The organism is Leptospira weilii serovar Ranarum str. ICFT, assembly GCF_000332415.1.
GTDB classification, from domain to species: Bacteria; Spirochaetota; Leptospiria; order Leptospirales; family Leptospiraceae; genus Leptospira; species Leptospira weilii_A.
In genome coordinates, this window is record NZ_AOHC02000021.1 from 114,077 (window position 1) to 229,419 (window position 115,343).

Consider the following 115,343-nt stretch of genomic DNA (forward strand, 5'->3'; position numbering starts at 1 on the left):
GAGAGGCAGAAAATTCTTCTGGCTCAAAAATTGTTCGGCGGAAATCAGATCCGAATGGCCCGTGCCCTTGGAATTTCCAGGGGATCTTTGCAGTATAAACTCAAACAATTGGAGATCGATTAAAAGTGGATCTTGATTCTCTCTACGAAGAACGAAAAACTCCCGGCGGATTTTTAGTGAAAGTCCGTCTCGCAAAAATGACGTATGTTGTTTTCACCCAGAAAGGCCCCGAGGTTCCTAGAGGTTCGAAAAATAATTCGATCGTCGTCGCAGTTCCTAGAATTGTTTTTTTAGGATCGCAATTTAATCTTTCTCATTTTCGTCTCGGCGAATTGAGTTTTGTAAATGTAAAACAAGGTAAACTTGTGATTCCTTATCAGCATTCCAATTCGGGAAATGAAGTTCGGACTATTTTTTTAAGCAGTGGAAGTGATTGTGACGTTCTTCCGGTAGTTGTATATCATTTTCAAAACAGCGAAAATTTAATTCGGTCCAGAGAAGAAGGTGTGGAAATGCATCATCTGGTTTTAGATGAATCCTATCCTCGCCAAGATTTAATCACTTTGAAAATTCGGTTTCCGTCCCTGAACATGTTGATCGTTCGTAAAAAAGTGACCGCTCATAAACCGGCCGAGGCCCCAGCTGAAATGAACCAAGGGAAGGAATCCGGAATTGTAGATTTCAATAAAGTGCGGGCCGCGGACATTATGGATTCCGGAAATTTAAATATTCATTCCGGAAATCCGGTCTTTTTGGCGCGGATTCATTTGAGAAGAATGGATCTTGAAAAAGTAAAACAACTTCTTTTGGATTTTCAGCTAAAACCGGAAGAGGTTTCCTTCATTCGAACTTTTTTTGCTGTTATGATTCGAAACGAGTTTGAAAAAGACGAATTGAAACAAGTCAAACAAAAACTTCTCAATTTAGATGAAGGTTTTCGTCTCGCGGAGCTGATTCTTGAGATGAAAATTCACGAGTTTGAAATAGAACTCGAAAAAAACTTCGGCCCTGAAATCGCGAGTATGTGTTATGCGCTGCTTGAAAAAGAGCAGGACCGGGCCGAAGAGGAAGAAAAAGGAATTATTCTCTGGGAATGGAAGTTGAGAGTGAAGCGGCTTTTTCGTAAGAGCGCTTGAGGAATTTTCCTAAAAAACTCCGAAAAATAGGAAAAAAAGCTTCCATTTTCCCGAAAAACAGACAAGTTATAGAAAATAACTATGTATTTTCGAAGTGAGACAATAGTTTTGGCACAATTTTTGCTTACGGGATTTTTAATATTCTGTGGGTTCGGTGCGTTGTCGGCTTCTGAAAATGAAGTTTTAGAAGTTTCGGAAATTACAGTTCATCAAGCTGAAGTAGATCGAGTTTTGTCGATTTCTATTCTTGATAACGTTTCGGTTTTGGACCAGGACGATTTTTTTGTTTTAGATTCGAAGACAGTTGTCGGAACAAAAACTCATCGAACGAATTCGATTCGGAAAAAAGTTTTATCTTTTGAGTTGCAGGATTTCGTTGTAACTTTTCACGATCCACATTCTAATTCTAATTTTCAAAATTCCAATTCCAATCTTGGCCCCGACTTTTTACCTTTTTTGATAGTTTCACAAGATTTTTCTTCTCGAACCCAAAAGTTGGCTCTCATAAAAATAAATCTCGCTTGGGTCTTGTCGTCTCTGGAAAATTTTGAAGTTCTGAAAATGAAAAATGACTCTATTTTGAGTCGGGAGTTGACTTCCGACATGATAAGTCTTTTGGTTCTATTTTTATCATTTCCGAATTCCTTTGGTTCGGGTTCCTATTTGTCGGATTTCCTCGATAACCATTTTCAACAAATTGAGTGGGTCATAAATTTAAAGGAAAGGATAGGGCAGATTCCGATAAGCCGATTCGCGCAAAGTTGGAAAGAGGCGTATCCCATCCCAAATTCTGTGAGAAGGTCGGAACTCCGGTCAGCACTAACAAAAGAATTTGAGACAGGAATCATACCGGTGTTGGTAGGTACGGTGGGGAAGAATCAGGAAAAAGAAATTTTATCTGTTCTTTGGAATTTACTCAACCCAGGAAAAACGACGACGGACAGAATTTTCATTTGGCTGCGTAACCTGGAAAGTAAATCAATATTATTGAAAACAATGGAAATTGTAGAAATCATTCAACCAAAAGATATAGTTCCTTTAAACAAAGGATTTTTCTGGAATCGATCATCGACTAACGGGAATGGTCGGAATTCAAAAGTTGTCCTTTCTGTTTGAATCGATTTTTCTGCTTAGAGAATTCGTCGTCGGATGATAAAATTCTAATTTTGTTTGTTTTTCAGCCTGCGGTTGAAAATCTTTGTTCATGGCTTCCAAAGTGAAACGATCTTCTTTTCAAAAATTGCTAAATGCAATGAAAAAGATGTCTCTTGAAATAAATGATTACGAGATTTGTAGGCGTCTCGAAACCATCATGATGACTAGCAAAGAAGACTTAAGCCAAGTTGTCGTAAAATCACTTCTTGATAACCCGCTGGATTTTGATCCCAAAACTTTACCGGAGCCGTATGGCCAGTACATCCGACATTTTATATACATGGTCAAAAGAAACAAAAAGCAGGGGATTGATACGAATTTTGATACGCCAACTAACTCAAAATCTTCGGAAAAACAAACCCTACCACCAGTTGGTGATTCTGTAAAAACGCCTCCTAAAAAAGATACAGCCAAAAAAGCTTCAAAACGTTAAAATTTTCCTGTGACTACCACAGGAAAAAAGATAAAATCTTTAAGTGCCGAAAGGCCGTCAACGGCGGCCTAAAACTGACAGAAGGCCGGATTTAAAGAAAATTTAGGCAGTTTTTCGGCAAATAAATAAACGTCCAAATTTAGGCATGCTCGTATATTGACTGTTTCCCCGTGGAATGGCGCCTCTTCAGGGTAAACAGCGAGCTGTACGGCGCGGCAATATCTACTTTGAAAGAAAATACAAATCTAAAAAATAGACATTCGGGAAAAACCTGGAGAGAAGTGATTAAAATTGGTCAGTATGCAATCAAATCATTCAAAACGGATCTCGCAATATTCGAGCTTTTAGCCAGGGTTCCCCGTTTTATCCAGATACCGAAGAGGTGTACGTTACAGAACTTTGCCGCTGCTAAAATTCAACCTTTCGGCTAGAATTGACCGTTTTCAAGAAGACATAAATCAATAGAAATATGTTTGTTTCCGCCGAAATTAGGGCAGAAGAAAAAAGAAAGCGAACGGCGAGAGTGATGATAGAAAAAGGTCTGAGAAGATACGGAGTTTGAATTCGAACCTGTTATTGCGAAGGAGGAAGTGGCATTATCTGTGCCACATTGTCATGTGTAGGAAAAATTCCTGCTACCGTAAAAACGTCAGGAAAAGGTTTGCGAAACTGATCTCGGCCTTAAAAATAGGATCAAAAATTATGGCTGAAGTAATTAAATTGCGGGTTAAGTGCCACGCATGTTCTTATATGATAGAGGGATCTGCAAAATACGGAGCGGGACATTATGTCCCGGAAGGGGCTGATTTTGAATTTATTGCAGTTGGAAAGGTAGAAACTCCAAAAGGACGGAGAGTAAAGGCGGAAATCTTAGCAATTTGTCCAAATTGCGGCGTTAAAAATAAGTGGATTGTTTGATTTTAATAATGGATTATATTTAATCTAATAATTTGAATTTAATATGGTAGATAATTGACATAGAATGATTTAATGCAAATTTTATTGCCTAAAAATAGGCAATAATTACAAAGCACATTGAACTTTGCGCAAAAAGCAGCAGTCGGTTGATTATAGATAACTTCATGTCCAGCCCTCAAAATTGATAAGCCCTCTTTTCAGTATGAGAATAAAGGTGTAATTGTATTTTATTATAAGGAAACTTTAAAATATTCGCCTTTGACCGCTAAAATGTGGGAAACTCCTGCGGAAGTTATGAAATTAGAGGTAGAGGTTCTATGTTTTGCACCCCCTTTTCCTATAAAATAATCAGATGAATTTAGGCTAAACTTTCTTGGTGGCCCAAGCCTAATTCGATAAATGTCCCTCAAATACAATGATTTTAAGATAGATCAATCGGAATTACGACAAATCTTCTCGAAACTGGCTTGCGGGCTTGACATGTGTAGCCTACGTAAAATGACTCATTACTTCCCTTTTAAGGGTCGATTAAAAGTTGCTATAAAATAATCAAAATATACATTAATATCAATTAATATTTTTTGATTAAAAATAATCTATTAAATGATTATAATAAATCAAAAATAATTTGTAATTAGAAAGAACTGTAAAGATATTTTTGGATTAGAATCTTGTAGTGAAATAAGGATAACTGGCGAAACCAAGCGAAAGCGGCTATATTTCGACCTGTAGCGTAACGTAGATTCATATCCATCTTGGATGTAAGTCAGTTTGAAGAGTGATATACTTGATTCGACGAGTCAAGAAGGCCGGAGGCAGATTGGTCGTTCTCTGAACTTGATCTCACTCCACCATACCATAATCAACCCCACAAGTTGAGCAGGGTTTTGGAATAAAAAGGGTCAAAAATATAGATGTTCTAGGAATTAGTGAATAGTCCCATGCCAGTATGGATTGGCACCCGGGAAGCAAATTCACTTTAGTTTACCCACCAAAATCAAGGGAGAGACTAAAATGCAGAGCTTTCCTGAACACAATGTAACGCTCGCAAAGGGTCGCGTTGAAAAAACTCAGCACAACGCTTTCCTATGGGTCGCGTTGTGGGGCTGATCTTTTCCCGGAAGATTGTCGTATTTCCGACAGATTTATCTTCAACATTCAAGCAGCTGTGGGTTGATACGGCTCCCAACGGGTTGTTCGACGGGGGAGCCGGTATTAGCCTGGGCTTGTCAAGACATTCTGCTCCCTCGTTGTTTTAGTGAACAGTTTTTAGGACTTTACAAGCCAGGTTGCAAAACCCTAAAAATGTTGACGGATGACATGATACTTGATGAACGAATTCAGGAGTTCAAAGACTTAAATGTTGATGAAGACAAAAATTGTTGAATTGAAAAACAGCTGGAGGATTTCCGTTTTGCTGGAATTCTGGATTCAGGCACAATTTCGATTTAATGAATTTTACGACTCCGCAATACTTTCTTTTTTTTGTAATCGTCTGGTGTGTTCGATGGACTCTAACGGCGATTTATCCGAAGAAAAATACTTTTGTTCTTTATTTTTTACTTTTGGTCAGTTATTTTTTCTACCTTTCCTGGGACTATCGTTTCGGTATTTTGATCCTTTTTACTACGGCTTTGGATTATTCCGTCGGAAGAGCTTTGGGTTTGCAGAAAAATCTTCAAAAAAGAAGAACTCTTCTTTTTCTTTCGTTATTGGGAAATCTGTCCGTTCTCGGATTCTTTAAATACTTTCATTTTTTTACGGATTCGTTTTTGATTTTGTTTCATTCTCTCGGTTGGCAAATTTCCGCGCCGACTTTGAAGGTGATTTTGCCCGTTGGGATTTCGTTTTATACGTTTCAATCTCTGAGTTATACGATCGACGTTTATAGAGAACGGATTCAACCGGAAAAAAATTTTTTCCATTACGCCCTATTCCTGTCTTTTTTTCCGCAGTTAGTCGCGGGCCCGATCGTTTCCGCGAGAATTCTTTTGCCCGCGTTGCGAAATATGTTTCATTGGGAAAACGTTCCTATTCGAGAAGGAATTTGGCTGATTCTTTTGGGTTTTGTGAAGAAGGCCGTCATTGCGGACCGAATCTCCGTGATTTCCGATTTCGCTTATCAATTTCCGGAATCCGTTTCAACTCTTTTTGCGTGGATGGGAGTCGTTTCTTATTCGATTCAGATCTATTGTGATTTTTCGGGTTATACGGATATCGCGATCGGTTCCGCGCTTCTTCTGGGAGTTCGTTTGCCCGAGAACTTTAGACTTCCTTATATCGCTACGAGTTTTTCCGATTTTTGGAGAAGATGGCATATTTCTCTTTCCGGCTGGTTACGGGATTATCTTTACATTCCTCTTGGAGGAAATCGGATTAACGGTCTTATTACATACCGAAATCTTTTGATTACTATGTTTCTCGGCGGGCTCTGGCACGGAGCGAGTTGGAACTTTGTGATTTGGGGTTTTATACACGGAATTTTTTTGGCTTTGGAAAGATATTTTTCGGATTCAACGAGTTTTCCCCGGAAGGAGGGTTCTATTCCGAGTCGAGGGATGAAATTTCTATATCAGATTTTCGTAATTCTTTCCGTTTGTTTGATTTGGATTTTTTTTCGTTCAAAAACTTTTTCGGGATCGATCGAACTTTTAAACGCATTGTTTTCGTTTCGTGACGGGATCCAACCGACTTATACGATGCAAAGTCATTTTTTAACGATTCTTTTTTTGATGACCCTGGCTACTTGGATCGGGAAAAAGGAGGAATCTTCCGGAGTTTTTTCCCGTTTCCGGGAGAATCTTCACTGGAGCCTCTTTGCTTTTTTGAGCGCCTTGGGTTTTATCGTAGGTGTGGTTTTAACCGTGGAAACAAAACCGTTTCTTTATTTCGTTTTTTGAAAGGGTTTGCGCAATTTTTCCGGGATTTTACGGGAATTTTCGTAGAAATAAATATTGGATTCTCCGCATCGTGTTGTGCCGGAGGGTGTTCCGTACATTTCCACAATACGATCCTCTCCCAATCCCCGCGTAAAAACCGCGACGGTCCCGGGATAATTTTTGAGATACCATTCTCGGTTTGAAATCGTATGAGAACCTTCTAATGTTCTATACGCGACGTGGATCGATGGAATTTTCTTTTTGGAAAAGACTCGGATTCTTTTTGCGGTCCAAAAGTCGGAAATGACGAGTGAAATCGGCGTTTTTTGGGAAATTTCGTCCACACATCGGGCTTCCTGTGGTATCGTCCGGAAAAGCCGAAAAAAAGCATTTTCGACGTTTTCGGGCGTTTTTTGTCCGACAAACAGGAGTAAAAGGAATAAAAGAAAAATTGCAAGTGTCAAAGTTCGTTTTGGAAATCCCGCCACAAAAACAAGGAAGAACGGGGCTAAGATTAAGGCCGGTGACGTATAACGTAGGCTGTATTCGTCGATATAAGATCCGGTAAGGATCGGGGCAAAAGTAAGAATCGCAAAAAAGAAAAATAAAAACGCAGTCGACTTCGTTTTTCGAATTCTTCCCAAACTAAAAATCAGAGCGGTGATTAGAATCAAAATTAAAATCGCCGGAACCGGAACGTGTTCTTTCAGTCCCGAAAGAACCCAATCCTGAACTTCCGTAAAAAAACGCGCGCCGTCCTTGGCCGCTTGAATCAGCGAAAGATGTACGGGAATTTTTCCCGGTTTTTCAATGAACAAAAAAGATTTAAGAATGGCGTGTAAAATCAAACCTACAATTCCGCAAGCCGATAGAATTTTGGAACTTACCGGAAAAAAATTTGCGACGCGGGAACGACTCGTTGAGTGGACAAGTCCCGCAATACGACTTGTCGAACGACCAAGACGTAAAAGCCCGGCCAAAATTCCGGGAACGATCAGCTCTACGAACAGGATTCGATCGGATGCGACTGTGAAAACGATCCATAACGATACGATCCATACTTTACGTTTTTGGAATGTTTTATGAATGACCGGCCAGACGTACAACGTTACCAAAAACGCGCTCGTATGAATGGAAGGTAGAAATAAGATATAAAGGGTCTGAAAATTTTTCGCCGCCAAAAGTAGAAACGAAATCAGAAGTAAAACCCAGGATTTCACTCTTCTTGTTTCTTTTACGGATAAGGGTTTCGATTTTTTTTCTTCCCTTGCAAAAATCCAGAAACGTTCCATCAAAACGACGAACACGATCGTTTGTAGAAATGCAAAACAAACCAGCGCTTTTTGTGCGTTTTTAAAAATCAAAAAAAGAAAGGAAACGATGGGAAAGTCCGGAAAAAAATAAGGAGAAGGAGTGAAGGACCAGGAAAAAAAATCTCCTCCGTCCGCGAACACATCCAAGGCGAGAGTGGGAAGATAAAGAATGTCCGAGTTGAGATAAATTTCTTCCGGACTGAAAGTTATAGAAAAGAATAACGAAACGAAAAATAAAATTAAACTGAATACGTATTGTAACATTTTGTCAAAAAGTAATACTCGATTTGTAAAGCGTCGTCGTTTCGATTTCCTTTTTGTGGTATCTTTCGACCTAAGTCAATGGTAAAGCTAAAAAAGAAGTTCCTGGACATGAGTTTGAATTTTAAGAATCTGTATAGTTTGTAGTATTCAAAGAAAGGAACGTTTATTTTGGATCAAACGAAAAACATAGAACCTAAAACCGGTGGATCTAAACGTACGAACCACGGACTTCTTTTGATTATCGGGATTTTGATTTTGTGCGGATTGGATGTTTTTTTCTTTCGCACTTTGATTTGGAAGGTTCCGAACGAATCTCCTTGGAGTTCCAATCACTTCTATAATTTTTTATACGAATACTTCGCACTGAAGGAAAAACAAAAACTTCATCCTAGAATTCTAATCGTAGGTTCGAGCATCGCTCATTATTCTTTCGATCGTGAATCCTTTCGTAAGGAAATTTTCGATAGAACCGGCAAAAACGTAGATGTGGAATTTCTTTCTTACGCGGGGATGACCCCTCTGGACGCGTGGCTCTGTCGCAAAAAGATCGCGGAGCTGCAACCCGACTTTGTCGTTTTTCCGATCAACTTTATCGATTGGAGATTGCACCGCGCGTATTCTTTGAATCCTTCTTACAAAAACGAAACGATCGCTCCGGAAACTCTTCTTCTGGACGCGCTCGATTTTTTCGAAGCGCCTCAATCCCGTTTTATCTTTCCTTTGGAAACCGCACTTGAGTTTTTTTCCGAACTTGGATTTGCAAGAACAAGCGAATATTTATCCGCCTATCTTTTCGGATTTTATCGATATAAGGACGTCTTTTGGAAGAATCTTAGATCTCTTTACGATCATCGTTACGGAAGAAACACGAGTTATCACGGATATAACGGCGTACAAATCCCGGAACGAGTGACCTCTTTAGGTTGGACCGGAAAAAAATTCTCCTTCCTACTCACGGAAAAAATGAAAAAGGACGGCTTTCTCGTTCAGATCGTGCCCGAGATTCTTTCTTCCGGACCGCTTAAAATCACATTCCAAAAAAAGAATACGATTCAAACGTTTTCTTTTTCGGAACCCGGTTGGAAGAAAATTCTTTTGGAAGAACCTTTCCTTTCTAAAAATCCGGAGTCGCCGATCACCGCTGAGCTTTCCGGCACATGGATTCCCTATTACGCGGAAGGGGAAAATAAGGACTGGAATTACGATCGGCTTGGAGTTCGATTGCAGCAAACCTTCGGCACGGACGTCCCGAGAAACGGAATGCAATATACGAGGGAGGAAAGATTCGAAGACCTTCGTTTTTTAGGTATGAGTGATTTGGAATATTCCAAATACTTTAATTTTAGGCTGCTCGACGACTATCCGCAGCGCCCCGGGATCGGGTATTTAATCGCCCTTAAAAACGCCAAACTCCGGATTCGCGAGGAGAAATTCGTTCCCGTTCTTCATTTTCAATATCTGGAAAAGTTCGCCGGATTTTTAAAGGAAAAGAAAATTCCGCTCTGGATCGTAAACAATCCCGAAAACCCGATCAGTTTGGATTGGTACGGAAACTCGAATTGGTACCATGATCATCTTTTGTTTTTAGAAAGTTTTTCCGGAAACGGGGTTACGTTCAGCGATTTGAAAAATTCTCTCTCGATGCAGGACTTCAGCGACTATCATCATTTTACGTTTCCGGGTATGATGAAAATGAGTTCGATTTACGCGAGGGAATTCGTCAAAATTTCTGAAAGACAAAGACGGAATCCTCTAAAACCTTGATAAACAAGCCGTGTTCGGCCTACTCAGAACTTATAATCGAGTGTCGGGAATTCCAACTCTGAAACTGGAATTCTTCTCAAACTTTATGATACTCATTGTATAGGGAAAAGTAATAACACAAATCGCGAGGCGTTTAATTTAAATTATGAGCAGGGTCAAAGTTGCCGTTTTAGGCGCCACCGGTTCCGTCGGTCAGAGATTCATTCAGTTGCTGGAAAATCATCCTTACTTTGAGGTTACACACCTCTGCGCTTCCGAAAACAGCGCGGGAAAAACGTACGGGGATGTGATGAAAACGAGATGGAAGATCTCTTCCGATATCCCCGCTTACGCTAAGAACATCGTAATCACAACGCCGGACCCTGCGAAAACAAAGGATGTCGCATTAGCATTTTCCGGTTTGGACTCGAGTGTCGCCGGTGAAGTGGAAACGAAATACGCGAACGCGGGAATTCATATCATCTCCAATTCCAAAAATCATAGAATGGATCCTACGGTTCCCATTCTTTCCGCGGAAGTGAATTCTTCCCATCTGGATGTTTTAACTTCTCAAAAAACGAAAGGTAAGATTATCACCAACTCGAACTGTACGATTATGGGAGTTACGATTTCCCTCAAACCTCTTTTGGATCGTTTCGGAATCGAATCCGTTATGCTCTTTTCCATGCAGGCGATCAGCGGCGCGGGTTATCCCGGCGTTCCTACGATGGATATTTTAGGAAACGTGGTTCCACATATCGGAGGAGAAGAGGAAAAGGCGGAGATCGAACCTCTGAAATGTCTCGGTAAGGTGCAAGACGGTAAAATCCTACACGCCGATTTTTCGATTTCGGCGCATTGCAATCGTGTTCCGGTTTTCGACGGTCATACGGTTTGTGTTTCCGTAAAATTCAAAAAGAAACCTTCCCGAGAAGAAATCCTTTCCTCTTGGAAAGAATTTTCAGGAGAACCTCAGACGTTAGGTCTTCCTTTGGCGCCCCATCCTCCGATCGTTTACAGGGAAGAAGAAGATAGGCCGCAACCTAGATTGGATCTGGATACCGGTAAAGGAATGACTACGGTGATAGGTCGTCTCAGGCCCGACCCCGTTTTCGATTGGAAATATGTCGTCTTAAGTCACAATACGATCCGAGGAGCGGCGGGAGCTGCGTTATTAAATGCAGAACTTCTTTACAAAAAGAATTTCCTCGTATGATAATGTCATTCCATGTTGGAGCCTCAATCCCGTGAACTCAAAGTAGCGGATTATAATACCGCATTACAATTGACTCAGGCGCTTGAAGCCAGGAACGATTTTCAGTACAAGAAAATTCATAAACTTTTGCTCGTGATCGGCGAGTGGACGGATAAATTCGTAACCAATAGAATTTTGCCCAACGTCGATCAATTGGCAAGGGAACTGGATCTCGACAAAGATAAGGTCTCTCAGTTTCTGAAAGATCTTTGTACGAAATACAATCCCCCCATCGTAAAAAAAATCTGTATGGTGGATTTTAATCCGACCGGAGACGCATCCGACGGTAGGATCGAATCCTGTCTCAAAATGAATCCGGTGTTTGCAAGGCCGCAACCCGCGGACACTTCCACCAGTCATCGATACGTAGACGGAGTAAATCAAATCACGTTTGCTTCCATTCAGCGTTGGGTTAAGGAAAATAGGGTTTTTCCGAGTAGGAAAGAATTTATCAAACGGATTCATTCCGCGATTTCGGAGAATAAACTCTCCGGCACATACGCTTCCACGGAAATCGGAACTCTTTTTAACGATCCTTTCGACATCAACCCGGAACTCAAACAAACCACGGTAAACATCCATCTCAAACCCGTTTTGAAAAAATTGGTTGAACAGAAAATTTTGTTCTTTTTTAGAAACGAACAGGCGCTTAATCCCGGAAATCGTTCCGTGTTTTATTACAACGTCCAGGACGAAATTTTGGCGAGAATCGAAGCATATAAGATTTTTCTAATAGAGAATTTGATTCCCGAATTGCAAAAAATCGGAGCCATCGGAGTTTTAACGGACGAGGAAAAGGAAAATACCCGTTCCCTTGTCAATTCCATCATGCCTTACTTAAGTCCCGCTTATGGAGATCAAAAGACGGCGATGGAAGAACTTCTCGTTCTGATTCGTTTTGAAGAAGAGGACAAGGACAAGAAGGAAAAAGAGGAGAAAAAACTCAAACTGGGCGAAATCGTAGACTACATCAAGTCCGCAAATCGTATCGTGGATCTGAGTTCTCTTCGTTTCCGAGGCCAGCAGATCGAAGAGGATATTCGAGTTCTCGTCGCCAATCACGATCAAATTCTTCATACCGAATTTGCGGACAAGAACACATTGTATAACTACGTTCTTCATAAACTTGCGGTTTCCGGAGCCGTCGAAGCCGCGAAAAAAAACTTCACTTCCACCGGAAACGACACCGAAATCCGGATCTTGGATCGTATGAGGGTGAAAGACATTATCGAGGATAAGGATTTGGCCGCTTCCTTTGATAAGTTGGAATTGTCCAGTTTGTTCAAATATCTTCCTTTTTTTACGAGACTTTGGAGAAACATTTTCGGAAACGTTACGGTTCATAAATCCGAAGTGGAACAGATCCGCGCTCACAATACGATCGAGTTGAACAAACGAGTCGTGGAAGCTCGGAGTAAAAAGATTCAGGAAGACGCGTCCAAACTCGCCGAAAAAAGAGTGAAGGAAAAGGATGCCGCGGAGAAAACCGCGCGCAAACAACAAACGGCAACTAACGTTCCTCGGGAAAAAAGCTCTTCCTCTTCTTCCGTTCCGGTTCCCGCCGATCCTCTCAACGCAAAACTTCTGGAAAGGATTTTTGACATCTTGGACGATTATTGGTCGAACCAACAATATCCGGATCGAAATATTCTTTTGTACGAAATGGACGGTGAGATCGACGAGGACGGTTTGGTCAACTTCCTCAAAAAATTCGGGAAAAACGATATTTTCTCTTTTATGGTGAGGAATCAGGAAGATAAATACACGTTTCCGATTCTTGTTACGAAACGTTACTTGAAGAAAAACGGCAGGAATCTGATCGACAAGGCTTCCGCGATCATCGACGAACAAAAAAAAGCAAGTATGCCCGATCAGGATTTATTCGACTTTTGGATTTCTCTCGAAGCTTTTCTACGCAAAACCATACCTAAAATCTGAATTGTCCTAAGGCCCGTTCTCCCGAATAAAGGTATTACATGAAGAGCGAATCCTCCGTATTTAGAAAAACGAAAATTATCTGTACCATCGGTCCGGCAACCGCCGACAAAAAAATGATTCAAGCGCTTGCCGAGGCCGGGATGAACGTGGCGCGTTTGAACATGTCCCACGGTAACCACGACTTTCATAGAAGTATCATTCGTAATATTAAGTCTCTCAATAAGGACGTTCTGAAAAATCCGATCGCGATTCTGCTCGATACACAAGGACCCGAAATCAGAACGGGGGACCTTCAGGTGGATCATCTGGAGCTAAAGGTGGGCGAGACGTTCACGTTTCATATCATTCCCGGAGAAGAATCCGAGGAACAATCCGTGTTCGTAAACTATAAGGATATCGTTAAGGACTTGAAAGTGGGCGACCCGGTAACCGTGGATAACGGACTGATCAATCTTGTCGTGGAAGAGATCAACGACTCGGCGCTCAAGTGTAAGGTTCTCGACGGTGGAAGATTGGGTTCCCGGAAACACATCAATCTTCCCGGAATTCGAGTCAATCTTCCGTCGATCACTCCGAAGGATCACAAGGATATCCTGTTCGGATTGGAAGAGGACGTGGATTTTATCGCTCTTTCCTTCGTTCGTTCGGCGGAGGACATCAATCAATTGAAACAAATCATCGAGGAAAACGAAGGGCACGCGCAGGTCATCGCAAAGATTGAGGACCAGGAAGCCGTTCGCAACATGAAAGAAATCGTGGCGGTTTCGGACGGTGTGATGGTAGCGAGAGGGGATTTGGGAGTCGAGGTTCCGATCGAAGAATTGCCGATCCTACAAAGAGCCATCATCAAAGAATGTGCTCTCAAAGGAAAACGTGTCATCGTCGCGACCCACCTTTTGGAATCGATGATCAATAACCCTTCTCCGACAAGGGCGGAAGTCACCGACGTGGCAAACGCGGTTTACGAAGAAGCGGACGCGATCATGTTATCCGGAGAAACCGCCGCCGGAAAATTTCCGGTTCGTTGTGTGGAAATGATGGACAAGATCGCACAACGTGTCGAGAAAACGGGCGGAGTGGATTACGTTAAGGATAAAATTCCCCAGGATAAAAAGGAGTATATGGCGAGGTCCGCGGCGGAACTTGCGGATTCTCTAAAATGTCCCGCGATCGTCGTGATCACGAGAAGGGGAACAACGGCGCTTAACGTGGCCGGTTTTCATCCGCATTACCCTTTGATTTACGCGTTTACCAATATGACAACTGTTAGGCGGAAACTCTGGCTTACTCGCGGAGTGATTCCGTATCGAATCGATTTTTCCAGAGATCCCGAAAAAACGATCCGTCTTGCGATTGAAACTCTCAAAAAAGCGGGAAGGCTCGAAGACGGGGATCAGGTTGTGATTCTTTCCGACATCATCGCCGGAGAGGATCGTGTGGAAACGATCCAGATTCGGGAAGTGAAAACGTATTTGGCGATTGAAACGGAAACGATTTTGAAGTAAAGGCAGACGTGAACTTCCCCCGATTCGGTGGGCAGGAGAGTGTAATAAAAAAGGATAAGAAAAGCATGATCAACTGGAAGAAGAAATACCTAAGGAAGTTTTGTTACGCAAGCGGTCCGACTCTCAAAAAAAGATTATTCTTTATCTCGATTTTTTTTGCCTCTTTTCAACTGAACGCCGGGTCTCTCTTTGATAAATTTAAAGAAGGCGATTTAATATTTCAGGAAACTTTTTCAGAACAGGGCAAGGCTATCAAAATCGCAACCAAATCACGATATACACACGTCGGAATAGTGTTTCAATATAAAGAAAAACTAAAAGTTTTAGAAGCAGTCGAGCCGGTAAAGATTACGGAAATCCATAATTTTATTTCAAGAGGAAAGAATAAACATTTTGTAATTAAAAGACTAATCAATGCGGAAACGATTCTAACTGACGAGAAATTAAAATTAATGAAATCCGTTGGGGATAAATATATCGGAAAACATTACGATATTTACTTCAATTGGTCCGATGAAAAACTGTATTGCACGGAATTAGTTTGGAAAATATTTAAGAGAGCCTTGGACATTGAACTTACTGAAGATAAAAGTTTGAAGGATTTTGATTTAAGTAATCCGACAGTTAAGTATTTAATGAAGAAGAGATATGGAAAAAAAATTCCACTCAATGATTTCGTCGTTTCTCCGGCTGATATGTTTTCATCTAAGAAATTAGAAACAATTATGGAAGTAAATTGAAACCGAATCCGGCAAGGTTTGAAGATATTCTTACCGGTATATTTTACCGGGGAAAGGATTTTTAATATTAGAGTTGTTGAAAAATTCAACAGTCGCAATTAACAAAACCGCTTCGATCGCCCATTTCAATGAAACGGAAACAAATGGAGAATTAATTTTTCAACAACTCTATTGAATATTTTGTTCAATCGAACTTGGATAGTGAATTAATTTTATATATGAATTAATCAAATGATTATCAGTAAGGTTCTATTAACAAATTGGAAAAATTTTCGGAAAGCCGAAGTTCGGCTGACGGACCGAATTTTCGTCGTGGGTGCAAACGCTTCCGGGAAATCGAATTTTCTAGACGTCTTTCGATTTTTGCGGGATATTGTTAAACAGGCAGGCGGTTTGCAGTTCGCCGTAGAAAATAGGGACGGCGTTTCGAAAATTCGATGTTTATCGGGCGGGCGTATTCCGGGGTAACCATAGAGGTTCATCTTGCGGATGAAAACGCAACGAATCATAACCCAAGATGGAAATATTTGTTATCCTTTAAACATTCCGGTGGAGGGATAGTTCGAAATCAGGTTTCGATTTTAGAAGAAAGAGTTTTTGACGGGGATAAAAATAAATGGATTTTAGAAAGAAAATCATCGGACGATAAAGAGGATTCCGAAACGTTACGATTCACTTATCTAGAACAAGTAAATTCTAATATTACTTTTCGTGAAATTTACCACTTTTTTCAGGAAATTCAATATCTGCATATCGTTCCTCAATTGATTCGAGATTCGAATTCGTATCAGCTTTCCGCAAATAAAGAGGATTTTTACGGTAGAAATCTTCTCGAAAAAATGAATAAGACGCCGGAACGAACTCGAAATTCTTATTTAAAATTGATCAACGAATTTTTACAAAAATCGGTTCCTCAATTGACCAATATCGGCTTCGTAAAAGATAAAAATGGAATACCTCACCTTGAGGCGATTTACGAGCATTGGCGTACAAAGGGAGCCAAACAAAGAGAAGGTCAATTTTCCGATGGAACATTGCGATTGATCGGGTTTATGTGGGCTCTTTTAGATACACAAGGAACGTTCTTGTTGGAAGAACCCGAGTTGTATCTTCATTCCGCTATCGTAAAACTTTTACCTGAATTTATCGGTAAACTACAGAGAAGAAAAGGGAAGGTGAGGCAGGTTATTATTTCCACTCATAGTTATGAAATTCTAAGTGATGAGGGCATTAGCGGCGATGAGACGATCGTATTGATTCCGACGGAGGAAGGAACCGAGATTAAACTTGCGATGGAAATCGAAGAGATTAAATCTTTTCTTGGTGCGGGATTTAATATGGCCGAAGCGGTGATTCCCAGAATTGCTCCCAAGGAAATTCACAAAATTCTCAAAATTCAAAGTAATTGAAAAGTAATTGAAAAGTAATTGAGAGTAAGATGAAAATCGATATTGCCGGGGAAGATTTAGTAACGCAAGAAATCATCGTTAGAATTCTCAAAGATTAAAGAAATGACTTGGAAATAGGCGCTCGAATTCCGGCGCGCGGATCGCAGATTAAGGATATTTCTCGTAAACTAAATCGAGTTTCTACCCCTACGATTTTATTAACTGATTTAGACAGTTATTTATGTGCTTCGGTTCTGATGAACGATTGGTTATGCGGAGATTCTCTGAGGGACCATCTTCTTTTCCGGGTCGCATGTGATGAAGGGGAAAGTTGGTTGATGTCGGACGTTTCGGGTTTCTCTAAATGGCTTTCCATCGATAAAGATCTGATTCCTCAAGTAAGTTCGAAGGATAAAAAAAGACCGGATTGTGTGGAGTTGAATTTTAATTTCAAACCGAGCCTTTATTGGATGCGAGAACTTGCAACTCGTAGTTCGGATACGATATTACGCGAGAAATTAATTCCGAAAGTGTATGCTAAAAAAGGTCCTGAATATAACTCGGCGCTTTTGCCTTTTATACAAAACATTTGGAATATCGAGGAGGCAAAACAAAATTCATACAGTCTGCGAAGAGCGGTTGAACGTATTCAAAAATTTCAATTATAAAACCTCCCGTTTTATTTTTCCTCCGAAGATACGTTATCCGGCACTTTCAGAAAGGATTGTAGAAATTCCCCCATACCCAATTTGTCGAGGGCGTCCACAATCATTCCCGTATAGTGGATCGAAGACTGAAATTTTTCGAACTCCAAACGTACTCTGAGTTTCTGAATGTGGAGATAGAGTTTTAGTTCCTCCAAACTCATATCGGAAGGATCTTTTCCTAAAAAACGATCGCTTCCGTCGAACGGATTTAGATCCGGAAATTCCTTCATGATCGATCCTTAATTTTCAGGGAAGACGCCGCCATCCAAAGAAAGATCAACGCTAAAAAAAAACTCAGTCCACCGGCGCCTAGGCTCGAAAGGAGAAGGTCCCCCTCGGTGATTCTATGGAGGAAAACGAAAAAGGCTCCTAAAAAACCGACGAAACCGAACACGAGAAAGAAAAGAGCCATCTTAAAAAAAATATAGGCTTGGATTCCGGTTTGAAATCGTTTGATTAAGAATTTTTTTCCATAGAGGAGTAAGGTTTGGAAGTATTCCAGAATGGAATCGACCAATGCGAGGAAATGAGATTTAAGATCGTTTCCTTTTTTCGTATATTCGTTATTATACGATTCCCTTTCCGATTTTCTTTTTTTTGTCATTTGTATTCGCGGTTTTTTATTTTCTGCGGACGAGCATTCCTACAAGGAGTCCGATTCCAAGTCCTACTCCGAGTCCGATCAACGCCGCCTTCTGAGGATTTTCCTTGATGTAGGTTCCGGTTTCGTCGATGATTTGTTTCGCTTTTTCGGACGTATCGCCGGAGATTTGTTTGATTTTTTCCTTAAAATCGGATACGTGCTCTAAGTATTCTTCCCGTGCCTTTCCCGTAATTCTTTTCGCTTTGTCTTTTAAGGATTCTACTTCTTCGTTAAAATCTTCCGTTTTGGATGTCATGTTTGTTTCCTCTCGATTCTTTTTCCAAGTTTTCCATCATGGAATCAACCACTTTCGTCGTTTTGGACGTAGGTTTTTCTCTCGAATTCTAAGGTCTAATGAAAAGAATGGAAAAATTCATTTCAGAAAATGCGTAAATGTCGCCGATTTTTAGATCGTTTAAGGTTTGAATCGCAAGAGACGGAACGTTTCGATTTTCGACGTGGAAATTTTTTATATCTTAAGATCAGGACAAACATATGAATTGGATCGGTAAGCTGGTTCGTCTGAGAAGACGTCAAAAACAAAGAATCTTCAATAGGGCGTATCGACAGGCTTTGAAGTTGATGAAAAAAGAATTCAAAGCGGAAAGAGAACGTCATCTTCAAGCGGAGAAGGAACTCGAAAAATATTACAGAAAAGACGTGGACTCCGAGGCTAAAAAAACCAGAAAGAAAATTCAGGAGCTCGACAACTTTAAACTTTTGTTGGAAAGAAGAGAGATGGAGTTGGATTCCAAGATCGTGTTCCTGAACGAACAACTCCAAAAGATCGAGGAACTCAAAGCGAGAATGGACGGCGCGGTCAATCTGATGGCGAGAGCCGGTTCGCTTTCCAACGGAGCCGTAGACGACGCGGAAAAGATCAAACAAACCCTCAAAAAGGTTTTGTAAATTCGTATGAACGAGTCGGAACTGAAAAACCTGAGAGAAAGGATTCCTTCCGGTTGGGAAATTAAGTTCCGAGAGAACGTTCCGTTTTTATTCAAAACGTTTTCGTTTCAAACCTACTTGGCCGGTGTGGAATTTGTGAACGCGCTTGCGAACGTCGCCGAAAGGTTGAACCATCATCCGGATCTTTTCTTAAGTTATCGAAAAGTTGCCGTGGAAATTTTCACCCATTCCAAAAATACGATCACCGACTTGGATCTTCGTTTTGCGGAAGAAGCCGAAAAGGTTTTTAAATATTAAGAGTTTGTCCGCCAACCGTACGATTTTATCGGAATGACCGAAAACCCCGAGATTGTTTTACCGATTCCTATAAGATCGAGTACCGTTTATTTTTATTACAAAATACGGTTTTAATGCAAAATATTAGGAACTCGTCCCAAAACATACGAAAATTGCGGAAATGAATGTGATGCCGAAAAAACTCGAGACGTTTTGCGACAAACTCGAAACAAAAAGCCCGTCTCAAAAACTCCCTTAATTTTCATATTTTCTAATATTCGAGAAATTTGAATTTCGAAACCGTTCCGTCGTTCTCTAATTTTTTTTAGTTCCAAGACGAGCCCGCGTTAGGGATCGATGCGGAGTCAAGTTATTGAAGGATGTGACGGATAACGTATATCGGAAATACACAATAACTTGACTGAAGCGGAGAGCCCGGGCCGCGGAGCGGCAACGCCGATCGTTTATACGAATCGATTCAACGTTCGACAACGTATAAAAAAAGCCCGGTGAATTTTGAATTCCCGGGCTTTACCTTAGGATCGACACAAACCGCGTCGATACCGTTGTTCTTTTGCGTGAATCGAACTTTATTCCGGAATTACGATGTTATCGTAATTGTCGGTGAATCTATAACCGATTCCCCAGATCGTTTCGATCCATTCGGGTTGAGCCGAATTTTTTTCCAGTTTGGAACGAATCCTTTTCACGTGAGAATCGATCATCCTTTCAAACCCGTCCCATTCCATTCCCCAAACCGCTTCCAGGATCATTTCTCTGGAAAAAACTTTTCCGGGAGAAGCGGCCATCAGTTGCAGGATATCGAATTCTTTTCTGGAGATGTTTACGATATTGTCTTTGAGTGTGACTCTTCTGCGAACCGGATCGATTTTCAACGCGCCTCGAATGATTTCACCGCTGGCGCCGACGTTCGGTTTGATTCCCGCCTTTTTATCCCATCTGCGGAAAAAAACGTCCACTCTCGTTTTCAGTTCGCGGACGGAAAAGGGTTTTGTAATGTAATCGTCCGCGCCCAATTCGAGTCCCATGATTCTGTCGATTTCCTCGTTTCTTGCCGTTACGATGAAAATGGGAGTATTCTCGTCGTTTCGTCTAACGGTTCTACAAACTTCGATTCCATCTATGTCGGGAAGAGAAAGATCTAAGATAACCATGTCAGGATGATTTGCTTTGTAGAATTTGAGACCTTCTTCTCCGCTCGTTTGTAAAGTGGTGGAGTAGTGCGCCGAATCCAGGGATTTGCGTATTAAATTTCCGATATCCGGATCGTCTTCGATGACTAAAATTGTTTTCATTAGAGAGCTCCGCAAGAGAATTAGAGGATAAAATTACCTTATCTGCAACAGATAAAACCGATGAAATGTTAATAAAGGAATTTTTTTTGTTCGCCATATTTTTACCGGATATTCAAACGATTTTCGATTTTGAACATTCACCTTTGTTTGGATACAGGTGGTAAAACCGTGGTTTGTGTTAAATTAATATCAAATATCATTAAAGTTCGAGAGTGTGTAAAAAACTATGAGTAATCGTCAGACCCATCCGCTCACTTGGGTGATCCTTTCGGTAAACGAAGACGGTCTCGACTCGGAGTCCGTTACGCGCGAATTGGATCTCAAACCCGATTTCAGTACTCCGATATCCGCCACCGATAAGGAAGGAAAACCTCTCGGCTTCGGTCACTGGCAACTTCATTCCACGTTGGATGCGCGGGCTCCTTTGGAAGATCATATCCTTCAGATCTTGGAGAAGGTTCTTCCTTCCCGTCATAAGGTGAAAGAGTTTTCGGCGGAACATTCTCTTTGTTTGTATGTTTCCGTGGAGTTTTCGGATTCCTCTTTACAGGAAACGGAAATTCCTTCCCGCCTTCTTTTACTTTTGGGAAACTTAGGGATCAAGTTGGTCTTTCAGGCGTGGCATTAGTGGTTAGAATTCAGAAATCAGGGAGATTTTCGTAAAAGGGTGATTAGACTTTAACAAAGTATGATTTTTCTCTTCTGTAAATTTTCTGAAATCGGAAGAGTCGATCAAAGGATCAGAACAACTCTGTCCATTCTATAGAATTGAATCAATTTTTTAAACGAGGCGCCGGCTCCGGATACGACGAGGGTTCGGTTTTTCTGTCTCAGATCGAACGCAAAGGAAAGGAGTTTCATCACCACGGAAAGCGGTAAAACCTTGACTCCGCCCAGATTGATTTTGACATGAAGATTGGATTGATAGAATACGAGTGCGAGTACTGATTTGAATTCGTCAAATTCAACCTCGTCAAAGGAAGAGATGAGAGGAGTCACTTCCGTGGTCTGACGGTTTCTGCGAATTTCAAAACGTTCGTATTTCCGTATCGGATTCATATTTCGATCTTTCCGAAAATTCGGCTGACTTTTCTTTATCATAAAATCGTACTTTTGCAAGTAAAAAGTCACATTGGAATTCCGACGACGTTTTAGACGACGTTTTAGAGAAAAGGAGTTCCTATTCTCCTAGAGGAAAACAAAAGGTCAAATGAATGAGTTGAGTCAGGATATTTTAATCCGAAGAGCCAAGTTCTTATCCGTCCTTCGAAAATTTTTCGAAAAAAAAAATTATTTGGAAATGGACACTCCTTGTTTGAAAGCGGTTCCTTCCATGGAACCCTACCTGGATCCTTTTGTAGTCCGCTCTCCTTCCGGAAAAGAAAAGGGATATTTGATTACGTCTCCCGAATATTCTCTTAAGGAAATTCTTTCCAAGGGTTTGGAAAGAATCTACGAAATTACGCATACGTTTCGTTCCGGCGAGGAAGGAAGTCCGTTTCATAGCGCCGAGTTTTTGATGCTCGAATTTTATACGGTCGGAATTTCTTTGGAAGGTCTGATGGATTTTTGTACGGAACTTTTGGAAGTTCTGGATTTGGAATTTTATTCTTTCGGTTTTGACCCAAACAAGGTTCGCAGAATGTCCGTGGAAGAAGCCTTCCGTAAATACGCCCGCTGTGGAGTTTCCAAGTCGGAACTCGATCGAGTGATTTCCGAACACAAACTGAGCGAAATCCCCGCGGAAAAAAGAGCAACCGAAGATTCGTTTTTTATTGTATTCTTAAATCTTGTGGAGGCGCATCTACCCGAAGGGTTTACGTTTTTATACGATTACCCGCCCGAGTTGGCGGCGCTTTCCAAGATCGAATCCGGTTTTGCGAAACGTTTCGAACTCTATTACGGAAACCTGGAATTGGGAAACGCATTCGAAGAATTAACCGATCCGATCGAACAAGTTTCCCGGTTTCGATCCGAACAGAATCTCAGAAAAAATCTGGGTAAAGAAGTATTCGCCATCGATTCCGGTCTGGAACGTGCGCTTCAAGAGGGAATTCCGAACTCTTGCGGGATTTCGATCGGATTGGATCGACTTCTTCTTTGTATTCTGGGCGGAGGTTCGCTCCGAGAAATCAGTCCGTACTACGGAAAATTCTGAACTTTCGGATCGAGACAACTCAGCAGACATAACCAACCCCACAAGTATTTGGATCTGAAGATAAATCTGTCGGAAAACCTGAAAAATATCGGTTTTTGATCCTTATGATACAGAATCCTGACTAACTTGTGGGGCCTCCCTATGGATCGGCGTTTAGAGTCAATTTCCGAATCATTGATACCGAATTTATAAAATGAGAATCAACTTTTGGTTGCAGGGAATGAATTCTTCCCTAAATTTTGATGCGGCGGAAAAGATTATGGCGAAAAAAGAAAACTACTACGTTACGATTCAAGGTAGAAAGTACGATCGTGAGTTGATTGAACTTGCACAGGAATGTATTTCCGGCAAACGAGACGGTAGGATTTCCGTGAATGACGCGAAACATCTTTTAAAAGCGGTTCAGGATAACGGCAGTTATACGGACATCGAAAAAGATACGATCGAATACATCCGCGAGAATTATAAATTCACCGAAAAGTCGGACCAATGGTTCCGTACGGAAATCCGCAAATGGGCCGCTAAAAAAGGTCAGGAATCGAAAAAGAAGGGGGCTTCCGAATCGATCCTGATCGACGACGCACAAGCTCCGGACGCGAACTTTCGGGAGGAATACAAAAACGAGAGCGTTTACGAATCTCCTTTAAAGGATTATACGAATTACATTCCGACTCCCTCGGCAAAACCGCATCTGAAAAAAGACAAAACCGTTCCGACCCTGATTTTTTTATCCGGTCTTCTGATTCTCACCGGACTGATCTATTTTTTCTGGAGCTTATTCTCCGTCGAAAACTCCGAAAAAGCGGCAACGATCAAAACGCAACCGACAATCCTAAACGCAAAAGAAACGGCAAAAATGAAAATGAAATCGGTCGCCGTAAAAACAACGGAAGATCCGGCTTCTTCTTTGAAAAAAAAAGAAGTTTCCGCTGAAACGGTAAAAGAAACCGTAAAGGCAAGGGTTCCGTCGAAAGAAAAAAAGAAAAACGAATCGGAAGTTGCAAAAGTTCCCATTTTCAAAATGAAAAAGAAAGAAGAGCCGGAAGCCGCGAAAGCAATGGTTTCCAAAACGGAAAAAAATGTAGAATCCGAATCTTCTTTCTCCTGGTTTGGAAAAGACGAAGACGCTCCGTCTTCCCATCTCCGGTTTAGAGAAATCGAATCCAAAGTGATCCGCTTTGAAAAGAACAGCATTCAGGTTCATAAAAAATCGAGATCGGGTCTCGACCGACTGGCCCGTTGGATGAAAGAAGACGCTTCCATTCGAGTCAAAATCATCGGCCACACTTCTCTGGAAGGAACCGAAGAAGTCAATCGTAAGGTTTCCCTTCTTCGCGCGGAAATGGTTCGCGATTATATCGCGGGTAACGGAATTTCCAAGGATCGTTTCGAAATCATTCCCAAAGGTGCGAGTGTTCCGATCGGAGACAACTCCAAGGAAGAGGGAAAAGAAATGAACCGACGCGTCGAACTTAGAATTCGTAACTGATCGTTTGAAAATTTCCGGAGAATGTCCTTGGGTTTCTTTTTTCTTCCGATAAGCCGTTGCAGTGCGGGAACTCGAACATTCTCAAAATCTTATTTTTCAACCTTCCTTTGAAAAATCCTATACAAACTAAATGCTTGCAACAGCATGATTTTATAACTTGTCCCTACCACCAAGGCTGCCGACTCCAAAGCGCACCGCTTGAACCTGTCTAAGGTTCTTGTCCGACTCGATGAACTTCAGGGCATTCTCTTGGGACGGGCAACCATTACGGAGAAAACAATGGCATTCGATATAGAAATGATTCGCGCCCGATACGCTAAGATCGGGGATCTAGTTACAAAAGCGAGAAACGTTGTTGGAAGACCTCTGACTCTTACCGAAAAAATTCTTTATTCCCATCTTTGGGAAGGCGAACCAAAAGCCGCCTACGAAAAAGGAAAGTCTTACGTTGACTTCGCTCCCGATAGAGTTGCGATGCAGGACGCTACGGCCCAGATGGCTCTCTTGCAGTTTATGTCTGCGGGAAGAAATACGGTAGCGGTTCCGTCCACCGTTCACTGCGATCACTTGATCCAAGCAAAAGACGGAGCGGCTGAAGATTTAAAAACCGCTAATACTGTGAACAAGGAAGTGTATGATTTTCTTTCTTCCGTTTCCAACAAATACGGGATCGGTTTCTGGAAACCGGGCGCGGGGATCATTCACCAAGTGGTTTTGGAAAACTACGCGTTTCCGGGTGGGATGATGATAGGAACCGATTCTCATACCGTAAACGCGGGCGGTCTCGGGATGATCGCGATCGGCGTAGGAGGCGCAGACGCGGTGGACGTGATGGCGGGTATGGCCTGGGAATTAAAATTTCCGAAACTCATCGGTGTGAAACTTACCGGTAAACTTTCCGGTTGGGCTTCCGCAAAGGACATCATCTTAAAGGTTGCGGGAATCCTTACCGTAAAAGGCGGAACCGGTGCGATCGTGGAATACTTCGGAGAAGGCGCCGACAGTCTTTCCTGCACGGGTAAGGGAACGATTTGTAACATGGGCGCGGAGATCGGAGCGACTACTTCCGTGTTCGGTTACGATCAAAACATGAAAGAATATCTTTTAAAGACGAACCGCAAAGACGTCGCGGAACTCGCGGATAAAATCGCGGAACACTTAAACGGTGACAAAGAAGTTTACGCGGATCCCGCCAAATACTTCGATCAAGTCATAGAGATCAACTTGTCGGAACTCGAACCTTATATCAACGGACCTTTCACTCCCGACCTTGCGACTCCTCTTTCCAAATTTAAGGAAGCGGTTCGAACAAACGGTTGGCCGACTAACTTGGAAGTGGGTCTGATCGGTTCCTGCACAAACTCTTCTTACGAAGACATTACCCGTGCGGCTTCCGTTGCGAAACAAGCGGCCGAGAAAAATCTGGAAGTCAAAGCGGAATACACGGTGACTCCGGGTTCGGAGATGATCCGTTATACGATCGAAAGAGACGGTTTGATCAAAACTTTCTCCGATATCGGAGGAGTGGTTCTTGCAAACGCGTGTGGTCCTTGTATCGGTCAATGGAGCCGTCATACGAACGACCCCGAAAGAAAAAATTCCATCATCACTTCGTTTAACAGAAATTTTGCGAAACGAAACGACGGTCTCGCGGGAACCCACGCGTTTGTCGCGTCACCCGAAATCGTGACCGCGTTTGCGATCGCCGGAACCTTGGATTTCAATCCTCTTACGGATTCTTTGAAAAGCAAGGACGGAAAAGACGTTAAACTCGATCCGCCTACGGGTCTTGACTTTCCTCCGAACGGTTTTGACGTAAAGGACGCAGGTTTTATCGCGCCCGCCGCGGACGGTTCCCAGGTAAACGTTGCGGTCGATCCAAAGTCGGATCGTCTTCAGTTGCTTTCTCCGTTTGCTCCTTGGGAAGGAAACGACTTAAAAGGTTTGAAACTTCTGATCAAAGCAAAAGGAAAATGTACCACCGATCATATTTCGATGGCGGGTCCTTGGTTGAAATACAGAGGTCACTTGGATAATATTTCCAATAACCTTTTGATCGGAGCGGTTAACGCGTTTAACGATAAAACCAACGAAGTAAAAAATCAGTTGTCCGGCGCTTACGAACCCGTTCCTCAAACTGCGAGAGCGTATAAAACAAAGGGAATCGGTTCGGTTGTCGTAGGAGACGAAAACTACGGGGAAGGTTCTTCCAGGGAACACGCGGCCATGGAACCGAGACATCTCGGAGCCAGAGCGGTTCTCGTTAAATCCTTTGCGAGAATTCACGAGACCAACCTGAAAAAACAGGGAATGCTCGCTCTTACGTTCGCGGATAAGGCGGATTACGATAAGATTCAGGAAGAGGATTCCATTGACATTCTCGGTTTGACTTCGTTCCGGGAAGGAGCTCCTCTGGCTCTCGTATTACACCACAAAGACGGTTCTTCTCATGAGATTCAGGTAAATCACACGTTTAACACGCAACAGATCGCTTGGTTCAAAGCGGGTAGCGCGCTCAACTTAATCAGCGAAGAACAAAGGAAAAAAGGGTAATCGTACTGGCGTTAGGGATTAGGAGCTTTTCTGAATATGCAGGTTTCAAGTCGCTAGGGGCTAGGAGTTAGGTATTAGGAGCTTTTTTGAATATGCAAGTTAGGGATTAGGGATTAGGGGTTAGGGATTAGGAGAGTTTTTCTGAATATTCCAATTTCATTGTGTTTCAACGAAACCGAGTCCGGGCTTTTTAACAGTAAAATCCCTCGGCGAAGGGGTAGCGGGTTTCAAGTCGTTAGTCGTTAGTCGCTAGGAGTTAGGCATTAGGAGTTTTTCTGAATATGCAGGTTTCAAGTCGCTAGGGGCTAGGAGTTAGGTATTAGGAGCTTTTCTGAATATTCCAATTTCATTGTGTTTCAATGAAACCGAGTCCGGGCTTTTTAACAGTAAAATCCCCCGGCGAAGGGGTAGCGGAATCCAGAGCTTGAATACACCATTAAACATTGCTAAATTAGAGAAACAGCAAGCTCGGGATGAAGCGCGGGGAAGGCTTTCCCCGCCTCTGAATTCTAACTACTGGTTATAGGAGAAACTATGAAAGGAAAAAAAATTGGAATTTTAGGCTCCGGTGTCGTCGGTCAGGCTCTCGCGGACGGATTTTTAAAATACGGGGCTACAGTGAAGGTCGGCACGAGAGATTCCGGAAAACTCAAGGATTGGTTATCCAAGGCCGGAGCGGGGGCCTCAATCGGGACCTTTGCGGAAGCCGCCGCCTTCGGAGAGATTTTGATTCTGTCTGTGAAAGGGAACATCGCCTCGGACGTGTTGAAGTTGGCCGGATTCGATTCGTTAAGCGGAAAGACGATCATCGATACCACCAATCCGATTTCGGATGAACCTCCGCAAAACGGCGTGTTGAAATTTTTCACATCATACAATGAATCTCTAATGGAGCAACTTCAGAAACAAATACCGAATGCGAATTTCGTAAAGTGTTTTAGCTCCGTCGGAAACGCTCTGATGGTAAACCCTCGGTTGAAGGACGGTAAACCGAGTATGTTTATCTGTGGAAACGACGACTCCTCCAAAAAACAAGTGAAGGAAATTTTGGATTTGTTCGGATGGGATACGGAAGATATGGGAAAAATGGAAGCCGCGAGAGCCATCGAACCTCTTTGTATTCTCTGGTGTATTCCGGGGCTTTTATCCCAATCCTGGACGCACGCGTTTAAACTTTTGAAATGATCGTATCTTCCGAAATTTGACGGATTTTTTCAACGTTATGCACTGTTTCCAAAATCGATCCGACGTTTGGATCGACATTTAAGGTTTCGGTTTAACGGAAGTCGATCGGGACTTGGTTCCTCCCGCCGCTTCGAGAAGGGGGATTATCTCGGTGCGTTCGTAAGCGGTCGCTAAGGAAAGCGCCGTATATCCGTCCACTTGATAGTTCGGATCGGCTTTCTTATTCAAAAGAAGTTTTGTCAGTTCGGGAAGATCGAAATATACGGAGAGATGGAGTATTCTCCAACCTTTGTTTTCCGCGTTCGGGTCCGCTCCTTCGTTTAACAATTTGGCCGCGGTCTTTAAATCTTTTTTATATACCGCTTTGATAAGAGCTGTGTTCTTTGCGGTTTGTTCCTCCGGGGTTAAGGTCGTCTGCGTGTTGTTATACGAAGGTTTATCGGTTATGCGAGCGTTCGGATTTCCCGCAAACGCGTAGTCGAAGACTACTTTGGATTCCATTTTTCCTTTATGATAGAATAATTTTCCGTTCGAATCGGTAGGGTGATCTATTTTTGTCACTTCGGAAAGATTTGTCTGAGTGTCGTAGACGGAACCGAACGTTTTATCCGTAAAAAGTTCTGCGATTATACTCTGAGCCGTCCAAGGAGCCCATGTCGCATAATATCCTTGAAAACCCGCTTTTAAAAAAGGTGCGGAATACATGGATACCCTGTGTTTCGTTTCTTCGGCGTCTATAATTCCCATGTCGTAAGCCATGTTCCCCGCGGTAAAACAAGCGCCTAAGAATATTACGATCGCACCGGGCGCAGGTTTGAGTGTGTTTTCGACGTCTTCATTGGAAACGAATTTTCCCTTCAACGCAAAACCTCCCACATACTTTTGATGATAGGGGGTTTGGGTCAGGTTGCTTCCGATTCCGTGTCCGGCGTAAAGAACCAGGTCGGTTCCTTGGATCGATCCTTGGATCTGCTCCCATGAGTTCTTGGGACTATAATATTCGATTACTTGAATGCCTCTTGCTCGAAGAACCTTTGCGATATCCTGCATATTCTTAATATAACCTAACGTTCCCCGTCCGTTGTCTCCGTCTACGTCTCCCACGATTACGACCGCGCGAAATCCCGAGCCTGCAATTGTCGCGTCCGGAAGGTTCGCTCGTTTGGATATCTTGAGGAGAGTTTCTCCGATCGCGTGATTGGGATGTTCTCCCGTTTCCGCGAAGAGGGGGATCGTGATTAAGAAAATGAGAATGGTTTTCGTAAGATTCATAGGGAAAGTAGAATAGGAAATAAATTTCCTATGTCAAGGAGAAGTGTCGTTGATTTTCGGAGTTTGGTCTAAAAAAATTTCGGAAATTCGCTCCGTTGTGTTCGTTTCGAGAACCGTACTGTGTATGGAAATGTTATGGTTTGCTTCCGGTAAGAAAATTGAATCCGCTTTGATTGAGGGTTCGTTGGGTTTGGATTCTCTTTTGGTCCCGTTTACTTATTGGGATCGTTTGAGTCGGGAAGAGAAGAAAATCCTTCCAAAGCGGCTTCCGTCTCTGTTACGAAGATACGGGAAATACATTGCGGCGATGAAACGTCTTCATTTCAGGGCGGGTAAAATCAAATACAACCGGGGAGTGGGGAAAATGAAAAAGTTAAGCATTCGTGTAAATACCGGGACTTGGGCGATGTTAGGCGCGCTTGCGGCGGCGCACGGGGTATCGCGATGTTATCTTTTTAATTATATGCTTTGGTTGGAAGACGTTGGCGTCGGAGATTCTATCGTGGAAACTTTAAATAGAGGAGTTCCTAGTTTTCACCGGACTTACAGGATGATCTGGACGCTCGATTTACAGCAAAATCTAATATCCAGGGAATTGAAATTCAAACCGAACCCGATGGTCGAACGCTACCGCCGAGGTTCCTAAGAAGCGGGACTTCGATCGATCCGTGAAGGTCCGCCTAAGTCCCGTAAGGTGAACTAACTTCCACGTCGATGTCGATTCAAAAACCGACTAAAAATTCAGATTCTTTCGAATTTCCCGAAGGGCCATTCCTTCCAGAGTTTCAAAATTTTCGGAATTAGAAAAGGGGAGAGATTCGATGATCTTCAGACCGAAATTACCAAACTCGTTTTTGATCCACTTCTTGAGTTGTAGAACCGTTTCTTTAGAACGATCACCCGTGGGTTTTGCCTTACGGATAAAATCCAAAAGCTCGGAAATTCCAACCTTTGTTTTGCTGGAAGTTTTAAAAACCGGCGGCAGGTTTTTCCCCGGCATAATATCTTTTAGAAATTCCAAGGTCGTGATCAACATGTGATAACTGGAGTTCGCCAGAGCTACCTCGTCGCATTTGTTCAGAATGAAAGAATCCGGAACTTCCATGATCCCACTTTTCATAAACTGAACCTGATCCCCGCCTAACGGCTGTAAAACGAGAAAGGAAAGGTCGACCAGTTTGGAAACTTCGATTTCATTCTGACCGATCCCGACCGTTTCGATAAACACGTAACGAAAAAAACAACGCAAAAGACGGATGACGTGATACGTGTACGGATTGACACCGCCTAACTCCAATTGGCTGGGTTGAGAACGGAAATAAATTCGTTTCTCACGCGCCGGAAGGGAAAGACGCGTTCGATCACCTAACAAAGAACCGCCGGAGATATGACTCGAAGGATCGATCGCGACAATCGCCATCGTTTCCCCGTTATCCGATTTTAGAAACTGAGTCGCGAGTTCACCGAGAAGGGACGATTTCCCAGCGCCTGGAGTTCCCGTAAAACCTACTGTGAGAGAATTCCGTCCGGTAAACCCGTGCGCCGCAAGAGCCTCGAAAAGATTTTTTCTAAACTCGAAAGAATCCGGTCTTTCCAAACCGGAGATGAGTTTTGCGAGAGGGAATTTTTCTCCCTCCCGCGCTCCAGCAATGAGATCCGCGAGATCTTCTTTGGAATGTTTCACTACCTTATCCGAAGCGAACCCGTGTAACGTTATGCGGCTTTGACCGTCTTGGAAATGATATCGATGATCTTTTCCATCACGTCCATCAGATCGTAGTCTTTCGGAGTAAAAATCGCCTTCACACCGAGATTTAAAAGAGCGTCAAAGTCGCTCGGAGGAATGATTCCGCCGAATACGACGGGGATATCCGCTTTATAATGTTTTAATTCTTGGAAAATCTGCTCGGCCAATTCTTGATGAGAACCGGAAAGAATGGAAACACCGATCACGTCCGCGTTTTCTTCCACCGCAGTCTGAACGATTTCTTCCGGCGTTAAACGAATTCCGGAATAGATCACGTCGAAACCCGCGTGTTTAGCGGACACGGCGATCATTTCGGCGCCGTTGGAATGACCGTCTAACCCCGGTTTGCCGACTACGATCTTCGGTCTGGAACCGTTTGTTTTTAAAAACGCTTCGACCTTTCCTCTGACTCGAACCACTTTGTCCGTTTCGAGATTGAGTTTTTGTCCTTCGACACCGGTCGCGGGCCTGTATTCTCCAAAGACGGATCTAAGAACGTCCGCCCATTCTCCCGTAGAAACGCCCGCCTTGGCGCATTCGATGGAAGCGTGCATCAGATTCTTGTTTGCTTTTGCATCCGCTTCGAGAGTTGCAAGAGCCGCTTTCACTCGGTTCGCGTCCCTTTTCGCTTTTGTTTGAGCGAGAACTTCGAGAGTTTCTTCCGCAGACTTAGGATCCACTTTGAAAACACCACCGTCTTGGTCGGTCATGAGTGGAGAAGGGGTTCCTTCGGTCCATTTGTTCTTACCGACGATGATGAGTTCGTTGTTGTTGATCTTAGCAAGACGTTCCGCTTGCGACTTCACAAGCTGGGATTTCATATAACCGTTTTCGATCGCTTTGATCGCACCGCCCATATCCAAAATCTTTTGGATTTCTTTGTAGGCTTCTTCTTTGAGTTCCTTGACTTTGCTTTCCACTACTTTAGAACCTTCGAATAGATCCGGATATTCGAGAAGATCCGTTTCATACGCGAGAACCTGTTGAAGTCTTAGAGACCACTGTTGATCCCAAGGTCTTGGAAGAGAAAGCGCCTCGTTCCAAGCGGGAAGTTGGAGGGCTCTACAGCGCGCGTCCCGGCTCATGGTGACGCCTAACGCTTCGATCAAAATTCTCCACGCGTTGTTTTCGGGTTGTTCTTCGGTTAAACCCAGAGAGTTTACTTGAACCCCGTAACGGAAACGACGGTATTTTTCCTGTTTTACCTGATAACGATCTCTTGTGATTTCGTCCCACATATCGGTGAAGGCGCGCATCTTGCACATCTCTTCCACAAAACGAATTCCCGCGTTAACGAAAAATGAAATTCTCCCCACACACTGTTCGAACTCGTCCGGAGTGAAACAATTTCTTTCTTGGATCGCGTCTAGGATCGCCATCGCGGTAGCGAGTGCGAACGCAAGTTCTTGAACCGGAGTCGCACCGGCCTCTTGTAAGTGATACGAACAGATGTTGGAAGGATTCCATTTCGGAATGTTCTTCAGACAATATTCATACATGTCCACGATCACTCGGATGGATTGGGCGGGAGGAAAGATATAAGTCCCTCTCGCGAGGTATTCTTTGATGATGTCGTTTTGAGTGGTTCCTTGGAGAAGAGAAACGTCCACACCACGTTCTTGGGCGAGTGCGACGTAGAGGGACAAAAGATACATCGAAGTTCCGTTGATCGTCATCGATGTGTTCATCTCTTCGATCGGGATCTGGTTGAATAGGATTCTAAAATCTTCCAAGGTGTTGATCGGAACGCCGACCTTACCGATTTCCGGTCTTGCAATCGCATGATCGGAACTATAACCGCACTGAGTCGCGAGATCGAAGGCGATGGAAAGACCGGTTTGGCCTTTGGAAAGGTTTTTTCTAAAAAGTTCGTTGGATTCTCTCGCGTTTGTATGGCCCGCGTACGTTCTGAAAATCCAAGCCGGTTCTTTGGATGCTTTTCCGGTTTTGTCGTATAGGATATGATTTTTATTTTCCATGAATTCCGTCCCGATTCGAGGTTCTCGTGTTACTTCAAAATGTGTTGGTAGAATTTCACCCAAATTTTTATACTTGCTTTGATTTCCGCAAAACCCAACGAACCCCAATGGACTTAGAAAGAAACAATAAAGCCAACCCAATTTTCGTTTTCCTATCTGCGATCGGTCTTGCAGTCGTCCTTACCTTACTTTACAACTGGTTCGGAGAACCTTTAAATCCGGAGGCGATAGAAATGCTCGCCAATCTCCGTTCTTTAACGGAGGAAGGAAAGTTTTACTCCGATCAACCGCCGCTTCCGTTTTTGATTCTGAATCTTTGGAAATCGATCACCGGACTCAACTATACCACGGCTCTGTTTTCTCTTTCCGCATTTATTTTTTCGTCCGCGATTCACTGGATCGCTTTAATACTTCAGAGAGAAAAATGGAAACCCAATCATTATCTTCTTTGTTATTTATCCGCGATCACTCCGTTGACTTTCTATATGCCTTTGTATTTTTATGCGGAGTTGTTCAGCTTATTCTTTCTGCTCATACTTTTTCTCGCGTTTAGAATGGAGACATTGAGCGACATATTCTTGTTAGCCGTATGTATCCTGGGGAGTTTCTTTTCTCACTTTACGGTTTTTTTAATTGGAATGACGATTTTCGTAATCAAGGCCGGAACGGTCGGAATTCGGGAAAGAAAGAAACATCAGTCCGTTTTTTTTAAGAGAAGGAACATTCCTCAGTTGGTGTTACTCGTTTACATGGGAGTTTTTTTAACTCTTCTTACCGTTTTGATTACCGCCGAATTTTACGGTGCGAATTCATTCGAAACGTTTTACAAACTTTTATGGAGTTATTTGGCGAACTTCGGGCCGTTGTTTTTGATCCTTTATATCGGAAGTTTTCTTTTAAAATCGGAAAAAGAACTGAGTAGTGTCGCCGCGAGCGCGGTGTTGATGGTGATTTTACTCGTCTCCGCTTATTTTTCCGTTAAACCGACATCCGGAATCAACGCGATCAAGTTGAGTGCATTTACGAAAGACCTCGTCAATCTTAAGAGTAGGGTCGTGATCCAGACGGACGAAAAGATTTACGCGAGCCCCGCGGTTTCGTCTTACGTGTATTTTCATTCCAAACAAAAACTTCAATCCGTACGACCGAAGGAATGGAAAAATCGGGACTATTTGTTTTTGGAAGAAGTCTGGCTCGCGGACAAAAGAGAAATGCTCAAACGGTATAAGTTTAAAAATCCGCAGTTCGTCTTTTTATCGGGAGAACAGATTTTGATTACCGGATTTCTTACGAAAGTCATCTCCGGTGAGAAAGAGAACACTCAGATCAAGATTCAAGTCGGAAAAGCAAAGTCTCAACTTTTGCTTAAGACCGGCGAAACACACCTGAATCGTTTTCTTACGGGAATGTTTTTTGCCTCCGCTTTAAGTCCGGAACCGAATCTTTGAAATCGATTTGGAAAAAAAAGTCGAATTCAAAAGATAAGAGCTCCGATTTCAAAGGAAAAAATTTCGCCGTATCCTTTTACAAGAAAAAACTGAATCTCGGAGCCGATGTCGAAGAAGAGTCGGACGACCTGACCTTGGGAGCCAACGGACTGCCGTTTGAAACCGCGTATTGGAGGGATATTTACGGCTCGGGGACCGATGTCGACGCCACGTTTAACGCCAAAGAGCATGCACGTTATGCGAAATCGATTCTGAATCTGATGGAAATCGACGTAAATTCAGTCGCGGACTTCGGGTTTGGTAAGGGGATTCTCTTAAAGGAAATGGTGAAAATTTTCAAACCCGGTAGGGTTCTTGCCATCGATCCTTCCGAACAGATGCTCGACGAACTTCTGACTCAGAAATGGATTCGAGCGTGGAACATCTCTGTCTTAAATACAACCGTTCAAGAATTGGATCTTTCTTATTTTGTTCATCTTCCCTTCGATCTTGGGATCTGCAATTCCGTGGTTCAATACATCAAAGGCGATCTAAAACCTGTTTTTGAAAAACTTCATAAAATCGTTAAGTATCTCTATTTCTCCGTTCCCACAAAGGACGATTACATCCGGATGAAAAAAGACATCTACTTTGAAGATCCTTACGCTTATGTGAGAACCAAAAAACAATATCTCAAGGTCATCGAACCGTATTTCCGAAGAGTCGGGTTTAATCTTTTGGAAAGTAGATTGGTCGGAGATTCAAGATTTACGGACGAACTGTTTAAGGACGAGTGAGAAGTATTCAAATACGATACGCCTGTGTACGACTACAACGAATCAAGTGTAACCCATGTCTCCGGTCTTAGAGTGTTACCGATATGCCAGAGCACAAAACTTCCGGTAATGGATATTTAGAATGAGACAAAATCTGGCTCATAGTTTCATGGGACATAATGATGATTATCGGAAGTTGCCTGTTGCTCGTTTTTAGAAAGTTCATTTTGTAGGAGGACCATTCGTCTTTGAGGCCGTCGCCTCGTTAAAACTTAGATTACCTTTTGGAAAAGGTTCCAAAAATTTGAATGTATAAAAAAAGCCGCCTCACAAGGGCGACTTCCAAAACTACGATCGCAGATCATCCCTGAGGATGATTGATTGGACTAAGGATAAATATAGTCGTCATCACCCGTGTGTGTGAGAGCAATCGCGGCCGCACCCGTTGCATTTACGGTCACGTTGCCGTTACCCGTGTTGGTAACTGTTACTGCACCGGTGGCATTGCTGTGAATCGTCATCACACCATTGCCCGTATTGGTCGCAGTGAGCACACCGCCATTGTTTACAATGTTGATCGTTCCGGTACCTGTTTCAGTCGCCGCAACGTGTCCACCGTTATTCTCAACGTTGATGTATCCTCCACCAGATACAACACCAACCACATCAGCCGAAGTACTACCGGTTACCGTAACACCGGACACAGGAGCCGTTGCCGGTTGAACAGCAGCAGGAACTCCGCTGGAGTTAATGATGGTATTCACCATAGTCACCGAAGCAAACAAACCTAACGCTCTACCGTTCAAAGTTGTCGGGGTTAAGTTACCAGCGGTAGAAAACGTAATCCCTGCACTTGCAATGATCGTTCCCACCATGGTTCCACCACCGGCTCCGTTGATAGTTGCCGCGCTACCTACTTGCCAATAAACGTTCTTTGCCTGAGCTCCATTGACGAGTATCACTGAACGTGGGGCCGCAGGGGCGCCTACCGTAAGAGCACTTGCCATCTGGAAAATCCAAACTGCATCCGCGTTTCCTTGTGCATCCAGAGTTAGATCAGATCCGGTAATTAAGAATGGACCTGCAGCCGACTTATATACACCCGGGATTAAAGTTAATCCGCCTAATTGCCCTGCTCCGGGATCCATTCCATTGGGTCTGGAAGCAAGATCGTTAAAAGCAGCCAAAGCATCTGCGGCAGTAGTAGTCGCAGCTTCAAAGGTTGCAGCAGTTCCTTCAGTACAGGTCACTCCGGCAGGAGAAGGAACGTTCGTATAAATGGTTCCACTCACTGCGCCGATATTTAACGGAGTTTCCGTATAACCACAGGTTAAATTGTGAAATCCGGTGATCATAGTCGAAGCGCCCGTAGTTCCCATATCCCCCGTAATCGAAGTGATGGTTCCCTGGTTTGTAATTCCAGCTCCACCCCCAAAACTCGCGAAAGTTGCAGCCGAACGAAGATCCGGCGCCGAAGGGCCGGCGGTCTCAGTATTGACTCCCAAAAGGTACAATGTCGCCGCCAAACGTAGATTTGACGGTTCATTGCTTTCGCACGTGATCGTGTTCATGAAAGACGCCACAATGAGCGCCCCAATCACACTTAGTTTCATATTCGCTTTAATTTTCATTTTACTTTTCCTCTTATTCGTACCGTTAGACGGGTAAGCCGATGATAAAATATATAAATAAATTAAATAATACTAATAAACATGATTCTAAGTCTTAGTTGGAATGATTCTTAACGTTTGTCCGTTTTGTAAAGAGTCATAAAGGATAAATAACGCTCGACAAAACGAAAAAAAACGTTTAAACCTTGCTTATTTCAATTACCGTGAGTTTGGCGGTTGAAATCTGAGCGAATTCAATCCCGGCCCTGGGGGGACTGGGTCGCGTTTGAACTAAAGTGTTATTTTCTTCAACTTAATCTTACTCCCGGTGCTGCGACCCTTAGGGAGCAGCGCCGTTGAGTTGTTTGCTTGAACTAAAGTGTTGCTTTCCCGGATGCCGATCCATAGAGAAGCATCCGCCTAAGTTTCCTCGGCCGCAACATACAATCGCTTTCGCATTCGTTTACAAAAAATAATTTTAAATCACAAGACTCGTGACCTTATTAAATTATAGGTTTAATTTATTTTAAGGATATCTTCTTGAAAGAATATCTTCGAGATTAAATTCAATACATTCTGTATTTTGAATATTTTGAATTTGTTTTGTTTTTGATTGATACATTTTAAACATTCGCGTTATGACAAAACCGTGTGTGCACAACGCGACAACTCGATCGGAAAAAAGGTTTATCTTAGCCGTAAGGGAAGAATGAATTCGGTCGTCCACATCCTGTTTCGATTCACCGTTTGGAAAACAAAGTGTGTCGTAAATCGGATCGGGGTTGTTCCATCGTTCCCAAAAGGATTTTCCGAAATAAAGGTCGACTTCGCTTATCAATTTCCCCTGCCCTTCTCCCAAAAACACTTCTCTGAAACCGAAATCGAAAATCGGATCTAAACCGAGCGTTGCCGATACGATTTCGCTCGTCCTTTTGGCCCTTCTAAGGTCGCTGCTTAACAAAATTTCCACACCTTTACTTTTTAAAATCGGGGCTATGGATTCGGATTGGCGTTCTCCTTTTGCCGTAATCGGAATTTCCAAATGTCCTTGGAGCCGACCTTCTTGGTTCCACTCGGTTTCTCCGTGTCTAAAAACGTAAATCGCATTTGATTTTTTGAATGTATTTTTCAATTTTTTAGTTTCCACTCTTCCCAAAAACAAACTCCGATCAAATAGATCAAAACGTAAAATGCCGCGGTTAAAACGGAGGTTAATAAGACCAACTTGTTGGTTTGAAGAATCTGTTCCGTTTGAAATTCATTTTTGGGATTGCCCAGTTTCGGTTTTATACTTTGAATTCCGTCGTAAAAATTGGTCCCGCCGAGTTGTATCTCTAAAGCTCCGGCGACCGCCGCTTCGGTGAGTCCCGAATTGGGACTCGGATGTTTTCTTCCGTCCCTACGGAGAATATATAATGAATTTTTAAAGTTATAATCGAGAATCAAGGATGCAAATACGAGTATATAAGACGTGATTCTCGCAGGAAGGTAGTTTGCCAAATCGTCCATCTTGGCGGGGAAACAGCCGAATTTTCGATATCGATCGTTTTTGTATCCGAAAAGGGAGTCTAACGTGTTAATCGATCGATAAAACATCGCCCAGGAAGGTCCGCCGAAAACCGCGTAAAAAAGCGGAGCCGTAATACCGTCCACAAGACTTTCGGCGGTGCTTTCCACACAGGCTCGAATGATCTCGGGTTCGTCCAAATGTTTTGTGTCCCTTGCTACGATTCGGGAAACTTTTTTTCGAGCGAGTATAAGATCTTTTTGAACTAAAGCGTCGTAAACTTCTTTACTATGATCGATCATATCTCGGATCGCGATCGTGGTATAAATCGTAAGGATCGATAAGAGCGTTGTCATAACCTGATGAAGTTCGTTCGAGAATCGGATGAGTAAAAACGGTATCAAAAAAGAAAGAGAATACACGGAACAGGACGCCAAAATTCCCGCGGTCCTTTCCGAAGTGCAGCGACGCCTGAAGAATTTTTCGGACGCTCTTGCCAGTTTACCGATGGCGCGTACGGGGTGAGGAATATTTCTCGGATCCCCGAATATCAGATCGAGGAGTACGGACACGGTTACGATCCAAGGCATTTTAATCCAGCCCTAAAGTTCGGTAAATCAGATCGGTACTCAATGACCGCCTAACGTGTGTAGCCAGACTATCCAGAGACTTCTCCAAATCGTAATGGACTTGGACGTCGATCAAAGGTCGTTTCCCCTTTCGGACTCGGATTTGATCCAGATATTTTCTGCGAAATTCGTCCTTGTCAAAAACTCCGTGAATGTATGTTCCCCAAATCCTGCCCGTTAAATCGCTATGTCCCAACTCTTCGGTCCTATTGTTTAAAAAATTTACCCGAGTATTTCCGACGGATTCCGTTTTTCCGTGATGGATCTCGTATCCCCGGACCTCGCATCCAGTGGGAACATGTACAGCGGAAGTTTGTTTTAGAAATTTATGTTTTTCTAATACTGTTTCTATTTGTAAAAGAGCGAGCCCTTTGGCGCTTCCTAGATCGGTTTCGATCTTATACGGATCGAAAATGTTCCTTCCGAGCATTTGATAGCCGCCGCAAATCCCCACTATATCGATGTTTTGATTTTGCGCGAGAGAGACGATTCGATCCGCTAAACCGATATCTCGTAAATGCTTCAAATCGGCGATTACGTTTTTGCTTCCGGGAAGAATCAAAACGTCCGGTTCTCCCAAATCCTTCGGGTTCCGTACGATCCTTATCCGAACGTCCGGTTCGGATTTGAGCGCGTCTATGTCCGTATGATTGGAAATCCTCGGGGTGTCGATCAAAACGACGTCGATTCTTTCTCCCAACTCCGATGTGTCGTCTAACGCACCGGATTTAAATTCGAGGGAATCCTCCTCGGGCAACCCGAGGTTTTGAAGATGTGGTACGATTCCGAGTACGGGTTTGCCGGTATATTCTTCGAGATATTCCGTGCCCGTTTTTAAAAGTTCTTTGATTCCTCGGAAACGATTGATGATAAAACCGAAAACGAGTTTTCTTTCCCATTCCGAAAGGGATTCCATCGTTCCTAAAATCGAGCCGAAAATTCCGCCGTGATCTATATTTCCGACAAGAAAAACGTCGGCCTTGGCGTATTCGGCCATTCTCATATTGACGATATCGTTCTTTTTCAGATTTACTTCGGACGCGCTTCCCGCGCCCTCTATTACAATTACATCATATTCGGATGAAAGAGAATCGAAGGATTTTTTCACTTCTTCGAACGCGATCGGTTTATATTTTGTGTAATCCTTGAAATCCATTGCGGCCACGGGTTTTCCGTTGACGATCACCTGCGAGTCCTTTTCGCTCGAAGGTTTGAGTAGGATCGGATTCATTCTTATGTCGGGGATAATTTTCGCGGCTTGCGCCTGTAATGCCTGGGCTCTTCCGATTTCACCTCCGTCCAAAGTTACGAAGGAGTTGAGAGCCATGTTTTGCGATTTGAAAGGGGCCACTTTAATTCCGTCTTGTACGAGGATACGACAGAACGCGGTCGTTAAGATACTTTTACCGACGTTAGACGCCGTTCCTTGCAACATAATCGCAGGCTTTTTTTTAGTACGTTTGCGGATTTTATTCGTTCCGTATAAGACGTCCGAAAATGCGTCCGCGATTTTTTCGTTTTCCTCGGGGGTGCGAACCGCGATTCGAATGAAATTTTCGGATAACCCGGAAAAATTTCCGCAATCCCGAACTGCGATCCTGTGTTTTTGGAGCAATTTTCGGACTAAGTCGTGTGTGTTCCGATTGTTTAAGATCTTGACGAGTAGAAAGTTCGTCTCGCTTGGAAATAGATGCAGAAAATATAAATTAGAAAGATAGCATGCTAGTTTTTTTCTCCAAACGCGGACTTTTTGTTTCGAATTTTTAAGATATTCCGTATCCGAAAGCGCTCTTTCGTAAACCGCAGCGGCAAGAGAATTTACGTTCCAAGTGGGGAGCCTTTTTGAAAGTAGGGAACAGATCGTAGAAGAGGCAAAACAAACTCCGATTCTCAAGCCGGGAATCGCAAGAATTTTTGTCATGGATCGAATCAGAATCATGTTGTCCGTTCTGTCTCTAAGAAACGAGGTTTCTTCCGGACAAAAATCGATAAAGGATTCGTCGATTACAAAGTTTGAATTTGGAAATTCGTAGGCGAGTTTTAAAATTTCTTTTTTATCGAGAGTGATTCCAGTCGGGTTATTCGGATGTCCTAAAAAGACCAACGCCTTTCGATCGGGTTTTGATTTTAAGACGTCTCGCATCTCGTCAAAATCCAAACGGAAAAAATTCCCCTCTTTGAGAAGGAGTTCGATACAAGGAATGTCCCTGAGCGAAATCGCTTTCTTATAACCGCCGTAACAAGGAGTTGCAATCAAAGCATAATCGGCACGGATCGCAAAAGGGATCTGGAAAATAAGTTCGGACGCGCCGTTTCCAAAAACGATCTGCTCCGAATGTATTCCGTATTTTGAATATATAGTTTCTTTTAAGGAGGTATAGTTCGGGTCGGGATAAGAAATAAGATCGCTGATTTTGGAATGGATAAACGGCCGTAACCATTCGGGAAATCCGAGCGGATTGACGTTTGTGGAAAAATCCAAGATCTCGTTCGGCTTACACTCCGCCATTTGTGAAAGTTCTAAAAGATTACCTCCGTGTTCCGATCGATTCACTTATTTCCGATTCCCTTTAATTTCAAATTTATTTTCTTGTATCCTAAGAGGGATGCCGCTCACCATAAAGTAAACGGAATCAGCGTTATGCGCTATTGTTTGATTGCAGATTCCCAAAAGATCCCTGTAGATTCTCCCTATTTTATTTTCAGGCACGAGTCCTAATCCTACTTCGCTGCTTACAAAAATCACACTTTCCGCTTCGGACTTCCGAATACGTTGTACGAGTTTCGAACAATATTTTTCGATCTCGATTTCGGTTTTTTCTATTTTTGCACGATAGAGTAGATTGTTGATCCAGAGGCTGAGGCAATCGATTACGACGACCGATCGTTTCCATACGCGATCGGACTCGAATACATTCAAAAGATTGAATTCTTCTTCTATGGTTTCCCAGGAAAGATCCTTTCTATCTTTTTTATGTTTTAAAATTCTTTCATTCATTTCCTCGTCAAAGACGGGACAGGTTGCGACAAAGTATTTTTGTCCTTCGCTTTTGTTTGCAAGTTGAAGGGCAAATCCGCTTTTGCCGCTTCTACAACCGCCCGTGATCAAGATGACTTCAGTCACTCGTTTCTCCGTTGTATGGATTCCCTATTCGATCCGTTTTCTTTCCAGTTGGCGATTCCTTGAACGACGGAATCGTGAACGGCCTTTCCGATAAGATGACCTAGAAGAGTGTGTTTGCCCGTATAACGCAATTCCGGGTAACGTGCGGGAGAAGCGAACGCGATACAATCGGTTCCGGTTCCGGTTGCAAGTTTCCGGCCCGCTTGGCTCGGTATTCCCGCTTCCAATACGGCGAGAGTTCTTGCCTCCGCGATCAAGGAAATAGCTTCTAAGGAAGTACTCAGATTCAAAGGAGCGGAACATTGTACAAGAATATTGATCGTTCCGTAGACTTTCGATTGGAAAGGAACGTCTCCGATACGGACGGAGTTTCCAAGTCCTGCGGTGACGACGGATCGGATCCGTATATTTTCTTTTTGTAAAATGACTTCCGAATAATTTTCAAGAGAAACGCTTGTGAGAAAGCCGACAACGTTTCCGGATTCTTCTTTTTGGAGCAAACGTTTGCGGAAGTAATCGATCGGATCTATATCCGGGGTGAGATCGTCGTCTCGAACGCGATGCCATAAAACACAATCGACTTGTTCCGTCCAACCGCCTCCGATGATCGCCCAACTTAGAACGTTATGCGGTTCTTCAAAGTTTGCGGTAAGCCAAGAAGCGGAATCGATCCTTACACAAGGCGCATCAATCATCTTGGAAACCGTAAACAGGATCGAACAAATCCTTCCGGCAAGGACGGATTGGACGCCCAGTGCGCGTGTATGTAGGAGGCGAGTACGGAATTATGAAAATAACCCTCTTCGTTTACTTCGTTCTCCTTTCTTTTTCTGAGTTTGTAAACCAATTCGATCGGATGCGATCGGTCGAGTTCCAAATCGGAATAACGAAACTGATGACCTCTGAATCGAAGTCCTTCCTCGCCGAAGATCGTTTCTTTTTTTGTAACGACTTCCACATAACCGAGGGATTTTAATTTTTCGCGCATGGTCACGGTTCCGGGTATCAGGCCGACCATCGGACGGGATTCCCCTCCAACGAGCCGGATTTTGTTCGAAAGGTACATAAGCCCGCCGCATTCGGCGTATATAGGCCGGTTCGTATATGCGAATTCTCGAATGTCGTTTAACAAAAATTCGTTTTTTGATAAGGCGTTTGCGAAAAGCTCCGGATATCCGCCTCCAAAGTAAAGCCCGTCCACGGTAGGAAGTCGGGAATCGGAGATCGGAGAGAAAAACACAAGTTCGGCTCCGGCTTTATACAATCGCATTAAATTTTCTTCATAATAAAAATGGAATGCTGAGTCCAGGGCGATTCCGATTTTACAACGACTCGAAACCGTTTTGATTTTAGAGATTGGACCTGAAATCTTCGGAGCGGAACCTGCGATTTTTAAAACGGAATCGATCTCTAAACATTCCTCCCCTTTTTCACCCCAAAAAACGAATCGTTGTTCGGGTAAATTATCTTTCGAAGCGGAATACAGACCTAAATGTCTTTCCGGAAACGATTGTTCGGGATGTTTTAAAAAACCTCCCAGGATCGGAATGTCCGGGGACGCGTTTTTGAGAAGTTGAATATGGGATTTGCTTCCGATAAAATTGGTAAAAGCTCCCGCGAGATTGAGATCCAAATCGAAAGTTTTTAGGCCTTTTAAAATTGCGGAGACGGTTCTCGCCATGCCGCTTGCGTCCACAACGACTAACACGGGTGAGGCGAGCCATTTGGCGATTTCCGCCGTGGAGCCGACATCCGAGTCCGGCGAATGACCGTCAAACAGTCCCATCATTCCTTCTATGATCGTTATATCTACGTTATGACACGCTTGGTGAAAGACGTTTAATACGGATTCTTTTCCCATCAACCATCCGTCCAGGTTATGGCATGTTTTTCCGGACGTTCGAGAATGATACGTGGGATCCAAATAATCGGGCCCGCACTTGAAGGTTGCGACTTTCAATCCTCTTTTTTGCAGGGCTTGCGTAAGCGCGAGAACGACCGTGGTTTTTCCGACGCCACTTCCCGTGCCTGAAATTACGATTCTCGGAATTTTGATTTCAAAGTTAGAATCGTTCATCAGAAATCGATTCCTTTTTGAGCGGGAATTCCGTTTTGATACGGATGTTTTTGGACTTGGGTCACGCTGACTAAGTCGGCGTAGTCCGTCAGAATTTCCGGGCAGTTCCTTCCCGTAATTACAACATGAACGTTCTTCGGTCTTTTGGCGAGGATATCGACGACTTCCCGAGCGTTCAACCAGCCGTAATGAAACGCGTAAGTAATTTCATCGAGTATTATAATATTATGATTTCCTTCTATAATCATTTTGCAAGAGACGGACCACGCGGCTTGTGCCGCGAGTTTATCCTTGTCCAGATCGTCGCTGTCCCAGGTAAAACCCAAGCCCATAACGTAAAAGTCGAGTTCCGGAACGGTTTTTGCGAACATCCTTTCTCCGGTTTCCCATTTTCCCTTTAGAAATTGAACGACCCCGCATTTCAAACCTCTTCCTAACGCGCGGAAGACGATTCCGAGCGCTGCCGTGGTTTTTCCTTTCCCGTTCCCGGTGTGAACGATCACAAGTCCTTTCACATGTTGTGCGTCGGAATTCATGGATTTCTTTTAGCCTTTCTGAAGCCGTGCGAAAAATCCGAGGAATACAATCTGGAATCCGCAAAATCGGAACAGTCTAAAACCGGACCGACAAAAACGATCGCTGTGGATGAAATTTTTTCGGTTTTCACTCTCTCTGCAATGTCGCATAACGTTCCTGTTAAAATTTTCTGTTCCGGCCAACTCGCCTTCTGGACGACCGCCGCCGGGCATTTTTCTCCGTAGTAAGGAGTCAGTCTTTCGACGATCTTTCGAATGTGTAAAACGCTTAAAAAGAGCGCAAGAGTGGCTCCGGATTGAGCGAGAATTTCGAGCCTTTCCTTATCCGGCACGGGTGTTCTTCCTTCGGTACGAGTGATGATTACGGTTTGAGAAACTTCAGGAAGAGTCAGTTCTTTTCCTAGAGCGGCTGCTGCTGCGGTAAAGGAACTGACTCCCGGGACGATCTCGTATGGAATATTCAAAAAATCGAATCTTCTCATCTGTTCCGCCGTGGATCCGAAGATGGAAGGGTCTCCCGTATGAACCCTGGCAACGTCCTGGTCTCTTTCTTTAGCTTGTAGAATTACGGAAATGATTTCCTCCAAAATCATATTCGAAGAATCTAATACGATTGCGTCTTTTTGCGCTCTTTCGATCACTGCCTTGGGTACGAGCGAGCCGGTATAAAGGACAACCGGGCAGGTTTCCACAAGTCTCGCTCCTTTTACCGTGATCAATTCCGGATCGCCCGGCCCGGCTCCGATGATGTAAACTTTCATAGTATTTCGCTCTTTAACATTTTAAGATGACTCCGCGAACTAAATTCCACACTTCCAAGGGTAATGTTCCCAGCCAGGAAATGTCCGTATATTCTTGTCCGTTTAAAAAAACTCTTTCGCTTTCACTTTTTGTATAAGTAAGAAGACGTTCGCTTACGGAAGAATTTCTATGAATAACGAATCTCTCATAAATTTCTTCGGGAAGAATTTCGTTTGGAACGACCATCAAAAATTCAAATCGAAAAATCCGAACTTTTTCGAAATCCGTAATATTCAATTTGGAGTATTTACCTCCGTATTCTTCCGGATCCGCAAAACCGTAATCTTCGAAACGCGTAGGGTTTTTAAGTTTTCCCACTATATAAAATTTTTCTAAAGTACGAAAGAGGATTCCCCCACCCAAACGACCGATGTAGGCTAACGTGTTATTTTCGGGATTTACGGACCTGATTTCTTTGTGTACATCCCGTTTTTGTATTTGCGAAAGTATACCTAAAGTTGCCATCGCGTTTATAGCCGACGAATCCTGATTCATAGTCGTTGAAGCGACGGAAGAATGTATCTCTATAGAGGCGTCGCGCGTCGCCGAACTTTCGGAAAATTCGTTTTGATTCTCCTCCGTTTTCATAACGGAAGTGGATTTTTTGACAAAGGCTCCTTGGATTTTCGTGACGTTCAGGTTTATGCGAGAATCGTTCGAATTCTCTCTGCTTTGCAGATCCCCTGCGGAACGAAGCGAAAAACCTCTTCTTTGTCCTTCCCTAAGGCTTGTATCTTCCAAAGAATACTTGTTCGTATAACCCCTCGGAGTGATCATAAAACCTTCGTAGACGAACGTGTTCGCGGAACCTACGATCACGGTCGTGTTCATTCCAATTTCGTAATTTAAGAAATGATCCAGATCGGAAAGTCGGACGTCTTGTTGTTTTCGATACGCACTCTTGACCAAAACGACCGGAGTGGTTCCGGGACGATGTCGCTTAATAATTTTCGAAGCTTCTACGATTTGTCTTTGCCTTCGTCCGGAAGCCGGATTGTAAAGAGTGATTACGAAATCCCCTTTGGCCGCGCATTCCAAACGATTTTCGATGACGGACCAAGGAGTCAAAAGATCGGAGAGGGAAATTCTCGCCGTATCATGAACGAGGGGAGCGCCTATCAAAGACGCGCAGGAACTATCCGCGGTAACTCCCGGAAACATTTTGATTTCGGGAGGATCTTTCCTCCTCCAACCGATTTTTTTCAACACTTCAAAGACGAGTCCCGCCATTCCGTAAACACCCGCGTCTCCCGAAGAAATCAAGGTGACGATTTTACCTTCTTTTGCGACATCGATTGCGGTTTGCGCCCTGCCCACTTCTTCCGTCATTCCTGTTTGTGTCACTTGTTTGCCGCCTAAATGGTGTTTGACGAGTTCGATATAAGCGGCGTAACCGATCACAAGATCCGCTTCTCGAATCGCTTGTAAAACGGCCGGGGTGATGTGCGCGTCGTTACCCGGACCGATTCCGACGATGTTCAACCTTCCCTTTTTCATTCATTTTCCTTTATTAAAAAATCGGAATGTAGTATCGAATCCTGAGATCGTTTCGGATAGGAAATTCGGGAGATTGCGATCGTGAGATTTTTACCGTTTTCTTCTTCCTTGTATTTTTGTTTCGGAAGAAGAAGAGAATCCGCGCCCGATGCGAGAAGGCTTGCGGCTTCGCAGACGGATTTTGTTCCGACAAAATTTTTGACGACTTCGGAGGGGGATATAATCCGAGAAACCCGATCCAATTCTTCCGAGGGGAAAGTAAATAATTCCCAGCCGTATTTTTGAGAGAGCGCAAGAAAGGCCGCCTCGTCCTTTTTTAAATCGGCGGTGGCGATCGCGCGGACGCTTTGAATCGCAAGTCCGTTTTCGTTTAATGTTTTACGTATCCCTTTCTCGACGGTTTCAAAAGCGATGTTTCGGTCGCACCCAAGCCCTAACACCAATGATTTAGTATAATATAATATTGAATTTTCATAATGTTTTTTGTGAGTTGTCGCCAAATCGCTCCGGTCCGTAGCTATCAAAATGATTTCGTAATCATTGGGGTCGACGTCGTTTAGGGAAGTGGAATATTCCACACCTTTCGGAAGGCGTTTATCGACCGGCCACCAATTCGGCTCGCCCGTCTCTTGTACGAACAAAACCTTGGTTTCGTTTACGACCGCCGCACAACCTCGGGTTACGTTTCGATCGGGATGTTCCAAAACCCAACCGAGTTCCCTACCGAGTATGTCCACGGTTAAAGTCTCGGAAACGTCGGATGCGGTCGTGATCACGGGGATATTGGAAAGAGTTTCTGCGAGTCGTTCGGTAAAAAAGTTTCCTCTCCCGACGTGTCCGGATAAAACGCAGACCGAAAAATTGGCGCGATCGTCCACGCAAAGAACGGCGGGATCCGTTTTCTTATTTTCTAATAAAGGAGCGATCATACGGACTACGGCGCCCACGCTGACGACGAATATGTGACAGTCGTATTCCCGAAATGTTTCGCGTAACGTTTTGTCCATGGGAAGGGAAAGAAGTTTGGAATTCGGCGGGGCGTCTTGGATGAATTTAGGAGAAACGAAAAGCTCCGCTTCTTTCCAAACGGATTGAATTCTTTTGGCGATATCGAGCCCGTGTTTTGTAATTACAAAAACGGAATACGGTTTTCTATTCCGTTTCAACGTTTTGTCCTCTTAACACACCCTTACGTTTTCGAATCGATAAAATCACCGTCGAAAAATAATCGCAGTTTTCGTTTTGAATCGTTTCCAGATCTTTGACGATTTTTTGCCGGTCGGTCGTTCCGTAAGAAACATAACTCGCGTTTTTTAGAATATTCAGTTCTTTCAATATAGTAACTAGCCGGGGAACGACTTGCCCCACTTTTGTGAGAACGATCGTATCGAAATGTTGTACGAGTTCGGGAAGGTCTTCGATTCCGTAGGTTCCGGGAATCACACAGAAACGTTCTCTTCCGTCCGCAAGAGGAATTTGAAGAGCGGCGGGAATCGCGGTGATGGACGAGACTGCGGGAACGATTTCCACATCGATTCCGGGCCAACGATCTCCCGCTTCTTCTAAAAGATAACTCCAGGAACTGTAAACGGAAGGATCACCTTGAGTGATAAAAGCAACGTTATGCCCCTCTTCTAAACGTTTACCGATTTCCGCAAAAGCCTTATCCCAAGCGGGAATGAGAATCTCCGGATCTTTTGTCATCGGAAAATGAAGAAACAATTTTTCCTGGGCGGAATTTTTTTCGACAATCGGAGAACAAACTCTCCAAGCGAAAGGTTCCAGGTGTTCGCTACTTTTAGGAATCGCGAGTACGTTTACCGAATTTAAAATCCGAACGGCTCTGAGCGTAATCAAATCCGTAGCGCCCGGACCGACTCCGACCCCGTAGAGTTTTCCGTATTTGTTGGAATTCATGCGGAGAAATCCTCCGGTTTTATGATTTTAAAAATGTGAATCGGATTCAGGGCTTCGTACTTAAGATAACCGCCGAGAGGTTGACCTCTGGAAACGTTCAAGAGAGTTACTTCCGGAGTAAGTCCCAACTTTTTAAAACTTTGATAAGCTTCCGAGACGTTGTCCAGGGTGACCGCGTTTACGACTAAACTTCCGAAAGTGGAAAGTCTATTTAAGGAAATTCTAATAATCTCATAAAGGTTTCCTTTGGAACCGCCCACAAAGACGCAATCCGGGTCCGGCAGGTTTTCCAAAACCTCGGGAGCTTTCCCCGGAATTACTTGTAAGTTATCCGTTTTTTGGGAAAGCGCGTTTTGCCTGCAAATTTCGATTCCTTCCGGATCGACTTCGATCGCGTAGGACTTACCGTTTTTGGCGATTTGTGCGGCTTCGATCGCGACCGAGCCGGAACCGGCTCCTATGTCCCAGACGACGCTGTTGTCTCGGATATCCAAAAATGCGACGGAAAGAATTCGAACTTCTTTTTTCGTGATCAATCCTTTTTTGGGAATCCGTTTCGCATAACTTTCTTCGGAAACGTTAGGCACAACCGTCGGAGATCTCCAGTTTGTATCGTTACGAACGAGAATCAAAACGTTCAAACGACCGATTCCTTCCTCTTCGCTTAACAATCGTAGATCGAACTTGCGGACTTTTTCCCCTTTGCCGCCTAAATTTTCGCAAACGAAGGCGGTCCAATCCGATTCGTCGAAAGAGATTAGATAGGAAGCGATCGCCTGCGGATGATTGACTTCGTCTGTGAACAACGCGACCTTACGGAACGATTGCAGTTTTGTAACGAGCCCTTGGATGGGTCTTCCGTGTAAGGATAAAATTTCGGCGTCGTCCCATTTCATACCGACTCTGGCAAAGGCTTGTTGAATCGCGCTGGGTGCGGGAATAAAATCCACGTGTTCGGAACCGACTTTGTCCCCGATCCGGTTTCCGATTCCGAAAAAAAGAGGGTCTCCGGATGCAAGCACACATATCGTATGTTCGCAAGCAAGTTCCGCGATTCTTTCGATCGTTTGGATCCAATCTCCTTTGAATACGATCTTTGTACCGGGAAACTGAGGAAAAAAATCGAGATGTCTTTTCCCTCCGGCAAGAATCTGCGCTTTGGCGATCGCGTTAGCCGCAATACTCGATAATCCGAGGCAACCTTCGTCGCCCATACCGACCACGGTAACCGCCTTCATTTTTTGCCTCTTTTGGAGGATAAAAGAAAAAGAGCGTGTATGATCGCGACCGCAATCGTACTTCCTCCCTTTCTGCCTCTGGTGATAATATATGGAGTATTATTATATTCTAATTTAATAATAGACTCTTTGGATTCCGCAGAGGAAACGAAACCCACAGGAACTCCGATGATCAGCGCCGGTCTGATATTTTCCGCACGGATCAATCTTTCGACTTCGAGCAAGGCCGTCGGTGCGTTTCCGACGGCGATCACGGCTCCATTCAAAAGATTGAATGTTTGTGCTTTATGGATCGCTTCGATCGCTCTTGTGGAATTGTTTTTTTGGGCGCGTTCGATCACGTCCGTGTCGGAGATAAAACAGTATGATTTACAACCGTAGGTTTCGAGTCTTTCCCGGTTGAGACCGGCGATAATCATACGGACGTCGCATACGATCGGGCATCCTTTTTTTAAAGCGTTTATCCCGGAATCGATCGCTTGTCGATGTATTTTGGTGATGTTTTTGTACTCGAAATCCGCGGTCGCGTGGATGATCCTTCGAACCACTTCCCATTCTTCTTTGGAAAAGGAATGAACTCCGGCCTCTTCGTCTATGATGGAAAAGGATTTATCTTCGATCTCCCTTCCGAGAGTTGTCATTTGTCTCATGTCATTCATGAATCGTATTTCCTTCCGTAAGTTCGGTGGATTGTAAAAAACCGTCGCACTTGCCCAAAAGCGCTCCGTCAAAGTCCGTCATATAACAGGAAATCATCATATTCGTTCCCGCGTGTTTGGAGCAGTTCTTAACGACGATTTCGCAGATTTTTGTCGATACGATTTCATAGCCGTAAGATTTACAAATTTCTAATACGTGCCTAGCGGTGTTCGCGTGTAGGATTTCGATCGCGATCGGTTCCGGAACTCCCGCGGATCTCGCGATTTCGGATAACGTCTTAGTGTTTACGGAGGAGCCTCCTCTGTGAGTCATCATCACGCCGTCGGCCATCTTGGATAATTTTCCGATCATACCTACGACGATCACTCGACGGATGGATTCTTTGACGGAGGTTTTGATTCCGGTGCCGATAAAGTCCCCGACTTGGATAAAGGAAAGTACATTCAAATTCGGGAATAGATCCATGGCGAATTTTTCGGACTTACCGCCCGTTGTGAGAACCGCCGTATCGATTCCGTATTCTCTCGCCATCCGAATCGCTTGGATGACGCTCGCTTTAAACGCCGCCGTGGAATACGGTTTGACGATACCGGTGGTTCCTAAAATGGAAATACCGCCGATCAAACCGAGGCGTTCGTTCATCGTTTTTTTCGCCATCTCACGACCGCCCGGGACGCTGATCTCCACCTCCGCGCCGTTAAACGAACTTCCCCGCAATTCTTCCAAGATCATCTCGCTGATATTTTTTCTAGGTACGGGATTGATTGCGGCTTCTCCGACTTCCAGACCGAGGCCCGCTTTTGTGACGGTTGCGACACCGTCCCCTCCCTTTAAGACGATTTTACTTTCTTTTGTTAAGCGAACTCGAGCCGTAAGTTCGGCTCCGTGAGTACAATCCGGATCGTCCCCCGCGTCCTTAACGACGCTGCAAATGGCAACTTCACCTTCGAGTTGGCAACGTTTGACCGGAAAGAGAACCTGTTTTTGATTTGGAAGAGTCGTTTCGATTTCCAAAACGGGATAACCTTTTAAAAGGAGGCGGGTCGCGGCCTTAGCCGCCGCTGCGGAGCAGGCGCCCGTAGTAAATCCTTCTCTCAAATCTTTTGTTGTCATCGCCTAACGCCTAATACCTTCCGATTCTCTTACGGAGTGGAAGAAGGTGACGTTTTTGACTTCGTCCTTTGGGTTATCAACTCGATTACGCCGGAAAAATTTCATGAACGAAATCGTGTATCTCTTCCAGATCTCTAAAAAGATTTTGAAAAGTAAAAATTGAATTTTTTAATTCGAATTCTATCTTCTTCGTTAAGATCAAAAGAGAACGGTAATATGCCATTTTAGGATCGTCCTTTTTCGTTTTGGAAATCGTTTCCTCCAAATCGGTTAGGGAGGCTTCGTAAAATTTGATCAGCGACTCGAAGTCTTTCGCTTCCGCCAAGGATCGGATCGGTCCCGGGGCGTTTAACCTATCTTCTCCGATTTCCGCGCGTTCGTGCCGGATCGCGGCCTCGTCCCTGATTCCGATAACGTTCATCATACCCAACCGCAACGCGGCTATTTCGTGACATGCCATTGTATTCTCCTTAAATTACTGCATGATGTTATCGACGAGTCTCGCGACCAATCGATCGTTTAACAGGTGTTCGGCGACGAGTTCTTCCGCGTCGTTTTCGTTCACCCTTTGATACCAAATTCCGTCCGGATACACGACGAGAATCGGACCTTCCCCGCAACGTCCCAAACAGGAACTTTTAGAAACTCTAAAGTCCGCTTGTCTTCCGTGTTTTTTGATACAAGAGCGGATCCGATGGATGAGAGAAATACTTCCCAACCTCGCGCAGTCCGCGCTCTCGCAGACGTAGACGTGTTTTTTAAGATTTTTATGCGGGAACTCGTGGGGAGCGGCCTGAGTATGAGTTTCCAAATGTCTCATACTCCAAAGAAGCGAGTTCAGACCGCCGACTTTGTTTTTGAGTCCGGGGATGGAAACTCGATACTCGCAGTGATCGCAGGGAAGGGCTCCCTTGCCGGCAAGCGCTTGGGAAATTCTTTCGTCCAGGATCGGAAACAAAATCGGATCGGGCCCGAAATGAGAAGCCGTTTCGATTTTGATCCAGGGATACTTTTCGGAATATTCTTCGGATATATTATAAATCTTTTGTATTAGTTTTCCTTTAAATAGAAAATACGGAAGAATCAGGATGCGGTCCGGTCTGAGTTTTGCGGACATTTCCAGGCTTTCGCGTAAGAGAGGTTTTGTGATTCCGATAAAACTGGGTTTAACGAAAAGAAACGAGTTGGATTCCTCGAAAAAACGAACCGCTTTGTAAAAGTCCCCGTTTGCGTCCGCATCGGAGGAACCCCGGCCCACGACGATAACTCCGGTTTTGGATTGTGTCGACGGTTCGTTTTTAAATCCCTTGGAACGATCGGACAATAAATTAATGATATTTGCATGAATTCCCAAGGGCGGCGCCAAAACAAATCGATGATTCGGAAATTCCTCCTTAAGATCGGAGAGGATCAAAGGAATATCGTTTTTGACGTGGTTGGACGCGAACAAAAACAAGGGGAATATTAAAATTTTATTATGTGTTTTTGCGAACTTTCGAAGCGCCGTTTTTAGATCCGGTTTCGCGAGTTCGACGTATGCGATGTTGATTTCATATTCGGGACGAAACGCCGCGTATCCCTGAACGAAGGTTTCAAATTCTTCGTCGGAGGAGGTTTCCCTGCTTCCGTGTCCTACGATCAGAATTCCGAAAAGGTTCACGCTTTTTACGCCTTCTCCGGTTTTAAGGGAAGCATAACGTATCGATCTTTTAAAGTCGGAACGGAAAACCGGATCGTGATATTGAATACCCGGTAAACATTCTCAATCGCGAACGTAAAAACGGTAGACATGAAAAATTCTCCTGAGCGTAAAAAAAAATCGAACGAATGCGGGCGTATCGATCCCCTATAAGAATCGAACACGAACGCGTGTTATATGTATGTTCTATTTAAGCTACGATCGCCTTACTTCCGAGGACGAAACGTATCTCCAGGACTTTCATAGGGTCGTATTCTGACTTGAGATCTTCCTACTCGGCACGCCTTCCCGGATTACACCAGTGACTTAATATGCCTTTCGTCCCTCTTACAGCGGCGGATACCGTGACGGATTCTAACCGTCTTCCCACCGACGTGAAACGTCGATGAATCCCATGAAAATGGACCGTAAAACCAGCAGTATTCTTACGGATACTCTTGGAAAGGAATTTTTTTAATTCGAATATAAAAATCAGAATTTTCAAATATTCAAAGAAACGACTATTGATAAACGTGTCGTCGAATCATAAAACGGAATACTAAAGTAATAGATATATTATTAATTTGGAATATTTTAAAGAGGCGACTAACGTGTTCATTGTCGATTTCATGTATTGAGTGTTTTGGGACGGTTTAAGACGGCATAGGATTCAAACAATATGATATGATAGAGCCGTTCGACCGTTATATTCGGCGTTTATAGTTCCGTAAGAGTAAATGATTTTTTTGAAGTTTTTCTAAGCGCGAAACCCGAGAAAATTTCCCCGATTTTCAGGTGGAAAGCGGGTTCCGTCCGATCTAAAGATCGGAGTCCGGCTCGGGCCGTAACACGTTGTAGGAACGGTTCGAAGTTTCGGAATTGAATTGTGGGTTCTTCAACCGAAACACGTCTCTAAGAATCCTGCTTGACCCTGAAAAAAAGAGATGTATATATTCCGCATGTTCTTTCTAGCGCAAGCGCGTCCCATTCTTATCTGGCCGGAATTCTCTTGGATCCCGGTCATCAACGGGACAATTTTTGTGGCCCTTCTGCTTCTCGCCGGATATTATCTGGAAAGACGTTTTCGCAATTCGATCGAACGTCGCGCCGCGCTTAGGGCCAAGATTATGAAAAAATTACCTCTTGCGTATATGAACGGAAGAGACGTACTTCAGATTCATTCCTTTTTGGATCACGCCGCCGTTTCCGTACTTCAAAAAATCGCGGAGTCACAATCCTGGTTTCAGGAAGTTTTCCTTCCGGAGTTCGGACTTCATCTCGCGTATCAAGGAGAACTTCCCGCTTGGAGAGACGCAATCATATTCAAAAGATTGCAACATCTCGTTCACGATCTCGGCCCTCGTCCTAGAAAAATGATTCCGGTCGTATTCTTAACCGATGGGGACGAAACCTTTCCCGGTTTTTTGTATTCGAATCTTCCCGGTTCGGACTTCGTTCAGAAGTCGCTTCACACAAAGGTATTCACAAAAAAACTCTACCATTCGTTTCCGGTTTCAACGGGAGATAAAATTCACGTTTTGTATTCGGGCGACGATAAGGAATGGATTCGTTTTGACGCGAAAATTCTCAGCTTGAACGGAAACGACATGGACATTCAAGTCGAAACGGTTCCCGAAAAAGATCCGGAAAAAACGAGGATCTGGGGCGGAATGCAGATGGGAGGAGCCGGAGCGCACGAAGACGTCGCCCTTCCGGAGGAATATCAAGGAAGTCTAATGCAGATTTTAAACTACGCCTCGATGAGTCCTTCGACTGCGGCCGAAATTCAAAGAAGGGTGCACGCGTTCAGAGAACATCCGGGTTTGGTTCGTAAAGAACACAAATCGGAAGAGATTCACGCCTTTATAGAATTGTATTCCGCTTGTTATGCGAAATACAGATCGGATATCGCGCGGGTTCCGAAACCGGTTCTTCTTTTTTTATATTTTTTTTATATGGACGAAAACCTTCTTTCTCCCACGAGAATCGTTCAACTCTACGACACTTTGGAAAAGATCCGAAGTTATACACAAGATCCGTATTCCACCGATCATAAACTTACGGTGTACTTATTGCCCGAATGGTTGGGACTCATTCTCTCCGGCAAAAAAAATCCTTCCCGAAATCATCTCGCACAATCCTACGAACAAGTAAGAGCCACGATGATTCGAAAAACGGGAACGGACGAATACGCGGGCGCGAGCGGGATCGAAGACCTGTTACACCTACTGGATTGGGAGTTGAGTAATCTCCTTTTCAACGGACTCGTCGGCGTTTCATCCAATCCGAATCTTGCCTATCCGATTCTTTCCGACGATCAGATGTACGGAGAAACCGACGCGTTTTTGGTCACACACGAAAAAATAAACGCGGTTGTGGATCACGTTCATAAAATCGATAAACATCTTTTTTACAGACAGATTTCCTTTGAACCGGAACAAAACCCGGGCAAACCGGAACTCGCGATGAAAGAAATTTGGCCGGACTGTATCATACTTCCGGTATTCGGAAATAGGGGCGTTCTTTGGCAGGAAATTACTTCCGGACTAACGTCGAAAGGAAGACTTGTGTTTCCTCAAGTTTTGAACGAGAACATGACCCTGGCGATTACGAGAACTCTCGGGGAGTTTCGATGGGAAATGGAAAGAACGGTTCGAGGAAGAAAGTGGAAGGATTCTTCTCCGCCTTCCCTAACTTCCGAATATTATCTGTATCTGGAGAATTATCGAAAGTCGCCCACCCTGACCCCCGACGCGAAAAAAGGCGTCGATCAGCAACTCGTGAAATATAAGAAAAATCTAAAGGACATATTCGCTTCGGATTATTCGTACTGGATCCTTTTCGAATCGTCCGGAAAACTCAGGCTCAACCGAACGGCCAGGGATATTCTCAATCGATACGTTCCGTTTTCTCCTCAGATACGGACCACATTGGAAAAACATCCGATCCTCAAGGAATCGATGGATTTGTTCGAGGCCAGAAAAAAAAGACTCGTATCGGGAATCAAAAAAAGATATAACCCCTACTTTCAAGCAGGAAACGTTCCGTTGGAAGTTTCGGAGACGATTCGATTTTTCGAAGAAATGTAAGAATATTATAATAATCTTTCAAACGCGGAAGTGCGTCGGTCCTTCGTCGCGAAAAACTTGGAATGACAAACGGGACAACCGTAGTTTCCGGAAGTTTGTATCTTCAAAAGATGAAAACAAATCGGACAATTGACGAGCACGGGAGAATTTTCGGCGAAAGCGGAAGAACCGGCGTCGGAATCGGCCGCGATCAAATACGATTTTGCGGATTCCCGATCGGAAAATACCCGAATTTCTTTTTCGCCCCGTGCGGAAATTTCGATCCGCGTAGGCACGGAACAAATCGCAAATTGGGACGTTGGGAAACGTTCGGGAAGTCGGTTTAATATCGAAACTCCCTCTAACGTCGCCGATTCGAGTTCGGACGCGTCGAAAAGAATTTTGCGCGGGGATTCGGACAGTTCTTCCAATTTGGAAAGAAGAAGTTCTCCCAATTTAAAATCCAAATCTCCTTGGAGGTTGATGATGATTTCTTTCAAGGTGTCCCGATGTAAGAACCGATTTATTCTTCTATTGGAGTGAGGCAAGAAAAGAATTTCCGCAACACATTTTTCGATTCGTCTAAAAATCGGAGTGATCCATTTCAAAAAGATTGGACTTTTAGGAACAAGCGGATTTTATTTCCTACATGCTCGGTCAGTGGAATCGAAGGATGTGGATCTTCCCTTTGGATTTATTATTCATGGGGGTGTCTTATTTTTTGGCGCACTGGATCCGTTTTGAATCGTTTGTTTTTCTCGCGTCTCCGGAAAGATTTTTTACCTCGTTGATCATCGTCATTACGGTGAGAGCCGGAGTTTTTATTCTCTCCGATATATACAGATCGATTTGGGTCTACGCTTCGATTCACGATCTCGTGGAAATCATCAAGGTCACCTTACTCTCGTCTCTCATTTCGACCACGGCTCTTTTGTTTTACAATCGTTTCGAACAACTTTCCAGAATGGTTCCCGTTTTGGATACGCTTCTCCTTTTGAGTTTTCTTTGTATCCGCAGTTTTTCCTGGAGAGTGTTTCGAGATCAGTACATTCTCAAAAAATCCAAGGAAGAAGGACTTCCGACTTTGATTTTGGGAGCGGGAAAAGTGGGCGCGACCTTGCTCTCGGAAATTCGCAGGCACAACGAACTCAAACTCAACCCGATCGGATTTTTGGATGATAACGTTCAGAAGATCGGTGCGCATATACAAGGGATTCCGATTCTTGCGAAAATCGATCAAGCGGAACAGATGATCAATCGTTTCGGAGTCAAACAGGTCATCATCGCGATCACCAATCCGGACGGAAAACTCATCAGTCGGTTGATTCGTTCTTTTGAGAACACGGACGTGAAGTTCAAGATCCTTCCTTCTCTGGGTTCTTTGTTTTTTGATTCTCTCAAACTCAATCAACTCCGAGAGGTTCAGGTGGAAGACCTTCTGGGTCGTCCGGTTGTGGATCTGGAAATCGAATCCATTCGATCTTATCTAAAGGGAAAATCCATTCTTGTCACCGGCGCGGGCGGATCGATCGGAAGCGAACTTTGCAGACAGGTCGCCGTTTTCGAGCCGTCCCGGATTCTTCTTTTGGATTCGGCGGAAACTCCGTTATACGAAATCGAATACGAACTGGGAAAAAAATTACAAGGACAGAATATAGAACTCGTCCCGATCGTCGCGGATATTAAAAATCTTTCCAGAATCAGTTCCATTTTTGAAAGACATTCCCCCCAAGTCGTCTTTCACTCGGCGGCTTACAAACACGTTCCGATGATGGAAGTCAATCCGACCGAAGCCGTGATGAATAACGTGCTCGGCACAAAAAACATCTCGGATATATCCAGAATTTCGGGAGTGGAACGATTCGTTTTAATTTCCACGGATAAAGCGGTCAATCCGGTGAACATCATGGGCGCTTCCAAACGCGCGGCGGAGTTGTATCTGCAACATATCTCCCGAGAGACAAGAACCAAGTTCATCACGGTTCGATTCGGAAACGTTCTCGGTTCCAACGGTTCCGTGATTCCAAGATTTAGGGAACAGATCGCAAACGGCGGGCCGGTTACGGTCACTCACCCCGATGTGATTCGTTACTTCATGACGATTCCGGAAGCGACGCAACTCGTGCTTCAAGCCGGAAGTATGGGAGAATGCGGAGAGATCTTTATCCTCGAGATGGGAGAACCCGTAAAAATTCTCAACTTGGCGGAAGAGATGATTCGCCTCTGCGGTTTAAGACCTCACGTAGACATTCCGATTCAGTTCACCGGGCTCAGACCGGGAGAAAAATTATTCGAAGAACTCCTTCTGGATTTGGAAGGAATCAAAAAGACACATCATCCTAAGATCAAGATCGCCGCGCCTCTGGAAAATCAGGAAGTGACTACGTTTGTCGCCAGGTTCAACGAACTTCTGACTGCGGGAAGAACCAATAAGGATAAGGATATCTTTTTTGCCTTTAAGGCTCTGGTTCCCGAATACAAGATCCACTGGGATTATTTAAACGAAACGAACTCCGATCAAAACTTGAAGAATGGATAAACGAAATCTGAAAGAAGAAATCCTGACTCTCAGAAAGTTCAAACGTTCCTTGTTTGATCTCTACTGGGACGGATTCGGGACGTTCTATGTCCACGCCCTCCCCCATAACCAATTGGTCATCGGCAAACGCGGATTAGTCGGAGAGGAAAAGGAAACCGGAATCGTTCTCGTATTCGGACCCAAGGGCGGAGTCCGCAACTTGGACGCGGGAGAAGAGTGGATCTACGCCGAACTTCAATTCGGTTATATCTGGGAAGAGGTTTTTATACCTTGGGATTGTATATTCCGTTATTTTGATAAAACACAAACAACGTTGACGAACATGAAAGTTTTTACGACGGAACAAACGGAGGTTTTCAAGGAACTTTCGTCCGGCGAAAAAACCGCGGATTCTACAAGGAACTTTCGTCCGGCGAAAAAACCGCGGATTCTACGAAAGGCGATCAGTCGTCCAACGTGATTCAAGTGGATTTCGGGAGTAAATCGAAACAATGAGCCAAAATCAATTCAAGTGGTTTGTACCGGGAGATCTGGACGGATTTTTCGGTCTGATGATCGACAATCTGATTCAGATTCTCGTTCTTTCTTTTTTGTTGACCACACTCTGCGGCGTTCCGAGCGACTTTGTCTATAAGGTGATTCTTCCGGGAACCGCGATTTCTCTGTTACTCGGAAATCTGTTTTATTCCTGGCAGGCGCATCGTCTGGGTCGAAAAGAAAACAGGACCGACGTTACCGCACTTCCGTACGGAATCAATACGGTTTCCCTGTTCGCTTTCGTATTCTTTATTATACTTCCCGTATATAAGAAAACCGGCGATTACAAAACGGCCTGGCAGGTGGGGCTGGTTGCGAGTTTTTTTTCGGGTTTGATCGAAATGTCCGGCTCCTTTGTGGCGGAAAAGATTCGTAAGGTGACACCGAGGGCCGCGCTTCTTTCTTCCCTTGCGGGGATTGCGATCACTTTTATCTCCATGGACTTTTTGGTTCGTACTTTTCAAAATCCTCTGATCGCGTTTCTACCTTTCGGAGTGATTTTACTCCAGTACTTTGCAAGAGTTGTGTTTCCGTTTCGTCTACCGGGCGGACTTGTGTCCGTCGTTTTAGGAACCGTTCTTGCTTGGTCCGCGGGAGTTTGGGGAAACCCGATCATGGACGGGGCGTTGCTCAGAGGATCCACGAGTCAGATCGGGTTCTACTTTCCCGTTTTATGTATAGGCGATTTGTTTACCGCGTTGGGATTTGCGGATATCGTAGAATACCTCGCGGTTCTGATTCCGATGGGAATTTTTAACGTGATCGGTTCCTTACAGAACATCGAGTCCGCGGAGGCGTCGGGAGATTCTTTCAACACGAGAGATTCCCTTCTTGCAAACGGAGTAGGAACGGTGGTCGGTTCTTTTTTCGGATCTCCGTTTCCGACAACGATTTACATCGGTCATCCGGGTTGGAAGGCTCTGGGTGCGAGAGCGGGTTATTCCACACTCAACGGAATTTTTATGACGGTAGTCGCTTTGTTCGGACTACTCGCTTTTATCCAGGCTTTGATTCCCGTGGAAGCGGGAATGGCGATCGTACTTTGGATCGGAATCGTGATCGGTTCTCAGGCGTTTGAAGCGACCCCGAGCAGACACGCTCCGGCGGTTGTGATCGGGATTTTACCGGCGCTTGCAGGTTGGGGAGTTTTACTCGTTCAGTCCACGTTCCACTACGCGGACAGATCCGTTGGGGGAATTCTGGAAAATGCGGGAGTCAAAGAGACCGCACATCTTTGGATGTCCGACGTTCCTCTTTCTCTTCCGTTTTTACCTTATCCTTTGGGAGGACTTTTGAGTTTGTCTCAAGGGTTTTTGATTTCTTCCATGATCTGGTCTTCGATAGCGGTTTTTGTAATCGATCGGGATTTTAAAAAGGCTCTCATTACGTGTTGGATCGCCGCGGCTCTGGCGGGGACTGGATTTATCCACGGCTTTTCATTGCGTGGAAACGATATTCTCAATCAGTTCGAACTGGGTTTGAATTCATTCGTAACCGCCTATATTTTACTGGGAGTGTTATTTTTACTGGCTTCTTTTTTTCGAAAAGAACCTAGAAAAGTATAAGTCGGGTCTAAGACTAAAGATCGAATCTTTGATGTCTAAATATATGAATCAACGGATAACGTTTCCTAACTCGGGCGGTTTTGCTCAAGGCAAAATCGATGCGGAAGTCGATCGGAGAAACCCGAGCACAGAGCTTGGGTCGCTCTATGGATCCCGCGTTGTTCTGGGTCTAACAGTACGTGGAGAATCGATAGGATTTTCAACGTCGATCGGATAAACCCGAGCTTATTGTAAGTTTATAAAATTCAATCTCGCTTCCTAAGGACGCGAGATAAGGAGAAACCAAAATGTGGTTTAAAAGAATTGGATTGTTTTTACTGACCAATCTTCTGGTAGTCGTAACGATTTCCATCGTTACGAGCGTGTTCGGAATCGGTCCGTATCTGGACGCAAACGGAATCAATCTGGGTTCCCTACTCGCGTTCTGTTTCCTCTGGGGAATGGGCGGCGCGTTTGTATCGTTGCTTCTATCCAAGTTTATGGCGAAGATGATGATGGGCGTCAAAATCATCGATCCCAGATCGGCCTCCGGAGTGGAAAGAGAATTTTATTCCAGAGTGGAAAGACTTGCAAGAACCGCAAACCTTCCGATGCCCGAAGTGGGAATTTATCATTCTCCGGAAGTAAACGCGTTTGCGACCGGACCTTCCAAATCCAGTTCCTTGGTGGCCGTTTCCAGCGGATTGCTTCAAGCGATGGATAACGCGGAAGTGGAAGGTGTACTCGCACACGAGTTGGCGCACGTCGCAAACGGAGACATGGTGACCATGACTCTGGTCCAGGGAGTTATTAACGCTTTTGTAATGTTCTTTTCGAGAATCATCAGCTACGCGTTGAGTACGATGGTAAAAGAAGAAATGCAATACACCGTACGTCTGGTCTCCAACATCGTATTGAGTATTTTGTTCAGTATTCTCGGATCGATCGTAGTCGCGTATTTCTCAAGAACCAGAGAATACCGAGCGGACGCAGGCGGAGCCAAACTTGCGGGACGTCAGAATATGATCGCGGCTCTTGAAAAACTGAGACGTACGTTCGACGCGCCCCAAGACGAAAGGGGAGGAGAGGCTCTTGCAACGATGAAAATATCCGGACACAACAAATGGATGGCCCTGTTTTCAACTCACCCGCCTTTGGAAGCGAGGATCGCCGCGCTAAAGAATTCGGGATATTAAGAACTTGTTTTCAAAACTTAAAAACAACGGGAGATCATTCCGAACCAATCGGACGTTTTGAAACGGATTGTAAGATTCGTTTCAGACGGAAGATTCAAAATAAGCCCGGTTTTGCCGGGCTTTTCCGTATTCGGGATAAAAAAGAATTGTTTGAAATGTCTCGGACTTTTTGAATAGGATCGTACATTAAAAATCCCGGGACGTAATACTTAGATGTCTATTGTTAAATCCAAAATCAGAACCATACCGGATTACCCGAAACCCGGAATCATGTTTCGAGATATTACTTCACTCTTACTCGATCCGGAAGGATTGGCGCTGACTATCGGCACATTCGTAAACCGTTATCAGGGCAAAGGAATCACAAAGGTGGCGGGAATCGAAGCCAGAGGTTTTCTCACAGGAGCCCCTCTTGCCTTCCAACTCGGAGTCGGTTTTATTCCCATTCGTAAAAAAGGAAAACTACCTTCGGAAACCGTGTCGGAAGAATACGACTTGGAATACGGAAAAGACGTGATCGAAATCCACAAGGATGCGGTCCAACCCGGAGATAAAATTCTTCTGATGGACGATCTGATCGCGACCGGGGGAACTATGATCGCCGCCGTAAAACTTCTCAAAAAACTCGGAGCCGAAATCTACGAAGCCGGAGTGATCATCGATCTTCCGGATTTGGGCGGAGGTAAAAAACTTCGGGAAGAACTGAAGGTTCCGGTTTTCGCGATCTGCGAGTTTGAAGGGCATTAGAAAATTTTAAAATTAGAATATTCTTATTGGGAGGATTCATTGACGGTTAAATTATCCGGTTTTTTTGGAATTTGGATTCGAATCGGTTTGAAAAATGCGATTCTGTTTTTTTCGGTTGGATCGATGTTTTTTACCCAAACCGGGATTTATGCCGTAGAAAATCCTCTCTCTTTTGACGAACTCCGAAAGGGAGTCGTACAAATTCGGGTTTATTCGCAAGCGGTAAATCCGTTCTCTCCTTGGACGACCGAAACGGTTCGAGCCGGTTCGGGAACCGGTTTTTTAATCGGAAATAAAAGAATTCTTACAAACGCACACGTAGTTTCCAACGCGAAGTTCGTTCAGGTTCAGAGATACAATCAAACCGAATGGTACGGAGTTAAGATTCTCCATCTCGCACATGATTGCGACTTGGCGGTTTTGGAAGCGGAAAGCACCGACTTCTACAAGGACTCAAGAGATTTACAACTCGGAGAAATTCCGGAACTCAATTCTCCTTTGATCGTGGTCGGTTACCCGATCGGAGGTAATAAGGTTTCCGTTACGAGAGGGATCGTATCGAGAAAGGATCAATCGGTTTATTCTCACTCGGCGGTGGACAGTCATTTGGTTTTGCAAGTGGACGCCGCTATCAATCCCGGAAACTCGGGCGGTCCCGCGATTCAAGACGACAAGGTCGTAGGTGTTGCGTTCCAAGTGGCGACCAAAGGGGAGAATATCGGTTATCTCATTCCGACCAACGTTATACGCCATTTCCTAACGGACATAGAGGACGGAAAATACGACGGATACGTGGAACTAGGGGTAAGGACTCTCAATTCGTTTAACGTTTCTCTTAGAAAGGCAAAGGGAATTCCCGATCATCTGGAAGGGGTTTTTGTTTCCAGAGTTTTGAAAAACGGTTCCGCCGAAAAGTTTCTGAAGGAAGGGGATTTTCTCACGGAGATCGACGGGCAACCGATCGGAAAAAACGGAACCGTAATGCAGGACAGGGACGCGAGAGTGGACTTTGTGGAGATCGTGGACAACAAACACGCGGGGGATAAGATTTCTTTTCAGTTGTATCGAAACGGAAAAGAGATGTTTGTCTCTTTTCCGGCGCTTCGTATGCCCGATTTCGATTTTATGAGGAATCAATACGATAAACCCTATGATTTCGAGATGATCGGCGGACTTTTATTTCAAGAAATGTCCCGGGATTTGATCACGAGCTGGGGTCGGGGCGGAAACACTTCCGGTGGCAGCCAACTTTTATACAGATTTTTTTACTTTATAGAGGACGGACTCAATCGAACCAAAAAGACGGACGTGGTTTTATATCGAAAACTTTCTCATCCGGTCAATTCTTCCTCGGAATATTTTGTGAACCTTGTTTTGGAATCCGTGAACGGAACTTCGGTTGCGGAGTTGAAGGATCTGAAAAAGATTTTGAAAGAATCCAAAGACAAACATCTTCGTTTGAAATTTTTAGACGTTCAGGTTCCTCTCATTCTGGATCGTGAAGAGGCCGAAAAGGCCGACGGAAAGATCCGTAAAATCTACGGTTTGGAATAGTTAAGGAAATTAGAATGTTAAAAATTTGGATTATACCCGTCTTATTATCGGTTTGTTTTTCGTCGGGGATTTACGCGGAGATCTCTTCCAGGGGAGAAACCGATTTTCTTCTCATTAAAAAAAACCGTTCTAAAACGAAGAAAACGAATTACGATACGAAAAAAAAGAATCCTGATATCGAAAAGAAAGTCGAAACCAAAACCTCGGTTTTATCCTCCAAGGGAACTCAAGAGATTTATCATAAAAGTATCGTTCAAATCAAAGTCACTTTTCAAGAGCCCGAATATCATCAACCCTGGAAGAAAAAAAACCCTAGGGTTCGAAGAGGAGTCGGGGTGGTCGTGGAAGGAAACCGAGTTCTGATCCCCTATTCCCTTTTACCCGACGCGACTTTGATCGAAGTAAAAAAATATTCCTCTTATTCGGAAATGAAAGCGATCGTCTTTCGGCAGGATCCGGAATCCAATCTCGCTTTACTTCGAGTCGAGAAAAAGAATTTTTTCGACGATCTGATTCCGCTTCAATTCTCGCCCGTTGTGGTTTTTCCCAAACAGGTAAACGTCTATCAACTCGACAACTCCGGTTCGATCCAAGCTACCGCGGTCACTTTTTTAAGTATGGATATGGATCAGATGCCTCTCGGTCAGGTTGAACTTCCGATCGTGGATGTAAGTTCCAGCGAAGGTTTAAACGGTTTCGGCGAAGTTGCGATCGAAAACGGAAAAGTATCCGGTATTCTTTATGATTTTACTTCCGGAAAAAATTCGGGGAGAGTCATTCCTTCTTTTATCATTCAAAAATTCTTAACTACTCCGGGCGCCGACGTGTTCGGTTATAAGGGATTTCGTTTTCGTCCGATTACGGACGGGGCTGTAAGAAAATATTACGGAATGGAGGAATCCGATTCCGGAATTTTAGTTGCGGACGTGATCCCCGGTTCTTCGGCGAGCGGCGTTCTCAAACTCGAAGATATCATTCTCGAGTTCGGCGGTAAGAATGTGGATTCGAAAGGATATATCGAACATCCTTTGTACGGTAAACAAGTTCTTTCCTTTTTGGCGCACGCGGGAGATTCCTTCGGATATTCTTTGGGAAAAGAAATCCCGATGCTCGTGCAAAGAGATAAGAAAAAAATTCGTTTGAATATGAAGTTGAAACCTTTTCCTTATTCTGCGGTTCGAATTCCGTTTAAAAACATTCCCGCTTCCAACGATTTTGCCGTGGAAGGAGGTTTTGTTTTTCTGGAACTTTCCGAAGCCCTTTTGGAAGAATGGGGGAAGGATTGGAGATCCAGAGTGGATCGTAAACTTCTCTATCTCTATGATTACTACAAGTTTCACGAAAAAGACGGAGACGTAGGAAAGATCGTTCTTCTTTCTCAGGTTCTTCCGGACGAATCCAACAACGGCTTTCACGATCTTAGTTTTAAGATCGTGGAAAAGATCGACGGGCAGGAAGTGAAGTCGGTTCGTGATTTAAGACGAAGTATTAGACAGGGTAAATCCGATTACGCTTTGATGTCTTTGGACGACGGAACCGAGATCGCGTTGGATAGAACGAAACTTTCGGAGATCAACGAAAGAATCTACAAAAGTTATAAGATTCGTTTTTCGGAGAACGGGAATTAATTGAAACGTTCGTTTCTTAAAGTTACATTAGAATTTTATAACTTTTTAAATTTACTTGTGCGGAATTTTAATCAGGAATGCGAGAAGATTCTCATTTCCAGATTTCGTAGGGAAGTGTCGAAGAGATAAGCGCAAGTTTGAACAAAAAAATAAAAAATATACCGCCGGTAACGATCCAATAAAAACGATCCGCAATGGAATCGTCCTCCAACTTCCAAAGGATTAAGAATGCGATCGAAACCGTGAACATTCTGGAAACGTTTTCGTAGGAAGACCAATACAACACGTAACCCGCCGAAAAAACGGAAAACATTACCCCAAAAAAAGCGAGTCTTCCCGCGATTCCTTTTTTCCAACTTCCGCCGCCGAGAACGAACAAACCGGAAAGAAATAAAAGAAAAATCGGCATTCTTGAAAACTTTTTAGCGAAAAGGATTAATCCCGTTTCAAAATTGGGAACTTGCAAAAAAGATAATAAAGAAGGTTCGTTGATTTCTTTCCAATAGCCGATAAGACCGTCTAACGGAGCGAAAAAATCCGCGAATCTCGTAGGGGACCAATGCGGAAATTGGAGTTTTAAAAAGACGGCCCAAAAAAACGGCAACAACAAGGTCGAAACGATGAAACCCGCGTTTTTCCATTTTTTTTCCGAGAGGGATTGGATCCCGAGCGGGAAGAGTAAAAAAAGCGCCTGTTCCTTCGTTAAAATCGCAATTCCTCCGAACAAAGAAAACCAGATCCACTTTTCTTTCTTGTAAAACCAAAACGCGATCACTAAAAATCCGGTTAGAACGGCGTCGCTGACCAAAAGCGCATAACTTCCCAAAAAAAAAGGGGAAAATAAATAGAAACTCGAATAGATACGATACCTTTCGCCGCATAGATCCCTCAGTAAAAACCAGGAGATCAAAATCAAAACGAAATTTAAGAAGTACATTCCGAATACGGTTCCCCAGTGACCGAACCAACCGAAAGCGGAAACCAAAAACGGATAACCGATTCTAGGCGCTCGGATATTTTCTTCAAATCCCTTGGGCCAGTTTAAATGGAATTCGCTTAACATTCTGGAATAATAATAAAAGATTTGTCCGTCGTAACCGGCCCCTAAATCGCCGGGACGTCCTAAAAACACGATCGCGCCTTTGGGAGTTTCTTCCGGGTTCTGAAGAACGAACTGCATTCCGAAGTTGATTTGGGAACTCGGATTCCAATCGTATTTTTTCCAGATCAAAAGGGAGCAAAGAGCGTATAACGCGAAGAACAAAGGAAGGATGACGTACGGATTCTCGAACCGGGATCCAATTTTAGAAAGAAACGAATTCGATTCCGTTTTCATCATTGTTTCCGTTGGGAAGGATTTAAAAATTTCAGAATGGCTTCCGTATAGAGAGCGGAACTTCGTTTTGCCGCGTTGAAAGTCAAATGGTGCGGATCTAAGAATGATTTTTTATCGGGGATCGCATCCTTGAGATCGTAAAAACCTACGGTATCGTTTGTATGAGAATTCAAAAATTCTAAATAACCTTTGTACCAGTTTCCATTTTTATAATATTTACTTTCGATCGGATTTTCGGGAGAATTGATGATGATCAGCTTTTGACCGTTTGTTTTAAACTTTTCAATCGTTTTCTCTAAATATTGGATCTCGGACCAAACAAAGTAGGAAGAATTTCCCAAAATCTCTTTGTTCTTTTGAATTTTCTTAAGTCGATTCAAAGCGCCTTCGTTTTCCGGATTGAAGTAAAGACGTTTTTCGTAGTCTTTTAAATAATCTTCGTCGGACATGGTTTCGATGCGATCGTCGTCCAAGCCGTGAATTCTATCGTATGAAATATCGGTTCTGATTTCTCTTTTACAAAAGTTTTGAGGAAGACGAATTCCGTAGGTTGCAGGAACTCCAAAAATTCTCGCGTCGACTTCGTTTGAACTCGTGGTCGGAGAAACTGTAAATCGTAAGGTTACAGACTGAGGTTTGTTTCCGGATTCATCTGCAAACTCGAGTAGAAGCGGTTTCCAACCCGGTTTAGCATAAGTTTCATTGAGTAAGGGATATTTCAAAGGTATTCCGCTCAGAGTCATTTCTTCGATCCCGACGTTGACTCCCGGTTTCTGAGTAAAAATATCTTCCGACAATTTTCCGTCTTTGAGTTCGCATTCGATGGTAAACGACGGCGGGGTCCAACCTCTTAAAAAAATTCCCTCTTTAGGCATCGCGCCCGTATAATAGTGATAGGAGCGCATGGTTCTGGTATGATGTTCCACATATTCAGTCCAGGGATCGTATAAGAAACTTCTAAAACGATTGAGCAGGATAAGAGCCTTGGTCGCTTGTGCGAAAAATTCCCCCTTGGTGTAATCTCTCCAGTGATCCGCAAGAAATTCTCCGGGAAAGATAAAACGGTTTTGATGACGGACCTTGTAGTCCTTCATCCTGGCTTCTTCTTCAAAACGAGTTTCAGAATTTTCCGTTTTTTGAATATAATCTAATTGTAAATCCGCAGGATTGAGAACGTAAACGACCAGCTCCGGTTTTTTAGCCAGAATATCGTCGGAGTAATAATAAAGATCCGTAGGAGACATCGCCGGATGCGAGTAAAACTCCGCTCTGAATTTTTCCGCTTCGGAAACGCCCGAGGTTCGGATTCCTTCCGTAATCTGTTTCGGATATGCGGAATAAAGCGTGACGCTGCTTCCCACAACGAGGATTCCTTTTTCTTCCTTTTCAAAACGGATGTTTCTACGGTGATAGAGAAAGTTGTACCAGGGTGAAGTGTCCCATTCGAGCTCGTTTGGAAATTCGAAAAGGGCGATCGGAAACAGAACTCGATCTAAAAATAGAAATCCGAGCAGAAGGAGCAGTGAAATCCAGATTGTTTTAATTTTGATTTGAGTTTCAGAATTCATTTTGTCTTGGAATTACAATCGGGGCAGGTTCCATAGAGAATGATCTCATGCGTGTCCACGGTAAAACCTTTCGGACTTTTGTCCAGAGGAAACGGGCAGATTTCAACGTCATACACGCGGTCGCATTGTTTACAATGAAAGTGATGGTGGTGATGAAGACGACTCGCTTCGAAGCGAGAGGTTTCTCCCGGAAGGTGAATCTCATGGATCGTTCCGGTTTCCAGCAGATGGCTGACCGCTCTATAAACGGTCGCGATTCCTAAGTTGTCCAGATTCTTCCGGGAAAGTTTGTAGATCTCTTTGATGGAAAGAGGACCTTTGGCCGCTTCCAACACTTTCAGAATTTCTCCCTTTTGTTTTGTGTTTCTTAGGATTGCCTTTTTATCTTCCACGTTCATCCAAAAAGATTCGAATCGATGATCACTCTTAATTCTCGAATCGTAGACGGCTCTATGTCAATCGCAATTAGCCGACACCTGTAACCCTGAAAATCTATCCACGAACCCCTCGTCACTGAAAACGCAGGAGTTCCCACATTTTCTGAAAAAACGGAGAAATTGCTTTAAAATAAGTTTGATTCTCAGTATCAATTTAAAAGAATTGTCACAGTTTTGTCAGGAGATAAAAAATGAGTTTAGCAACGATTCTTCGGGAAGGGACCTCCGAGGAACACAAAGCCGCAGAAAGTTCCGCCTTCATTCGATGTTTTATGAAAGGAGTTTTGGAAAAAGGAACTTACGCAAAACATCTGGAGTCGTTCTACTTTGTCTACGAGTCCATGGAAGAAGAGTTAGGGCGTCACAAGGACAACGCGGTTCTGAAATCGATTCATTTCCCGGAACTCTATCGTAAGAACGCGCTATTCGAAGACCTTCAGTTTTTTTACGGAACTTGGAAGCCTACCGATCGTCAGCCTACCGAGGCGACTCAGGTTTACGTGAAAAGAATCCGCAAAGTTTCCGAAACACAGCCGGAACTGTTGGCGGCTCATTCTTACGTTCGTTATTTGGGCGATCTATCCGGCGGACAAATCTTGAAAAAGGTGGCGGCGAGGGCCTTGGCTCTACCGGAAGGAAAAGGAATTTCTTTTTATGAATTTCCTTCCATTCAGGATATCAACGGATTCAAACAAAATTATCGGGCCGCGTTAGACGCTCTTCCCGTAAACGATTCCCAAAAACAGTCGATTCTCTCCGAATCCAAACAGGTCTTTCTTTTGAATCAGGGAATTTTTTCCGAATTGGAGCAGGACTTGATCTCCGCAATCGGTAAAGAAACGTACGATATGGTTCTCGGAAAAGGTTGATTTGAAAAAGTCTGCATACTTTTTACCGGGGGCCGTTTTCTTGGCAATGCTACCGGTAACCATGATCGTTCCCGTATTTAAGGAAATCGTAAAGGACAGATTTCAATCGGGCAACGAAGAAGTCGCCTGGTTTCTGAGCATCGCGATGCTCGGGTCTTTTCTTTTTGCACCGATTGCAGGTTTCCTTTCGGATTATTTCGGAACTCGCAAGAAAATCATCATTCTTTTCTGCGGCTTCGACGCCTTGCTATTGATCCTTTTGCCTTACGCGGAAAACCTCCCTACTCTTTTGTTTTTTCGTTTTTTGGAAGGTGGAGCGCACGTATTTGTGATCGGATTACTTTTCGCCTCCGTCGCGGACTTTGAACAATCCAAGTCCGAATTCGAAAACGGAACCTTGATGGGTTTATCCGGAATGTTACTGTCTTTAGGAGGAGCCGTCGGACTTGCCTTCGGTTTTTTAGGGAAACAAGATCCGACTCTACCGTTTCGAATCGGTTCCGGAATTTTAATCTTTCTCGGTTGGATCGTATATCGATTTGTTCCCGAAGAGAAGTTCAGATCCTCGGAAAAATATTCCTGGAAAAAATCGATCGCTCTCTTTTTGACTCATCCGCTTCTATTGTTTCCTCTCTCGTTTCAATTTTTGGATCGTTTTACCGGAGGATATTTTATGAGCTCTCTCAATCTGCGACTTCGAGAGGAATTTTCCCTCAACCCTTCCGAAACCGGAAAAATGTTATCCTTGGTTTTTTTACCGATGGCTCTTTTGTCGTATCCGGCGATCCGACTTTCCAAACGAACCGGAAAGTATTTTCCGGTCGCGATCGGATCCTTGATCTACGGGGTTTCCTTGATCCTTTCCGGAATGTTTCAATCTGTTACGAGGATCGGAGTTTCGCTTCTATTCTGCGGATTGGGGGCCGGTCTCATGTTCGCCACTTCTCTAAGGCTCGCTTCTTCACTTTGTAAACGCGAGAATAACGGACTTGTGATGACCGTTTTGACGGGGATCGGTTCTCTCGGGTTCTTTTTAGGTCCGATTTCTTCCGTGGGACTCGATCGGATTTCATCCGCACTAGGCCCGACTTGGAGTTCATCTCTGACCGCGATCGTATTCGGATCGGCTCAGATTCTGATCGTCCTCGCAAGTATTCCGTTTTACAGAACTCTCAATAAGAAAGAATATTAAAATATTCTAAAATTATTATTAACTTGGATCGATCGGGCGAACTGTATAAAAAAGTTCGGGCGAATCCGGCCCCGGCGCTGCGATCCATAGAGAGCGGCGCCGCTCGGGTTTTTGGGCCGGACCGCGCTTTCAGCTATAGTCAATAAATTGCATGAAAGAAAAGTTATACAAAATATCGTCTTTAGTTTCAATTTATTGACTCCGCATCAATCGCTTTCGCATCGGTTATACCGAACTCGCGTTTCTTAGATCGAACTCGCTTAAAACTGGGCCGAAAAACCGCCGTAATAAAATCGAGGTCGGGTAGGATTGTAAGCCAGTTCGTATTGATTGAGAACGTTATCCACACCCAAAAAAAGGGCGAAACGTTTATCGAAAAACTTTTGTTCGATTCTAACGTTGAGGATCGTAAACGGTTTTCCGTAGGTCACGGGAGGATTTTCGTTCAACTTTACTTCGGTGGGAATGTAATCCTGCCCCGACGCGGAAAGATTGTTTGTGGAACTGTAGAACGGTCTTTTATCCAAATGTTTGGCTCTCAGGTTGAATTGAAAACCGCCGGGGGAATTGTAGATGAAATTCGCCGACGCCTGATGAAGGGCTCTTCCTTCCAAGGGTCTGTCCGTGGTCAAATCTCTCGTGTCCGTATGATTGTACCCCAATTCGAGAGTAAAATATTTTAAAAATCTGTAATGGACTCCGAACTCCCCTCCCCTTGTATACGCCTTTGCCACGTTTTGTAATCGAAACTCGGCGAATTCTTTTCCTCGATTGGAATCGAATTTATACTGAATCAGATTGATGATATCGTTGCGGTATACACCGAAAGAAAACGTCAAAAAACTAAAAGGACTGTATTCCAAATCCGAGTTGATCGTAACGGATCGTTCCGGTTTTAGATTCGGATTTCCTTCTACAACGTAACCGACGGCGGGGTTTTCAAAACGAAGATATAGTTCTTGAAAACTGGGCGGCCGAAAACCTCTTCCGTAACTCGTTCTCCAGACTAAGTTCCGAAAGATATCATAACGCACCGCAAACTTAGGCGTGGTTTGATTTCCGAATTGGGAATCGTCATCGTATCTAACTCCGGGAATCACTCGAATCCGAGGCGAACGAGAAACGGTCCACTCGTCCTGAAAAAAGACGGCTTTTCTCGTTCTATATACATAACGATTTTGTAATCGATCCGATTCCAATTCGTTTGCGAAGGATTCCGCACCCATCGTTATAAAATGCCTTTCGGAAGCTTCCATGTCCAACTGGACGGTTCCTTGAGAGGTCAATTCGGAGTTCAACTGTTTCACGTCGAGTTCGTCCGAACCTCTTTGATTGTTGTAATATTTATTTTCCCATTTGGAGATATTTCCCCGAAAAGAGACTAGATTTTTTTTTCCGAATCCGTATTCCAAAGAACCCGTAGCCAAGAAGTCGTGCGTCTTATTGTTCCGATCGAAGACTGCTCTGGATTGAGTCACGTCCACGCCGTTTTGATCCCTGTGTTGATAAAGAATCCTCGTTTTACCTTTGAACTTTCCTTCGGGGTTGAAGGTGAGATTGATTCCAGTGTTTAAGTCTTGATAGGCGTTTCCGGTCGTAGCCTGAGAATTCGGAACCAATCCGTAGCCCGGGTTTTTATTGTAACCCGCGGAGGCCGCGCCGCTGACCAACTCGTTTCTAAAACCCATGTTGGCGGTCGTATTGAATTCTCCTTCGGTGTTGAAATTCTTTCTGCTTCCGTTACCGTACGTGGTACGTATCTCGTAGCTTAATTTTTTATCCGCTTCCCTTGTGATGAGATTGATGACTCCGCCGATCGCGTCGGCTCCGTATAACGCCGATGAGGCGCCTTTTACGATTTCGATTCTTTCCAAGTTTTGAACTTTGAAACGGCTCAGATCCACGGCGTTGTTTAAACGTCCTGAAATTCTTTCTCCGTCGATGAGAATCAGAACGTACTGGGAATCGAGTCCGAGCATACGAACCCGAGAGCCGCCGAAAAACGGAACCACGTCGATTCCCAGTTGGGTTTCCAAAACCTCGGCCGCGTTCCTCGCGCCGCTGGCTTCTATCTTTTTACGGGAGATGACTTCGGTGGCTACCGTAGAATCTTTCAATCTTCTTTCGCCTCTTGAACCGGTAACGACGATCTGCGAATCCTCCGGAGACTGTCCGTTCCCGTTTTCTTTTTGAGGCGGCTCTGTGCCCTCGTCGTTCGTAACGATCGTATTAGGTTGTATTTTTTCGACGTTTTCCTTTTTCGATTCGGACGGGATCGTATTTACTTTCGTAGTAAGTATGTTAGGTGATTTTTTCTCTACCGTTTTGTTTCCCGTTTTTGTTTTTTCCTCTTGAGCCTGAACGGGAATACAAAAAAGGATCAGAAATAAGATCCGAATCGTTTTGAGTTTAAAAAATCGGCGAATCAAAAAAAACATGCTGATATTAGTAGGGAATTTGTTTCCATCGCACGGTAGGATGGGCTGAAGTTCCTTCCAAATTGTAGTAACCGGTAACCTGAAAAAGATAATACTCGTTTCCCGTGTTGGAACGGATTACGAAAATCTTATCATTCGGTTGTAAAAAGGCGAGAGTGTAGTTGAACCATTTGTTGAGAACGTCGTTTCCCACATAGTTAGTCTGGACTCCTCCGGCTGCGACTTCGGATACGTTCGTATCGGGAGAAAAGGAAACGTTCGAACAACCGAGGCCCGTGGAAGTGTTTGAAGAAGCGGCGTTGAAATCGGTAAGAACGGGATTGGTCATACAAGCCCCGCCTTGTCCCCCGGAATGCGTCGCTCCCCCGTTGGTCTGAAGTTTGAATCTTTGAAAGCCCACGTCCCAACCTCCGGATGCGTCCGGAGCGAAAGCCTGAGTTTTATCCGCAAAACTGTACTTGATCCACACGTCATACGAAACGGCTCTGACTTTCGTGGTAAACGATCCGTCTCCGTTCGTTTCGGTGGAAAGGATCTTGGAGCTATTCGCTTCTTCGATTTGTTTTTGTAAGGCGAGAACCGATTGTTTGAATGCAAGTTCTCTTTCGTCGATCGCGGGGTGTTGTCTCGCGCAGGAAACAAGAATGAAAACCCCGAACCCAAAACAAGTTTGTTTCCAAAGCGGTTTGAGATTCGGGAATTCGTTCATTTTAGATCGATTGAACTCTTAATATTATAAAATATTAATCTTACTGGAGTTGAAACGTCGTTGTCGCGGGCTCGGCGGTTCTGCTCGCAAGATAGAAAACAAAGTAATAATCTCCGCCTTTGGTTGCGTTCAGCGTGTAAGTGTAAGGACCGTCTCCAGTGGCCGAACCGTATTGACCTTCGCTGTCTGTAGTGTAAGTCGATCTCGTCGTATCCTGAGTCGAATCGGAAAGCGGACAAGAAGAGGTATTGTAAATCAGAGGCGCGCTTGCATTGTTTGAGGTTCCTTCGTCGAAGTCCGCAACGTTGCGTCCGGTAAAAACAATTTTTGTTCCATTTACGGCGCCCGTAACCTTCACCGCCGCGATAGAGTGATTCACGAACGGAACCTTCCCGTAAATAAGAGTTTGGACGGAAGTGTTCGCGGTCATTGCAGGAAGAGAAGCGACTTTTCCGCTGACGGTTGCGGAACAGTTATAACCGGAACTTAAACCGGCTATAGTCAAAAGAAACATCGGAGTCGTATCGTCTTTTTCCTCATTTTTACAGTTTAACAAGGAACTGAGAAGCAGGCCGAAAATGACTGCATATTTTTGAATATCTTTCATAATGAACCCTTAAGTAATTTAGGATCATTTTGAAAATATGAATCTGAGAGTCAAACTCAAAATTAGAACAAGGAAAAAAATGAATCTTCGAAATCTATAAAAATGAGAGCGTAACAGACTAGGAATTAGGGATTTGGAGTTTCCGCGTTTCAAGTGCTGATCGAATTAGGCTTGGTCAGGGTTCCGCCTAATGCATCCTGGTTTTATCCACGGAAACCTGACATCTAAAACGCAGGAGTTCCCACATTTCGAAAAGCTTCCGATCGAACGATTATGAATCACCGTATGGAAAATTACACTGAGTTTAAGAAACGAGAGTTCCTTGGGGACGGCTTCTTATACAACTTTTTGATAGCCGGTTTATTGGCTGGGGTTCTTTCGTGTTCCCTTTTGGAAAAAGAACCCGTTTCCGGCGGGATTCCCGTTTTTTCCAAAGAAGGTAAAGTTCTCAGGTATTATCCGTATCAAATTCGTTGGATCGGATTCGGTCCGGATGAATTTCCGGACGCCGCGAGATTGGTCGATTTCAGAAACCTCGTTTCTTTGGAAATTCTTCATCCCGAATTTCAGAATCTGGAAGAACTCAGTTCTTTAAAGACGATCGGCTTTCTAAACGTAAACGGAACGAAAGTAAAAGACCTGGCCGCTCTTTCGAAACTTCCCGTTTTGCATAGTTTGTACTTGGGCGAAACGTCCGTCGATGAAAACGATCTAAAACGATATCCGGGAGTCGGGAAATTGACTAAATTAGGATTGTATAAAACCGAAATTCGCGACCTTTCTTTTATCGACTCGGAATGTAGATTACAACAACTTGATATACGAAACACGGGGGTCTCGTCCTTGGAGCCGATCGCAAATTGTAAAAACCTATTGGAACTACGAATCGGTCATACCAATATCAAAGAAATTCGGTTTATCTACGAAATGAAGAGTCTGCGTTATTTGGAATGGTCGGGTTTAGATCTTTCCAAACAAGAATTGGATCGAATTCGGGAACAACTTCCCTATCTCAAATTGGTTCCGATACACGCCGGTTCATTATAATATTCTATTTTTTTAATATGCGAGCGGGTTCGATTCCCCGCGATTGTCGTATAGGATGATGTCGCCTTTTTCGACCGGAATTCCTTCCGCTGTAACCTGTCCCGTGGTTTCAACGGTTTCCAAAGCCCGAACCGGATATCTTTTCCCGTTTTCTTTTTCCAATACGATGGAAGCGTTTTTTCTCACTCTGGAAAGTCTAAGCCCCCAGACTTCCAAAATTTTTCCCCCGCTTTCCAATACGAGCGCGCTGATTCTGTTCGGATCGGAAGACGCCGATTTTCTATAAATTCCGATCGGATTTCCCGGTAGAAAATCGGGTTCGATGGAAATAAAATTGGGTCGGTTCGATTCGATTTGAAAAGAAAGATGATCGCAATCGTAGGCGCGGACTAATGCCCATCGGTTTCCGGATTCTCTGTTTGTAAAAACCCGGCAGGATTCCGGAATCAATTGTGCTCCTCTGTTTGTCGTTTTTACAATTCCTTCGATTCTGGTTTCTTCTCGATTTTTGCTGCGGGTCACGCTCAATTGAGTGAATACGAATTTGGTTTGTTTGCGGGTCCTATCCAGAAACAACTGTCTGACAAAATAACCCTCCTCTAATTTTTGAATTTTAGAATAATATTCTCCGGATAACAAGGGTAAGGCGGGGCCGGAAACGCGTGTGTTTTCTTCTCCTGAATTGCCTACGGAACAAAATTGGATCGTTAAAATACAAAACGTAAATAACGTCAGCTCCCTTAGATTTTTACGGCTGCATATCGGATTCAACATTGATGCCCCTGAATGTAGAAAATATCCTATCCCCTAACCCCTAATAAAGTTCACTCCATTCCCATCATTCCGCGGAATTCCGACATTCTTTCTTCCGCCGCGTTTTGTGCGAGTTCCAAGGAACGGGTTACGGCCTGTTTGATACTTTTCTGTAAAAGTTTTTTATCGTTTTTTGCGAGTAGTTCGTCTTCGATGAGTATGTCTTTGATGTTGAGTTTACCGTCGGAGATACAAGTCACGAGGTCGTTTTTGGACTTTGCTTCGAAGGAAAGCGCCATGAGATCTTTTTCCACTTTTTTCATTCTCACGCGCATTTGATTCATCTGCTTTATGGATTCTAACTTGTTGCCGAACATTCTTAATTCCCTTGAAGAAGTTTTGATCGAGAACTCGTAAATCGAAACGATCGAGAATTCTCTCCCGATCAAAATCTGAAAACGTTAAAAACGGGCAACCAGAAAAGGAGTTAGAAGGAAAGCTCCATTCCTAAGGAAGTAAAGTATTCCGTATAATTTTGAGAGAATGCCGGAAGTCTAAACGGACCCACGTCCGCATAAATCACACCCTTGGAAAGATTGTTTCTGAAGTTCATGAAAAAGATCGCATTCTGAAAACTCGTTTTCCCGCGGAAACTTGCGGAAAAAGAACGCTGAGGTTCTTCCACCTGAGTATTGATTCCTGAGTTTTTTTGCGAGAGAAGATTGTAGTAATTGTTTCCAAAGAATAAAGAATATCTTCCGGCAGGATCCAGAAACATCGTAAATCCGAAAGTGGTAGCGTCCGATTCGGGAGTGATATAAAGTCCGTTGTTTTTCGTATTCGGGTCCGCCGAATAACTGTATCGCACATTGAGAACGATTTTCGAAAAGTCGATGAACATCGAAAAACGTGCGGCCTCGGGATTGTAAAAACCTTTTTCTTTTTCCTTATTCAAAACCGAGGTTTGGAACGAAAGACGTTTTATGGGTTGAATGTTTGCCTGCCACTCGATGACCCTTCCGCCTGTGTTTCCCATCGCCTGATTTCTAAGAACCGGATTGGTTCCGACGTTCGGATCCACATTTGCGAACTGCGCGTTTGCGGAATACGGAGAATACGAAAGTCTGTTTGCGGTTAAACTCGAATTTCCGAAAGAACTTCCGGAAACGATTTTTGTATTGAGATATTCGTTCGGTTGAAAGGAAAATCCAGCCATGGAATAACCCTGATCTTTTTGATCCGCGGTGTAAGGGAGAGAACTCCCCGTTTTCAGAATTGCCTCCACCCCCGGTAAAACCGTATAACTCAATTCCAACGAATCTAACTTAGCTTGACTCATCCCGATCCGATCCGCATTTCCAAAAGGATCGGCTTTTCTTCCTCGCAGGGAAGGGGCAAACTCGGAAAAAGGAAGAAGCGGACTGACTGCAGCCCTCATCCCCATCTTATTTGTTTGCCGCCGAAAAACCGGGCTCCGGCGTTCCAATCACCGAAAAGAAAATCCGGTTGATTCCAACTTAAATGGTTCCGGGAAGAAAAGGGAGACCCGATAAAACCGGGGCCCATGTCTGCGATCCGTTCCAAATCTTTCCCCAATCCATCCAAAAGATGCGGTCCCTTAGAACCTAAGATTCGGAATGTTTGCGTTTCTTTTTGTTTCTGTTCTTGTTGGGTAGAATTGGATTCGCGTTTTCCTTTTGATGCAGGACTGGATTTGTGTTTCTCTTCCAAAGGATGAAATTCGATTTCTTGAAAATTTTCGGGAGTTTTGACTTGTACGACGGATAAGAGAACCCCCAGCCCGATTGCGGAAAGGCTGCTGATGAACAAGGAGGATTGGATATTGATTACCCCGAGGATTCTCATATGCTAAATTTATTATCGGTAATCAGAATCGAAGGACTACTCGCAAATGTTAGATCCCGTTTGAAACGAATAGACCCGGAAAAAATCGTTCGGACAAAAATCTTTTCTCTCACTTGAGGACGTATCGGATCTTTCAAAATTTAAAAAAGGTTCGGTTCCGAAAACGAGTCATGACGAGCCAAAAACGAGCGTTGATCTTTCCAACTTCCAGTCTGAAATTTTCCATACACTTGGGAAAGAAATTTTTTCTAAGTTCTGTCGCATTATTAACTTCCGCTTCTATTCGTGTTCTTCTTCTTTTTTCCGGTCGATTCTCTCCTCTATTAAATGGAACAGACTTCCTTGCGGATATTTTCCGTTTTTGCCGAATTTTCCCGCCGGAATTCCGAAAACTTCCGGAATCAGTTCTTCCACGTGAGCGCAGGTAAAAATCTGAAATTTTCCCTTATCCATCGCCTTGCGGATAGGAGAAGGCAGATTTAAATCCCGCAAATTCGCCGCCGGGATGTAAACCGCGTATTTATCTTTGGAATTTCCCACGATCTGAATCACTTCGTACCAAGCGGCGATTTTCGTATTAACGGAACCGACCGGAAGAATTTCCCCATATTGTGAAAGCGCCCCGGTGACCGCGATATTGCAAGGAATTTCGAGACCGCTAAGAGCGGAAAGGATCGCAAGAAGTTCGGCGCAACTCGCGGAATCCCCGTCGATCGGCGAATAATTTTGTTCAAAAAGGATCGATGCGTCCAAACCGAAGGATTGAATATGAGAGAACATTCCTTTAATATAAGATTGTAATATAAAAACTCCCTTATCGTGTAAGTCTCCGGAAAGATTCACTTCTCTTTCTATGTTGATGAAGTTTCCGGAGCCGAGGGCGACTCGCGCGGAGACTTGGTTCACTTGGCCGAAATCGGATAAGGAAGAATGCAGTAAGATTACGGAAAGCCCGTTGATCCGGCCCGTTTTTTTTCCTTTGAGTTGAATCGTTGTTAAACCTTCTCTTACACTTTCCAAATATCTTCTTTTGTAGACCGCGATCCTTTTTTCCACCGATTCGATCGCCGATTCTACCTGGATTTTCGTAATCGGTTTTTTTTCCTTTTTGTACAAAACGAGAAGTTCGCCTACAAAAATTCTGAGTTCCGCAAAAGAAAGGGAAAGTCTGGTTTTACTATCGTTCCATCGAAGCGCGATTTCGAGTAACGTGTCTACGGCGGAAGAATCAAAACCGGGATATCCCGGTTTTTCCCAAGAATGAATCAGTCCTCCGAAAAGCTGAAGATTTTTTTTCGTTTTCATCACCGCTTCGTACGGAAGATGAATCTTAAAGGAAAAACTATCGTAAAAATCGGGATCGACTCCGGAGATAAAATCCACTTCTCCTTCCTCTCCCGCGAGAATGAGTCGAAAGCGGGTGTTGACCGAAGGATAAAAACGATTCATCTCTTTGGAGCCGGTCATTTCGGGAAGAGTGAGAAAGTCTATTTTTCCGGTTTGTAGCACTTCTTTAACGAGAAAGTATAGATTGGAATCTTCCGTGAGCGCCCGCATCGGAAGTAAAAGATAACCTCCGTCGGCTTCGGCCATTTTACCGGGACGGTATTCCGTGTTTCCCGGAAATCCAGCGAGTGTTAAAAATCCCGGATGAGGATCGCAGATAACTTTGGTATTTTTTTTTAACCCGGAAATGTATTCCTGAAGTAAGGTAAGATTGGTTTCCAGTCCCGGACCCGTGATGAGGATGTTCGAAAAAATTCCCGGATTTTCCAGAGCCCTCGGCAAGGAACCGAGTTCTTCCCTGTGAAACGCTAAAAAATCGGGAAGACCGTTCTTAGGTCTTTGTTTTCCTGCGTGAAGTCTGATTGCCGATTGATTGGAAGTTATTCTTTTAATCACTAAAGACGATTCTCCCTATCAGAAAATTCTTATCTACTCTTTTCTTCCAAGGATCAGCATCGCGTCTCCGTAAGAATAAAATCGAAAATCTTCCGCGATCGCTTTTTGATATGCGTTTAAGATCGATTCTTTTCCCGCAAATGCGGAGACGAGTAAAAGAAGACTCGAACCCGGCAAGTGAAAGTTTGTGATTAGACCTTCGCAACTTTTCAGTCGATCTTCCGGTTGGATAAAAAGTTCCGTGGCGCCGGGTCCCGAACGAAAGGAATCGGTTGCGAAGTCGTAAGCGGATTCGAGCGCTCGTAACGTCGTGGTTCCGATCGAAAAAATTCTTCTGCCTTCTTGTTTGGCTAGGTTCAAAATTTCCGCGCTCGATTCTTCCAGAAAGAATTCTTCCCGATGTAATTTTTGATTTTGAAAATTTTCTCGGGTGAGAGGTTGAAACGTTCCGTAACCGACTTTGAGTTCCAAGGTACAAAGTTGGATCTTTTTCTCTTTCAGAGTTTCAAAGATACTTTCCGAAAAATGTAAACCCGCGGTCGGAGCTGCGACGGATCCGGGAGTTTTTGCAAAAAGAGTTTGGTATCGAATCTCGTCTTGTAAATCCGCCTCTCTTTTGAGATACGGAGGAATTGGAATCTCTCCGATTTGTTGAAAGTCCTTTTCTTGCAGAGTGTGTTCCGGTTTTAGAAAAACGAATTCTCCTTCTTTTTTTTCCACAGTAAAGGATATCGTTTGCGTTTTTTTATCCGAGAGTGTTTCTCCTACTTTCAATTTTCTAGAATTACGAATCTTGCATCTCCAAAGTAATTCTTTCTCTTCTAAAAACATTACTTCGTGAATGCGCGCCAACGTTTTGAGATAAACTCTACGTTTACTCACCTTGGTATGATTGGCGATTAGGACGTCCCCTTCCTTTAGATACGAAACGAGATTTTTAAACGAAGGTTCGTTCCAAATTTTTCCGGTGTTCGCGTCGAGAATCATCAGTTTGCTCTCGTCCCGATGGATCGCCGGATAACGTGCGATCCTTTCCTCGGGTAATAGAAACTCGAATTCTTTGAGATCTTCGTACAACATCTATTTGCAGTGGATTTTCTGATCGGCCGCAGGAGAATCTTTTTTCTTTTTAGGGTTGAAGTTTCGTTTTTCGACAAAGCGGAAAAGAAAGTGTTCTGCTCGAGGGAATTTTATTGATTGGCTTTTCCCGTGTATTTGAAAAGTGTTTCAGAATGCAATTGAGAACTTGGATTCTGATTGGAACCGTTTTGTTTTTCTCCCTTTTCTTTATCAACGGAATTTCAAAATCCGGAAACCGTTCCGATTTTAGGGATTATTATAACGCTTCGGTCCGGTTTACCCAAGGAAACAATTTATATAATTTAGATCGGATCGATGAGATTTTTGCGAAACTTCGATCGGGTGAAATTAAAATCGAAGAGGCGTTTACTCCGAAAGTATTTTTGCAACTCAAAGACATGATGGAAGGACTCGGTTCTTATATCTACCCTCCTACGTTCGCTTTTTTACTCATTCCGATTTCTTTTTTTCCGTACGAGGTCGCGTCCGGAGTTTTTCTTACATTGAATTTTTTGGCGCTTCTCGGTTCTTTGTACATCCTTTCCGTTCGTTTTCATCGCAAAGGGAATTTCGTTTTTTTGGTCGTTCTTTGTATCCTCAATCTCCGATTTCTGGAAAATCATCAGAACAACAATCAGGTCGGTTTGATTCTGATCTTTCTGATTTTGGCTTCCGTTCATTCGAGTCGGGATTGGTTGTCCGGTTTTTTACTCGCACTTGCCATCGTGATCAAGTTGACTCCCGGTGCGTTTGTTCTTTTTTTTCTGATACAAAAACGTTACCGGGCGGTTTTTTATACGTTGGCTTTCGTATGTTTCTGGATCTTTCTTCCATGTTTATACGCCCCTTCGTTTACGATCGAGATGACCCTAACTTGGAAACAATTGATTTTGGACAATTACCTCAAGTCTCCTTTGTTTCGAGCTTGGAAGAACAATCAAAGTTTGAACGCGACTCTTGCGAAATACTTTCTCAGTTATGCGGATGTTTTAAACCAATCCCGATTCGGGTATCCTCTTCAAGAACTGAACGAATCGGTCGTTAAGGGAATGTATTCTATTCTTTCTTTGGCGCTTGTGATTCCGTTTTTCCGGATGGTTTTTACAAAACGAAACGTAGAATTTACTTTGGGTTGTCTGTTCGTTTTTTCGATCGTTTTTAGCGGGATCTCCTGGGTGCACGCCTTCGTTTTTCTTTTGTATCCTTCCGCGATTTTGCTGGATCGGGTTTGGTCCTTTGGCGAACGTTCGATTCTTCCGGTTTGGGAAACGAAAACGGGCTCTTTTTTGAAAAAAAGTTTAGATTCCGTAAATATTATATTCAAAAAAGATAAAGTATCTTTCTTTTTTATAACGGGATTTCTTTTGATTCTGTTTTGCAATCGTTCCGTCGTCGGAAATGCGGTCGAAGAAAGATTGATGATGGCCTCTTATCTTTTGTACTTCGCTATCTTTCAATACGTTCTGCTTCTTCTCGCTCTGAAATACGAACCTGCAATGGGGAACAAAAATTAATACGACTAAAAAACCGATGCCGATCCGAACCAACGAACTCAAATACAAACCTAGGGTGGGAGTGGACGTTCGTCCCCTCGCCTATGGAATTACGGGGAACTCCAGATATCTCGCGGAAGTTTTAAGAAGACTGGTTACGAGCGAATCTCCTCTGGAATACTATCTCTATTCCAATAAACCGATTCATACGGTATTTTATGATATTCTTTCAAACATACATTCCCGTTTTTTTATGACCGGTAAACTTCCCGGATTTGCCTGGCTCAATTGGACGATTCCGAAAAAAATCAAAAAAGACAGACTGGATCTTTTTTGGGGAACTCTTCAACTGCTTCCTCTTAGTTGCGGGAATGTTTTGTCCGCGGTGAACTATCACGATCTCAACTTTCGTTCCGCGCCCGAGACGATGACAACCGCGAACTTTTGGCAGCATAGAATCCTTTCGCCGATGACTTTGAACCGAGCCGATCTCGTGTTCTGTCTTTCCGAAAACACGCGCCGGGATATCTTAAATTTCAAAGCGGACCTCGATCCGAAATTAAAAGTCGTGTATCCCGGAGTGGAATCGTTTCCCTCGTTAAGGGAACCTCTTTGCAAACTTCCCGAAAATTTTTTATTTACCATCGGAACACTCGAACCTCGAAAGAATTTGAACACTCTGGTCGATGCGTATCGAGAACTCAAAAAAAGGAATTCTTCCTATCCTTTCCCGCTTGTGATCGCGGGTCGTTTGGGTTGGAAGGCGGAAGGTCTAACCCAACTTTTAAAAGAAGGAAGTCTGGAATCGGAAGGAATCTTTTTTGTGGAGAATCCGGCGGACGAAGTACTCGCTTGGCTTTATCAAAAATGTTCCGCGTTTTTATTTCCATCCATTCACGAAGGGTTCGGCCTTCCCTTACTCGAAGCGCTGAGAGAAGGAAAAATCTGCGTCGCTTCCGATATTCCGGTCTTTCATGAAATTTTAGAAAGAGGCGTGGACCTGTTCGCGGAACCTTTGAACGTAGACTCTTGGGTTTTTGCGTTGTCGGAACTACGACATAAAAAATTACAGAGACCTTTTGTTTGGGACGCGTCTCAGTGGACCTGGGACCTAACCGCGAAAAAAATCGAGGAAGGTTTGATCGATCTCTGGAAACATAGAAAGGAATTGTATCACTAAAAATATGAAACAGAAAGAAAAAAGAATCTACGGCGGATGGGAATCCTTAAACGCGAATGAAGTTTCTTCCGGCGCTCCGATTCGTTTGAGAATCAATCCGATCCCTCCGATTTTCGCGACTTTGATCGTCTTTGTAGTGTTATACGGTTGTTACTTGGGCGGCGAATTTTCCGCTCTTTATCTCCGAAAATTTACGGATTTTCTTTTGATCCCGAAGGTGTTGAATCTTCCGATTCTACAGGATCAAAGACTTTATTCTTGGGTCGGTTTTCTTACTTTCGGTTATATCGGTTTTGCTTTTCTTCTGGATTGGATTCGTTTTATCGGAAGGACTTGTTTGACGGCGCTTTCTCTCAGAGGGGATATTCTTTCTCTGGAAACGAGAGGTCTTTTCGGAAAAAACGTGTTTCAGTGGAATCGAAATCAGAACGGAATTCAAATCGTACATAAAACCGGTTTGTTCAGAAAACTCCTCGGTTTGGAAAGAATCGTAATCGTGGCTCCCGATCTCAAATCCGAAGGACTTACGTTCGGACTCCATTCTCCGTTTTTCTTTCGAGATCAAAATCGGAATTTGATTCGGAGTTTGTTTGGATATTAGAATTTTAGAATGCAATTACACGAATTTTTTGTAATCGGAATGAAACGAATGGGTCGTGTCAAATCGTTCCGTAATCCACGTCCGATCCGAATCCGATTTTTTGAAAGTAAAATCGGATAATGGAATATTCCGTATTTTTAAAATGATTTTCAACAAAACGTTTCAAAATGGAATTTTCTTCGGATTTCTGATCCTTTTTATGTTTTCCTTATTTCTTTTCGATCTTCGGTTTTTGTCCAGGCATTACGACTGGGACGCGATCGTCTACGCCTACAACATCAACTCCGATCTTACCTGGAGAATTTTCTACAATCCGCACCATCTCGGTTTTGAAAGTACCGGTTATTTGTATCTCAAACTCTGGAGGGAATGGTTCGGAAAAGATTCGGCGATGTTCGGACTTCGACTTAGAATTTTGGGTTCGGCTCTTATTTTTCTTTTTTGTTTTATCTGGATGTATCGAAAAATTTATTCGGACACGTTAGGCGCCATTGTTTTGGGTTTGGCGATTCATTTCTCCCAGGGGTTTTGGTTTTACGCCCAACACAACGATACGCCGCTGATTCATTCCTGTTTAACCGCGCTTTTGTATCTGTTCTGCGTTTACTTCGCAAAAAACGGGCATTCTCCGATTTCCGTTTCGATCCTTTTTACGATTCAACTTTTCGGAGTTTACTTCCATCAATCGGATATTTTATTTTTACCCTTGACGCCGATTTCGATTCTGTTTTCCCGAACCTGGAAAGGAAAAGAATTCAAGCTTCCCCAGAAGCTACGTTATGCGTTCTTGTATTGTTTTTTTCTCGTGGGAATTCTCACACTTTCTTATCTCTATGTGGGTTTTATCTTATTGGACCGAAATCTTTCCTCTCCTTTGGAGAGTGAAAAAAATTTCGCGAACTGGCTCTTTTTGTATGCGACCAAAGACAAATGGGGAAATTCTCCCGAATCGAAAAACTATGTGATGAATTTTTATCGGGGAATCGGAGACGCGTTTCTCAACTTTGAAGGTGTGAAGAACGGTCTTAGGGTTCGTTTGTTAGATTGGGAACGACGCGAGTCCCTTCCTTACAATCTCAATCTTGTTTTTTGGATTTTTATCTTTTCCGCGTTGCTTTTGAATCTTAGAAACGTATGGAAACGTTTTCGAATCGAGGTGGTTTTACTTTGCTTCTGGCTCGTTCCTTCGATCGTATTTTACACTTGGTGGGAAGGTTACTTCTTCGAGTTTTGGGTGGGAACTTCGATCGGAATGATTCTTCTTGCGGCTTTGACGATGAAGTCCTTGGAACTTCGTACGTTCGCGTTCGGGAGCAGAGCTTTTTATCATTCGATTCTTTTTGTTTGGTGCCTTCTTTTATTTTTAGTCAATTTTTCCTTTTCTACGTTTCCTCGTTCCGCAAAAAAAACCGTGAGTTATATCCAAGGAATCGAATTCAAACTGGAAGCGATTCTCCCCGAAAAAGTATACCTTTCCGGATCGGAAAAAACGGGGATTTTCGCGACGGATTCCGAATCTGCAAGGCCGTAAATTGAAGTTGTAAGGATAATCTATTTTGAAAAACTGCTCTTCAGATCTTTGAAAACCTGATTCAAACGAAACATGCTTTTTAACTCGCTTCATTTTTTATTTTTCTTTCCAGTCGTACTCATCATTCATCATTTACTTAAAGGAAAGATCCAAAGGATTTTTCTTCTCGTAGCCAGTTTTTATTTTTATATGTCTTGGAGAAAAGAATTCATCGTTCTTTTGCTCTATTCGATCGTTATCGATTACTTTGTTTCTCTTAAAATTCAAACGACGGAGCCGGGTTCGCAAAAAAGAAAACTCTGGCTTTTGTTGTCCCTCGTCACCAATCTAGGACTACTCGCCTACTTTAAATATACGAACTTTCTTTTGGGTGTGGCAAACGATCTCACTCCCGTTGCCGGTTTTAAGTTTGCGTATTACGATATCATTCTTCCCGTCGGGATTTCATTTTATACGTTTCAATCCCTGAGTTATACGATCGACGTGTATCGAGGGCAGATCGAAGCGAAAAAATCCTTTTTGGATTTTTCTCTTTACGTTTCTTTTTTTCCTCAGTTGGTCGCCGGTCCGATCGTTCGCGCGCAGACTTTTTTTAGAGATTTGGAACTTCCGCTTCCGGTAACGAAAGAAGACATACAAATCGCATTCAGTCAGATCCTGATCGGTTTTACCCGTAAGATCGTTTTTGCGGACAATCTCGCGAAGGTCGTGGATTCCACGTTTGCGAACTATACTACCTTAAATCCGATCGAGATTTGGACGGGAGCGCTCGCTTTCGGTTGGCAAATTTATTTCGACTTTGCGGGTTATACGGACATTGCGATCGGGGTCGCTCGTCTTTTCGGATATAAGTTCGATCCCAACTTCAACTTTCCGATGGTTGCAAAAAACATTACGGATCACTGGTCCCGTTGGCATATCTCGTTCTCCACTTGGATTCGGGATTATATCTTTATTCCGCTCGGAGGATCGAGAGGATCGGCCCTTTTTACTTACAGAAATATTTTCATCACTTGGTTTTTTGCCGGAGTTTGGCACGGGGCCGCGTATCATTATATCGGTTGGGGACTTTGGCAAGGGATTATGATTTTTGCACATAGGGAATACGCCAAAACGAAACTCGCCGTTTTGTTAAACGAAAAGGGAGGAAGGATCTACGATATTTGTGCGAGAATTTTTACGATGTTTTGCCTAACGTTCGGGTTTGTGATGTTCCGCGCGGAGACGATGGAAAAGGCGATTCCCATGATGAAGTCCCTTCTTTTTTTGGGTCCGGACGGTTTTGTGGGAGTCAAAGGATATTCGAACTATACGTACGGAATTCTTTTGTTGGTTTGTTTTGTCGCTTCTTATCTATTCGCAAAAAATAATATAGAAAAAATCGTTTTAAGCCGGTGGAAGTTCGTTTTATTCTTCCTCGCAAACGTCTTTATGCTTTTGATTTTCGGAATTACCGAAAGCCAGAGTTTCCTCTATTTTGCGTTTTAGGACAACATCCTTTATGAAAGAATATCTTGCGTTTTTCAAAGATTCCAAATTCTGGATTCCGGTTTTGATTCTGATTTGTCTCGAAACCGGAATGCAGTTCGGTTGTTATCGGCCTTTTTTAAAAAAGAATTCCTATGCGGCTAACGTATCGAGAATCACGAACCACGTCCTGGAAAAACAAAAGGAATTCGACCCGGACGTTTTGGTGATCGGAACGTCGGTCGCTTATCAAGGTCTGTCCATACCGATCTTAAACAAAGAACTTTCTCCTATGGGAAAGAAGATTCAATCGATTGCGATTCCCGGAACGGAGTTGATCGTCCAGGATCTCGCCGTTTTAAAAACCCTTCCTCGTTTTAAAAACGTAAGAACCGTAGTTCACGTATTCGAAATCACAACTCCTTGGGTCGGTCAAAAAATTCTGAACCTGCATACGCTTGCGATGATTTCGGAGTTCAATCGTTTGGAAGTATATCCTAGAATTTACGATTTCGGTTACGACGTAAACGCGGATGATCTTGTCTACATCACTTTGAAGTCGATCGCGTATAGAAGGGATATGCAAGATCTGATTTTAGGTCCCTCCAAAAGGATCAAGGACATCGGGAAACGTTTCAAAAAAGAAAATCCGCATCCTTGGGATTACGAAAATTCTTATCAAGAAAGAATCAGTATGTATCCGATCGGGGACGTTCCCGATTGTGTCGTAAAAACGAATCCCGCAAACGGCCAGCCGATCCCGGAAGGTTCGGACCGATTCCATAAAAAAGCGATCTTCGATACTTGTATCATTGCGAGCCATCCTTTGACGAATGCGAACGAGGACGCAGTCACAAAACAATACTTCGATCGACTCAAAATTCTCCACGACGAAATTCGAAAAATCGGAAAAGAGAACGGTCAAAACATCCGGATCTTCGGGGTTGTAGCTCCTTACAGTCAACTCATTCAACAATGGAGACTTCCGGAAAGAAACGAGGTTTGGAAAAGAGAACTTTCAAGAATCCATCCTTCCGATCCGGTTCCGTTACTCGATTACCAGGATATCTTGGACGGTCCCGATAACGGAGACTATTACTACGATCTGATCCATCTCAATTCGATCGGAATGCGGAAGTTGACATACACGTTTGCGAAAGATCTAAAAGCCGTTCTGGAAAAGGAAAACAAATGATCTTTACCTCCACGCTTTTTCTACTTTTCTTTTTATGTGTTTACGTCCTCTACTGGGCTTACAACGGAAGGAAGTACAGGGAATGGGTGATCGTAATCGCTTCCTTGGTTTTTTACGCGACTTGGAGCGTTCCTTTTCTTTTTCATCTATTAGCGATTCTTTATATCAATTACTGGGCGATTCGGAGTCTGTTTAAAAAGAAAAGTCTCGGAGTTTTAAGGACGATCGTGGTTCTTGATTTGATCAATCTAGGAGTTTTTAAATACTTCTATTTTTTTACCGATAACTTCTACGCTTTTACGGGTTGGGGATTTTTGGATCAAAAGACTTTCGGTTTTCAGATCATTCTTCCTCTTGCGATCAGCTTTTATACGTTTCAGATCATCGCGTTCGTCGTAGACGTATATCGCGGCAAAATCACGGAAGACTGCGGTCCTTTTCGATTTATTTTGTTCATTCTGTTTTTTCCCCAGTTGGTCGCGGGACCGATCATGAGACACCAAGACTTCTTTCCCATCTTGGATAAGGTAAGAATCAAACCTTCTTACGTTTATGCGGGGTTGTATCTTTTGGGGCTCGGAATCGCAAAAAAGATTTTAGTAGCGGATAACATCGCGTCCTTGGTGGATCCCGTATATCGGAACCCTACCGAATACGACGGTTATTCTCTTTTTCTGGCCGCCCAGGGATTTACCTGGCAGGTTTATTGCGACTTCAGCGGTTATACGGATATCGCTCGGGGTTGTGCTTTTCTGATGGGATTTAATATTCCAGTCAACTTCCGCGCGCCGTTTTTCAGCCAAAACGTTCAAGATCTCTGGAGAAGGTGGCACGTAACTCTTGCCACTTGGCTTCGGGATTACATTTATATTCCTCTCGGAGGTTCCAGAACGTCGGAGCCCAGGATTTATCTGAATTTAATCGCAACGTTCACGTTAGGCGGCTTTTGGCACGGAGCCAGTTGGACGTATGTCGTTTGGGGTTTTTGGCACGGACTATGTTTGGTGATCGATCGTCTGATGGACCGATTGAAAATTCCGAAGTTGCCCGAAAAAGGTTTCTTCTGGTGGCTCGTTCGCGCTTTTTTCGTATATTCGATTTTTATGATCGGCGCGGTGTTTTTCCGCTCTCAATCCGTGACGGAGGCTTGGTATATTTTGTTTTACGGAGTTCAATGGATTGCGGAACCTGCAAAGTCGATTTTGAGAACCGATCTGCTGATTCCTTTTTTGATGGGTGCGATTTTACTTCATACTTTGGAATATTTCGAAAAGGTTCCCCGGTTTTATTTCAAATATCAAAAAATCCTAATTTCCGTTTTTCTAATTTTGTTGGTGTTACTTCTTTCCAATTATGCGGGAAAGAGTCAGGACTTTATTTACTTTCAGTTTTAAGGAGGGATGAATGAGTTCACAAAAACGATCACACTTGATCCCTTTGTTTCGTAAAAAGCTGCTTACGGTTCCGCTCGTATTTTTTATCTTTGCAATTTCTTTGGATCGTCTACTGTCTTCGACGTGGGTAAGGCCCTACACGGAAGCCGGTGCGGAATATTACTTTTATGAAATGAAGGACAGGGTTCTTACGGCCTTGGTCAAAGAGAAGTCCGCAGCAAAGCCGGAACAAAAAACTCTGATTTTTTTCGGGACCTCTCATATGGGAGAATTTTCTCTGGATACGATCCGTAAAAAAAGAACGGATCTGATCGTGTATAATTTTTCCGCTCCTTCGGCGCCTTTTTCGTATCATAACTACAATCTGGAAAAACTTCTATCCGCGGGAGTAAAACCGGATTACGCGATTTTGGAATTTTATCCCGATTCGATGACGGATTTTTGCAATCGATATCCTTTACGTTATTCGTACGATTTCCCGTATTTTTTACGTTATGCGAACGAGTTTTCCACAAACGACTGGGATACGTTTTTAAGGTCTCGAGTTTTTAGAACCACAGTGTTTCCTCCCAGATTCAAAGAAACGATGGCGAGAATCAAAAACCCGCAAGCCAAAGAAATGATGCTTAGGATTCGAGATCTTTTGATGAACGAGTCGGACAAGTTTAACGGAGGAATTCCGAACGTGTTGTTGACAAACACACCTCCCGAAGAACTCGAAAAAGAATCCGCAAGATATTATAACGACATCTACCGAACGATCCGAATCTCTCCCGTTCAGAAAAAATTTCTGTTTCGGTTTTTGGAAACCGCTGAAAAAAACGGAATCAAAGTGATTCTTTGGTCCCCTCTTCTTTACGAAGGTTTGGAAAAAAGAGTCAAATCGGCGTCGTTTTATCCGGTCTGGGAAAACATCCGTAAAGAAACATTAGAATTTAAGAATGTAGTTCCTCTCGACATGAACGATTACCGCGCCGAAGTGAAATGCCAAAAATACATCGATCCTCATCATTTAAGCGGCGGTTGTTATCCGGCGCCGACGTCAATCCTGGTCGATCGACTGGACGTGCAAAGGTGAACGAAAGCGAACTTTCTCTCAAACAGGCTCAAAAGAAAGTGGACGAATGGATTTCCGACTTCGGGGTTCGGTATTTTTCGGAACTCACGAATCTTGCGATTCTCATGGAGGAAATGGGAGAATTTGCGAGGCTGGTGGCGAGGAAATACGGGAATCAGTCGTTTAAAAAGGGAGAAGATCCGGAAGGAATCTCCAAGGAAATGGGGGATATCCTATTTGTTTTGATCTGTTTAGCGAACCAGATGGGAATTTCTTTGGAAGACGCGTTAGTCGCAACCTTAAAGAAAAACACAGAAAGGGATAAGGATCGTCACAAAAAAAATCCGAAACTGAGTCGATGATGAAAACCTCTATAAAATCCGAAAAATAATCGTTGGAGTTGTTAAAAAATTAATTCTCCATCCGTTTCATTGAAATGGTCCATTGAAGCAGTATTGTTGATCCGAACTATGGAATTTTTCACCGACAACTCTATTCAAAATTTATAATTTAAAGCGAGTTTGATGTAGCCGGATCGAAAGCGATTATTCTTTTTTGACCGCAAGATGAAGTTCTTTTAGATTCGAATTTTTTAAACTGTTCAAAACGAATACGAATTTCCCGTAACCTACGTTTTCGTCCCCGTAAATCCACACGACGTGATTTTGGAATTCTCCGCGGGAAACGATTTGTTTCCAATCGGATTCCGTAAAGTCCAGTTCCGCATAACGTAGATTTCCGTTTTTTAAAAGAAAAACTTCCTTTTTGACTCCGCTTCCGCCGGACTCGGCTGACGTTTTGGGAAGGGCCACCGGAATGGAATGAACTTCTTTTTGAAAACTCATGGCGACCATAACGAAGATCAAAAGAATAAAAACCACGTCCAACATACTCGTCATGTCGAGGGAAGAATCGTCTCCTTCCAAAAGACTTTTTCTGGTTTTTTTCATTCCGAAGTTTTTAACGTATCGATTTTTTCGGGATCGATCGAGGATTTGAGTTCAATTTCCGTTCTATGAAGTATCACTTTGAGATATTGAAACACAAGGACCGAAGGGATTGCGACGCATAACCCTTGGATGGTAGTGTTCAACGCGAGTCGAATTCCTTCGGAGAAAATTTCCAAACTTACCGTACCTGCGTTTTTCATCTCTTCGAAGGCGACGGAGATTCCGATCACGGTTCCGAGAAGTCCGAGCATGGTCGCGATTCCGGCCAGATTTCGAATCCAAGAGATCATCGTTTCGGGAACGAAAAATTCTCTTTGAAAAAATTCTTCCGGATCTTCGAGTATGAATTTTAAATCCGGGTTTAGTTTGCCTTTGTTTCCGTTTGGATCGTTGCCTTGGAGTCTAAAAAGAATTTTTCTTTTGAGGATAGGAAGAAAGGTTCGAACTCTGATAAAAAGCCCGAGATTGATACAACTTACGATCAGAATGAGAATCGAAACCCATCCTCCTTTTGCAAATAAAACTTCCACAAAAACCCCCAAAGCTTAAGATCAAGATTGTAATTCGCTTTTCGTTTGTCATTTCAATCTTGAGCTTGTTTGCCGAACGCCTTGGTGAAAACTGCAAAATGATTTCCGAAGGGGAAGTGAACGCCTTGGTGAAAGTAACAAAATCATTACCGAAACGAAACTGATCGTTTAACTTCCGAAAACGTGGAAACTCTCACATCCTTAGAATTCGGGAAATGAAATTCACTTAAAATTTTTTTCGGCCGCATCCGCAAAAGCGCGGGGTTTATCGGTTTGTTACCGCTTTTGCGGACCGCGCCGACTCCGGGCTCACTCCGTTCGGTCCTTCGCGGAATCGGCTCCGGAGTTGCAAACGATCTTTGAGACGCTTCGGACCAAGCCCTGCGTGTCGCTTGCGGGAGGTCTAATCGTCGGTTCTTGCGAAGGCGCCGAGTTCGGAAATCCGCGCCGCAATCGGATTCGGCAAAAACTCTTCTTGCCAAACATACTTCGATCATTTCATTAAACTTATGTCAGAATTTCGCATGCCTCGAACCGATTCCAAGGCGGGTTTTGTTCGGGAAAATTTCAACAAGATCGCAATGAAATACGATCGGTTCAACGATTGGAACAGCTTTCTTTTGCATCGGGTTTGGAAAAATCGATTGGTTCGAGAAGTGGAAAAAAATCTTTCCGGTCGTTTATATGTTATGGATCTCTGTTGTGGAACGGGAGACATATCGGTGCGTCTGGAAAATTCTCGCTCGATCGAACACGTTACCTGCGTGGACTTTTCGGAAAACATGCTCGCAATCGCAAAGACGCGCCTTGGAAAACAAGCCGAAACGGGCCGGGTCCGTTTCGAGATAGGAGACGCGACTCAACTCGTAAATTTTCAAAATTCTCAGTTCGACGCGGTTTCGATCGGTTTCGGTCTTCGCAACGTGGATGATCTTTCAAAAGCGATCGGGGAGATTCTCAGAGTTTTAAAACCGGGCGGATTGTTTCTCAATTTGGACGTGGGCAAGGTAAAAAATCCTTGGGTTCGTCGGCTCGCGGATTTTTATTTTTTTAAAGTAGTTCCGATTCTCGGATATATACTTTGGGGAGGAAAGAATGAGATGTTCGATTATCTTCCGGTTTCCTCGCTTACTTATCCGGATCAGGAAACCCTAAAGTCGATTCTGGAACAACAGGGTTTTCAAGAAGTGCGGTTTCAGAACTTTGTTTTCGGAAACGCGGTTCTCCATATCGCAAAGAAGTCTCTTAAAAGGACGTAAAAATTGTCTAAAATAACGTCGACGTCTAAAAAAAAATCTTTCTTGAAATCGAAAGATCCCTTATAATTCCCGCCTCGAATAGTATTGAATATGAAGTACTCTTCGTCTTTTATTCTAAATATAAAAAGGGTTATAGGGATATGAAGAAAATTCTAATATTATGGATTACTTTTATCATTTCAGTTTCAGTCGGTTGCAGTCATAAGAAAAAAGGAATGTTATTTCCGTTTCTGGCTATACTCAATCAAAATACGAGCGCGTCCACTTCAACGGCTAAGTCCGATACGAGTGCGGGAACCGCGACGGCTTCCAACGGAGGAACGGTCGTAATTGTGGACAATACGGCAGGTGGAAACAATTCCAATCCTACTTCCTCTTCCAATAACGGCAGCGTCTCTCCTTCCAATTCAGTAAGTTCCACCAATTCGCAATCATCCGCGTCAAACGGTAACTCAGCAAGTTCTTCCAATCAATCTTCTTCCTCCAGCGATTCCAGCAGTTCTCCTTCGGGAAGTGTTACGTCTTCCGGTTCTTCTTCAGGGACGGAAACGAGTTCTAATACGGGATCAAGTTCTAACAGTGATTCCGCTTCTTCTTCCAATTCGCAATCATCCGCGACGAACGGTAACTCCGCAAGTTCCTCCTCTTCGGGAGCCGAAACAAACGCGAGCGCCGGTTCCAATACAGGATCAAATTCCAATAACGAATCGTCTTCTCAAACGCCTTCTCAAGAAATTACCGGTGTGATTACCGTAAACGACCAAACGGGAAGTATTCCCTTTACGTATAACACGGTACAGACGATTCCTTTGAATTTAGTCGTAACGGATAAACAATCCAAACCGATCTCCGGAGCGACCGTGATCGTTTCCGATAATTTAGGTAATATTCTATTTCAGGGAATTTCAAACGGCGTCGGAAAGGTTGCGGGAAGTATCACCGTAGAAACTACGTTAGGTCAAATCACTGTGGAAATTGCCGTAGATGCGGAATCGATTTCCAACATAATCCCCTTGAACAACGTGGTCGAAATCAATCGTGAGATAAAATACGAGATCCTTCTGCCCGTTGTAACCGCTCCGACGGACTCGGACAAAGACGGTGTTCCCGATAGTCTGGATGTGTATCCGCAAGATCCGACTCGTTCTTCTTTGATTCGAATTCCCGCGGAAGGTGTGAGTACCATAGCCTACGAGGATCAGTATCCGAGCGCGGGTGACGCGGACTTAAACGACTACGTTCTTCATATTCACAACGAAGAAGATTGGAACGCGGCGGGGGACGTGATTCGTTTGAGAGGAACGTATCAACACGTTGCACGAGAGGCGGGAAATATACATACTTTCTTTTTAAAACTTCCGGTTTCCGTGGGAGCTACGTTTTCGAGAAAAGTGATCCGAGAGGATGGAAAAGTAGTTACCGAGTTGACTACGAAAACCGTATCCGCTTCCGATCTCAATCAGGGAATTCAAATTCACGAAGAATCCAATAAAACCACGTCCAACCCCAACGTAAATCCGGGCGGGGTTTACAAACCGGGACATATCGCTACGATTGAAATCGTGTTTAATTCTCCGGTGAAAAAGTCGGCTCTTGGAAGTTATCCGTACGATATCTTTATCAAAGTGATCAATACCGGAAAAGAGATTCACTTTCCGGGGCTTTATAAAAATACGAACGGAACGGACAAGTATTTGGATTCCAACAATTTCCCTTGGGCGATTTTGATACCGGGAGCTTGGAAATATCCCTACGAGGGTCTGGATATCCGTAAGGAATCTCAAACCGGTTATAAAGAATTCAACCTTTGGGTGGCGTCTAACGGAGCGTCTTACAAAGACTGGTATAAACATATTACAAATCAAACAAAGGTGTTCCCGGTTCCGGACGAGGATTCGGAACTAATGGGGTTCTTGTTGCATTCCGTGAAAAAGAATGCGATTCTTGTGGCGGTTTTACTGATGGTTGCCGGTGCGATCGCCGCGTATATTTTAAAAAGAAAAGTTCTTTCCCGGGCCTAATCGGTTAAAAGAAAGGGAGCGTGTTCCGATACTTAAGGGAAATATGCTCCTTTATTTAGGATTGGAAGGTCCGTTACTCGTCTTTTTGAAACTCGGCACGGCGATTTTCGCGGCGGGATTTTATTGGTTTTTTTATCGCAGTACCTACTACCATCCCAATCGAAAGAGTTTCGATTTGTCCGCGATCTTTTGCGGAATTTTAACCGTAGGACTTGCGATTTTTCCCGAAATTTTAACGAAACAATATATCGACGAAAGTTCCTATTTCGACAGGGCTTTCCAAGGCAGCGCTATTTTGGAGGAAGTTCCGAAACTGCTCGTCATCCTTTGGTATTTTAAAGGTTTAAAATCGGTTTATAACGTTTCGGACGGAATTTACTTCGGACTTACGTTAGGCGCTGCTTTCGGACTTTTGGAGAATTTTTTATACGCGCCGATTCTCGATTTTTGGCCTTTGTTTTTAAGGGCTGTCACTTCCCTGCCGATCCATACGTTTACGGGAGGAATTTACGGTTATGCTACGATGCAGTACTATCATTCCAGACCCTCTTCCTTTAATTTTTTGGGGCTTTTTTACAGTTTGTTCGGATGTTTTGTTCTACACGGAACGTTTAATTACATTTTGCTTATAGACGGAAATTTTATGATTTTACTTCCGTTTATCCTTGCGATCGGATTTTTCGTTTTGGAATATCTGCTTACGATTTCCCAAAATATTCTCCCGATCGAAGTACTTCAGTCCATCGGATTGTTTGGGGACGATTACAAGGTGGTTTCCAAATTCACACGTTACGATTCTTGGATGCGTCTAAGTCAAAATCGGACACAAAAGTTCGAACCGATCCCGTTGTTTCGACAACTTTCCAAGGGAAAAATCGTCGTATCCGTTTTTCTTTTTTTAATTCCGACTTTATTATATTCCATTTACTTAAAGTTTCCGGAAACGATACCCCTTTTCCTGGAAGGAATCAGAACCTCCGAATTTATCGGACTTTTTTTGATCTATCCCATTTGGCTCTGTATCCTGATACTTTTTAGGGGGATTTTCAATCCCAAGTTCTTTCGGGAAAGAATTCTTAAAATTCCGTTGTTTATCGCCGTTACGATCGTTCAGGAAGAAAGGGAATATCCTTCCTTGGCCTATTCACTTTCCGGAAAGGGATTTTATTCTCCGATTGAAAAAAACCTGATGATCGGAGATCGGGTTTACGTGACTTTTTACGTGGCCGGTAAAGAATTTCCTAATATTCTTGCGATCCCCGTTTGGTTGAACGTGAGGGAGGACGATCCGGAGTTCGTACCCGGAGCCGTTTTTATTTTCGTAAATCCGCCCTGGAAACTTCTTTTTTGGAGATTATCGGTAAGAGGGAAACAACAGTTTCAGAATCTGATGTATCAGATCGTTCACCCGGTCGGTTCATCTCACTCTGTTTAAAACGTCAAAGTCTTCCGCAAAGATACCGAATTCTTTTACGTGAGTTCCGAAAAAAGAACCCGAAAGAATCTCCGCTCTCAAATATTTGGCGTTGTTCGGAACGGTCAGACCGACGTCGCTTGTGCCCGTAAATAAGGGCAGAGTTTTGGATTGAATTTCGACCCAGTCCGATCCGAGAAAGGACCAACGAACGTAGATCTTTTCGTTTTTGGAAAGTTTTTTCTCTTCCGGAACAAAGGCTCTTAAACGGATCGGAGTCCTACTTGCTAAAACCCAGGTCGCACCGGAAGAGAATTCGTGATAACGAATTCCATTTTGAACCAGACCTTGTTTTTTAGCCATGAGTTGGTAGGACTTCAATTCCGCATAACGGAACTCGGGTCCGCGTAAGTTCGGCGCGATTCCTATCAAAGCATAAAACAGCAGGAAAGAACCGAGGAGTAACGCGAAAAGATTGAATCCCCCTACGATTGCCCGGTGTAGTTCTCTCGTTTGAGGAGAAGAGGAAGTGACGAGCCAGAGACAAAAAAAAGCCGCCGTTCCGCTACTTCCGGTCCAAGGCATAAAAAAGATCGTGATCGGCAAAAGTAAAATCAGGATTTTCCAATGATCGCGTAACGCGATTTCCAAACCGACCCAGACTAAAAAAACGAAAGTTAAAAAAATCCCACCGTCGTGTAACAGGAATAAGAAGGAAGTAAGTCCGAGTTCTCGAATCCCTCCCGGTGGGACGGGATTTGCGGATCTGGAATCGATCCAGTTGAGGACGAAACTTCCGGCGCCGTTTCCCATCCAAATCGATTGTTTGCTCCAGTTCCATGCGGATCGGGTTTGAATCCATCCTTCTCCCCAATAAAGATCCAAAAAACGAACGAAACTACCTCCGGAACCGCGATAACCTTTAATCCAAGTTTGGTGGAGTTCCTGCCAGGAATCGAAGGACCAGGAAAACGATCCGATCCATACGATCGAAACCGTAAAAACAACCCAGGCAATCGTACAAACCGGAATGATCGACAATTTCCACCAACGGTTTCGGATTTTAGGAAAGGTGGAAGCCGAATAACCGTATATTAGAAGAGCAGCAAGTAGAATCCAAGAACCGGCGCTGAAATATTTTCCTAAAACGCAAAAAGGAAAAATAAGTCCGGCGCTTAAGACGATCTTTGTAGGGGAACGCCAGCTTCTGGAATGAACGTAGTAAAAAAAATACGCGATCAAAAGGGGAAAAAACCAGTTGAGAGAACCCGTATCCACAAAAAAACCGGAGAGCGAATAAGAGTCGCCGATTCTAGGCGTAAACGGAATCGCCGAATAGCGGGTAAATCCTTGGATTAAGAATAGTAGTATATTCAAAAATACTCCCGCGAAAATCCCCTGTCTCCAATACTTTACGGGAGAATCGCTTTCGTGAGAGGAGGATTCTTCCGCTAAAAAGTAAAGGATGGCCAGCATCCAGGATCCGAGAAAATCCAAACTCAGTCCGAACGCATATTTCGAACTGATTCCGGGCAGATAAACCGTATCTAAAATACCGAAACCCTTAAACGGGGGCGCGTTGAAGTAGACGAAAAATCTTTCCAGAAGAAGTAGCGAAAGAAAAATCAAAATTCCGGTCTTAGGATTTCGATAAAACGGCAGGGAAGATTTGTAAGGTCGATTGATATAAAAAAAACGGAATATAGGATCCTCTTCGTTTACCGTTTGCGAATGAAACGTGGAAATATACTGCCTCAAAAAAATTCCGAAAATCGCACCCGCGAAAAGTCCGCTTAAGGAACCCCATATTACGGTTTTATCATAGAGCAGGCCGGGTAAAATCAAGGCTCCCGCCATTGTGAAGATCCTTCCCGGCTTACGATGGTAGAGATTGGGAAAAAGTCCGAAAAGGAACTGGATCGTTCCGATAACAACGACCCCTGCCCCTTCCGTTTCTCTCACGAAAAGAAAACTTCGAAACAAAAGATAAGAAAGAACAGAACAAAGAATGAGTCCGAAAAACGTGGGAGTTCGAAGGGGTTTTAGTTTATTGAATAGTCCAGGCACGAATAAAGAGGATTTTGGAAAAGATTCAGATTTCAATCCAAAAACGGTTGAAAATACGACTTCCGAAAAATCGGGGATAGGCCCTTTTTATAAAAAAATAATTCAGTTAAGATGATAAGGTGAACGGAAGGTGAATCGAGAACTCAATCGTCCATCGAATCCATATCGGAAGGAATTTTATAGGTTCCGGTAAGACTTCCAGCGTTATTCTTACGGGCAAAACCTTTGCTTTTGGAAAGTGTTTCCGCAAATTCTACGGTATAACGGGTCCAAGGAATGGCTTTGAGGCGCGCGATCGGAATTTTTTTACCGGTTCCTTCGCAAATGCCATAAGTGCCGTCTTCGATTTTTTCCAACGCGACATCGATTTCGCGGATGGTTTCTATCTCCGCCTCGGAAAGTACGGAACTCAAGGTCTCTTCATTGATTTCGGATGCGATATCCGCAATGTCGCCCATTTCTTTAAGGCCGGACGGTTTGCTGTTATCTTCCCAGTGAGCATACTTTTCCAAGAGAACGTTTTTCTTCTCATGAAGAAGATCCGCGATTTCTTGAAGAGCTTTTTTATCGTATGCTGGAACCGATTTTTTTGCAGTCATCCTGTTACCTGGAAATCTTTAGACTTTGGTTTCCTTGTATTCGGTGTGTTTTCTGCAAAATTTGCAGAACTTTTTAGTAACCAATTTTTCAGTTTTAGCCTTTTTGTTTTTGGTAAGAAGATAAGTGCTTCTTCCCTTGGAACAACCAGGTTCCTGACAAACGAGTTTGATAATTTCTCTCATGGCGCTAATGTCTCGATTTCAATAAATTCCTCATCAGTAAGACGGAAATAAACCGCGCTTTTGGTCCAACTTTTCTGAAAATCTGGAAATTAGGACTTAAAAGATCCTACTGGAGGTTGTTATTCCGCTATAAAATGGGAGAGGTCTTAAAAATCAAGGAGGATTAGAGAAAATTCGCGAAAAAGGATGAGTTTTTAAAATGAGTAGGAAGCGGGTGTTTTACGAAAAGTTGGAGTTCCGACGTTTCGAGTGGCGACCGTACGCAGCAACATGAGTTCAAGCGCGGTCGTGCGCTGCGGAGCGACCCAGGAAACTCAGTGAACGCCTTCCTATTCCTATGGGTCGAAATATATAATCGCTTTCGCATTTGTTATACCGAACCCACGTTAATTTAAGTGCGGAAGGTTATCGAATTAGGTTTTGCCTAACTCCACGGAATTTGTCCTGAATTGTTTCTTAGGAAGAGTCAGAGTGAAATAGAGTTGTTGAAAAATTTGGCAGTCGCGATTAACAAAACTGCTTCGATCGTCCATTTCAATGAAACAGAAACAAATGGAGAATTGATTTTTCAACGACTCTAATGATATTTTGAACTCGTCCCAAAACATACGAAAATTGCGGAAATGAATGCGATGCCGAAAAAACTCGAGACGTTTTGGGACAAACTTTTTTTTTGAATAACACTCAATTCGAAAAGACTTGTCGAATTATCAACTTTATAGAACTCAATCAATGGAGTCGTCTTCTATGATTCCATTATTATTATTTTTCTTCTTTTTACTGCCGCCCAGATATCGGATCTGACAATTTTCCTGGCAATCGTCGTGTTGTCCAAGACACATAAGAGTTCCCAAAAAGAGGTTTCCATTCAATGTAGGAATTTGCCTTTGATTTTTAAAAGAAATCGAATAAGCTCCTGCCGCTCCTGAAGAGCATCGGAGATATAAATAACTACGATTGTTTTTTGTAAATTGAATCGGAGTAGAAGAAAGATTTCCTAACGACTGAAGCGTCGAACTTGGAACCGCATCGGAATTGAATTGAGAATTTCCGAGATAAGCCGTGCAGATTACGGAACCGGAGAGTAACTCAACACTCGCCGTATCTTGATTGTTGTAATAGACAAGACTAAACGAAAATATATCAATATCATTGGGAGCGGAAATCCCCGCGTTTAACTTTAAACTGTTTCCGGAATACACCGAGGAAACGTTGATATTTTCAGACATATTAAAAGAATCATTATTGAAAGACACTTCGGCCACTTCCTGAGGAGGAGCCTCCGGGGCGGCCACCACGGCGGACGTCGCCACAGTCAATCCTGTAAAACAATCGTTTTTTCGTTTTTCACATTTTGACTTACAAACTTCGTAGCTGCTAAAACCGTTACTGCAAGAAAAGAAAATCAAAAAAGAAATTAAGTAATAATATATAAACTTCATAAATTGGATATATTTCAAAATTCATATATTACGTAAATAATAAATTTAATTTTAAACGGAAATGTTAAGCGAAATCGTTCCGTTTACAGAATTATTTCCCGATGCGAAAATTCATTGGCGCTTCCTCGTGAAGCTTTTTAAAGGCCGCAAAAGAAACCCTTACTTCAATTGATCCCGTATTCAAATACGCTTCGCCTTCTTTGAGTAAGTTGGCGCTCCGGAAAAAGAAAGTGGATAGGTCGTATGATGTCTTTTGCTGAGAGAGGCGGACTTGAAATATAATGATACATAGTCGAATGAAAAATATCCTCTTGTTCTTTTTTCAACGGCAATCGGAATATCGAATTCCTTCGTTTTGTGTCGTTGCTTCCACCGAAATCGATTCGGTCTTTGAGAGTTCGTTCAGGTCCGGGATCGTGTTTTTCTCACAGATCCAGTTTGCGGTGTTTGTTTGAACGTTTAGATTTCCGCATCCTCCTATAAAACTCAGATTACGCCAAACTAAAACTTCTAGATTTTGAAACGGAATCCGTTGCGGCGTTCCTTTCGGGACAGGCACGATTCCGATCTTGAAGGAATTTTTCCCTTGAAAATCATACAACCATTCGTATTCCGTAACGTTCGAACTTCCGTCGACTCCGATCGTATCCGGAATCGATCCCAGAGTGAGGGAGAATATAACGTTAGTCGCGTTGTCCTCTACGTTTCCGGAAATCAGATCGAGATAACTTACTTCCGGTCCGGAAGTATTTAAAAAACCGGCTTTGACGTCGCCGTGGAGATCGGTAAAACTCCAAGGATTCGTATAAGTTTGCGGAGAACACGGCAAACTCGCCGTCGTTAATAATAAATACGTTATGTAGTTTTCAGAGATCGGGTCTTCGATCTTACCGCCGGAACAATCCGACAAACAAAAAAGAATCAGACTTTGAAATAGTGTTTTTTGAATCACTAACGACTCCAAGGGCAGATCGGATATCCGAGACCGGTTTGATAGGCGCACGTGATCCCTCTTAAAAACGTTCCATTTTTGATATTTTGTGCGAGATCGATCAAACCGTTACTGAAATTTAAATCGTTCATACAAGCCGCACTCGTCGTCGGGATCAATGCAAGTTCCGCCTCGATGTTGTTCAATTGGGATAATTCCTGCGAGTTTAATAAACGGGAAAATCCGCTCGCAATATACGGACTTGCGTATAATCCGAGATCCTTGCAACTTCTTTGATTGGTAAATTGAAACTGCGATTCTATGTTGGCCCCATTCCATCCGAAAGAATCCTTCCATAACAGGGACGCGGGTGTTTGCAGATTGGAATACTTTACGAATAAAGGCGCACTTCCGGCCGTACAGTTCGGGAAGTTGATGCTGATAAACGTGAGGTCGTCCCTTCTATTTTGCAGAATGGTCGGCGTTTTGATGTTGTTGAAGAAGTCGAGGTTACACGATTTCTTTTCGACTTCGTAACAAGTCGTGATCGTTCCGCTTGCGATCTGCGCGTTGACAAGACAGGCCCTGATTTCGGGTATCTCCCATTCGGGAACGGTTCTCAGTTGCGCTTCAATCAAGGCCAATTGCAGGCTCGGATTAGATGCATTTTCTTGAATACAAGAAAACAATAAAATACATACGAACCCGATAAGGGGCAAAATCCTTTTTTTTAAGGCTACCAGCATTTTCCCGTAAATATGCAGATCAAAATCAACAAATCGATCGGCCATGTTTCCACTACGACCGGTTGAGGAAGTTCTTCCTCGGGTAAAGGAACGACAACGGTATCGTCTCCCGGAATGGAAACGGCGCCGTTGTAATGCGGCGGTCCGTTTCTCAGGGAATTATGCCAATCGAGTTCCACAACTTTTGCCGATAACGCTCCCGCCCACACTGTATATCCGATGTAGTTCAAATGTCCGATCTGATCCTGATACAACCAAGGATTGGCTACCCAACAATGACCGAATTCAAAACAATCTCTTTGTCGTATAAAAAGATGATACATGGGTAGGAAACGGACTTTTCCGTATTTTCCGTTTACTTCCGCTGCGGCTTGTTCGATCGCTCCTTGCGAGAAATACATTCCCAAACTCGTCACCATGCTGATATTGTTTTTGATCGTATGCAGCCAAAGCGAATACCATTGGTCCTCCATTGTGGGCGAGGTCCCCGCATTTTTGATTTGTACACGAAGAACTTCCAACTCTTCCACTCCGGTTTGAATTTCGATATTGGAGATAACTCCGTTATAAGCTTCTTTGATATAAAGGATCGCATCCACAAACTCCGTATGTAACTGATCCAAGTCGATCGGCATATAAAGCAGAGCGAGCCATCCGACGGGAGGTAACAACGCCAATACGATCGCTTCCTCTTCTTCACGCATCGCGTTTTTTTGTTCTGCTTGGAGTTGACTCATGTTATAACTAAAACCGCCGTCGGGTTGGGTTGTCATCGGCGCGAAGTATTGATTCGTATTTCCTAATGTAGGGCTGTAGGATAGATTGGGAAAATTTCCCATGACAAGAACGTCTTTGTTACGTCTCGGATTTCTCAATTGATACAGAACGGATTTTGTATTAAAAGTCACTCGACCCACTACCGAACCGAACTTCCAAGGCATAGCGGTCAAAATGAGCGCGTTGTGCCAGAAATCGTTTCCTCCGATTTCAAACGCTACGTTAGGCGCCGTTTTGAAATTGATACGTCGTTCGTATCTGTCTGCACATATTGCGATCAATTCATATAAACTTTTTGTTGTATATCCACCGATCGCTAGGTTCTGTACATTCCATTCTACTCCGAAGTTCATCAAAGTTAGATATTTATCCCAACCAAAATGTCCGTAAGCAGGTTCGTCTACAAAATCTCCTAGACTATCCCCATACAAGGTAAGAAAGGTTTTATTCGGTTCAAAGGATTCCGGATCATTGTCATTGAACTGAGTGTTGCAATTGGTATCTTTAACTAGATAATCATATGTATGATTTGAATCTGGAAACCAAAACTTGAAACTGTTTTTGTCTGCGAAAAGTGGTGGAGTTAAACATAGTAATATACTCTTGAAAAGAAATATTTTAATGTATTTATTTTTAATCATTTTTTATATCCTTAAATTTTTAATGTGCATCTTTAGGATCTGGCGCGCTTGGAGTTGTAAAAATGACTGTCCCTTCTCCGTATCTTGCAGTCAGTTTTATAAAAAAATCTGACCTTTGGGGTGGAAATGGGGGAGTTTGTAAACTTATAAATACATTCTCCACTTGACCAGGTAATGCTGAATCATCGTCCGCTTTAAACTCGGCCGAGCTAGTCCCACACTTAGGAGTTGTGAGTTTAATTTCTTGTCCTGGATTTTCTTGTATCCTAAATGTAAAAATCCGCTGTTCTCCCGCCGGAGCCGATTGTTGAAATCTCGCTCTATTATCAAAAATATACGTATCTCCTTCCCCCATAAATCTCGTATACGTCCCCGGTTCTAAGATGGGGATTTGCTCCGTGGGCGGGCAAAATTGATTGAGATCGAGGTTGGGAAGTATAAAGAAAAACGCATATTCCCGAATGAACTCGTTGTAATAATCGCCGTTGGAGGTTCTCTCTGAACTGCTACAATAAAGGTTGAGCGAGACGGCAAGGATTGTGAGAAATATTTGTTTTAGCATGGAGTCCTCTGAGATATTATGTTTTTAAAATGTGTTTTGTGCGTTCACAGGGACTTCACGTCGCGTTTGATGAGTTCTAAGTTTACCTTTTGTCGAATTGCTACGGCCTTTTCGCGCGCCATAACTAAAAAGGAGATCGGAACTCCGTCCGGAGTATTTCCGTAATCGATTATAAACCGAATCATAACCAAACTCAGGGTGAAGTTTTCTCGAACTTTGACGAGTTGAGGAACCGTCATGTTTGGTAGATCATTTTCCACCTTTCCGTAAAAAACGTCGGCGGCCTGGCTTTCTTGGAGTAAAATTTGTTGTTCGGTTCCGTGCGTGGACGTCGGATAGGACTGGCCTTTTAGTTCGGTTTCCACCTTTGCTTCCAACTCGGTGTCGGTTAACGGTCGGTTGAAAAACATTTCTCTCGAAGCCATGGAAGATTCTTTTACAAATTTTTGATCCAGTTGGCCGTTTTCATTCATCAAACGAAAGGCTTCTTCAATCGCGTTACGTTCGCTATCCGAGATTGCGGGTAACGTAGATAAGGGGGAATCGGCGGGCGGAGTATCAATTCCCAAATCGGCAGGAGTATACGGGGTTACGTTGGATGCAAAAAGAGGCGGGGCTTTTCCCGAATTCGGTTTTATACAATCTACGAATGCGGTTAAAAAAATTATAAAAACGGAATATTTAATGATTTGAATATGTTTAGTTCGGCTTTCGTTCATGTTTGTTTCCTCAAAAAGTTTGTGTGATTCCGAATTGAACCGTGGGAATTCCTGAAAGCGGAGACTTAGAATCGAACGCCTCGCCGACGGATTTTAATTCTCTACCTTGAATTTGCAGGTCTTTGTAGTTTTCGTTTCTGCCGAAACGAACGTAGGCTTTGACGGTTGTGAACGAAAAAAATCCTATCGTAATTGCCGCTACGGCTTGGTATGTTGCATAAGAATTTTGGAATGTTCTTTTTTCCTTTTCGTTGAATCCGGAATACGCGTTTTTTAGGGAATGATTTTGTTGATTTGTATCCGCATAAGCCGCGGCGGTGAGCAACAAAAGTGCGACCTTGATCCAGAACGTATAAGAATCTTCGAATTGTCCGCTCGTTGCAACGTCTTCCCGAGGAAACCCTCTCCACTGAGTATCTGCGGAAGCGTTCCAATAAAGAAGGGATTTCCAGGCGTTTCTAAACGAGGACGAGTTCTTTATCTTTTTGTAATATTCTTCGGATATGAAATCGGTGACTTGGTCTTTGGGAATTTTTTTGCCGACCTTGGAATTTCGAATAAAGTAAAAATCTTCGAACTCGCTCACTTCTCCCGACAACGCCGGTCCGTTGTTCAAAAGAAGAATTCCGTTGCGAAATGCGGAGCCTTTTTGATTTTCCGAAAATAAACTCGCGGTCGTACAACCTACAAGTAGGATAGAGACGATTCGTGAGGCGTTTTTCAAAACCATCGAACCGCCTCGGCGTCTATTTTCGTTTCTGTGATTCCGTTCCCTCTCTTCTCTTTAAAAAGAATCCATTTCTTACCGTTCTCCGTTTTTACGCTGTAGGACAAGAATCTTATTTTTCTGCCCTCTAAGAAAACCGGTGGATGTGGGAGAGCTTCGGCGGTTGAAAGGAATTCTTTTTTATTCCCATTCTCCTGGCCCTCGCAGGCAGATTTTGCACCAACTTGCACGGTTTCGGTCCGAGGTTTTTTGAAAATTTCGTAAGCGAATGCAAAATTACAAAGGATGGAACCTCCAAGAAACAATGGAAAAGATTTTGCCTTTATTTTCATAATTAAGTAAAAAATGTATTATTTTGCAACTAGTTATTTCCATATTATTAAATGCAATAACTTAAGGCATATGTGTGAAAAATTGACACAAAATTTATTTACAAAAGCAATAGATTGATTTGGATCGTTCATTCGAATTGATGAGAGAGATTGTTCTTTCCGATTGATTCTGGGACGGGTTAGAGTTGGTTTTGGAAAATGTGGGAACGTTTCGAATGTTAGGAGTTAGGGTGGTGGGGAAAGCCTTCCCCTCGTTTCAGACGCGTTATGTATCCTTTAAGTCGTTTTTTCTCGAAGACTCGATCGGAGCTCATTTGTATTTAACGGTTTTCTAATGCTGTTGCCCTGTTCTTTTCGTTCTACTGCTAATCGCGGCACACAAGTGTTCCTCGCTTGCAAATATCGAGAAGCCTTTTTCGTTAGTTGGCATAACTCGTCCCAGGAAGAGTGTGATGAATTTTACTTGTTAGAACAGGCGAGTCGTTAGATAAAGATTAAAGAAAAGAATCGGCCGTTATCGATCATTGTTATGAGGACAAAACAAAGTGAAACTTTCGGACAGGGAATTTTATGGCGATGAGTATAAATTTGACCAAGCATTTCATAACGGACCGAAAGAGTTTCTTGAATTTTCAAAAAAGTTATGGAATGAAAACATAATGCAGACATCGGGAGAATAACGCACGAACAAACCAATCGGTGTTTTGAGGATTATCACTCAAACGACAAGACTAGAAGTTTTTCATTCCTTCGGCGTCCGTTTTCTCCAAAAAGCCGCCAGTAAACTTCCGATCAGGGAATGTACGAGGCTCGAAATTGCGGCGGGGATAGCGACTAACGGATCGGGAAAATTATTTCTGGAAAGAACAACTCCTAACCCTGAGTTTTGCATTCCTACTTCGATTGAAATCGTTCTGGATGTTTTTCGTTTTCGGATGAATAACCAAGATATAAGATAACCGAAAAAGAAACCGGACGTATGCAATCCGACGACAGCTACGATTAAAATTCCGACAGACTGAATGATCTTATCTCTTCCGGCTCCGAGAATGGAAGATACGATCATCGTGATCAATAAAACTGCAACGAAAGGTGAGACGGTTTGAATCCTTTTGGAAATTTCGGGCAGATAAAAGTTGAGCCACACTCCGAGTGTAACCGGAAGAATCACGATCTGAAACGTGTCCAAGAATAATCCGCTTACCGATGTCTCGACGCCCTTTCCGATCAAAAGTAGAGTGAGGATCGGAGTCATAAACACGGAAAGAACCGTCGATGCCGCGGTCATGGAAACCGAAAGAGCCAAATCCCCTTTTGCAAGATAGGTGATCACGTTAGACGCCACACCGCCCGGGCAACACGAAACTACGATAAGCCCCGTAGCCAACGGAGCGGGTAAATCGAGTAAAACTCCGATTCCCCAACCTGAGATCGGCATGACCGTGTATTGTAATACAACTCCTACAAAAACCGGAATCGGAGTTTTAAATATTTCTTGAAAGTCTTGGGGTAAAAGTGTGATTCCCATTCCAAGCATCGTAAACCCGAGACCGTAAGTGATCCAAGGTCCGGTGAACCAAGTAAACCAATGAGGGAAGAAAAAAGAAACAATCGATCCCATCAATACCCAAACGGGAAATAAAATCGTACCGATCTCGCTGACTTTTTGGAGTTTGTTTTGAACCAATGTGAAACTACAGCTTCCTAAAATTTACGTTTTCTTTGCAATAAAACGCAACGTGAGATTGTTTTCTTGAGTCCCGAGAGAGAACTTCAACACAATACTTTCGCTAAACCCAGCGTCTCACTCACTATCATAACCAACCGATTTCAGAGTTCAGTTACATTTTCCTAATAAAGGGATCAGACTTTAACAAAGCATGATTTTTCTATTCTGTAAATGATTCTGAACTCTGAAATTTATTCGCTAAAGTGTTCCGACAAGAATGGAGCTTTTTACTTGCAAAAAGTATGATTTTCTGATAAAGAAAAGCCTCCCGAGTCTTTCCCCACCCAAAACCAGGGAAACTAAAGCACAACGCTTCCTAAACTCAATCTCACTCCCTAAGGGTCGTTCGAGGTTTAACTCAATCTCACTCCCTAAGGGTCGTTCGAGGTTTAACTCAATCTCACTCCCTAAGGGTCGTTCGATAGGTCCGGCGTTCGGATCGCATTCAAGAAACTCAGCCCGGAAAAGCGCCGAGCAGTTCCACGACTCGATCCAGTTGGTCTTTGCGATTGTAGATATGAGGAGAAAATCTTACCTTTCCGAGACGAAGAGCGCACATCACCCCGTTCTTCTTCAAATAAGAAACGAGTTCGTCCATCGGAATCCCTTCTTTAGATCCCACTACGATTCCGGTTCTGTTGTCCGGAAAATGATCGAGCTCGATTTGAAAACCAACGCTTTTCATTCCTTCGGAAAGATAGTCCGAGAGTTCGTAGATTCTTTCCATAACGGAATGGAATCCGATTTTCTGGAGCATTTCCAGGGTGGATTGAAAGTAAACCCAGTCGATAAAGTTGCCCGTGGAAATTTCGTAACGATCCGCTCCGGATTTCAGTTCTGCGCGGTAGGGTAAGTAAACCTCGTCGTTGACTACGGAGCTTGTTCCTTTAAACGGAAACGCAAGCGAGTCGATTCTATCTTGTCGGATGTACAACATTCCGAGGCCCAAAGGACCCAAGAGCCATTTCCAAGCGGGGAATGCGATGTATTTTAACTTCATCTTTCTCACGTCGACCGGTACCAAACCGATTCCTTGAGCGCCGTCTAAAACGAATTCGATTCCTTGGGAATCCAAGAAGGTTCCGATTTCTTCCAAAGGAAAAGGCATTCCCGTACACCAGTGAACCGCCGAGAGAGCGACGATCCTGGTTTTGGAACTGACGGAAGATTTCAAATTCTCCAAAAACTGATCCGGGGTAGAAGCCATCGGAATGAACGCGAGTTTGACTCCTTTTTCTTTCCAGTGTTCCCAAGGATAGATATTGCTCGGGTATTCGTTTTCCAAAAGTAGAATTTCATCCCCGTTTTTCAGTTGAAATCCGAGCGAAAGGAAATACATTCCTTCATTGGTATTGTGGATGATACAAAGTTCTTCCACGTCGCAGTTGATCAGTCCCGCTACGATCTTTCGAATCGTTTGTTTTACGGAAGCGTATTTCCGAACTTCCGTAAGCCCTCCCTTTTTGGAGTAACCTTCTAAATATTCTCCGACTGTTTGGATCGTATGTACATTGCAGGGAGTGGTCCCACAATTGTTCAACCAGATCATCTCCTGATTTACGGGATAAAGATCTTGGATTTCTCTCCAATCGGTGATCGCGGTGGGTTGCATTCTTACCGATTACCTTTTTTTCTTAGCCTTGGCCGCCGACTTCTTCTTAGGCGCTGTTTTTTTGGGAGAAACTTTTTTAGCGACCTTCTTCACCGTCTTTTTCGATTTCGCGTTCGTTTTCTTGGCCGCCGCTTTTTTCACTGTGGCCTTTTTCTTTGGAGTAGCCTTCTTCGCGACCGGTTTGTTTACAGCTTTCTTTTTCGGAGCCGCTTTTTTGGCGCTCGTAGTGGGTTTTGGAGAAGTTTCGGGTTTGGTTGTAGCTGTACTTGCGACAGGGGTTACAGCGGCGGGTTTCGCAACCGGGGCCGTAACCTTCGGTTTTTTAGGAGCGGGGGAAGAAACCTTTGTAGGTTTGGATTCCGCTTTGGCCACCTCTTCCGCTTGTTCGTCCCAGAAAAAAGTTCCCTGACCGGAACCGGACTGGGATTGATCCAGGCCGTTCAACTCCGTCTCCAAAAGAGACTGATAGTTGTGGTTGTAGTCTTTCAGTTTTGTGAAAAGGGATTTGGTGTTCACGTCTTCGAACTTGTTGGCGAGTTTTTCGTAGAAGGACACTGCGTTTTCCGCTTCTCGGATCGCACGTTCCAAAGCTTCGTGTGCGTCTTTACTCGTAGGACCTGAGATCGTTCTTTCTACTTTGTTCATCAGTTTTTGAAGAGTTGTGTCGTGGAACTTATGGATCGCGGTCAGTTGTTTGAGATTCGGGAGTTCGGATCCTTCCGCTTGTTCGTACAATTCCGTGATGAACTTGATATGATCGTCCACTTCTTCCGCCAATCTTTCGAAAAGTTCCTTGGTGTTTCCGGGAGAGAGTTTTTCATACGTACTCATATAAAAGTCGAAGTAATCCTTCTCGTGCTGAATCGCCGCTGCGACCGCTTCTAAAAACGTCGTTTCTTTTAAAGGTTTAATATTCATAATAAGATTCCTCCGGATTTCTTTGCTATCTTAGTTATGTTAGGGACCGAATCAATAATTATTTAATTTTCTTCCACGGATTCATAGATGAGGAACTGAGCCGCGTAGTACGTCGACATGATCCAAACTCCGATCCAAGGAATCGGAATCGCCGTAAATTTTCTAGTCGCGATGAGGGTGTCGGATAAAATAAAAAGGGAAGCGCCCGCAAAGGATTTCCAAAATTCCGGTTTTGAACATTCCCTAGAAGCGGCCCGCCAACCCATCATACAAATCGCTATCATATATATGCCGACGGGAATATAAAGAGAGGCTCCGAGTCCGGAAAAAATCCAACCGTAAAACGAAATTCCGTACACGAAATACGGAATGGATCGAACGATATGAACCGGATTCCCGATCGAAAATCCGATCGAATAGAGAATTTGAGCTACAAGAAAGGAACCGAGTCCGAACACGAAATAATTTCCGGGAAGACCTAAAAACATATCTCCGAACAAGGAAAAGATCAGACCTAGGAAAATAAATTTTCCGGACCTGCCTTTCCAATTGCCTTCCCGAAAAGAGAAAAAAATCAAAACGAGAATCGGTAGGATTTTACTTCCGAGTTTAAAGGCCACGTTATCCGGAATGAGATACAAGACCAGCATATGAGTCATCGAAGCGATGGAAAATAAGAGTAAAATCATCTGAACCTTCTTTACGGGAATTGGGATTGTAATTTTGTAAAGAGCCGGAACTTTTGTCATCTAAGAATCGGGAAAACAAAGAGGGAATATGGGGCATTGGAGTTCGGGAGAATGGATCTTAAGTGTTGTTTTTACGGTGGTTTTAGGTCTTCTCGTTTATCTGGATCTTTTTGTTCTCAATAAAAGAGCCCACAAAATTCCTCTCCGAGAATCCGTGTATTGGTCTCTCTTCTGGTTCAGTCTTGCGATTTCGTTTAGCATTTTGATCTATGTGATGGATCAATCCCCGACCGATCCGGCGCGTGGTCAAACAAAGGCTCTCGAATTTATCACCGGTTATCTCCTGGAATATTCTCTTTCCGTGGACAACCTTTTCGTTTTTATCATGATCTTTCAGAAGTTTCGGATCACACCTCAGTATCAACCTCTGATTTTGAAATGGGGAATTATCGGAGCTTTGATCTTTCGTGCGATTATGATTTTTGTAGGAGCGGGGCTTATTTCTCAGTTCAACTGGATTCTTTACTTATTCGGAATTCTACTTCTTTACACCGCGGTCAAAATGTTCACACATTCCGAGGAGGAAGACTTTCATCCGGAATCCTCTCCCGTAATCAAGTTTGTAAAGAAGATCCTTCCGCTCAGTCAAATACAACATCCGGAAAAGTTCTTGGTCAAGGAACACGGTAAATATCTTTTTACTTCCACGTTCATCACGTTACTCATCGTGGAGTTCAGCGATATCCTATTCGCGCTCGATTCGATTCCGGCGATTTTTTCGATCACGACCGACGCGTTCATCGTTTATACTTCCAATATCTTCGCGATCCTCGGACTTCGTTCTTTGTATTTTATGCTTTCGGGTGTGATGGAACTTTTTATTTTTCTGAAACGGGGCGTCGCCGTTCTTTTGGCGTTCGTGGGTGTAAAACTTCTGCTTCCTCTTTTTTCTCCCTATGTTTTTGGGCGCGAGGTTCACATTTCGATTTTGATTTCTTTGGGAATGATCGTGGGAACTCTTACACTTTCCATTTTGGCGTCGATTCCCCATTATCTCAAAACCAAAAATGAACCTTGAAAGAGGGGTTTTTGACTTTACACCAGAGTTTTGCAAGGTTCCCTAGAAACAGAATCTTGTAAGACTAAGATTTTAAGTCCAAAAGAGAAAAACAAAATGGCCGACCAGAAACTATTTACGGACTTCCCTCCTGTAACTCGGGAAACCTGGATTGCACTCATCCAAAAAGATCTTAAGGGCGCCGACTTTGAGAAGAGGTTAGTTTGGGAAACGGCGGAAGGATTTAAGATCCAACCCGTTTATACAAAAGACGATATCGGCGACAAACAGTGGCTGACTTCCAATCTTCCCGGAACCTTTCCGTTTGCGAGATCCACTCGAAAACTCGTCCAAGACTGGAGCGTCCGTCAAGACTTTGATTCTCCTACGATCTCCGAAGCCAATCGACTCGCAAAAGACGCCGCGGCCAACGGCGTAACAGCCATCGGATTTATCCTAGAAAATAAAACTTCTTCACAGCGCGGAGTTCCCGTACATTCCGCGAAGGACTTGGAAGCGTTGATCGCAGGACTTCCTTTCGATCAAGTGACTCTTCACTTCGTCGCGGAAGAAAGATCTCCTGAAATTTTTTCTTGGCTTCCCAAGGGCAAGGTGCTTGTCGGAGGACTTGGATACGATCCGTTTCGGATTCTTCTCAAACACGGAAGGTCCGGAAAACATTCCATCTCCGCACTTTCGGAAATTTTGAAAACGTTAGCCGCTTCTTGGCCGCATTACAGAGGTTTGTCGGTAAGTTCTTCCACGTTCCGAGACGCGGGTTCTACCATTTCGGAAGAATTGGGTTTCACGTTAGCCGCTGCTTGCGAGTATGTGCAACAACTTAAAACGACCGGAATGTCCGTGGATACGATCGCTTCTCAGTTGATGTTCGAATTCTCCATCGGCCCCGATTACTTTTTGGAAATCGCGAAGTTCCGCGCCGCGAGAATTTTGTGGGCGGAAATCCTGAAAGAATTTTCTCCTAAAGAAGAATCCTCACTGCACGCGTTTCTTTGTGCACAAACTTGTAGATACAATTACAGCGCCTACGATCCGAACGTGAACATGCTTCGCGCAACGACCGAAGCGATGTCCGCGGCGATCGGAGGTTGTGAGGTCATCAGCTTGGCTCCGTATGACAGTATATTAAAAACTTCCGATTCTTTTTCTCTGAGAATCGCGCGTAACATTCAACTTTTGATGAAACACGAATCGCACGTAGACAAGGTGGTGGATCCGTCCGCGGGTTCGTATTATCTCGAATCTCTCACCGATTCCATTACGAAAAAGGCTTGGGAAATTTTCTGCGAGATCGAATCCGCGGGAGGATTTTTAGAAGCCGTCCAAAAAGGAATCATCCAAACAAAAATCGCCGAATCCAGAAAGAAAAAAGAAGAGAATCTCGCGAATCG

103 protein-coding genes, 2 pseudogenes and 1 riboswitch (2 of these 106 running past the window's edge) are annotated in these 115,343 nt (G+C 43.5%); of the genes and pseudogenes, 49 read left to right on the plus strand and 56 right to left on the minus strand.

Features of this window, described 5'->3' with window-relative positions:
- From LEP1GSC060_RS06140 to LEP1GSC060_RS06170, 6 genes are all read left to right on the plus strand, one after another.
- Window positions 1-123 carry the final stretch of a helix-turn-helix domain-containing protein gene (locus LEP1GSC060_RS06140; protein WP_002998950.1) on the plus strand. It extends 1,254 nt beyond the left edge of the window, so only the last 123 of its 1,377 coding nucleotides appear in the window; its start codon lies off the left edge, out of view; the stop codon is at window positions 121-123.
- Window positions 124-125: 2 nt separating this feature from the next.
- Window positions 126-1,136, plus strand: a complete 1,011-nt coding sequence (locus LEP1GSC060_RS06145; protein WP_002999294.1) for a hypothetical protein — start codon at window positions 126-128, stop codon at window positions 1,134-1,136.
- Between the two features lie 108 nt (window positions 1,137-1,244).
- Entirely contained in the window at window positions 1,245-2,252 is a 1,008-nt protein-coding gene (locus tag LEP1GSC060_RS06150; RefSeq protein ID WP_196221629.1) for a hypothetical protein, read from the plus strand.
- 88 nt (window positions 2,253-2,340) lie between these two features.
- Window positions 2,341-2,724, plus strand: coding sequence for a phosphatidylinositol phospholipase (locus LEP1GSC060_RS06155; RefSeq protein ID WP_036095520.1), 384 nt, complete (start codon window positions 2,341-2,343; stop codon window positions 2,722-2,724).
- A gap of 702 nt (window positions 2,725-3,426) precedes the next feature.
- Window positions 3,427-3,642 carry a hypothetical protein gene (locus tag LEP1GSC060_RS06165; RefSeq protein WP_036095578.1) on the plus strand — a complete coding sequence of 72 codons (216 nt, stop codon included), beginning with the start codon at window positions 3,427-3,429 and terminating at the stop codon, window positions 3,640-3,642.
- 1,451 nt (window positions 3,643-5,093) lie between these two features.
- On the plus strand, window positions 5,094-6,542 hold the full coding sequence (locus tag LEP1GSC060_RS06170; protein ID WP_002999195.1) for an MBOAT family O-acyltransferase: 1,449 nt from the start codon (window positions 5,094-5,096) through the stop codon (window positions 6,540-6,542).
- Here the strand turns inward: LEP1GSC060_RS06170 and LEP1GSC060_RS06175 are convergent.
- Window positions 6,527-8,098 (minus strand): hypothetical protein, encoded by a 1,572-nt coding sequence (locus LEP1GSC060_RS06175; protein WP_002999069.1) that lies wholly within the window; start codon window positions 8,096-8,098, stop codon window positions 6,527-6,529. The two genes, LEP1GSC060_RS06170 and LEP1GSC060_RS06175, sit on opposite strands and share 16 nt — an antisense overlap.
- Window positions 8,099-8,266: 168 nt before the next feature.
- Between LEP1GSC060_RS06175 and LEP1GSC060_RS06180 the strand changes: the two genes are divergently transcribed.
- The 8 genes from LEP1GSC060_RS06180 (at window position 8,267) to LEP1GSC060_RS06215 (ending at window position 17,335) form a co-directional block, all read left to right on the plus strand.
- Window positions 8,267-9,862, plus strand: a complete 1,596-nt coding sequence (locus tag LEP1GSC060_RS06180; RefSeq protein WP_002998885.1) for a hypothetical protein — start codon at window positions 8,267-8,269, stop codon at window positions 9,860-9,862.
- A gap of 145 nt (window positions 9,863-10,007) precedes the next feature.
- A complete protein-coding gene (gene asd, locus LEP1GSC060_RS06185) occupies window positions 10,008-11,057 on the plus strand; it encodes an aspartate-semialdehyde dehydrogenase (RefSeq protein WP_002999203.1) in 1,050 nt (349 codons plus the stop codon).
- Between the two features lie 12 nt (window positions 11,058-11,069).
- Window positions 11,070-13,034 carry a hypothetical protein gene (locus LEP1GSC060_RS06190; RefSeq protein ID WP_002998941.1) on the plus strand — a complete coding sequence of 655 codons (1,965 nt, stop codon included), beginning with the start codon at window positions 11,070-11,072 and terminating at the stop codon, window positions 13,032-13,034.
- Window positions 13,035-13,072: 38 nt separating this feature from the next.
- On the plus strand, window positions 13,073-14,539 hold the full coding sequence (gene pyk, locus LEP1GSC060_RS06195) for a pyruvate kinase (RefSeq protein WP_002999219.1): 1,467 nt from the start codon (window positions 13,073-13,075) through the stop codon (window positions 14,537-14,539).
- A gap of 65 nt (window positions 14,540-14,604) precedes the next feature.
- On the plus strand, window positions 14,605-15,279 hold the full coding sequence (locus LEP1GSC060_RS06200; protein ID WP_002999175.1) for a YiiX family permuted papain-like enzyme: 675 nt from the start codon (window positions 14,605-14,607) through the stop codon (window positions 15,277-15,279).
- A 231-nt stretch (window positions 15,280-15,510) separates the two neighbouring features.
- Entirely contained in the window at window positions 15,511-15,747 is a 237-nt protein-coding gene (locus tag LEP1GSC060_RS20725) for an AAA family ATPase (RefSeq protein WP_002999313.1), read from the plus strand.
- The gene (locus tag LEP1GSC060_RS06210; protein WP_002998905.1) at window positions 15,717-16,688 is read left to right on the plus strand and encodes an AAA family ATPase; all 972 of its coding nucleotides are present in this window, start codon (window positions 15,717-15,719) and stop codon (window positions 16,686-16,688) included. The genes LEP1GSC060_RS20725 and LEP1GSC060_RS06210 overlap by 31 nt, the downstream gene beginning before the upstream one ends.
- A gap of 236 nt (window positions 16,689-16,924) precedes the next feature.
- Complete coding sequence (locus LEP1GSC060_RS06215) at window positions 16,925-17,335, plus strand: hypothetical protein (RefSeq protein ID WP_230458308.1); 411 nt, start codon at window positions 16,925-16,927, stop codon at window positions 17,333-17,335.
- An 11-nt stretch (window positions 17,336-17,346) separates the two neighbouring features.
- Here the strand turns inward: LEP1GSC060_RS06215 and LEP1GSC060_RS06220 are convergent, their stop codons facing one another.
- The 3 genes from LEP1GSC060_RS06220 to LEP1GSC060_RS06230 are packed head-to-tail and all read right to left on the minus strand — an operon-like array spanning window position 17,347 to window position 18,273.
- A complete protein-coding gene (locus LEP1GSC060_RS06220; protein ID WP_002999275.1) occupies window positions 17,347-17,604 on the minus strand; it encodes a hypothetical protein in 258 nt (85 codons plus the stop codon).
- A complete protein-coding gene (locus LEP1GSC060_RS06225; protein ID WP_002998778.1) occupies window positions 17,601-17,978 on the minus strand; it encodes an LBF_4227 family protein in 378 nt (125 codons plus the stop codon). Before LEP1GSC060_RS06225 ends, LEP1GSC060_RS06220 begins: the two co-directional genes overlap by 4 nt.
- Window positions 17,979-17,994: 16 nt before the next feature.
- On the minus strand, window positions 17,995-18,273 hold the full coding sequence (locus LEP1GSC060_RS06230; RefSeq protein ID WP_002999138.1) for a DUF883 family protein: 279 nt from the start codon (window positions 18,271-18,273) through the stop codon (window positions 17,995-17,997).
- Between the two features lie 239 nt (window positions 18,274-18,512).
- On the opposite strand from LEP1GSC060_RS06230, the gene LEP1GSC060_RS06235 reads away from it, so the two are divergent.
- A complete protein-coding gene (locus LEP1GSC060_RS06235; protein ID WP_002999319.1) occupies window positions 18,513-18,926 on the plus strand; it encodes a hypothetical protein in 414 nt (137 codons plus the stop codon).
- Window positions 18,927-18,932: 6 nt separating this feature from the next.
- A complete protein-coding gene (locus tag LEP1GSC060_RS06240; RefSeq protein ID WP_002998882.1) occupies window positions 18,933-19,223 on the plus strand; it encodes a 4a-hydroxytetrahydrobiopterin dehydratase in 291 nt (96 codons plus the stop codon).
- 569 nt (window positions 19,224-19,792) lie between these two features.
- Here LEP1GSC060_RS06240 and LEP1GSC060_RS06245 read toward each other — a convergent pair.
- Window positions 19,793-20,518 carry a response regulator transcription factor gene (locus LEP1GSC060_RS06245; RefSeq protein ID WP_002998787.1) on the minus strand — a complete coding sequence of 242 codons (726 nt, stop codon included), beginning with the start codon at window positions 20,516-20,518 and terminating at the stop codon, window positions 19,793-19,795.
- A 226-nt stretch (window positions 20,519-20,744) separates the two neighbouring features.
- Here LEP1GSC060_RS06245 and LEP1GSC060_RS06250 point away from each other — a divergent pair, with 226 nt between their 5' ends.
- Complete coding sequence (locus LEP1GSC060_RS06250) at window positions 20,745-21,146, plus strand: DUF4279 domain-containing protein (protein ID WP_002999213.1); 402 nt, start codon at window positions 20,745-20,747, stop codon at window positions 21,144-21,146.
- A 104-nt stretch (window positions 21,147-21,250) separates the two neighbouring features.
- On the opposite strand, the gene LEP1GSC060_RS06255 is transcribed toward LEP1GSC060_RS06250, so the two are convergent.
- The gene (locus LEP1GSC060_RS06255; RefSeq protein WP_002999144.1) at window positions 21,251-21,577 is read right to left on the minus strand and encodes a hypothetical protein; all 327 of its coding nucleotides are present in this window, start codon (window positions 21,575-21,577) and stop codon (window positions 21,251-21,253) included.
- 151 nt (window positions 21,578-21,728) lie between these two features.
- Here LEP1GSC060_RS06255 and epmA point away from each other — a divergent pair, with 151 nt between their 5' ends.
- The 4 genes from epmA (at window position 21,729) to LEP1GSC060_RS06275 (ending at window position 27,903) form a co-directional block, all read left to right on the plus strand.
- Window positions 21,729-22,676, plus strand: coding sequence for an EF-P lysine aminoacylase EpmA (gene epmA / locus LEP1GSC060_RS06260; protein ID WP_002998976.1), 948 nt, complete (start codon window positions 21,729-21,731; stop codon window positions 22,674-22,676).
- A 211-nt stretch (window positions 22,677-22,887) separates the two neighbouring features.
- Window positions 22,888-24,165 (plus strand): OmpA family protein, encoded by a 1,278-nt coding sequence (locus tag LEP1GSC060_RS06265; RefSeq protein ID WP_036095583.1) that lies wholly within the window; start codon window positions 22,888-22,890, stop codon window positions 24,163-24,165.
- A 279-nt stretch (window positions 24,166-24,444) separates the two neighbouring features.
- Window positions 24,445-26,718, plus strand: a complete 2,274-nt coding sequence (locus LEP1GSC060_RS06270; RefSeq protein ID WP_002999288.1) for an aconitate hydratase — start codon at window positions 24,445-24,447, stop codon at window positions 26,716-26,718.
- 534 nt (window positions 26,719-27,252) lie between these two features.
- The gene (locus LEP1GSC060_RS06275; protein ID WP_002998792.1) at window positions 27,253-27,903 is read left to right on the plus strand and encodes an NADPH-dependent F420 reductase; all 651 of its coding nucleotides are present in this window, start codon (window positions 27,253-27,255) and stop codon (window positions 27,901-27,903) included.
- A 78-nt stretch (window positions 27,904-27,981) separates the two neighbouring features.
- Here the strand turns inward: LEP1GSC060_RS06275 and LEP1GSC060_RS06280 are convergent, their stop codons facing one another.
- Complete coding sequence (locus tag LEP1GSC060_RS06280; protein ID WP_002999120.1) at window positions 27,982-29,175, minus strand: ankyrin repeat domain-containing protein; 1,194 nt, start codon at window positions 29,173-29,175, stop codon at window positions 27,982-27,984.
- Between the two features lie 124 nt (window positions 29,176-29,299).
- On the opposite strand from LEP1GSC060_RS06280, the gene LEP1GSC060_RS06285 reads away from it, so the two are divergent.
- On the plus strand, window positions 29,300-29,821 hold the full coding sequence (locus LEP1GSC060_RS06285) for a DUF1564 domain-containing protein (RefSeq protein ID WP_036095586.1): 522 nt from the start codon (window positions 29,300-29,302) through the stop codon (window positions 29,819-29,821).
- An 87-nt stretch (window positions 29,822-29,908) separates the two neighbouring features.
- Here the strand turns inward: LEP1GSC060_RS06285 and LEP1GSC060_RS06290 are convergent, their stop codons facing one another.
- Both LEP1GSC060_RS06290 and LEP1GSC060_RS06295 read right to left on the minus strand, forming a co-directional pair.
- Entirely contained in the window at window positions 29,909-30,859 is a 951-nt protein-coding gene (locus LEP1GSC060_RS06290) for a P-loop NTPase family protein (RefSeq protein WP_002999150.1), read from the minus strand.
- A gap of 29 nt (window positions 30,860-30,888) precedes the next feature.
- Complete coding sequence (locus LEP1GSC060_RS06295) at window positions 30,889-32,901, minus strand: protein meaA (RefSeq protein ID WP_002999048.1); 2,013 nt, start codon at window positions 32,899-32,901, stop codon at window positions 30,889-30,891.
- A 107-nt stretch (window positions 32,902-33,008) separates the two neighbouring features.
- Between LEP1GSC060_RS06295 and LEP1GSC060_RS06300 the strand changes: the two genes are divergently transcribed.
- Both LEP1GSC060_RS06300 and LEP1GSC060_RS06305 read left to right on the plus strand, forming a co-directional pair.
- On the plus strand, window positions 33,009-34,349 hold the full coding sequence (locus LEP1GSC060_RS06300) for a hypothetical protein (RefSeq protein ID WP_002998757.1): 1,341 nt from the start codon (window positions 33,009-33,011) through the stop codon (window positions 34,347-34,349).
- A gap of 89 nt (window positions 34,350-34,438) precedes the next feature.
- Window positions 34,439-35,125: a class I SAM-dependent methyltransferase gene (locus LEP1GSC060_RS06305; protein ID WP_155119641.1), complete on the plus strand. Its 687-nt coding sequence runs from the start codon at window positions 34,439-34,441 to the stop codon at window positions 35,123-35,125.
- A gap of 365 nt (window positions 35,126-35,490) precedes the next feature.
- Here the strand turns inward: LEP1GSC060_RS06305 and LEP1GSC060_RS18925 are convergent, their stop codons facing one another.
- From LEP1GSC060_RS18925 to LEP1GSC060_RS20730, 18 genes are all read right to left on the minus strand, one after another.
- Window positions 35,491-36,735 carry an ice-binding family protein gene (locus LEP1GSC060_RS18925; RefSeq protein ID WP_002998956.1) on the minus strand — a complete coding sequence of 415 codons (1,245 nt, stop codon included), beginning with the start codon at window positions 36,733-36,735 and terminating at the stop codon, window positions 35,491-35,493.
- 505 nt (window positions 36,736-37,240) lie between these two features.
- On the minus strand, window positions 37,241-37,846 hold the full coding sequence (locus LEP1GSC060_RS06315; RefSeq protein ID WP_002999147.1) for a histidine phosphatase family protein: 606 nt from the start codon (window positions 37,844-37,846) through the stop codon (window positions 37,241-37,243).
- Entirely contained in the window at window positions 37,843-38,811 is a 969-nt protein-coding gene (cbiB, locus tag LEP1GSC060_RS06320; RefSeq protein ID WP_002999075.1) for an adenosylcobinamide-phosphate synthase CbiB, read from the minus strand. Before cbiB ends, LEP1GSC060_RS06315 begins: the two co-directional genes overlap by 4 nt.
- Before the next feature lies 1 nt (window position 38,812).
- Window positions 38,813-41,404, minus strand: coding sequence for a cobyric acid synthase (locus tag LEP1GSC060_RS06325; RefSeq protein ID WP_002999183.1), 2,592 nt, complete (start codon window positions 41,402-41,404; stop codon window positions 38,813-38,815).
- Window positions 41,405-41,974 carry a bifunctional adenosylcobinamide kinase/adenosylcobinamide-phosphate guanylyltransferase gene (cobU, locus tag LEP1GSC060_RS06330; protein ID WP_002999248.1) on the minus strand — a complete coding sequence of 190 codons (570 nt, stop codon included), beginning with the start codon at window positions 41,972-41,974 and terminating at the stop codon, window positions 41,405-41,407.
- A complete protein-coding gene (locus LEP1GSC060_RS06335; protein ID WP_002998987.1) occupies window positions 41,971-42,669 on the minus strand; it encodes an adenosylcobinamide amidohydrolase in 699 nt (232 codons plus the stop codon). The genes cobU and LEP1GSC060_RS06335 overlap by 4 nt, the downstream gene beginning before the upstream one ends.
- Complete coding sequence (locus LEP1GSC060_RS06340; RefSeq protein ID WP_002998785.1) at window positions 42,666-44,051, minus strand: cobyrinic acid a,c-diamide synthase CobB; 1,386 nt, start codon at window positions 44,049-44,051, stop codon at window positions 42,666-42,668. The genes LEP1GSC060_RS06335 and LEP1GSC060_RS06340 overlap by 4 nt, the downstream gene beginning before the upstream one ends.
- Window positions 44,051-44,587, minus strand: a complete 537-nt coding sequence (gene cobO, locus LEP1GSC060_RS06345; RefSeq protein ID WP_002998979.1) for a cob(I)yrinic acid a,c-diamide adenosyltransferase — start codon at window positions 44,585-44,587, stop codon at window positions 44,051-44,053. The genes LEP1GSC060_RS06340 and cobO overlap by 1 nt, the downstream gene beginning before the upstream one ends.
- Window positions 44,584-45,348: a precorrin-4 C(11)-methyltransferase gene (gene cobM, locus LEP1GSC060_RS06350; protein WP_002999303.1), complete on the minus strand. Its 765-nt coding sequence runs from the start codon at window positions 45,346-45,348 to the stop codon at window positions 44,584-44,586. The genes cobO and cobM overlap by 4 nt, the downstream gene beginning before the upstream one ends.
- Window positions 45,349-45,361: 13 nt before the next feature.
- Window positions 45,362-46,885: a precorrin-3B C(17)-methyltransferase gene (gene cobJ, locus LEP1GSC060_RS06355; protein ID WP_002998736.1), complete on the minus strand. Its 1,524-nt coding sequence runs from the start codon at window positions 46,883-46,885 to the stop codon at window positions 45,362-45,364.
- Complete coding sequence (locus LEP1GSC060_RS06360) at window positions 46,882-48,051, minus strand: cobalt-precorrin 5A hydrolase (RefSeq protein ID WP_002999077.1); 1,170 nt, start codon at window positions 48,049-48,051, stop codon at window positions 46,882-46,884. The genes cobJ and LEP1GSC060_RS06360 overlap by 4 nt, the downstream gene beginning before the upstream one ends.
- Window positions 48,038-48,802 (minus strand): precorrin-2 C(20)-methyltransferase, encoded by a 765-nt coding sequence (gene cobI / locus LEP1GSC060_RS06365; protein ID WP_002999116.1) that lies wholly within the window; start codon window positions 48,800-48,802, stop codon window positions 48,038-48,040. Before cobI ends, LEP1GSC060_RS06360 begins: the two co-directional genes overlap by 14 nt.
- Complete coding sequence (locus LEP1GSC060_RS06370; protein ID WP_002999181.1) at window positions 48,799-50,040, minus strand: bifunctional cobalt-precorrin-7 (C(5))-methyltransferase/cobalt-precorrin-6B (C(15))-methyltransferase; 1,242 nt, start codon at window positions 50,038-50,040, stop codon at window positions 48,799-48,801. Before LEP1GSC060_RS06370 ends, cobI begins: the two co-directional genes overlap by 4 nt.
- Window positions 50,037-50,699: a precorrin-8X methylmutase gene (locus tag LEP1GSC060_RS06375; RefSeq protein ID WP_036095527.1), complete on the minus strand. Its 663-nt coding sequence runs from the start codon at window positions 50,697-50,699 to the stop codon at window positions 50,037-50,039. Before LEP1GSC060_RS06375 ends, LEP1GSC060_RS06370 begins: the two co-directional genes overlap by 4 nt.
- A complete protein-coding gene (locus LEP1GSC060_RS06380) occupies window positions 50,692-51,813 on the minus strand; it encodes a cobalt-precorrin-5B (C(1))-methyltransferase (RefSeq protein WP_002998755.1) in 1,122 nt (373 codons plus the stop codon). The genes LEP1GSC060_RS06375 and LEP1GSC060_RS06380 overlap by 8 nt, the downstream gene beginning before the upstream one ends.
- A gap of 85 nt (window positions 51,814-51,898) precedes the next feature.
- Complete coding sequence (locus tag LEP1GSC060_RS06385) at window positions 51,899-52,273, minus strand: DUF3209 family protein (protein ID WP_080634519.1); 375 nt, start codon at window positions 52,271-52,273, stop codon at window positions 51,899-51,901.
- 15 nt (window positions 52,274-52,288) lie between these two features.
- On the minus strand, window positions 52,289-53,473 hold the full coding sequence (locus tag LEP1GSC060_RS06390; protein ID WP_002998868.1) for a CbiX/SirB N-terminal domain-containing protein: 1,185 nt from the start codon (window positions 53,471-53,473) through the stop codon (window positions 52,289-52,291).
- Between the two features lie 5 nt (window positions 53,474-53,478).
- On the minus strand, window positions 53,479-53,604 hold the full coding sequence (locus tag LEP1GSC060_RS20730; protein ID WP_002999285.1) for a hypothetical protein: 126 nt from the start codon (window positions 53,602-53,604) through the stop codon (window positions 53,479-53,481).
- 136 nt (window positions 53,605-53,740) lie between these two features.
- Window positions 53,741-53,923: riboswitch (cobalamin riboswitch) on the minus strand.
- Window positions 53,924-54,450: 527 nt separating this feature from the next.
- On the opposite strand from LEP1GSC060_RS20730, the gene LEP1GSC060_RS06395 reads away from it, so the two are divergent.
- Window positions 54,451-56,580: a hypothetical protein gene (locus LEP1GSC060_RS06395; protein ID WP_002998953.1), complete on the plus strand. Its 2,130-nt coding sequence runs from the start codon at window positions 54,451-54,453 to the stop codon at window positions 56,578-56,580.
- 5 nt (window positions 56,581-56,585) lie between these two features.
- On the opposite strand, the gene LEP1GSC060_RS06400 is transcribed toward LEP1GSC060_RS06395, so the two are convergent.
- On the minus strand, window positions 56,586-57,059 hold the full coding sequence (locus tag LEP1GSC060_RS06400) for a hypothetical protein (protein ID WP_036095591.1): 474 nt from the start codon (window positions 57,057-57,059) through the stop codon (window positions 56,586-56,588).
- A gap of 149 nt (window positions 57,060-57,208) precedes the next feature.
- On the opposite strand from LEP1GSC060_RS06400, the gene LEP1GSC060_RS06405 reads away from it, so the two are divergent.
- From LEP1GSC060_RS06405 to LEP1GSC060_RS06435, 7 genes and pseudogenes are all read left to right on the plus strand, one after another.
- Window positions 57,209-59,098, plus strand: a complete 1,890-nt coding sequence (locus LEP1GSC060_RS06405; RefSeq protein ID WP_002999205.1) for a polysaccharide biosynthesis protein — start codon at window positions 57,209-57,211, stop codon at window positions 59,096-59,098.
- Window positions 59,091-59,593, plus strand: a pseudogene (locus LEP1GSC060_RS06410) (stringent starvation protein B). Before LEP1GSC060_RS06405 ends, LEP1GSC060_RS06410 begins: the two are co-directional and overlap by 8 nt.
- Window positions 59,590-61,200: a hypothetical protein gene (locus LEP1GSC060_RS06415; RefSeq protein ID WP_002999131.1), complete on the plus strand. Its 1,611-nt coding sequence runs from the start codon at window positions 59,590-59,592 to the stop codon at window positions 61,198-61,200. Before LEP1GSC060_RS06410 ends, LEP1GSC060_RS06415 begins: the two are co-directional and overlap by 4 nt.
- Before the next feature lie 287 nt (window positions 61,201-61,487).
- Window positions 61,488-62,375, plus strand: a complete 888-nt coding sequence (gene htpX, locus LEP1GSC060_RS06420) for a protease HtpX (protein WP_002999174.1) — start codon at window positions 61,488-61,490, stop codon at window positions 62,373-62,375.
- A 213-nt stretch (window positions 62,376-62,588) separates the two neighbouring features.
- Window positions 62,589-63,122: an adenine phosphoribosyltransferase gene (locus LEP1GSC060_RS06425; RefSeq protein ID WP_002998961.1), complete on the plus strand. Its 534-nt coding sequence runs from the start codon at window positions 62,589-62,591 to the stop codon at window positions 63,120-63,122.
- 39 nt (window positions 63,123-63,161) lie between these two features.
- Entirely contained in the window at window positions 63,162-64,676 is a 1,515-nt protein-coding gene (locus LEP1GSC060_RS06430; protein WP_002999003.1) for a S1C family serine protease, read from the plus strand.
- Window positions 64,677-64,690: 14 nt separating this feature from the next.
- Complete coding sequence (locus LEP1GSC060_RS06435) at window positions 64,691-66,304, plus strand: PDZ domain-containing protein (RefSeq protein ID WP_002998902.1); 1,614 nt, start codon at window positions 64,691-64,693, stop codon at window positions 66,302-66,304.
- 91 nt (window positions 66,305-66,395) lie between these two features.
- Here LEP1GSC060_RS06435 and LEP1GSC060_RS06440 read toward each other — a convergent pair whose 3' ends face one another.
- From LEP1GSC060_RS06440 to LEP1GSC060_RS06450, 3 genes are read right to left on the minus strand one after another with little or no spacing between them, the layout of a single operon-like run.
- Entirely contained in the window at window positions 66,396-67,640 is a 1,245-nt protein-coding gene (locus LEP1GSC060_RS06440; protein ID WP_002999308.1) for an AZOBR_p60025 family cell surface glycopolymer formation protein, read from the minus strand.
- The gene (locus tag LEP1GSC060_RS06445; RefSeq protein ID WP_002999201.1) at window positions 67,640-69,208 is read right to left on the minus strand and encodes a hypothetical protein; all 1,569 of its coding nucleotides are present in this window, start codon (window positions 69,206-69,208) and stop codon (window positions 67,640-67,642) included. The genes LEP1GSC060_RS06440 and LEP1GSC060_RS06445 overlap by 1 nt, the downstream gene beginning before the upstream one ends.
- Window positions 69,205-69,600, minus strand: coding sequence for a Fur family transcriptional regulator (locus LEP1GSC060_RS06450; protein ID WP_036095593.1), 396 nt, complete (start codon window positions 69,598-69,600; stop codon window positions 69,205-69,207). The genes LEP1GSC060_RS06445 and LEP1GSC060_RS06450 overlap by 4 nt, the downstream gene beginning before the upstream one ends.
- Before the next feature lie 236 nt (window positions 69,601-69,836).
- Here LEP1GSC060_RS06450 and LEP1GSC060_RS06455 point away from each other — a divergent pair, with 236 nt between their 5' ends.
- Entirely contained in the window at window positions 69,837-70,514 is a 678-nt protein-coding gene (locus LEP1GSC060_RS06455) for a biliverdin-producing heme oxygenase (RefSeq protein ID WP_002999282.1), read from the plus strand.
- A 1-nt stretch (window position 70,515) separates the two neighbouring features.
- Window positions 70,516-71,706, plus strand: a complete 1,191-nt coding sequence (locus LEP1GSC060_RS06460) for an MFS transporter (protein ID WP_002998863.1) — start codon at window positions 70,516-70,518, stop codon at window positions 71,704-71,706.
- A gap of 260 nt (window positions 71,707-71,966) precedes the next feature.
- On the opposite strand, the gene LEP1GSC060_RS06465 is transcribed toward LEP1GSC060_RS06460, so the two are convergent.
- Genes LEP1GSC060_RS06465 through LEP1GSC060_RS06475 form a run of 3 tightly spaced genes read right to left on the minus strand, consistent with a single transcriptional unit; the run spans window position 71,967 to window position 75,460 of the window.
- Window positions 71,967-74,144 (minus strand): TonB-dependent receptor plug domain-containing protein, encoded by a 2,178-nt coding sequence (locus LEP1GSC060_RS06465; RefSeq protein ID WP_002999085.1) that lies wholly within the window; start codon window positions 74,142-74,144, stop codon window positions 71,967-71,969.
- Between the two features lie 7 nt (window positions 74,145-74,151).
- Window positions 74,152-74,853: an HmuY family protein gene (locus tag LEP1GSC060_RS06470; protein WP_002999301.1), complete on the minus strand. Its 702-nt coding sequence runs from the start codon at window positions 74,851-74,853 to the stop codon at window positions 74,152-74,154.
- A gap of 40 nt (window positions 74,854-74,893) precedes the next feature.
- Window positions 74,894-75,460, minus strand: a complete 567-nt coding sequence (locus LEP1GSC060_RS06475; protein ID WP_002999025.1) for an LIC20153 family lipoprotein — start codon at window positions 75,458-75,460, stop codon at window positions 74,894-74,896.
- Window positions 75,461-75,745: 285 nt separating this feature from the next.
- Between LEP1GSC060_RS06475 and LEP1GSC060_RS06480 the strand changes: the two genes are divergently transcribed.
- A complete protein-coding gene (locus LEP1GSC060_RS06480) occupies window positions 75,746-76,507 on the plus strand; it encodes a leucine-rich repeat domain-containing protein (RefSeq protein WP_002999281.1) in 762 nt (253 codons plus the stop codon).
- 12 nt (window positions 76,508-76,519) lie between these two features.
- On the opposite strand, the gene LEP1GSC060_RS06485 is transcribed toward LEP1GSC060_RS06480, so the two are convergent.
- From LEP1GSC060_RS06485 to queA, 5 genes and pseudogenes are all read right to left on the minus strand, one after another.
- Window positions 76,520-77,281 carry a hypothetical protein gene (locus tag LEP1GSC060_RS06485; protein ID WP_002999028.1) on the minus strand — a complete coding sequence of 254 codons (762 nt, stop codon included), beginning with the start codon at window positions 77,279-77,281 and terminating at the stop codon, window positions 76,520-76,522.
- Between the two features lie 50 nt (window positions 77,282-77,331).
- The gene (locus tag LEP1GSC060_RS06490; RefSeq protein ID WP_036095603.1) at window positions 77,332-77,637 is read right to left on the minus strand and encodes a YbaB/EbfC family nucleoid-associated protein; all 306 of its coding nucleotides are present in this window, start codon (window positions 77,635-77,637) and stop codon (window positions 77,332-77,334) included.
- Window positions 77,638-77,747: 110 nt separating this feature from the next.
- Window positions 77,748-79,126: pseudogene (locus LEP1GSC060_RS06495) on the minus strand (hypothetical protein).
- A gap of 279 nt (window positions 79,127-79,405) precedes the next feature.
- Window positions 79,406-81,028, minus strand: a complete 1,623-nt coding sequence (locus LEP1GSC060_RS06500) for a S16 family serine protease (protein WP_002998944.1) — start codon at window positions 81,026-81,028, stop codon at window positions 79,406-79,408.
- A gap of 33 nt (window positions 81,029-81,061) precedes the next feature.
- Window positions 81,062-82,108 (minus strand): tRNA preQ1(34) S-adenosylmethionine ribosyltransferase-isomerase QueA, encoded by a 1,047-nt coding sequence (queA, locus tag LEP1GSC060_RS06505; protein ID WP_002999117.1) that lies wholly within the window; start codon window positions 82,106-82,108, stop codon window positions 81,062-81,064.
- A gap of 152 nt (window positions 82,109-82,260) precedes the next feature.
- Between queA and LEP1GSC060_RS06510 the strand changes: the two genes are divergently transcribed.
- The 9 genes from LEP1GSC060_RS06510 (at window position 82,261) to LEP1GSC060_RS06550 (ending at window position 92,388) form a co-directional block, all read left to right on the plus strand.
- Window positions 82,261-83,622: a glycosyltransferase family 87 protein gene (locus tag LEP1GSC060_RS06510; protein ID WP_002998673.1), complete on the plus strand. Its 1,362-nt coding sequence runs from the start codon at window positions 82,261-82,263 to the stop codon at window positions 83,620-83,622.
- A 16-nt stretch (window positions 83,623-83,638) separates the two neighbouring features.
- Window positions 83,639-84,781: a glycosyltransferase family 4 protein gene (locus LEP1GSC060_RS06515; RefSeq protein WP_002999019.1), complete on the plus strand. Its 1,143-nt coding sequence runs from the start codon at window positions 83,639-83,641 to the stop codon at window positions 84,779-84,781.
- A gap of 4 nt (window positions 84,782-84,785) precedes the next feature.
- Window positions 84,786-85,382 (plus strand): LIC20162 family protein, encoded by a 597-nt coding sequence (locus LEP1GSC060_RS06520; RefSeq protein ID WP_002998708.1) that lies wholly within the window; start codon window positions 84,786-84,788, stop codon window positions 85,380-85,382.
- A 142-nt stretch (window positions 85,383-85,524) separates the two neighbouring features.
- On the plus strand, window positions 85,525-86,913 hold the full coding sequence (locus LEP1GSC060_RS06525; protein WP_002998933.1) for a hypothetical protein: 1,389 nt from the start codon (window positions 85,525-85,527) through the stop codon (window positions 86,911-86,913).
- Window positions 86,914-86,985: 72 nt separating this feature from the next.
- Complete coding sequence (locus tag LEP1GSC060_RS06530; RefSeq protein ID WP_002999086.1) at window positions 86,986-88,401, plus strand: MBOAT family O-acyltransferase; 1,416 nt, start codon at window positions 86,986-86,988, stop codon at window positions 88,399-88,401.
- A gap of 13 nt (window positions 88,402-88,414) precedes the next feature.
- Window positions 88,415-89,575, plus strand: coding sequence for an SGNH/GDSL hydrolase family protein (locus LEP1GSC060_RS06535; protein ID WP_002998763.1), 1,161 nt, complete (start codon window positions 88,415-88,417; stop codon window positions 89,573-89,575).
- Window positions 89,572-90,969 (plus strand): MBOAT family O-acyltransferase, encoded by a 1,398-nt coding sequence (locus tag LEP1GSC060_RS06540; RefSeq protein ID WP_002998818.1) that lies wholly within the window; start codon window positions 89,572-89,574, stop codon window positions 90,967-90,969. Before LEP1GSC060_RS06535 ends, LEP1GSC060_RS06540 begins: the two co-directional genes overlap by 4 nt.
- A gap of 10 nt (window positions 90,970-90,979) precedes the next feature.
- The gene (locus tag LEP1GSC060_RS06545) at window positions 90,980-92,047 is read left to right on the plus strand and encodes a DUF1574 domain-containing protein (protein ID WP_036095534.1); all 1,068 of its coding nucleotides are present in this window, start codon (window positions 90,980-90,982) and stop codon (window positions 92,045-92,047) included.
- Window positions 92,044-92,388, plus strand: a complete 345-nt coding sequence (locus tag LEP1GSC060_RS06550; protein ID WP_002998857.1) for a nucleotide pyrophosphohydrolase — start codon at window positions 92,044-92,046, stop codon at window positions 92,386-92,388. The genes LEP1GSC060_RS06545 and LEP1GSC060_RS06550 overlap by 4 nt, the downstream gene beginning before the upstream one ends.
- A gap of 183 nt (window positions 92,389-92,571) precedes the next feature.
- Here the strand turns inward: LEP1GSC060_RS06550 and LEP1GSC060_RS06555 are convergent, their stop codons facing one another.
- Together LEP1GSC060_RS06555 and LEP1GSC060_RS06560 are read right to left on the minus strand one after the other, a co-directional pair.
- A complete protein-coding gene (locus LEP1GSC060_RS06555; protein ID WP_002999187.1) occupies window positions 92,572-92,976 on the minus strand; it encodes an ExbD/TolR family protein in 405 nt (134 codons plus the stop codon).
- A complete protein-coding gene (locus tag LEP1GSC060_RS06560; protein WP_036095604.1) occupies window positions 92,973-93,506 on the minus strand; it encodes a MotA/TolQ/ExbB proton channel family protein in 534 nt (177 codons plus the stop codon). Before LEP1GSC060_RS06560 ends, LEP1GSC060_RS06555 begins: the two co-directional genes overlap by 4 nt.
- A 509-nt stretch (window positions 93,507-94,015) precedes the next feature.
- Here LEP1GSC060_RS06560 and LEP1GSC060_RS06570 point away from each other — a divergent pair.
- The 3 genes from LEP1GSC060_RS06570 to LEP1GSC060_RS06580 all read left to right on the plus strand — a co-directional run bounded on the left by LEP1GSC060_RS06570 (window position 94,016) and on the right by LEP1GSC060_RS06580 (window position 98,221).
- Window positions 94,016-94,765: a ubiquinone/menaquinone biosynthesis methyltransferase gene (locus LEP1GSC060_RS06570; RefSeq protein WP_155119637.1), complete on the plus strand. Its 750-nt coding sequence runs from the start codon at window positions 94,016-94,018 to the stop codon at window positions 94,763-94,765.
- A gap of 140 nt (window positions 94,766-94,905) precedes the next feature.
- A complete protein-coding gene (locus tag LEP1GSC060_RS06575) occupies window positions 94,906-96,786 on the plus strand; it encodes an LruC domain-containing protein (protein ID WP_002998667.1) in 1,881 nt (626 codons plus the stop codon).
- 43 nt (window positions 96,787-96,829) lie between these two features.
- The gene (locus LEP1GSC060_RS06580) at window positions 96,830-98,221 is read left to right on the plus strand and encodes a PrsW family glutamic-type intramembrane protease (RefSeq protein WP_002999209.1); all 1,392 of its coding nucleotides are present in this window, start codon (window positions 96,830-96,832) and stop codon (window positions 98,219-98,221) included.
- Here LEP1GSC060_RS06580 and LEP1GSC060_RS06585 read toward each other — a convergent pair.
- From LEP1GSC060_RS06585 to LEP1GSC060_RS06660, 15 genes are all read right to left on the minus strand, one after another.
- The gene (locus LEP1GSC060_RS06585) at window positions 98,204-100,267 is read right to left on the minus strand and encodes a hypothetical protein (RefSeq protein ID WP_002998841.1); all 2,064 of its coding nucleotides are present in this window, start codon (window positions 100,265-100,267) and stop codon (window positions 98,204-98,206) included. The genes LEP1GSC060_RS06580 and LEP1GSC060_RS06585 overlap by 18 nt on opposite strands.
- Before the next feature lie 143 nt (window positions 100,268-100,410).
- A complete protein-coding gene (locus LEP1GSC060_RS06590) occupies window positions 100,411-100,866 on the minus strand; it encodes a TraR/DksA family transcriptional regulator (protein ID WP_002999035.1) in 456 nt (151 codons plus the stop codon).
- A gap of 18 nt (window positions 100,867-100,884) precedes the next feature.
- Window positions 100,885-101,049, minus strand: a complete 165-nt coding sequence (gene rpmG / locus LEP1GSC060_RS06595; protein ID WP_002998847.1) for a 50S ribosomal protein L33 — start codon at window positions 101,047-101,049, stop codon at window positions 100,885-100,887.
- Window positions 101,050-101,774: 725 nt separating this feature from the next.
- Complete coding sequence (locus LEP1GSC060_RS06600; protein ID WP_002999297.1) at window positions 101,775-102,491, minus strand: hypothetical protein; 717 nt, start codon at window positions 102,489-102,491, stop codon at window positions 101,775-101,777.
- 322 nt (window positions 102,492-102,813) lie between these two features.
- Window positions 102,814-103,443 (minus strand): hypothetical protein, encoded by a 630-nt coding sequence (locus tag LEP1GSC060_RS06605; RefSeq protein ID WP_002998713.1) that lies wholly within the window; start codon window positions 103,441-103,443, stop codon window positions 102,814-102,816.
- Complete coding sequence (locus LEP1GSC060_RS06610; RefSeq protein ID WP_036095542.1) at window positions 103,443-104,168, minus strand: LA_1694 family PerA/PerB upregulated protein; 726 nt, start codon at window positions 104,166-104,168, stop codon at window positions 103,443-103,445. Before LEP1GSC060_RS06610 ends, LEP1GSC060_RS06605 begins: the two co-directional genes overlap by 1 nt.
- On the minus strand, window positions 104,159-105,586 hold the full coding sequence (locus tag LEP1GSC060_RS06615; RefSeq protein ID WP_036095543.1) for an LIC10707 family hydrolase: 1,428 nt from the start codon (window positions 105,584-105,586) through the stop codon (window positions 104,159-104,161). The genes LEP1GSC060_RS06610 and LEP1GSC060_RS06615 overlap by 10 nt, the downstream gene beginning before the upstream one ends.
- Window positions 105,587-105,605: 19 nt before the next feature.
- Window positions 105,606-106,148: an LIC_10705 family lipoprotein gene (locus LEP1GSC060_RS06620; RefSeq protein ID WP_002999306.1), complete on the minus strand. Its 543-nt coding sequence runs from the start codon at window positions 106,146-106,148 to the stop codon at window positions 105,606-105,608.
- 44 nt (window positions 106,149-106,192) lie between these two features.
- Complete coding sequence (locus tag LEP1GSC060_RS06625; RefSeq protein ID WP_002999151.1) at window positions 106,193-106,867, minus strand: LA_3478 family PerA/PerB upregulated protein; 675 nt, start codon at window positions 106,865-106,867, stop codon at window positions 106,193-106,195.
- Between the two features lie 10 nt (window positions 106,868-106,877).
- A complete protein-coding gene (locus tag LEP1GSC060_RS06630) occupies window positions 106,878-107,597 on the minus strand; it encodes a hypothetical protein (RefSeq protein WP_002999042.1) in 720 nt (239 codons plus the stop codon).
- Entirely contained in the window at window positions 107,588-107,920 is a 333-nt protein-coding gene (locus LEP1GSC060_RS20260) for a hypothetical protein (protein WP_036095607.1), read from the minus strand. Before LEP1GSC060_RS20260 ends, LEP1GSC060_RS06630 begins: the two co-directional genes overlap by 10 nt.
- A gap of 748 nt (window positions 107,921-108,668) precedes the next feature.
- On the minus strand, window positions 108,669-109,613 hold the full coding sequence (locus LEP1GSC060_RS06645; RefSeq protein ID WP_002998741.1) for a bile acid:sodium symporter family protein: 945 nt from the start codon (window positions 109,611-109,613) through the stop codon (window positions 108,669-108,671).
- Window positions 109,614-110,109: 496 nt separating this feature from the next.
- Complete coding sequence (locus tag LEP1GSC060_RS06650) at window positions 110,110-111,267, minus strand: aminotransferase class V-fold PLP-dependent enzyme (protein ID WP_002999063.1); 1,158 nt, start codon at window positions 111,265-111,267, stop codon at window positions 110,110-110,112.
- A gap of 9 nt (window positions 111,268-111,276) precedes the next feature.
- Window positions 111,277-112,185, minus strand: coding sequence for a ferritin family protein (locus tag LEP1GSC060_RS06655; protein ID WP_002999099.1), 909 nt, complete (start codon window positions 112,183-112,185; stop codon window positions 111,277-111,279).
- Window positions 112,186-112,247: 62 nt separating this feature from the next.
- Complete coding sequence (locus tag LEP1GSC060_RS06660; RefSeq protein ID WP_036095610.1) at window positions 112,248-112,874, minus strand: lysoplasmalogenase; 627 nt, start codon at window positions 112,872-112,874, stop codon at window positions 112,248-112,250.
- A gap of 88 nt (window positions 112,875-112,962) precedes the next feature.
- Here LEP1GSC060_RS06660 and LEP1GSC060_RS06665 point away from each other — a divergent pair, with 88 nt between their 5' ends.
- Window positions 112,963-113,952: a TerC family protein gene (locus tag LEP1GSC060_RS06665; RefSeq protein ID WP_002998701.1), complete on the plus strand. Its 990-nt coding sequence runs from the start codon at window positions 112,963-112,965 to the stop codon at window positions 113,950-113,952.
- Window positions 113,953-114,048: 96 nt separating this feature from the next.
- A protein-coding gene (locus tag LEP1GSC060_RS06670; RefSeq protein WP_002999254.1) for a methylmalonyl-CoA mutase family protein crosses the window boundary here: on the plus strand, window positions 114,049-115,343 show its 5' portion. It continues 586 nt past the right edge of the window; only the first 1,295 of its 1,881 coding nucleotides appear in the window; its start codon is at window positions 114,049-114,051; the stop codon falls past the right edge of the window.

Coding starts and splice junctions, on each gene's coding strand:
- epmA (WP_002998976.1), top strand. CDS start 21,729: ATGAATGAGTTGAGTCAGGATATTTTAATCCGAAGAGCCAAGTTCTTA.
- LEP1GSC060_RS06225 (WP_002998778.1), bottom strand. CDS start 17,978: ATGACAAAAAAAAGAAAATCGGAAAGGGAATCGTATAATAACGAATAT.
- LEP1GSC060_RS06520 (WP_002998708.1), top strand. CDS start 84,786: ATGAAACAGAAAGAAAAAAGAATCTACGGCGGATGGGAATCCTTAAAC.
- LEP1GSC060_RS06620 (WP_002999306.1), bottom strand. CDS start 106,148: ATGCTAAAACAAATATTTCTCACAATCCTTGCCGTCTCGCTCAACCTT.
- queA (WP_002999117.1), bottom strand. CDS start 82,108: ATGTTGTACGAAGATCTCAAAGAATTCGAGTTTCTATTACCCGAGGAA.
- LEP1GSC060_RS06240 (WP_002998882.1), top strand. CDS start 18,933: ATGAACGAGTCGGAACTGAAAAACCTGAGAGAAAGGATTCCTTCCGGT.
- LEP1GSC060_RS06190 (WP_002998941.1), top strand. CDS start 11,070: ATGTTGGAGCCTCAATCCCGTGAACTCAAAGTAGCGGATTATAATACC.
- LEP1GSC060_RS06580 (WP_002999209.1), top strand. CDS start 96,830: ATGCTCCTTTATTTAGGATTGGAAGGTCCGTTACTCGTCTTTTTGAAA.
- LEP1GSC060_RS06250 (WP_002999213.1), top strand. CDS start 20,745: ATGAGTAATCGTCAGACCCATCCGCTCACTTGGGTGATCCTTTCGGTA.
- LEP1GSC060_RS06515 (WP_002999019.1), top strand. CDS start 83,639: ATGCCGATCCGAACCAACGAACTCAAATACAAACCTAGGGTGGGAGTG.
- LEP1GSC060_RS06480 (WP_002999281.1), top strand. CDS start 75,746: ATGGAAAATTACACTGAGTTTAAGAAACGAGAGTTCCTTGGGGACGGC.
- LEP1GSC060_RS06475 (WP_002999025.1), bottom strand. CDS start 75,460: ATGAAAGATATTCAAAAATATGCAGTCATTTTCGGCCTGCTTCTCAGT.
- LEP1GSC060_RS06170 (WP_002999195.1), top strand. CDS start 5,094: ATGAATTTTACGACTCCGCAATACTTTCTTTTTTTTGTAATCGTCTGG.
- LEP1GSC060_RS06210 (WP_002998905.1), top strand. CDS start 15,717: ATGTTTATCGGGCGGGCGTATTCCGGGGTAACCATAGAGGTTCATCTT.
- LEP1GSC060_RS06545 (WP_036095534.1), top strand. CDS start 90,980: ATGAGTTCACAAAAACGATCACACTTGATCCCTTTGTTTCGTAAAAAG.
- LEP1GSC060_RS06590 (WP_002999035.1), bottom strand. CDS start 100,866: ATGACTGCAAAAAAATCGGTTCCAGCATACGATAAAAAAGCTCTTCAA.
- cobO (WP_002998979.1), bottom strand. CDS start 44,587: ATGAATTCCGACGCACAACATGTGAAAGGACTTGTGATCGTTCACACC.
- LEP1GSC060_RS06615 (WP_036095543.1), bottom strand. CDS start 105,586: ATGATTAAAAATAAATACATTAAAATATTTCTTTTCAAGAGTATATTA.
- LEP1GSC060_RS06425 (WP_002998961.1), top strand. CDS start 62,589: ATGTCTATTGTTAAATCCAAAATCAGAACCATACCGGATTACCCGAAA.
- cobI (WP_002999116.1), bottom strand. CDS start 48,802: ATGAATTCCAACAAATACGGAAAACTCTACGGGGTCGGAGTCGGTCCG.
- LEP1GSC060_RS06415 (WP_002999131.1), top strand. CDS start 59,590: ATGAGCCAAAATCAATTCAAGTGGTTTGTACCGGGAGATCTGGACGGA.
- LEP1GSC060_RS06555 (WP_002999187.1), bottom strand. CDS start 92,976: ATGAAAAAAACCAGAAAAAGTCTTTTGGAAGGAGACGATTCTTCCCTC.
- LEP1GSC060_RS06300 (WP_002998757.1), top strand. CDS start 33,009: ATGGACTTAGAAAGAAACAATAAAGCCAACCCAATTTTCGTTTTCCTA.
- cobM (WP_002999303.1), bottom strand. CDS start 45,348: ATGAAAGTTTACATCATCGGAGCCGGGCCGGGCGATCCGGAATTGATC.
- LEP1GSC060_RS06230 (WP_002999138.1), bottom strand. CDS start 18,273: ATGACATCCAAAACGGAAGATTTTAACGAAGAAGTAGAATCCTTAAAA.
- LEP1GSC060_RS06395 (WP_002998953.1), top strand. CDS start 54,451: ATGTTCTTTCTAGCGCAAGCGCGTCCCATTCTTATCTGGCCGGAATTC.
- LEP1GSC060_RS06625 (WP_002999151.1), bottom strand. CDS start 106,867: ATGAACGAAAGCCGAACTAAACATATTCAAATCATTAAATATTCCGTT.
- LEP1GSC060_RS06440 (WP_002999308.1), bottom strand. CDS start 67,640: ATGAAAACGGAATCGAATTCGTTTCTTTCTAAAATTGGATCCCGGTTC.
- LEP1GSC060_RS06600 (WP_002999297.1), bottom strand. CDS start 102,491: ATGAAGTTTATATATTATTACTTAATTTCTTTTTTGATTTTCTTTTCT.
- LEP1GSC060_RS06340 (WP_002998785.1), bottom strand. CDS start 44,051: ATGAACGATTCTAACTTTGAAATCAAAATTCCGAGAATCGTAATTTCA.
- LEP1GSC060_RS06405 (WP_002999205.1), top strand. CDS start 57,209: ATGCTCGGTCAGTGGAATCGAAGGATGTGGATCTTCCCTTTGGATTTA.
- LEP1GSC060_RS06650 (WP_002999063.1), bottom strand. CDS start 111,267: ATGCAACCCACCGCGATCACCGATTGGAGAGAAATCCAAGATCTTTAT.
- LEP1GSC060_RS06175 (WP_002999069.1), bottom strand. CDS start 8,098: ATGTTACAATACGTATTCAGTTTAATTTTATTTTTCGTTTCGTTATTC.
- LEP1GSC060_RS06295 (WP_002999048.1), bottom strand. CDS start 32,901: ATGGAAAATAAAAATCATATCCTATACGACAAAACCGGAAAAGCATCC.
- LEP1GSC060_RS06470 (WP_002999301.1), bottom strand. CDS start 74,853: ATGAACGAATTCCCGAATCTCAAACCGCTTTGGAAACAAACTTGTTTT.
- LEP1GSC060_RS06465 (WP_002999085.1), bottom strand. CDS start 74,144: ATGTTTTTTTTGATTCGCCGATTTTTTAAACTCAAAACGATTCGGATC.
- LEP1GSC060_RS06610 (WP_036095542.1), bottom strand. CDS start 104,168: ATGCTGGTAGCCTTAAAAAAAAGGATTTTGCCCCTTATCGGGTTCGTA.
- LEP1GSC060_RS06235 (WP_002999319.1), top strand. CDS start 18,513: ATGAATTGGATCGGTAAGCTGGTTCGTCTGAGAAGACGTCAAAAACAA.
- LEP1GSC060_RS06285 (WP_036095586.1), top strand. CDS start 29,300: ATGGAAATGTTATGGTTTGCTTCCGGTAAGAAAATTGAATCCGCTTTG.
- LEP1GSC060_RS06575 (WP_002998667.1), top strand. CDS start 94,906: ATGAAGAAAATTCTAATATTATGGATTACTTTTATCATTTCAGTTTCA.
- LEP1GSC060_RS20725 (WP_002999313.1), top strand. CDS start 15,511: ATGATTATCAGTAAGGTTCTATTAACAAATTGGAAAAATTTTCGGAAA.
- LEP1GSC060_RS06275 (WP_002998792.1), top strand. CDS start 27,253: ATGAAAGGAAAAAAAATTGGAATTTTAGGCTCCGGTGTCGTCGGTCAG.
- htpX (WP_002999174.1), top strand. CDS start 61,488: ATGTGGTTTAAAAGAATTGGATTGTTTTTACTGACCAATCTTCTGGTA.
- LEP1GSC060_RS06655 (WP_002999099.1), bottom strand. CDS start 112,185: ATGAATATTAAACCTTTAAAAGAAACGACGTTTTTAGAAGCGGTCGCA.
- LEP1GSC060_RS06220 (WP_002999275.1), bottom strand. CDS start 17,604: ATGAAGGAATTTCCGGATCTAAATCCGTTCGACGGAAGCGATCGTTTT.
- LEP1GSC060_RS06570 (WP_155119637.1), top strand. CDS start 94,016: ATGTCAGAATTTCGCATGCCTCGAACCGATTCCAAGGCGGGTTTTGTT.
- LEP1GSC060_RS06445 (WP_002999201.1), bottom strand. CDS start 69,208: ATGAATTCTGAAACTCAAATCAAAATTAAAACAATCTGGATTTCACTG.
- LEP1GSC060_RS06510 (WP_002998673.1), top strand. CDS start 82,261: ATGCAATTGAGAACTTGGATTCTGATTGGAACCGTTTTGTTTTTCTCC.
- LEP1GSC060_RS06665 (WP_002998701.1), top strand. CDS start 112,963: ATGGGGCATTGGAGTTCGGGAGAATGGATCTTAAGTGTTGTTTTTACG.
- asd (WP_002999203.1), top strand. CDS start 10,008: ATGAGCAGGGTCAAAGTTGCCGTTTTAGGCGCCACCGGTTCCGTCGGT.
- LEP1GSC060_RS06530 (WP_002999086.1), top strand. CDS start 86,986: ATGCTTTTTAACTCGCTTCATTTTTTATTTTTCTTTCCAGTCGTACTC.
- LEP1GSC060_RS06455 (WP_002999282.1), top strand. CDS start 69,837: ATGAGTTTAGCAACGATTCTTCGGGAAGGGACCTCCGAGGAACACAAA.
- LEP1GSC060_RS20730 (WP_002999285.1), bottom strand. CDS start 53,604: ATGTCTACCGTTTTTACGTTCGCGATTGAGAATGTTTACCGGGTATTC.
- LEP1GSC060_RS06270 (WP_002999288.1), top strand. CDS start 24,445: ATGGCATTCGATATAGAAATGATTCGCGCCCGATACGCTAAGATCGGG.
- LEP1GSC060_RS06380 (WP_002998755.1), bottom strand. CDS start 51,813: ATGACAACAAAAGATTTGAGAGAAGGATTTACTACGGGCGCCTGCTCC.
- LEP1GSC060_RS06280 (WP_002999120.1), bottom strand. CDS start 29,175: ATGAATCTTACGAAAACCATTCTCATTTTCTTAATCACGATCCCCCTC.
- LEP1GSC060_RS06335 (WP_002998987.1), bottom strand. CDS start 42,669: ATGATTGATGCGCCTTGTGTAAGGATCGATTCCGCTTCTTGGCTTACC.
- LEP1GSC060_RS06490 (WP_036095603.1), bottom strand. CDS start 77,637: ATGTTCGGCAACAAGTTAGAATCCATAAAGCAGATGAATCAAATGCGC.
- LEP1GSC060_RS06660 (WP_036095610.1), bottom strand. CDS start 112,874: ATGATTTTACTCTTATTTTCCATCGCTTCGATGACTCATATGCTGGTC.
- LEP1GSC060_RS06485 (WP_002999028.1), bottom strand. CDS start 77,281: ATGTTGAATCCGATATGCAGCCGTAAAAATCTAAGGGAGCTGACGTTA.
- LEP1GSC060_RS06155 (WP_036095520.1), top strand. CDS start 2,341: ATGGCTTCCAAAGTGAAACGATCTTCTTTTCAAAAATTGCTAAATGCA.
- rpmG (WP_002998847.1), bottom strand. CDS start 101,049: ATGAGAGAAATTATCAAACTCGTTTGTCAGGAACCTGGTTGTTCCAAG.
- LEP1GSC060_RS06255 (WP_002999144.1), bottom strand. CDS start 21,577: ATGAATCCGATACGGAAATACGAACGTTTTGAAATTCGCAGAAACCGT.
- LEP1GSC060_RS06630 (WP_002999042.1), bottom strand. CDS start 107,597: ATGGTTTTGAAAAACGCCTCACGAATCGTCTCTATCCTACTTGTAGGT.
- LEP1GSC060_RS06525 (WP_002998933.1), top strand. CDS start 85,525: ATGATTTTCAACAAAACGTTTCAAAATGGAATTTTCTTCGGATTTCTG.
- cbiB (WP_002999075.1), bottom strand. CDS start 38,811: ATGCCTTGGATCGTAACCGTGTCCGTACTCCTCGATCTGATATTCGGG.
- LEP1GSC060_RS06535 (WP_002998763.1), top strand. CDS start 88,415: ATGAAAGAATATCTTGCGTTTTTCAAAGATTCCAAATTCTGGATTCCG.
- cobJ (WP_002998736.1), bottom strand. CDS start 46,885: ATGAAAAAGGGAAGGTTGAACATCGTCGGAATCGGTCCGGGTAACGAC.
- LEP1GSC060_RS06200 (WP_002999175.1), top strand. CDS start 14,605: ATGATCAACTGGAAGAAGAAATACCTAAGGAAGTTTTGTTACGCAAGC.
- LEP1GSC060_RS06215 (WP_230458308.1), top strand. CDS start 16,925: ATGAACGATTGGTTATGCGGAGATTCTCTGAGGGACCATCTTCTTTTC.
- LEP1GSC060_RS06540 (WP_002998818.1), top strand. CDS start 89,572: ATGATCTTTACCTCCACGCTTTTTCTACTTTTCTTTTTATGTGTTTAC.
- LEP1GSC060_RS06245 (WP_002998787.1), bottom strand. CDS start 20,518: ATGAAAACAATTTTAGTCATCGAAGACGATCCGGATATCGGAAATTTA.
- pyk (WP_002999219.1), top strand. CDS start 13,073: ATGAAGAGCGAATCCTCCGTATTTAGAAAAACGAAAATTATCTGTACC.
- LEP1GSC060_RS06165 (WP_036095578.1), top strand. CDS start 3,427: ATGGCTGAAGTAATTAAATTGCGGGTTAAGTGCCACGCATGTTCTTAT.
- LEP1GSC060_RS06435 (WP_002998902.1), top strand. CDS start 64,691: ATGTTAAAAATTTGGATTATACCCGTCTTATTATCGGTTTGTTTTTCG.
- LEP1GSC060_RS06385 (WP_080634519.1), bottom strand. CDS start 52,273: ATGGCATGTCACGAAATAGCCGCGTTGCGGTTGGGTATGATGAACGTT.
- LEP1GSC060_RS06370 (WP_002999181.1), bottom strand. CDS start 50,040: ATGAAGGCGGTTACCGTGGTCGGTATGGGCGACGAAGGTTGCCTCGGA.
- LEP1GSC060_RS18925 (WP_002998956.1), bottom strand. CDS start 36,735: ATGAAAATTAAAGCGAATATGAAACTAAGTGTGATTGGGGCGCTCATT.
- LEP1GSC060_RS06375 (WP_036095527.1), bottom strand. CDS start 50,699: ATGAATGACATGAGACAAATGACAACTCTCGGAAGGGAGATCGAAGAT.